The organism is Cryobacterium sp. Y57, assembly GCF_002929505.1.
GTDB lineage: Bacteria > Actinomycetota > Actinomycetes > Actinomycetales > Microbacteriaceae > Cryobacterium.
Window position 1 is genome coordinate 1 of sequence record NZ_PJJL01000067.1, and the last position, 115,343, is coordinate 115,343.

Genomic DNA, 115,343 nt, shown 5'->3' on the forward strand with positions numbered 1-115,343 from the left:
ATAGATACATTACGGTCCCACCACCCACCCGTCAAAACGCCCCCCACCCGGGCGTGTCGCACCACCAACATCCGCTCCCCTATCACGTAAAAAACCGGGCCCACGTTATGAACGTGGGCCCGGTTTACAACCTGGGCCCAGGGACGGGGCCCAGGCCCCGTCCCCAAGAGGCAGGGGCTAGTAGCGGTAGTGGTCTACTTTGTAGGGGCCTTCTACGGGAATGCCCAGGTAGCCAGCCTGCTCGGGAGTGAGCACGGTCAGCTCGACGCCGAGAGCGTCGAGATGCAGGCGGGCGACCTTCTCATCGAGCAGTTTCGGCAGCACGTACACGCCAACGGGGTATTTCTCTGGCGAAACGTACAGCTCAATCTGCGCGAGGACCTGGTTAGTGAAGGAGTTGCTCATGACGAACGAGGGATGACCGGTGGCGTTGCCCAGGTTCATCAGACGCCCCTCCGACAGTACGAGCACGCTACGCCCGCTCGGCATGCGCCATTCGTCGACCTGCGGCTTGATCTGCACCTTGACCGCCCCGGGCAGCGACTCGAGCGCGGCCATGTCGATCTCGTTGTCGAAGTGGCCAACGTTGGCGACGATAGCGAGGTGCTTCATGCGCAGCATGTGGTCGACACCGATGACGTTGAAGTTTCCGGTGCCACTGACGAAGATGTCGACCTGTTCGACGACGGACTCGAGGCGGGCGACCTGAAAACCGTCCATCGCGGCCTGGAGCGCGTTGATCGGGTCGATCTCGCTCACGATCACCCGAGCACCCTGGCCGCGCAGTGCTTCGGCGGCTCCCTTGCCAACGTCACCGTAGCCGGCGACGAAGACGACCTTGCCGCCGATCAGCACGTCTGTGGCCCGGTTGAGTCCGTCCGGCAACGAGTGGCGAATGCCGTACTTGTTGTCGAACTTGCTCTTGGTGACCGAGTCGTTCACGTTGATAGCCGGAAACAACAGCTGTTTGCCCGCGGCGAGCTCGTAGAGTCGGTGAACACCGGTGGTGGTCTCTTCGGTGACGCCCACGAGGTCGGCGGCCACCAAGGTCCAGCGGTCGCTCGATTCCGCGATCGAGCGACGCAGGGCGGCGAGGATGACTCCGTATTCGTGGCTGTCACCGGCAGCATCCGCTGGTACGGCGCCGGCCAGTTCGAATTCGCGGCCCTTGTGCACGAGCATGGTGGCGTCGCCGCCGTCGTCGAGGATTAGGTTCGGGCCGGTCCACCCGGCCCCGGCCGCAGCCGCTTCGGCGCTCCAGTCGAAGATCTGCGACGTGCACCACCAGTACTCCTCCAGGGTCTCCCCCTTCCAGGCGAACACGGGAACACCGGCCGGGGCATCCGCTGTGCCGGTGGGGCCCACCGCAATCGCGGCGGCCGCGTCGTCTTGCGTGGAGAAAATGTTGCAACTAGCCCAGCGCACTTGGGCACCGAGTGCGACGAGGGTCTCGATCAGCACGGCAGTTTGCACGGTCATGTGCAGCGATCCGGCGATGCGGGCGCCGGCCAGCGGCTTGGTCTCAGCGAATTCGGTGCGCAGAGCCATCAGCCCCGGCATCTCGTTCTCGGCCAGGCGCAACTGGTGGCGGCCAGCCTCGGCTAGCGACACATCGGCGATCTTGTAGGTGAAGGTGGAGGGCACGGTGGGTGCGGCGACAGTCATGCTGCTATCTTGCCATTTCTCTCTGAACAACCTCCACATTGTTCTGCTAATGCGTGGGCAGGCCACTCAGCGAGCGAATGCCACCCCCACCAAGAATGGGTCACGGCAGCCCTGGACTTCCACTCTCGGGATCGTCGGCCAGGAGCCGATGACGTAGGAGGTGCCAGCCACGCGGAGCACTCGTACGCTCCGCATGTCGAGAGCACAGGTCAAAACTGTGTGGTTCCGAGCGAACGGAGAGCGGGCCGAGTACTGCCAGGGACTCCGCATAGTCGAAGGTGAGCGTGGCCACCGAGGGTTCGAGGCAGGCGACACGAGAACACGGGCGGAATGTCATTGCCTCTAAGGGTAGCCGCTTCCCGGCCGCCGTAGGATGGCAGCATGTCTCGATCCCGTCGTTCCGCAACCCCCGAACCGACGGTGCGCGGTCGTGGGCGCGACCGGCACGGCCGCGGCATCCGTAGTTCGGCGACCGGCCCGTTCCTGCCCCCACTGCGCACTCGCATCGATCTGTTTGACATGACGATCGCCAGCACAATCGAGTATTTGCGCGGCGTCTGGCCCGAAGAACTGGGCAAATCCGTGTTTGAGGTCGCCTCCGGACCACTCTCGGTCATACCCGGCATTGGCGTCGAGCGCTGGATGGTGACTCCGGAGACGAACCGCGTCGTCTTCTATCGCCTGCCGATCCAACGCCTGTCACGCCTGCACGAAAACGATGAGATACACCAGCGCATGATGATCGAGACCTGCGTCTTTCGCGGCGTCGCCGAGCTGCTCGGCAAAGACCCCTGGGACCTCGCGCCGGATCGCTTCCGCCACTTCTAGGTTTTGGTACACGACCGACGACCACCGCGTAGGCGTCGCGGCACGTGTGCGAGGTGATGACACGTGATCAAATCACTGCCACTTCTCCGACGCCTACCGCGAACAGCAATCCGGTTCGACCGGCATCCGCTTTTCAGACCGATCCGTGCCAGGACTGGGATCGCGGCCTGTCTGCGCGGTTATTCGGTGCGTCCGCGTGTCTGGACGTTTGCTGTATTTAGTAACAGAAAGGTAACAGATCGGAGCAATTCCAAACCGATTCCGGGATGGAGCCGAACACCATGCAGACCCCAACACCACCTGCTCGATCTATGGAAAAGGATTCATCCCATGCGTGTATTCACTAAAGCCACTATCGGTTTCGCCTCTGCTGGAATTCTCATCGCCGGCCTCGCCGGCTGCTCAGCGGGCGCCAGTACGACGGCCCCGGCACCCGCTGCGAGCTCAAGCTCGTCCAACTCGGCCGAAGCCACTCCGACGCCGCTTGCCTCGATTCCCAGCCTCTCCGGTGTCGACACCGCCGTGTTGCTCGACGCCGGCTTCGGCGCTGCGCTGACGAGCCTCGGCCTGACCGCCGGTACAGTCGGAACGGCCACGCTTACTGACGGCAGCCTGCACTTTCCGATCACCGGTGGCAACGTAGATTACTACGACCCGGCCGAGAGCTACCGCCCCTTCGTTCAGGGCTCCATTCAGCACGAAGGATCCGGATTCTCGCTGTCCGCCGGTGATACCGTCGTCGAACTGACCAACTTCACCATCGACCCAGGCACCTCGGAGCTCTTCGGTGACGTCTCGGTCAACGGAGAGTCCGCAGCAACCCAGGCCTTGCTCTTCAACCTCTACGGTTCAACCCTGGAGCCCCTCAAGATGGAGGGCGACAACGCCATCCTCACCGGCACCACGGTTCACATCTCCTCCGTCGCCGCCGGCCTGCTGAACTCCACGTTCAGCACCGAAGCCGTCACTGACCAGATGCTCGTCGGCATCGCGACCATCACCGCCGCGACCAAGTAGTAACTCGGCTCTTCATGAGCGAATAAGCAATACAGCAAAGATCGGGGCCCGCCACACGGCGGGCCCCGATCTTTGCATGCCCGGGGCCGCTTGCAGCTCGCGGCACGTAATGGGGAAGCCGGCACTCCTTCGTATGAGTACCCGCTTTGCTCCCAAGTGCCCCGACACGACTGGGCCACGACACGACTCGGCCACGACACGATCGGGCCGCGGGATTGAGCATCGGCAGGCGCTCAGCGCATCAAACGGATGCCGCCACCCGGCTGCGCAGCTCATCGCGCACGCTCACGGCAAGGTCGGGATGGTCGACGAAGACCCCGTCGATTCCGCTGCCCATGACCGCCGCGAACTCGTCGCGCCACTCGCCGAAACTGGCCGGCTGATCCCCCCGGCGACACGACGCGGTAAGAAAAGTATTCTCGGGCCGCAGGGTCCAGCAGAAGATGTCCAGCCCGGCCGCGTGGGCGTCGGTAACGAGAGAAGAAATCACCAAGTCGCCGACGGCCTCCGCATCGATGATCAGGGATTTGTCTACGCTGATGCCGTCGACGGTGCTACTGAGGGCATCGAGACCGGTTGCGCTGAGGTAATCGGAGTAATACGGCGCTGCGGCGCCGAGCCGGGCGACCTGATCGAGCGGCTGACCGGTTGGGGCGATCAGGAACACACTTCGAGCGGTCATGCCGCGATCCGCAATCTGCGCGAGCACGGTCGCTTCGAAGCTCTCGATGATGAGGCGGTCGTCGTCGTCGTTCCAACCGGCCGCGCGCACCTCAGCGACGAACAGCTCGTCGAGGGGCAGGCCGATCGAGGCGAAATAGGAGGCGTTCTTAATCTCCGCGACCATGCCGAGGGGGCGTTGACAGGTGTGTGAGTCCTCGTCGATAAGCTCGAACAGGTCGCTCAGCCGCATGATCGGGTATCGGTCGTCGTGCTGGACATTCTGCGGGCGCACGTGCGCAAGACGCTCCCGGGCGCGCAGAGTGGCCAGTTCGGCCCAGGTGAAATCTTCGGTGAACCAGCCAGTGAGGGTCTGACCGGCAAACTCCTTGGTCGTGCGGCGGCCGGTGAACTCGGCGCGAGACGCGACATCCGTGGTGACGGAAATGTCATTTTCATGGCGCAGCACCAACACTCCATCCCGGGTGGCGACGATGTCGGGTTCGACTGCGTCGGCGCCGAGCTCGAACGCGAGGGCGTAGGCGGAACGGGTGTGTTCGGGGCGGTAGCCGCTGGCTCCGCGGTGACCGATGACAAGAGGGGACATCTGCACACCGTAACTGTGCCGAGTGACGCCGACGGTCGGTCCAGGTGAACACCCGCTGAAGTTTTGACGCGGTGCAGGCGAACGCCACGCGACAACTGCGCGCATTCGCCTGAATCGACCGATCGGCTATCAATACGTTCCCTAACCTGACAGAGTCTGCTGCTTGGCTGACGGCACTTTTCAGGAGATTTCAGCGCATGCCCACCATCGAGGACCTACACCGCGGCACTGCGTCAGCGGTAGCGGCCCCGACGAACGTCGCGACGCCGGCGCAGCGCCGTGCATTCACCCCGCGCAAGAAAAAGAAACCGTGGAAATCGTGGCTGCTGTTTCTGCTGTTCGCCGGGCCAAACGTGGCCCTGCTCATCGTCTTCACCTACAAGCCACTCCTGCAATCGCTCTATTACTCGACCCTGCAGTGGAACCTGGGTTCGGCGTCGGCAATTCCGGTGGGTCTTGGCAACTATGTCACCTGGTTCAACGACCCCGGCACGGCTCGGGTCGTCACGGTCACCCTGATCTTCACTGTCGCGACCGTGGGCGGCGGCATGGTCATCGGCCTGCTGTTCGCGGTGTTGCTCAACCGTAAGCTGCATGGCCGCGGCGCCGCCCGCACCGTTATCGTTGCGCCGTATGTGCTCTCCGGGGTCGCGGTCGGCCTGCTTTGGCTGTTCGTTTTCGACCCGAACTTCGGCATCACCGCGGCGCTGCTCGACGCCATCGGTGTGGCCTCACCGCCCTGGTACAACGATCCGCAGTGGGCGCTGGTCATGGTCATCATCGTCTACCTCTGGAAAAACGTCGGCTACGTCGCGCTCATCTACCTGGCTGCCCTGCAGTCGGTGCCCCGGGACTTGCTCGAGGCAGCGTCGCTCGACGGCGCAACGCCGCTGCGCGCATTTCGCAACATCGTGTTGCCGCTGCTCGGCCCGACGACCTTCTTTCTGTCGATCACGACGCTGCTGAGCTCATTGCAGTCCTTCGACATCATCCAGGCGATGACCAAGGGCGGACCGCTCGAAGGCACCACCACGATGATGTACCAGATCTATCAGGAAGGCTTTCAGGCCGGTCGAGCCGGGTATTCTTCCGCGGTCGCGACGATTTTGTTCGCCGTCTTGCTCGTGGTCACTCTGATTCAAATGAAGTACGTCGAGAAACGAGTGCACTACTGATGTCCACGCCTACCTCGACCTCGCGTCGCCGTAAACCGCTTCAACTCGGCGGCTACCTTGGTTTGATCCTGGCCATCGCGATCATGATTCTGCCGCTGGTCTGGATGTTCCTGGCCGGGTTCAAGGAACGCGACGAGATCTACACGGTGCCGATCCAGTGGCTGCCCAACAGCTACGACCTGTCGAACTATGCCGCCGCCCTGGCCGCCGTGCCGTTCGCAAACTTTTTTCTCAACAGCACCATCACCACGGTGATCGGCGCCGGACTGAAAATGCTGCTCGGCCTGACCACCGCGTACGCTGTCGTCTTTCTGGAGTTTCCGTTCAAGAAGTTCGTCTTCGGCCTGGTGATCTTCGCCCTTCTGGTCCCGCAGCAGATCGTGATGATTCCCAACTTCACCCTCGTAGCCTCGCTCGGGTGGATCAACACGTATCAAGGCATCATCGTGCCTGGTCTCGCCAGCGCGTTCGGCACCTTTCTGTTTCGCCAGCACTTTCTGACCCTGCCGATCTCCATTCTCGAAGCCGCAGCACTCGACGGAGCCAGTCACTGGACCCGCCTCTGGCGTTTCATCGTGCCCATCTCGGCACCAACCATCGCCGCGGTGGCTTTGATCTCGATCGTCTCTGAATGGAACGAATACCTCTGGCCGCTGCTCGTTGTCGACCGCTCCGACATGATGACGCTGCCGGTGGGACTGACCCTGTTGCAAAACAACGACGGCGTCACCAACTGGGGCGTGCTGATGGCCGGAACTGTGCTGGTCACCGTGCCGGTGCTCATCGCGTTTTTTGCGCTACAAAAACGCATCATCGCCGGGCTGACGGCCGGCGGCGTAACCGGCTGACACATCGGCATCCGGTTATTCAGCGGATGCCGCCCCTCGATTTTCCACTTGAGACCACCCCCTACCAGGAGAGTTTTATGAACACGACACCCTCGTTCACAATCAACCGCCGGCAGATCCTGAAGCTCGCCGCTGTGTTCGGCGCCACGGCCACCCTCGCCGCGTGCAGCGGACCGTCGCTGGGAGCGGGCGCCGGTGCCGCTGACGTCGCGGTAACAGACTGGACGGGCATCACACCAGCCAAGGAGATCACCTGGTGGAGCAACCACCCGGGGACCTCGAAGCTGATCGAGGAAGAGATCATCAAGCGCTTCCAGGCCGAGAACCCGCAGATCACGGTGAACCTGGTCACGGCCGGCGCCAACTATGACGAGATCGCGCAGAAGTTTCAGGCGGCGTCGGGCACCAACAGCGTGCCCGACCTCGTGCTGGCCAGCGATGTGTGGTGGTTTCGTTACATGATCAACGGCCAGATTCTTCCGATCGACGATCTTGCCCGGCATCTCGAGATCGACACCGCCGACTTCAACGAAACTCTGTACGACGACTACACCTTCACCGGCAACCACTGGGCTATCCCCTACGCCCGCTCGACGCCGCTGTTCTATTACAACAAGGCCGTTTGGGCCAAGGCCGGGCTGCCCGACCGCGCGCCCAAGACCTGGGCCGAATTCGATGAGTGGGCGCCGAAGATTCAGGCCGATGGCGGCGTGACCCCCCTCGGTCTCGGCAAGGGTGCGTCCTGGGCTGCGTGGTGGTTCTGCAACATGCTGTGGGGACAGGGCGGTGCCTACTCTGACGAGTGGACGATGACGCTCGACACCCCCGAAGCGATCGCGGCAGCGGACTACCTGCAGTCACTGATTTACGACAAGAAGGTCGCCACCGTGGCGGCTGTGGACCAGGTCGCCGATTTCGGCGCCGGTCTGACCGGGTGCATCATGGGCTCGACCGGCTCGCTCACCGGCATTCTGGAGGCCGCGACCTTCGAGGTCGGCACCGGCTTTCTGCCGGAAGGGCCCGAAGGCCAGGCCTGCCCAACCGGCGGAACGGGCATCGCCATCGCCGCCGACCGCACCCCGGAGCAGCAGTTGGCCGCCGGCATGTTCTTGAAGTTTCTGACCAACTCCGAGAACACGGCGTACTTCTCCTCGAACACCGGTTATATGCCGGTACGCACCTCCGCCCGCGACGGCGAGACGATGACCAAGGTCTACGCCGAGTTCCCGCAGTTTCGCACGGCCGTCGACCAGCTCGAGACCACCCGCTCGCAGGACTGGGGCCGCGTCTTCGTACCGAACGCCGACAAGGAGCTCACCACAGCGCTGGAGAAGATCATGCTCCAGCAGACCGACCCGGCCGAGGCGTTCGCGGTCGCGAGCACGGCGATCGCGACCTCGTTCGACGAGAACGTGAGCGCGTACCTCTAGTTTCGGGGTTTTGTGGGAGCGGGTCCGCCGAGTTGGCGGGCCCGCTTGTGTGCATGTGGGGATGGTTTCCGGGCGTGCGCTGCTGATTTCGGGTCGAAACTCCCGGGTCGGCAGAGCGGCTGGCCGGTGCGATGCCGGTCAGGGCCTTCAGCGCCCGGCCGCCGTCGATGGCGCGAGTTCGGCTAGTTCCGCGTTCAGATCGTCGTCGAGAGGGAAGTCACGTTCTGTATTCGCGCCATGACCTGTCACTCCGATGGCTCGATAGAATTCCGCAACCGCCCGGCGTCCGTACGCCTCATGGTCGAAGACGCTCGCGGCGACGTCTCCACAGAGAAAAGCGGTGAGGCCGGCCGCGAGGCCTGCGTCGGTTTGTGGAACGACGAGACCGGCGGCCTGCGGCAGCGCATCGTGAACGGATGCGAAGGCCACCGTCACCACCGCGCGCTCCAGGACCAGCGCTTCCAGAATCACCATCGGGGCGCCCTCGTAGTCGCTCGACAGCACGAAGCAGTCCGCTGCCGCGAGCACCGGGTAGGGATTGGCGAGCGCTCCGGTCAGGGTGACCGCGGCCGACAGGTCCAGATCGAGGATCAACGCTGTAAGTTCGGCTTTCAGTGGCCCCGCGCCGACGATGACGAGCCGGGTGAAGGGATTCCGAGCATGCACGAGGGCGAACGCCCGAATCAGGCGGGTCTGGTTCTTCTCCGGAGAGAGGCGCCCGATGGTGACGAACGTGGTCGTGGCGGCGGTGGCCGGCGACTCGGTGCACGGCGGGAACACATCAGCTGCGCCGCGCAGGATGCGTTCAACGTCGACGGTGTTGTGCGCGACGGTGAACTTGGAGCGCGGCGCATAAACGGCGAGCGCTTCGGCGTTGATCTCGGACAGCGCCGGTGACACGGAAACCAGGTGGTCGTAACGGTTGTAACGGGCGAAGGTCTCGGTGAGGCCGCGCAGCATCCGCTTGACTCCCCCGATGGCGCGGTGGGCATCGGCGCCGAGGTCGTTGTGCAGCCAGATCGAGCGCACGGCGGGAGGCGAGTGCAGCAGTAATTCAGCCCAAAATGGACCGTATCCGCTGAAATCCACGACGTGATCGAAGCGGCTGTCGCCAAAGCAGCGGGTGAACTCCGCAGCAAAGTCGGCGTCAGCTGCGGAGGTAGCACGGGGGCCTGAGGTGTTACGCGCTCCGAGGGAACCGGCCACGGCGGGGGCGACGGCCCGGGCCGGGCGGCGGCGGGCCAGCCGCTGCCTCACTCCGCCATTCATGCCGCCGATGCGGGCGAACTGTCGCACTCGCGGGTCGATCAGCCGCTGGTTGGCGCGGCGGGCCGGCGCGGCACTCTTTGCGAAGGTGACCGAGATGTCAAACCGTTCGTGGTCGATCGCGCCGAGCAGGTTGAGCGCGGCAGAGGTGATGCCGTTCGGCTTCATGCCGCCGAGATAGATGAGCACGGAGGTGCGGACGGCGGCGGTCGGCACGTGCAGCAGCGGACCAGGGTCGGCACCGCGAAAGACGATATCGATCACGCGGGCACTCGCAGCGCCGTCATCTTGGCCGACATAGTCGTGTTGGGCGATTCGATAGCGCTCGGTGAAGGCCGACAACCTTCCATGGTCTGCGATGTGGCCAATGAACGCGACGACCTCCGCTACCGTGCGACAGACCGGGCCGGGCAGCTCAGCCGGCGTCAGGTAGAGCCCTCGGGTCTGCTCGAAGTCGGCAAGGTCGGGTGTGAAGAACACGATCGGCAGACCGGTCGCGAGAAAGTCGAAGAAGATGCTCGAGTAGTCCGTCACCAGTATGCCCGCGAGCCCGAGCACGACGTTGGTGGGCAAGTCATTCGGCACCAGAATCCGGGCGAGGTCCGCGCGGCCGGTGGCGAGTGCGTGCACAGCCTGGTGAGTTTTCAGCAATACGATATAGCGACTGCCGTCGATTCCGGCTTCGATGTGCCGAACGCGCTCGAGCAGTGCGTCGAGGTCGTCGTCGGGGTGGGCGAAAGACGCGCCCTTCCACGTGGGGGCGTAGAGCACGATCTCGCGGCCACCGGGGTTGAGCTGCGCGAGCCGAAAACGCGCGCTTTGAGATTCCGCCGCGGAGAGCGTCTGCCGGTCGATGCGGGGGTAGCCGGCCAGCAGCATCCGTCCGTGAAAGATGCCGTCGAGTTTGTAGGCGCGCTCATACATTTGACGGGCCATGAACGGGTTGGCGGCGAGCAGATAGTCGGCACTGACAAAGTTGCGCACGATATTGGACGTCCCGAAAGCGCCGTCGGCCATGTCGTAGCCCATGTGTTTGAGCGGCGTGCCGTGCCAGGTGTTGAGGTAGATCTGGCCGACTCGTTTGGAAAATTGCGGCGGAAAGGTGGCGTTGCTGATGAGGTAGCGGCTCGTAGCGAGGGCACGATAGTAGGCGGGCGAGCCGCTTTTCACGAAGCGCACCGTGCGATCGTGGCGAAATTCCCGGCGCGCCACACGCGGGTCGTTGAGCGCCCAGATATGCCGTAAATGCTTCTGATCAGGCATATTGTGCAGTTGCCTGAACAGGGCCTCTGGGTTGCAGAGCAGCCCGGATCCGTTGAACGCTTCGTACAGCACATGGTGTGGGCGAATCGGACGGGTGCGCCAATAGGCGTGGGCTTCGTAGCGTACCGCCCGACGAATGCGGCCCACCAGCCTGATGAGGCGGCGACGTGGCCCCGCGCTCCGGCGTGAAAAAACGAGAACGAAGAGCCGCACGAGCATGCCCAGTTTGGCGGCGAGGGCACAAGCAGGGGGTCCAGTGATTTGGACGGCGACGGGTTCAATTCGGGGCAGCAGTGCGGGCACGGGCACGGTCACTGCGCCGGATACGCCGTCGGGAGACTGAGGCCGCGCTCGGTGAGCACGGCGCGCAGCCGGGTGGGATAGTCGGTGATGATGCCGTCGACGCCCAGGTCGACGAGGGTGTGCATGAGCGCGGTCTCGCTGACCGTCCACGGGATCACGGGCAGTCCGGCGGCGTGGGCCTCGGCCATGAGCTCGGGCGTGACCGTTTCGAACGATGGCGACAGGGCGTCATAGCCCTTTGCCGCAGCTGCCCGGGCGACCGAGCCGTCGTAGTCGTCGATATCGATCCCACCGAGGTGCACGCTTCTGCCGGGCTGGCCCACTTCGAGCCAGTCGTCGTCCTGGGCGAGGGCGACGAGTCGCAGCTCGGGTGATATCCGCCGCACGAGGTCGAGGGAGGCCCAGTCGAAACTCTGCACGGTGATTCGGTCGGCACGGCCGGAGACCGCAATCGCGGCGACGACGGCGCGAGTGAGCGCCGTCATTTCCCCGTCACCGGTTGGGCCGGGGGTTTCGATCTTGGTCTCGATATTGAGCTGCACGGTATCGGCATGGTGAGCGTCGACGAGCGCGAACACGTCGGCCAATTCGACGATCATGTTGCCGGGTACGTTGTGCTGCGCCGGATAGCCGGGCAACTGCTGGTATCCGCAGTCCAGCGTCTGAATCTGGGCAAGGGTCAGTTCACGCACGCGCCTGCCGGCGTAGGGGAAGGCCGGGTCCTGGCGGAAGGCGGCCTCTGTGTCGCGGCATTTGCTCGTGGTGAGCACATCGTCGTGCCAGACGACGACGGCGTTGTCGCGGGTGAGGTGCGTGTCGAGTTCGAGCGTGCTGACGCCGAGTTCGAGCGAGGCGGCGAAGGCGGCGAGGCTCTCCTCGGTGTGTTCGCCGCGCCCGCCACGATGGGACTGCAGGTCGAAGGCGGCGCTCGAGTCGAGGGGCGCAGCTGCCTTGGCCGGTTCGGCGAGCGCCGACTCTCCCTGTGCGGCCACGACAGCCCCGCCAACCAGAACCGTGCTGAGGGCGGCGGCCGCCGCGATGATCAAAATCTTGCGCATGCCGGCACTCTTTCGTGGATCGCCGCACGCCGAAAGGCGCGCTGCAGCCCACGTTATAGAGCCGAGGTGACCGGCATCCGCCGCTCAGCCGTCAGGCGGATGAACTCTGTGTGAACGCGAACGGGTGCCGCATCCGTTCGAAAACTCCGGGGCCGGCGCGACGCAGTGACATGGCGACGATCACGATGAGTGCGATCGCGATCGACACCCGGGTGAGCTCCGGGTTCGGCACGAGCAGCCGCAGAGTGAGCGCCATCGGAACGAGCAGCCATTCCCAGCGGCCGCTGAGCGCCACGAACGGCAGCAGCAGCAGCGCATACCAGGGGTAGCGGGGGCTGAGCACGAGCAGGGTCGCACCGATCATGACCAGTTGCCCGACCCAGGGCCGGTTCTGATCGGTGGTGAGAATCACCAGCACGGCGACTACGGCGAGGATCAGGGCGGCCACGATAATAGCGGATGACCCCGGCGCGACCAGAGACACCAGCGCGAATCGGGAGCCGTCCTGGTAACCCTCCTCGCTCAGGTAACCGGGCAGGTAGCCCAGCACCCCGATACCGGTGGCGAGCACATAGGGCACATAGAGCAGCGCAAAGCTGAGAATGGATGCCATCACCATGCGCCAGCCGCCCCGCTTGAGCAGGGCCGGCGCGGCCAGTACCGGGATGAGTTTGGTGCCGATCGCTATTCCGAGCATGATGCCGCCGCGCCAGACTTTCCTGGTCGAGACCAGAAAAACGGCTGCGACGACGAAGATGACACCGAGCATGTCGACATGCGAGTTGGTGACCGCCTCGGTCGCCACGAGCGGGCACCAGGCCCAGAGCGCCGCATTTCTTTCATCAAGGCCGCGGCGGCGCATTCCAACCAGCAGCATGACCGTGGTGCCGAGGCTTAGCAGCAGCCCGGCGAGCTGCAACGGCCAGTAGGCGGGGCCGGGGCCGGTGAGAAAACGCACGCCGGCGAAGAAGATCTCGCTGGCAGGCGGGTAAATCGTCGGCACGGCGGTGCGGTTGAGGGCTGAGCAGAGCAGATCGCCGTCGGTCGTGCGGGCGCGCACGATGCGCTCGCCGATGCAGACTTCCGTGCCGGCGGCCGTGGTCTGGGGCTCCGGGAAGAGCCAGTCTGGCCGCAGGGAATCGAGGCGGCCATCCGCTGGTGTAAAGGCGTAGGGGCTGATGCCGTTGTTTTGTACGATGCCGTCCCACGCGTAGCGGGCCGAGTCGGTGCTCGTGTTGGGGGGACCGACCATGGCCGCGCCACCGATCAGCGCGGAGCCAGCCAGGATCAGAGCAATCACAGCCCTGCCGTTCACGCGACGCAGCAGCCACCAGGCCAGGCCGAACAGGAGCCAGAGCGCACTGGTAGCCAGCACGAGTGGTATCTCGTCGCGGTCGGGTGCGAACAGGTGGAAGGTGCTGACGCTGAACGCGGTGAGGGCAGCGCTGAGCACGAGCAGTCCCGAGATCAGAATAAGTCGCACCAGACCATCCTCACCTACCTCTGGCCAATCGCGATGTTTTCGGGGAAGCGCGAGTGAGAAACCTGCGGATTGTAAGACCTACGGGTGAACGCTCATCGCCCAAGGTGACGGTAGAGCAGATCGAGATTCTTCGACCGGACAGCGAGGATGCTGCTTAGCCCCACCCTTCGCGTTCAGGGAGCACGATCAGCGAATTGAGGCAGCGATCGCCGTCGCGACCAAAACCTTCATCGTGCTTCTCCTTAGTCTCGGCACGAGTCTCAGCGAGTAGATATCCATCACGTTGGCGACACCCACCGACAGTCCGGTGGGTCCGGTAGCGAAACCTCCCGGCAATAACCTCAATGCGCCCGGCCGGCCCGATGAAAAAATGATCCCGACCAGCGACTTTTCTGGGGAAAAGTTTGGCCATGTGCACACCGTAAGAAATTCACACCGGTTTTAGCGACCGTGTGGTGATCAAATAGGAGTATGCGGCGATTAATGTATGAGACCCAGCGGGCGCTGGCATCGCCGGTGCGCAATCCGCGGATGGCGACAGTGATCGGGCGGCTGCTCGGCGCCGCTTTTCTGATCTGCTTCGGTACCGGTCTGTACAGTCATTTTCTGCAGGAACCCCTCGACTGGATGCGATTTCCGACCCGACCGGAGTTTCTCTACCAGGTGACGCAGGGCACGCACATCATCACGGGAATCGCCTGTTTTCCCCTGCTGCTGGCCAAGCTCTACATCGTTTTTCCCAACCTGTTCGCCTATCCCCCGGTACGCGGGCTCGTTCATTTTCTGGAACGGGCCTCGATCGCCCTTTTCGTGGGCGCCTCGCTCGTGCAGATCACGATGGGGCTGCTCAACACTTTTCAGTGGTATCCATGGCCGTTTCCGTTTCGGCAGGTGCACTTTGCGCTCGGCTGGGCGCTGATCGGGTTGCTGGTTATTCACATCGGGGTAAAGCTCCCGGTGATCACGCGGTACTGGAGCAAGGGTTCCTTAGACAGCGAGCATCCGGAAGATGCGGCCTCGGTCGACCGAGCTTCCGACGCGGAGGCCGTGCGATTGTGGGGCAGCAGTCGGCCCGGCGGCGTGACCGGGCGCGTACTCGATTACATCGACGCGACGCCGCGTACGCTTACCAATAGTGTCAGTCGGCGCGGATTCCTCACGACAGTAGGCGTGGCCACCACTGCCGTCGTAGCCCTGACCGCTGGCCAGACCTTCACACCGCTGAACGCGGTCAACCTGTTTGGGCCACGCAAGAAGGGCATCGGCCAGCAGGGCGTTCCGGTGAACCGCACGAGCGAGCAGGCCAAGGTAGCGGATGCCGCCCTGGCCGCGGGGTGGACCCTCACCGTGGCGGTGGCCGGCACCGAACGCTCCTTCACCCGGTCCGAGTTGCTGGCGCTGCCGCAGACCGAGGTTCAGCTTCCGATCGCCTGCGTCGAGGGTTGGAGCCAGATGGCCCACTGGCGCGGCGTGCGATTGAGGGACCTGGCCGATCTGTTGAGCGCCGACCCGGACACCTCGTTTCGCCTGATCAGCCTCGAAGAACGCGGCAGCTTCAGCAAGACCGAGATGGGCCGCGAGTATGTGCGTGACCCGCTCACCCTCGTCGCACTCGAACTGAACGGGGAGACGCTCGACCTCGAGCACGGGTATCCTGCGCGCATGATCGCGCCGGGCCGCCCCGGCGTACTGCAGACCAAATGGCTCAGCCGAATCGAGGCGATCTGATGACGACGAGTAAGACGGGACTGAATCCCCCGCCGGCCGGAATCCTGGCGTCGACCAGCAGACGGATGCGCAACATCCGTCTGGCTCTGCTGGGTGTTGGTGTGCTGCTGCTCGCCTGGGGCGCGTTTGTGCTGTTCGATTCGGTGCGGCTAACCCGCATACCGGGGGTCGCACTGTGGATTGCGGCGGCGATCGTGCTGCACGATGCGATTCTGGCGCCGATCGTGTTCGCGTTCGGGATCGCGCTTCGGCGAGCCGGTCGGCGCATGACCGGCACGGTCATTGCGATCGTTCAAGGCGCAATAGTGGTCGGATCGATCGTGTCGCTGATCGCGGTGCCGACGCTCGTGGCGAAGAATTTCGCACCCGCGAACCCGACCGTGCTCCCGCTGAATTACGGACTGAACCTTGCGATCTTCTGGCTCCTGCTGGCCCTGGTCACCGTGGGGCTGTCGGCATGGGCGTTCCTGCGCTGGCGGAGCTCGGCCGAGGCCTTCCCGGATGACTCCGGGCGGTGACGTGTCGAGCTCCGGGCCCATCTTGTGGCCGTGGGCCCAATTAATCGACTGCATCCACGGACTGGGCCCGGGCCCCGTCCGTGGATGCAGGCACAGCGGTGCAGGCAGGCAGCTAGGAGCGGGCCAGGCGGGCGAACGAACGGCCGCCCCTGGTCCATTCTGCGACCTGCACCAGTCCGACTTTCGCGGCCCGGCGGCACAGGGCGCTGACTCCGATTTCGGCCCACGGGAACGCGTCACTCGTGTGTCCGGCAGCGTCGTGCAGGGTGCCTTCATAGGCGAGGTCGTGCTCGGGGTCGCGGTGCACCTCAACGACGAGCACACCGTCGACAGCGAGCAGCGCCGCGCATCGGTCGAGCAGGGCGTCGGGATCACCACCGATGCCGATGTTGCCGTCGACGAGCAGCAGGGTCGCCCAGGTTCCCTCCAACGGAATGTCGTCGAAGACGGAGCGTTGCAAAACGGCGAGCCCCGCCGCGAGGGCGATTCGCACGGCGGTCGGCGACACGTCGACTCCCAGGGCGCTCAGTCCCGCGTCGCGGGCGGCTTGAATCATGCGGCCCGGTCCGCAGCCGATGTCGAGCACCGGTCCGGCAGCCCCGTCGAGCAGGGAATGGTCGATCGCATCGGCTCCGGCGCTCCATCGCGCGGCATGCATTGTCGACACGCGCATCGGCGTGCCCGGGTCGGCACCGGCCCGATTGCCGTGGAGGTAGAGCACATTGTCGTCGCTCTGCAACGCCTGGGCATATGGTTCGGACCCGCCAGCTCCGAACGTGCTCGGACGGCGAAAGTGTTCGGCCGTCGCGCGGTCCACGTTGTCAGCTGTTCCGGTTGCCCACTGCTCCCACCGGCGAGGCGACACGAGGGTCACGAGCGTGCCCCGCTCAGGGCTGCTGGCAGAAAATCGGTGTCCTGCAGGCGAGCGGATGCCCGCACCCCCGCGAAAGCACGCGCGAAGCGCGTGCGAGGGGCGACCGAGGCGACGGTGTGGGCATCCGTTATGGTGTCGATGTCGGTGAGTGTCGGCAGGAGGCGTACGCTGAGTCCGGCCTCGTCGAGGCGTCGCAGCTGGTGGGCGCCGGTGTCGGGGCGGCTCATCGGGACATCGCGGAGCAGCGTTCCACTCGGGCTTTTCAAAGCGAGCGCCCAGAAGCCGCCGTCATCGGCCGGGCCGAACCAGGCGTCCGTTTCGTCGCTCCAATCCGTGAATACGGGGGCGAGCAGCTCAGCGCTGACCTGAGGGGTGTCCATTCCGAGCAGCAGAGTGGGCTCGGCGAGGGTGTCAAAGATGGCAGCGAGGCGTTCATCAAGGCTTCCAGCGCTCTGCGGCAAAATTTCCCACGCGGATGCCTCCACCGGCGCAGTCACGCCGTCAAACGCCAGAATATGGCGCGTTGCCGGCAGTTCTGACGCAACGGCGAGAGTGTCAGCGAGGCTGGCGGCGGCGAGTTGCGCAGCCTGCTCGAGCGAGAGCGGCGGGTGCAGCCGGGTCTTGACCTTGCCGGGCAGGCATTCCTTGGCAATGACGACGATCGCGGTCATGAGCGGGCCTCGTTCCGGATGCTGGGGCCGATGTTGTCGGCGGTGGCTGGTCTTCTGCGGTCGGTATTGAGCAGCGCGGACATGTCCGTGATGGCGGTGAGGGTACCGCGCACGGTTCCGGTCACTTTGCTACGGCCGACGCGCGGTGCATACGGGGTATCGACTTCACAGATGCGCCAGTTGGCCGCTGCGGCGCCGAGAAACATCTCCAGCGGATACCCGCTCCGGCGATCGATGAGGTCGAGGGCGAGAAGGTGTTCGCGGCGCGCCGCTCGCATAGGGCCAAGGTCATGAATATTCACACCTGTTGTTCGGCGCAGTCGCCAGGAAAGATAGGTATTTGCCAGACGGGCGTGCGGAGGCCAGGCGTTGCGGGTGGTGGGGCGGCGGCGTCCAAGCACAAGATCAGCCTCGTCAGCAATGATCGGGTCGACCACGAGCGGCAGGTCGCGGGGGTCCATCGAGGCGTCGGCGTCGCAGAAGGCCACGATCGGAGCCGTGGCGGCCAGGAGACCGGCGTGGGCGGCGGCACCGAATCCGCGACGACTTTCGTGCACGACCTCCGCGCCGAGACTACGGGCGAGTTCGGCCGATCCGTCGGTCGAGCCGTTGTCGACAACGATCGCGCGGTAGCCGACCGGCATGCGTTCGAGAATCCAGGGCAGGGCCTGCACCTCATTCAGGCAGGGCAACACAACGTCTACCCGAAAATTGATCATTAGGCGAACTTAGGCGGGATATCTGAGTTTGCGGGGTGAAAGATATTACGAAGCACAGAAGAAAGCTGGGAAACCCGTCTGGAGAGCGTTCCGCGGCGGTCGGATGACTTTGCCGGGTGTGCGTGCAGCGCTTGCGTCACCCCGGCGACCGAGCCCCGGTTCCCCACTCGGGCTCACGCCGGCCCGTCCCGGGGGTCAAGCATCCGCTCAACTGGTGCGCGCGCTGCGACGGCGGCACGCTTAGTCTGGGGGGGTGCCTCCCTCCCAACATTTTGCGCAGCCCCAAACAGATGCCCCCGCTGGCCGTCGCGTGCTCGTCATCGAGGACGACCCGATGGTATCTGAGGTGGTCGGGCGGTACCTGCGCGCCGCCGGATTCGTCGTGGATGAAGCCACCGACGGGCTCGCCGGTCTGCGCCAGGCCGAAATTGCCCTGCCCGATCTGGTGGTGCTGGACCGTATGCTGCCGCTGCTGGACGGTATCGAGGTATGCCGGCGGATCCGCATGAACTGGGGTGCGTTACCGGTGATCATGCTGACCGCGCTCGGCGAAGAGGAACACCGCATCGAGGGCCTCGAAGCTGGCGCCGACGACTACCTGGTGAAGCCGTTCTCGCCGCGGGAACTCGTGCTACGGGTGCAGTCGGTGCTGCGGCGAAGCAACACCGAATACATTCCGGAGGGGATTCTCGATGTCGGCGAATTCTCGCTCAACCTGGCCGCGCACGAGATTCGATTACGCGGCCAGCCGCTCGTGCTCACCGCCCGCGAGTTCGATTTGCTCGCCTATCTCATCTGGCGGCCGTCGAAGGTACTGACCCGCGAGGAGTTACTCCGTTCGGTCTGGGGCTGGGAGTTCGGCGACCTGTCCACGGTGACCGTGCACGTGCGGCGGTTGCGGGAGAAGATCGAGGCCGACCCGGCGCATCCGCTTCTCGTCACGACGGTGTGGGGGGTCGGATACCGGTTCGATCCGGTTCCGCTCGGCGCCAGCGAAGGCAGCGTGGATGACGGGTTGCGATGAACGCTGAAATGTTTGCGACCGTCGTCGCCATCGCGCTAGGCTGCGCGCTCGTCGTGGGGGCGCTCGCCCTGCTGACACTACGCCTGCTGTCGCGGGGGTCGCTCGTGATTCAGGTGGTCATCGTCGCGTTCGCGACCATTGCATCGGTGGTCAGCGGAATGTCCGCGGTGGCGTCGCTCATGTACATATCGGCGCACGACCTGAACATGTTCTACACGGTGGCCGTCGTCGCCGGGATCGTGTCGCTCGTGATGGCCGCGGTGCTGGGGCGTTCACTCGCGCGCGACAACCAGTATTTTCGGGCCGCAGCGGCAAGCATCGGCCGCGGCGAAGCCGTCACATCCCCGGACCGGCATACGAGTACGGAGTTCGCCTCGCTCGCCGGGGAACTGGCCGCGACGGCCGATCGGCTGACCGAATCCCGCAAGCGGGAGGAACGCATGGAAGCGTCGCGCCGTGAAATCGTAGCGTGGATCTCGCACGACCTCCGCACGCCCCTCGCCGGTATTCGCGCCATGGCCGAGGCCCTCGAAGATGGCATGGCACCCGACCCCGAGCGCTACTACGTGCAGATCCGCGGGCAGGTCGACCGGCTCAGCGGCATGGTCGATGACCTGTTCGAGCTGTCTAGGATCCACGCCGGGACCCTCCAGCTCAACCTCGAACGGGTCGCCCTGTATGACTTGATCAGCGACACAATCGCCGATCTCGCGCCGGTCGCCCTCGCAAAATCCCTCCACCTGCGATTCGAGGGCGAGCGCGGTCTCACGCTGCAGGCGGATGCCCGCGAACTCGCCCGCGCGGTCGGCAACCTGGTCATGAACGCCATTCAGCATTCCCCGGCCGGGAGCGCCATCGTTGTCTCGGTCACCGCGCACGACGACGGGCGGGCGGTGATTTCGGTCGTCGATGCGGCCGGAGGCATTCCCGAGCGGGACCTTGGCCGGGTGTTCGAAGCCGGCTGGCGAGCGAGCGAGCCGCGCACCGCGTCCGCTTGCGGAACCGGCGCCGGCCGCAGCGGCGGTGCCGGGTTGGGCCTTGCGATCGTCGAGGGAATCGTGCGAGCTCATGCCGGGCAGGTGACCGTGACCAATGTTGAGAACGGATGCCGGTTTGAGCTGCTGTTGCCGCAGCATCCGCTGGCGTGACGGGGGTTGGTTGCTCAGTCAGGAACACGAGGTGCGGCGCACCCGGGCACGCCCGAAAGATAAGCGGCAGCCTGGGACATTCCCCTCGGATTGCGTGAATCGGCCCTCGAGTGTGGGCGGGGGGCGCGGTCAGGGGCGTACTGCTGCGCGCAGCGGAGCCGTGGCGAACTCACGCATACCGTCTTCGAACGAGACCTGTGCCGACCAGCCGAGTTCGGTGCGCAAGCGCTCGGAGGATGCGGTGATGTGCCGCACATCGCCGAGCCGATACTGCCCGGTCACGATCGGGGCCAGGCCACCGGCCGCAGCAGCGAGGGCGGTGGCCATGTCCCCGATGGTGTGCACAATTCCGCTGCCGACGTTGAATGGGCGTACAACTCCGGAATGCGTTGATCCCTCAGGAGCGGTGAACTCCAACGCGGCCACGTTAGCCGCGGCAACATCGCGCACATGCACGAAGTCGCGGCGCTGGCGCCCGTCTTCGTAGACCCGCGGGGCCTCACCGCGCTCGATGGCCGACCGGAACAGCGACGCGACTCCTGCATAGGGCGTGTTCTGCGGCATGCCCGGACCATAGACATTGTGATATCGCAGGGCGGCAACGCGCCCGCCGGTCGATCGAGCCCAAGCCGTGGCGAGGTATTCCTGGCCGAGTTTGCTGCTCGCGTAAACGTTGCGCGGGTCGAGCGGATCAGTTTCACTCACCAATACGGGTTCGAGCGCCTGCCCGGTCTCGGGATCGAGGGGGTCAAAGCGTCCGGCGTCGAGGTCGCACGCGAGGCGCGGGCCCGGCCGGGTGGGTCCGTTCGGACCACGGTAGCTGCCCTCGCCGTAGACCACCATGGACGACGCCAAAACCAGGCGACGGATACCGCGCTCGGCCATCGCGGCCAGCAACACCGCCGTTCCTACCTCGTTGCTGTGTACATAGTCGGGGGCATCGGCAAAGTCGACGCCGAGGCCCACCTTGGCGGCTTGGTGGCACACCACGTCGACGCCTGCGAGGGAGCGGGCGACCGTGGCAGGGTCGGTGACATCGCCGTGCACGAACTCCACGCGCGAGTCGAGCCCCGCCGGACGAGCGTTCCCGACCCCAAGCCCCCATTTCGAAGCCGGAACCGGGGGAAGCACCGAGGCAGGGCCGTGCACGTCGGCACGCAGGGAGTCGAGCACGCGCACCGTGTAGCCGTGGGCAAGAGCGGCATCGACGATCGCGGACCCGATGAAGCCCGCGCCCCCGGTGATGAGCACGACGGTCATGCGATCTCCGATGCCACGGCACGTGCCAGCACGGCGTCGACCTGAGCCGGGTCGATGAGCTCACGGGGGATGAAGTCCGTCGGCAGGGCACGCAGGATCCCGTCGATCGCGGCCAGGATGCGTGGCTGGGCGTCGCGGAGGCGACGGAACACGGCCGACGCGGTGACGGCATCCGTCGCGCTGGAGGTTGTGACGACGGATGGTGTCGGGCTGCCGGAATCAGCGGCGGCAACCGGGGCCAGACCGGCGTCGGCGTCGGTTACGAACGACAGGTTGACCGTGCCCATGTTGAGTTCGCCGGCCAGTACGATCTCAGGGTAGGCGGTCATGTTGACGATGTGCGCGTCGATCGACCGGAACCAGACCGACTCGGCGCGGGTCGAGAAGCGCGGGCCCTGAATAACGACGACGGTTCCGGTCGGCGCGAAGTTCTCCCCGAGGTCCTCGAGCGCGCGCACGGCATAGCCGCGTAGCGAGGGGTCGAACGGGTCGGCGGCTGAGAGGTGCTGCACCGATTCCCGGTCGTAGAACGTGTCGGGGCGGCCGCTCGTGCGGTCGATGAACTGATCGGTGACCACGAGCAGCCCCGGCGCGTACTCCGGCGTGACGCCGCCGACAGCCGACGAGGAGATGATCGCGCGCACGCCGATCGAGGCGAGAGCCCAGATGTTAGCGCGGTAATTGATCCGGTGCGGGGCGACGCTGTGGCCACTGCCGTGCCGCGGCAGGAACGCGACGCGGCGACCGGCGCGCAGGCCGATCGTGACCGGAGCGGTTCCGTAGGGCGTCTGCACCTGGTGCGTGACGGCGCCGGATGGGTCGATGAGTTCGTAGAGTCCGGAGCCGCCGATGACGGCGATCTCTGCCCGGGCGGTCGGGTCGATCACAGGGTCAGCCAAAGAATCGGCCACGGGGTCAGCCAACGAGGCAGTCGGGTCAAGCGTCACAAGCGGCTCCCAGCGGGTTACATGTCTAGTGTTCAGTGTGCCATCGAAAGCTGCACACCACGGCAGCCAGCCGCTGCCACACAGGCTCCTCACACGTTCCGGGCCTGGGCCCCGTCCGCGGGCCCAGGTTATAAACGGGGCCCGGGGCCCGGGCCCAGGCCCAGGCCCCGTCCGCGGAGAACTAGTGCGAGTAGACGCGGATCGAGGACGCCAGCGGCCCGGGCGGGTTGAGGGCGAAGGACGACAGCACCCCGTCGCCGGAGTAGTCCACGAGCGCCCAGAGTTCCACACCGCCGCTCACAACGTAAGTCGCTCCGCCAGACACCGGTACCGTGGCGCTGGCCCCGGCGTCGATCTGGAGGTCGACCGGGGTGCCTTCGTCGGGCGTGAGGGTGAGTACGGCATCCGCTGCCCCGCCGTTGACCAGGTGCAGGGTCGGCGATGGACCGGCGGCCACGGCTACGGCGAATGAACCGACTAGCGGTGCCGAAGCGGAGAACCAGCCGAAGTCCTTTCCGCCGGCACTGTCGGTGGCGGTGCGCGCCGCCGCGACGATTGGCTCGTCGGAGCGCAGGTGCACGGAGAAGCTGCCTACGGCCAGCGGCGCAAGCGGAATCTCGGTGGCGATGCCGGGTTCGACGTTAACCTGGGTCGACGTTCCCTCTGCGGTGCCATCAGCACTCGTCACGCCGATCTGCACCGTCGCCGCTTTGGAGCCCGGCACGAATACCCGAATCGACGGGGTGTCGGCGTTGAAACCCTCACCCGTCGTGACTGTCTCAGCGCTGACGGCCGCCATCACGCGCACCCCGGCAATGATCTGATCGGTGGCGGGTGTCGCGGTGACACCGACGATTTCGACTCCGCCCGGTTCGATGCCTCGAATGCTGCTCTGCTCCAGTGACGCTGCCACCTGGCCACCGCGCGATGACACCTGCAGCACCGATGATTTCAGGTTCGGCGCGAGGCCGGCCAGTGAGATGACCCGCTGCTCCCCCGGCTGCACCAGAATGCCGGTCGCTCCGGGCGCGTCGACGAGGCCACTCTCGCCGAAGACCATCACGTCGACGGTCGCGAGCACGGGGGTCGGGTTGCTCAGCAGCAGCAGGCTGGTGCTTCCGATATCGGTCGACCCACCGACGATCCAGCTGTCGCTGACCGCTTCAGCGCAGGCAGCGACGGCGAGTCCGCCAATGGTGTCGGTGGCGGCAACCTGCGACTGGCTGCCGGCCACTAGTGGCGGCACGGTGGCACCATTCTGCACGGGAACGGTCAGCAGTAACGGCGGCTGACGACTGTTCGAATCGTCGACGGCGGTGATCTCGGTCACCTGCGGCCGAATCTGTTGCAGCGACACCGCGTCAACGGCGCCGTACACAGCGGATGCCGCCCCTACACTCGACGCCGACTGCGCCTTTGTCGAGTCCTCGGCGAGGGTCAGGAGCGGCCCGGGACAGACCCGCTGCTGCTCACTCGGCAGGGGCAAGATCTCACTGGATTGCGGGTCGCGCTCGATGGTCGGCAGGGTCACGAGCGTGGCCGCGCCGAGCGTTGCAACAACGACGGCGATGCCGACGAGGCCGAGCACACCGCGTCCGGTCCGGCCGCCGATGCGGGCAAGTTGGCTTTTATCGGGCATTGTCGCCCTCCACGGAATCGGCGGTGCCACCATCAGGTGCTTCCAGTTTGGTGCCGACGCCGGTTTCCCGGTCTATCGCGAGGTCCGCTTCAAGGTCGGTACCGAGCGGCATTTCCCGGTCGGTATTCAGGTCAGACGCCACCGATCCCTTCGCCCGCCGCACCCGTTTGGGCTTCTGTTTGGCGTCAGCGCGGGCCGCCCGCCGAATCGCGTCACGATTAGCCTGCCGCACGGCTTCACGGCCGGCGCCGATCGGCAGCGACAACAGCACCGCGCTGCCCACTACGGCGAAAGCGATGAGCAGGGTCACAAACCCGAAGACGCCGCCGGCGCGAACCGGTATGGGCACAGACGCCGCAGTATCCGTTTCGCCGAACTGCCACAGGCGGCCGAACTCGGTGTCGCCGACCGGAGCCAGCGCCGAGTTGCCATCGAGGGCGGTTTCGGTGCGCAATGCGGTGTCGGCGGCGTCGATGCCGGAACCGGCCGGCTGCAAGACGATAAAGCGGATGCCCAACTCGGCCAGGTCAGCGCTGGCATCGCGTCCGCTGCGCGAGGCCAGGTTGCCGGCGAGCTCCGCCAGCATTTTCTCACGGACGCTGAGGGTCTGGTCCGTGCTGTCCAGAGTGGATTGTTGGTTCAGGGTGGCGCCAACGCCGCGCTCGATCGACGCGAGCAAGCCGCCATCGACCTGTGGGGTGAGCTTGAGCGTGCCGACCCGGTTGTCGATCTGAGCTTCAGCGGCAACGAAGGCCGGCTGGGTCTGCCCGTTTCCCTCGCGCACGACCGCAGTGCCGACGTGCAATGAACCAATAAGCGGGAGTACAACCACGGCCAGGGCGAGGGCTGCGACAGCGCCGGGCGTCGACGCGAACCGGCGCAGCGAGCGCAGACCGATAATGAGGGCGCCGACCAGGCCGAGCCAGTACAGGCTGAGGCCGGCACCGGACCAGACGCGCACCGGTTCAGCTCCGATCGCGGCAAGCACGAGCTGGTTGGCGACGAGGGCCGTGCCCAAGCCGAGCAGCGCGACCAGCCAGGCGCCGCCGGCCAGACGCGCGCCGGGCAGCAGCAGCGCCAGCAGGGCGAGCACGGCCAGCGGCGCGAGCAGGATGGGCACGAACAGTTGCGGGTCGAAGCCGACGATCCCGAACCGGTCGAGCACAGCCGCCCAGCCGTCAGAGCCGGGCAGCCCGAGCAGCAGTTGCAGGGTGGGTGCGTGCGCGCTCGGCACGGGCAAGCCCGGGTCAGCGACGAGGGCCAGCCAGTCACTGCGCAGGCCCCGGTCGAGAATGAGCGGCAACGACAGAGCCAGCGCCGGCATTGGAATACCGATGAAGCGCATCACCCGACGGCCGGCCAGGGCCACGCTGAACAGCCAGCCGACGAGCAGTGCTGGGGCCAGGGACGGCGCGCAGGCCACGACGGCAGCGAAGAGCAGGGCAGCGGATGCCGACGCCGACCAGGTGCGCGCGGCGGCGAACCAGGCAAAGAACAGCCAGGGCAGCAGTAGGTGCACGAGAATCGCGGCGGGGCGTCCGGTAGCGAGAGCGATCAGAAACGTCGGGGCCAGCACCCAGAGTGCGGCGGCGAGGGCCCGCAGGCTGCCGCGGTCGGTCAGTCGGGTTGCGGCCATCCACGCGCCGATTGCTGCGAGCGGAAAGGCCAGGGCATAGACCAGCACGAGCGCGAACGAGGGCGACCAGAACGCGATCGAGCCGAGCACGGCCACGACCGCGGCAAAAGGGTCGGCCGCTCCGACGAAGCCGAGTCCGAGATCGCGCCAGCCGTAGCCGACGCTTGCCCACAGTTCGGGCAGGCTCGGTGAGAGCGGCAACAGGCCGCCGCCGGTGAGGGTGTCGGCGCCGAGCAACGGCACCATCATGATGATTCCCACAACGGCCGCGGCGAGCATGGTCCAGGCGCCGCCGCCGGAGAAGAATCGAATTTCGGGCCGTTCGCCGTGCAGGCCGAACAGGCTCGCTTCACGCTTGAGCGCGTGCCGTCGGCGCACTTCGGCTGAGGGAACCCGCAGGGTCGCAATGGCATCCCAGCCGAGAGTTCGGGTCTTGGCGAAGGAACGGCGGGCATTACCAACACGCATTCCATTGAAAGCGGCGCCGAATGCCGCAGCGAATTCTCCGACAATCGCGCCCGGTTCTTTGCGCAGCAGTTGCCCGATTGATCGGAGAAAGGCGAGCGGCAGCAGAGACAGCCAGTGAAAAACCAGGGTCCAGGCCGGAGCGTAGACCAGGCGGCGATGCAGTTGGGCAGAGCGTTCTGCCCGTACCCGACGGCGACGAAGGCGCCCCCGTGAGGACTGGTTTGGTCCGGCAACACCGTCACCGGCCGATGCCACACGAGCGGCCGGTACGACCGATACCCGATACCCGGCCAGGCGTACGCGCACGCAGAAGTCGAGCGAGTCATCCACGGTCGGTAGTGCCGGGTCGAATCCCCCGAGCTGTTCCCAGACCATGTGGCGCACGAGCAGACCGCCGGCGCTGACGGCGAGTACGTCGCTCAGGCCGTCGTGCTGGCCCTGGTCGAGTTCACTCTCGACCAGGGTGACGGTGGCACCGGCCGGCGTCATCGACTCGCCGAAGTTGTGGATATATTCGCTGGCGATCCACTCCATCGCCTTGGGCCCGGCGACGGCTACCGAAGGGGCGATCTCGAGTGCGTCTACGAGCACCTCGAGCGCAGTCGGGTCGGGCGCGCTGTCTTGGGCGAGTAGCCAGAGCAGCTCGCGATCGTGCGTGGGCGGCGGCGTCACGCGCACGGCGGCAGCAATCGCCTGTCCAAAGTGCAGATCGGCGTCGGCGGCAATGAACTGCGTCGGCCCGAATTCGGCGAGCAGTTGCGCGGTCGCATCGCTCGAGCCGCAGTCGACGGTGATGACAATGTCGGGTTTACGGGTCTGTAGCGACAGCGCCTTGAGAGTTCGCTCAAGGTGTTTCGCGCCGTTTCGGGCGACAAGGATGGCGGTGACTCTCGGTTGCATAACAGAACCAGCCTAGGTCGGGATCGGCGAGCGGCCCTGAACCGAGAGGGCGCGCCACGAATATTGGCTGGACGGATGCCGCAATTTCCGTTCCCCCACCGCGACGCGACAGCGGGCCGACCAGGAATCCGCTTGGGGAGGCCGAGCGTTGCCCGACGAGAAAACGCTAAGCGCGCTTACGCAGTTTCCGGCGCTCGCGCTCAGACAGACCGCCCCAGATACCGAACCGTTCGTCATTACCGAGCGCGTACTCGAGGCACTGGTTACGAACTTCGCAGCCGGAGCAGATTTTCTTAGCGTCGCGCGTGGAACCGCCCTTTTCGGGGAAGAATGCCTCGGGGTCGGTCTGCGCGCAGAGCGAGTCGGCCTGCCAGGCCAACAGGTTTTCGTCGCCGAGATCTTGTCGTATTCCTGGAACACCGAGGGTGACGGGGTCAACGAACCAGTCCTCTGGTACTCCGGAACGATAGTCAGGTATAGCCATATCGTCTCCCAGCGCTCGCTCCGCACCGTTTAGTGCTGTATCTAATTACACCGGTGTAATTCGATAACGTCAAGTCGCAGATCGTAAACCCTCAATACGGGCTAGAGGGTTGCGACGCGCCGACGGTGACGACGAATTCGCGCGTTCGAGGGCAGCATGTGTGGAGCAATGTTGCGAACGTAGCACGATCAGGCCCGGAGTCGGCGTGTCGCTGCTCTCAGCGCACGAAGGCGCGTGAGGAGTCCCAGGCGCTCTGCACCATTTGCTCGAGGGTGTGGCTCATGCTCCAGCGCAGATCACGGGCCGCGAGCGCGCCGGAGGCCACGATGCGATCCGGATCACCGGCACGGCGTGGGCCGATCTCTGGTACGAAGTCGATACCGGTGACTCGGCGCACGCTCGCCATGATTTCACCGACCGAGACGCCGTCGCCACTGCCGAGGTTGTAGACCGGCTCGATCGCGTCGCCGGCGTCGAGGCGGCGGGCTGCGGCGACGTGCGAGAGCGCGAGGTCGGCCACGTGGATGTAATCGCGCACGCAGGTTCCGTCGGGCGTGGCATAGTCGTCACCGTTGATGCGCGGGGTGCGTCCTTCGAGCAGCGCGGCGAAGATCAGCGGAAAGAGGTTGTGCGGGCTGGTGTCGCACAGGGCGAGGTCACCGGAGCCGACGACGTTGAAGTAGCGCAGCGAGGTGTGGCGCAGCCCGGTTGCGACGGCCTGATCGCGCAGCAGCCACTCGCCGATCAGCTTGGATTCGCCGTAGGGCGACTCCGGGTTCTTCGGTGTGTCTTCGGTGACGAGGTCCGTGCGCGGCGTGCCGTAGACGGCAGCGCTCGATGAGAACACGATGCGGTCGATCTCGGCCGAGTTCATGGCGGCGAGCAGCGTGGCGGTAGCCGTCACATTCTGTTCGTAGGTGTGCAACGGGCGCTGCACCGAGACGCCGGCGTACTTGAATCCGGCAACATGGACGACGCCGCTCACATGGTGCTCCTGAAAGACCTGCGACAGGGTGCCACCGTCGAGCACATTCGCCCGAATGAACGGGACCCCCGCCGGTACAAACGACTCGTGGCCGCTCGAGAGGTCATCGAGCACGACCACGTCGAGGCCTTCAGCCTGGAACGCACGCACCACGTGGGATCCGATGTAGCCCGCTCCGCCGGTTACCAACCACGCCATAACGCCCCGTTCGTTCGTGCGACACTCGGGTGCGCCACCGCTACAGGCTAGCGCCAGCGAACCGCGGCATCATACTCGTCGGCTATCAGGGGGGCTCTTCGACCAGAGCTATCGCGTCGAATAGCGCGAATCGTGCCAACGATAGCCGTGACGGCGAGAGCTGTGAGAAGCCAAAAGAAAATGAACATGGCAGAAATTCTATGAATTGTGCTTTTCTGCCGCGAGTGCCAGAGTCGTCACTGTTTGATACATTCCTGCCAATGTTGAGGAAAGGATGCTCATGCTCCAGAAGATCGTCTGCGTCACCCTTCCGGGTCTGGCGCCGTTTGAATTCGGCGTGATCTGCGAGGTGTTCGGTATCGACCGCAGCGCCCAGGGCGGGCCCTTGTTCGACTTTCACGTCGTGGCCGCCGAACCCGGACCGATCCGCACCAAGATCGGCTTCGACATCGTCGTGCACGACAACCTGTCAGCCGCGGCCGATGCCGACCTCATCGCCATTCCCGGCTACGAAAAAAGCGAGTCCGTCGACCCGCGCGTGCTGCAGGTGGTGCGCGACGCTGAAGCCCGCGGCGCCTGGGTGCTCAGCGTCTGCAGCGGTGCATTCGTGCTCGCCCAGGCCGGCATCCTCAATGGCCGCCGCAGCACGACCCACTGGATGTTCACCGACGCCCTCGCCCGCTCGTTCCCCGAGACGACCGTCGACCCCGATGTTCTGTTCGTCGACGACAGCCACGTCGTCACCGGGGCCGGCACCGCCGCGGGCATCGACGCCGCGCTGCACATCGTGCGCACCGAACTCGGCGTGACGGCCGCCAACGTCATCGCCCGCCGCATGGTCGTGCCGCCGCAGCGCGACGGCGGGCAGTCGCAGTACATCGAAGCATCGGTCGTCGACTGCCAGAACGAATCCTTCGCCGCCGTCACCGAGTGGATGCTGCGCCACCTCGACCAGGACTTGCCGGTCGACCTGCTCGCCCGCAAGTCGCTCATGTCGCCGCGCACCTTCGCGCGCCGGTTCCGTGCCGAGCTCGGCACGACGCCCACCCGCTGGCTCAACCGGCAGCGGCTGCTGCGGGCGCAGGAACTGCTCGAAGACTCCTCGCGCAGCCTCGAAGCAATCGCCGTCGATACCGGTTTCGGCGGAGCCGCCGTGATGCGTCACCACTTTCTGCAGGTGCTGCACACCACCCCCACCGCCTACCGCCGGGCCTTCGGCCCTCGCAGGGTCGGCTAGCCGATCGGACGTGCCGGCGTTCGTCGAAAACCGGGCTACGCACCGGGCATCGCGAGAAAGACCTCGCCGGTGCCGGCGAACGTCAGGGTGCCCTCATCCGGCGTGATGTACACGGCCTGGCCGTGCTTGAGCGGTCGCGACGACGCGCCGCCCGCGATGAGAAATCCGCCGGCCGTGCAGATTGCGATGGACGGGCCGGTGAGGGTGACCTGTCGCATCGTGACGGGCGCCGGCGACGCGGCGTCGGCATCCGCGTGGATGCGCACGAGCTCGAAGTCGGCAACCCCGGGCCGGTACCGTGAGACGCCGTCTGCGAGAACGATCGGAGCGAGGAGCGGCGACGTCGCCGGAGTGAAGTCGAGCACCGCGAGCAGCTCTTCGATGTCGATGTGTTTGGGGGTGAGCCCGCCGCGCAACACGTTGTCGGAGGCCGCCATCACCTCCACGCCGAGTCCGGACAGATACGCGTGGATGCTGCCGGCCGGCAGATACAACACCTCACCACGCTTCAGGGAAACCCGGTTCAGCAGCAAGGCGAGCACGATTCCGGGGTCGCCGGGGTACTCGGCGGCGAGCACGCGCACCGCCGCCAGCTCATTCGCGTAGCCGATGATTGCTCCCCCTCCGGCAAGGAACTTGGCGTGCTGGGCGAGCAGGACCACCCGTTCGACCAGCCATTTCACCTCGCCCGAGTCGCCTCCGCGGCCGTCTCGCAGCAGCCAGTCAACGGTGTCGCGCAGGCCCTCGGCCAGGTGTTGCTCGAGCAGGTCGATGGCGCCGGCCTGCGGGTTCTCGTTCGCGAGGTCGAGCAGGCGCAGCTCGGCGATGATGCCGTGTACCTCGGCGAGCGGGCGGAACCCGCAGAGCGCTTCGAACGTGTCGCTGAGCGCAAAGAGAAGTTCGGGCTTATGGAAAGGGTCGCGGTAGTTGCGGTTGCCGGCGTCGACGGCGATTCCGGCCTCGTTCTCAAGCGCGAACCCCGCACGGGCCTGTTCGGTCGTTGGGTGCGCCTGCAGCGATAGCGGGCGTCCCGCAGCCAAAATCTTCAGGAGGAACGGCAGGCGCGGGGCCGCCGTGGCCGAGCCGGCGGGATCCGCTTGCCGCGTCGCCCAGTCCGCTCCGAGTGCTATCGCCGGCGAAGCCGCGATCCAGCCAGCGAGATCGGTGAAACCGCCCGCCTGCTCCGCATCCTCGATCACCGAGGGAGAGCCGGCGTGGGCCCCGAGCCAGAGCTCGGCCTCCGGCCCGCCCGACGGCGTATGACCGAGCAGATCGGCGATGGCTCGTGTGGAGCCCCAGGCGTAATCGCGCGGGGTATTGGTGATGCCCACAAACATTTTCGGCTCCTTCGTACGCTGTTTAGACCAAACTACCAACCGACTTCAATCATCCAGCCAACGACCCTAGGCTGATGGCTAGACCGGTTGCGTATCGACCGCCTATTTTGCAACGGAGCATCCATGACCTTTGAGCTACTCGGCAGCGACATCTTCGGCTACGAAAACCTTCTCACCGCGCCCGAGCAGGAGGCCATCCTGAAGCTGCGCGCCTACCTCGACCAGGAGATTCGTCCCATCGCGAACGGATGCTGGGAACGCGCCGAATTCCCTGCCCAGATCATCAAGCCGCTCGCCGAGCTCGGTGTGTATTCCTTCGGTTGGGACGAAACGAAACCGTTCACGAATTCGGCCGTGTTCCGTGGCTTCGCGGCTTTGGAACTGGCGCGAGTGGACGCATCCGTTGCCACCTTCGTCGGCGTGCAGAACGGGCTGTCGGCCGGGTCGATTGCGGCCTGCGGCTCTGCCGAGCAGCGCGCCGAGTGGATTCCGCGCCTCGCTGCGGGCGAGATCGTGGGAGCGTTCGGGCTGACCGAGCCGCTCTCCGGCTCCGATGCGGCCCAGGGCCTGCGCACCACCGCCACCCGTACGGGCGACACCTGGACCTTGAACGGCGCCAAGCGCTGGATCGGCAACGCCACCTTCAGCGATGTGACCATCATCTGGGCCAAGGACACCGCCGACAACCAGGTCAAGGGCTTCATCGTTCCCACCGACACCGCCGGCTACTCGGCCACCAAGATCGAGGGCAAGATCAGCCTGCGCACGGTGCAGAACGCCGACATCACCCTGACCGACGTGGTCGTGCCCGAGCACCTGCGCCTGCAGAACGCCAACTCCTTCAAGGACACCGCCAAGGTGCTGCGGGCCACGCGCGCCGAGGTCTCGTGGGCGGCCGTCGGCAATGCCATCGGCGCCTACGACGCTGCCGTGGCCTATTCGAAAAAGCGCGAACAGTTCGGCAAGGCCATCGGCGGTCACCAGCTCGTGCAGGATCTGCTGGTGAAGAGCCTCGGCAACATCACCGCGAGCCTCGGCATGGTCGTACGGGTGTCGCAGCTGCAAGATGAAGGTGTGCAGCGCGACGAGCACTCCGCGCTGACCAAGGCCTACACGACCAGTCGCATGCGGGAGAGCGTGGCGTGGTGCCGCGAGCTGTTCGGCGGCAACGGCGTGACCCTCGAGTACAACGTGGCGCGGCACTTCGCCGACGCCGAGGCCATCTACTCCTACGAGGGCACCCAGGAGATGAACACTCTCATCGTGGGCCGTACCATCACCGGCCAGGCCGCCTTCGTCTGAGCTCATACCAACGGCCCCGATTCCATGCCCGGGGGTGCGTGTGCGCCCGGGCCCGGGATACGGTGTCGGAATGAGACCACAGCAGCGCGGCCCGGAGTGACCACCGACCAGGGGCTCGACGCGATCGTCGTCGGATCCGGCCCGAATGGCCTCGCCGCCGCCGTCACCCTCGCCCGCGCCGGCCTCCGGGTGCGCGTCTACGAGCGCAACCCGCAGATTGGCGGCGGGGCGGCGACCGCCGAACTCACCCTGCCCGGGTTTCGCCACGACGTGGGGAGCGCCGTGCATCCGCTCGCGCTCGCCTCCGAGTTCTTTCAGAAGTTCGGCCTCAAGGACCGCATCGAACTTAAAGTTCCCGAGATCTCCTTCGGGCATCCGCTGCCCGGTGGCCGCGCCGGCGTGGCCTGGCACGATATCGAACGCACCGCCGCCAGCCTCGGGCGCGACGGTCCGGCCTGGCTGCGGCTGCTGGGGCCGCTCGTGCAGAACATCCACGCCATCGCCGAGCTCACCGGGGATGCGCTGCTGCGCGTGCCGCGGCATCCGCTCATGCTGGCCCGCTTCGGGCTGCGCACGCTCGAGCAGGGCAGCCCGGCCTGGAACTGGCGCTTTTCCGGCGTGACCGCGCCGGCGCTGCTCACCGGAACGTTCGCCCACTCGATCGGGCGGCTGCCGAGCCCCTCCACCGCCGGCGCCGGGCTCACCCTGGCCGCGCACGCACACGCTCGGGGCTGGCCCATTCCGATCGGAGGAAGCGGCGCCATCGTGCAGGCTCTCGCCGACGATCTGCTCGCGCACGGCGGCGAAATCGTGACGGATGCCGACATCACCAGCCTGAAAGAGCTGCCGTCGGCCCGCATCGTGCTGCTGGACGTGACGCCGCGCGCCCTCGTCGACCTTGCCGACGGGGCATTGCCCGCTCGCTACGCCGCATCCCTCAGGAGCTTTCGCTATGGCAACGCGGTCGCGAAGGTGGATTTCGCACTCTCCGAACCGGTTCCCTTCACCGCGACAGACCTGCGGCGAGCGCCGACCCTGCACGTGGGTGGCACCCGCGCCGACCAGGCCCGCGCCGAAAACGCCGTCGCCCGCGGACGGCACGCTGAGTTCCCCTATGTGCTCGCCGCTCAGCCAAGCATTCTCGACGAGACCCGCGCTCCCGCCGGAAAACACACGCTCTGGGCCTACACGCATGTGCCGGCGAGCTCCACCCACGATCAGACCGAGCAGATCACCCGGCAGATCGAACGCTTCGCCCCGGGATTTCGCGACACCATCCTCGCCTCCTACAGCCAGACCGCCGCGCAAATGCAGAACCACAATCCCAATCACGTGGGCGGCGATATCGCGGCCGGAGCGATCAGCATGACCCAGCTCGTGCGCCGCCCGGTGCTTTCCGGCGACCCGTGGCATACCCCACTCGCCGGTGTCTACCTGTGCTCCTCGTCGACTTCGCCCGGACCAGGCGTACACGGCATGTGCGGCTACCGCGCCGCCCTGAGCGCCCTGGCCCACGAATACAACATCGTTGACCCGCCCGACCTCACTCCCCGCAAGGGCGACTAGGGTCCATCCCGCTGCCGAGTCGACCAGGAACAGTCGGGTGCCGCGCATAACTCCTGCAATTTCTAGCTGCTCGGGATGAGGCCCCCGTAATTTCGGGCAAGTCATGTGAACAACCTTACGAATTGCAGGAGTTATGCGCCGTCGCCCGTAGCGACGAGCCTGATCGCGGGCCGCTCATTGACCACTCAGCCACCCCGAAACCCCGAACAGGTCTTCACGGCGCGCACAAAGCGGATGCCCGTGCGCCTGAGCGAAGACGCCGCCGGCCCAGCCCGCCTCGTTCCCACTCGCCTGAACGGCCTGGCATCGGCTACCGCAACACGGAGCCGCTGCGCCGCCTCGTCGACCCGGCCGAGGTTCACGCCGACTAGCGGCGGGGAACCCGGCGCACCAACACCGGTAATCTGAAACCATGTCCGCCGTGCAGAGTCGTCTCGTCATTCGACTCTTCGCGACCTTCGTCTGGTTCACCGTTCTGGCCGGCCAGTTCTGGCGCAACCTCGGCGGCTGGTGGGGTTTCGGCGCCATCGCCGTGATCGTGGTCGCCGGCAGCATCATCGGCCTCGGCACCCAACGTACCAATGCCCGCAATCGCGCCGCACTGAACGCCGCAGTGAACGCCGCAGTGAACGCCGCAACACCCGACGACACCCCCACCGACCGCGACATCGCCCGCGGCCATACCTACCAGGCGGCCCTGGCCCCGCCCCTGAACTGGCGCAAGTTTCCCAAGACCATCACCGCGTTCTTGCTATTGGCCACCCTGTCGATCGCGTGGTCGTACTACCCGGGGGCATCCGCTCTCGGAATCACCCTGCAACTCATCACCACCCTCGCCGCCCTGTTTCTGGCCGTCACCCTCACCTGGCCGGAGCTGCTGCGCACCCTGGCCGCCGCGCTGCGCTGGGTGCTCGCGCTGAGCCTCGTGTTCGAGCTGTTCGTGGCCGTTGTCGTACAACACGAAGTGCTGCCGTTCTTCGTCGACTACGGCACCCAAGACGTGCCGAACGCGTTCTACTGGAGCCGGGGCCTGCTGCTGAACGGCGGCCCGATCGAGGGTATCGTCGCCAATCGCAACCTGCTCGGATTCATCGCGCTCACAGCCATCATCGTTTTCATCGTGCAGCTGCGAGCCCGCACCGTCAAGCGCAACGCCGGCCTGATCTGGCTGGCGCTGGCCGTCGGCATGCTGCTGCTCACCCGCTCCGCCACGGTCACGGTGTCGCTCGTCGCGGTCGTCGCCGCCTTGATCTTCGCGCTCTGGGCCAGACGGGTGCACGATCAGCACCGGCGGCCGCTGTATGTCGTGGCGGCGGCATCCGTTCTGGCGGTGGGAGCAGCCCTCGCCCTGTTCTCCTCGCAGCTGTTCGGGCTGCTTGGTCGCAGCGACGACCTCACCGGACGCTTCGATATTTGGGCCAGCGTCACCCAGCTCGCCCTGGAACGACCGGTGTTCGGCTGGGGCTGGGTGAGCTACTGGGTGCCGTGGGTGGAACCGTTCAACGGCCTCGCCGTGCGCAAGGGCGTCACCTACCTGCAGGCGCACAACGCCTGGCTTGACGTCTGGCTGCAACTCGGCATCGTCGGCGTGATTCTGTTCGCCGCGCTGGTCGGCTCGACCCTGTGGCGGGCCTGGTTTCTCGCCGTCGATCGGCCCCGTCTCGGCGTGAAAGACACCGAACCGTTCGCCGTGTCGGCCCTGCTGCCGCTGCTGCTGCTCGCCGCGCTGATCGCGCAAAGCATCGCCGAAAGCCGCCTGCTCATCGAGAGCGGGTGGGTGATTCTCATCGTGCTGGCCGTGGTCACCAAGCGGCAGCAGCACGCGCCAAGGCCGATGCCCTGACGCCAGCGCGGTAAATTAGAGGATGCCCACCCTGCCCGATGCCCTGCGGCGCGTGCTGGCGTCGCCGAAATTCGCGGCCGCGCTCACGCTCGCCATTCTGGCCACCGCGTTTGGCACCCACCTGCTGCGCAGCGTGGTGGGCTGGCCCGGTCTCATCGGCATTCTCGGCGGCCTCATCGTGCTGGCCGTGCTCTCACTGCTCGCCCGCCGCCCGATCGTGGAGTGGCACGGTCTGTTGCCCATCTCGATCATCGTGTTCGTGGCTTGGTGCGCGCTTTCCGGCGTGTGGAGCGGCTACGTCTCCGAGACCATCATCGGCGTCAGTTACCAGATCACCGTGGGGTTCCTCGCCATCTACGTAGCCCTCGTGCGCGACACCTTCCAGGTGGTGCGCGCCACCGGCGACGTGCTGCGGGCGCTCCTCGCCCTCTCCATCGTGCTCGAAGTGCTTTCGGGGCTGCTGCTCGACCTGCCGATCGTTTTTCTAGGTGTGGCCGGCAACATCGCCCAGCTCGGCCCGATTCAGGGCGTGTTCGGCTCCCGCAACGTGTTCGGTCTCATCACTCTCATCGCCGCCGTCACCTTCTACGTGGAGCTGCGCGCCCGGTCTATTCCGCGCGGCCTCGGCATCGGCTCCATGTGGCTGGCCGGCATCTGCCTGGCGCTCACCCGCTCCCCCGTCATCGTGGTCGTCACCATCTGCGTCACCGTCGCCGCACTCGCCCTCTATCGCCTGCGCCGCACCCCCGTCGACGGCCGATGGAAGCTGCAGCTCGGCCTCCTAAGCGCGGCTCTCGTCGCCGCCGGCGCCGCCTGGCTCGGACGCATCCCCATCATCGACGCCCTCAACGCCGGCAGCGAGTTCGAGGTTCGATACTCGCTCTGGAGCGAGATGTGGCGGCTGGTGAACCTGCACCCGCTCGAGGGCTGGGGCTGGGCCGGATTGTGGCCGCAGGACGTCACACCCTACGGCTGGATTGAATTCACCACCGGACGCCTGCACGCTACCGGACTCAACGCCTACCTCGACGTGTACTTTCAGGTGGGACTCATCGGCTTTCTCGCCTTTCTCGCCCTGGTGCTGCTGGCCTTCGTGCGTTCCTGGCTGCTCGCCTCGAACAAGCGCTCGCTGGCATACGTCTGGGCGCCGCTCATTCTGGTCACCCTACTGGTGACCAGCGCCGCGGAAAGCACCATTCTGTTCGAGTTCGGCTGGCTGCTGCTGGTCATCTGCGCGGTCAAGGCCGCGCAGGGCCTCAGCTGGCGCAACGCACTGCCGCACAAGCCGCACCCCGACGCGCCGTAACGTCCCGGGCGCGCCAGCGCCACGTTCGCCCACCGAATTCGGTTATTTGCCGAAGGACTCTCGCAAGGCAACAATGCCTTCATCTGTTGCACCATCGAAAATGATTTGACCGTGCGACAACACAATGACGCGATTACAGAGATCCTCAACCTGCGCCGCAGAGTGGGACACAAATACGATCGTGCGCCCTTCCGCCTGAAACTCACGAATCTTCGCCATGCACTTATCTTGAAACGGCTCATCCCCGACAGAGAGCACCTCGTCGACGAGCAGAATATCCGGGTCGACGTGCACTGCAATGGCGAACGCGAGACGCACGTACATACCCGACGAATAGAACTTTACCTGCGTGTCGATGAAATCACCGATCTCCGAAAATTCCACGATGGAGTCGAAGTATTCCGCAGTCTGCTTCTGAGTTAGTCCGAGAATGGACCCGTTAAGAAAAACGTTCTCGCGACCGGTGAGGTCTGGGTGAAACCCGGCCCCAAGCTCGAGGAGCGCAGCGAGACGACCACGTCGTTCTACGACTCCGTCATTCGGCTGAATGATGCCACCGATCACCTTCAGCAAGGTGCTCTTGCCCGAACCGTTGGCCCCGACGAGACCGATGCTACTGCCTGCTTTGATCTCCAGCTTGATATCTCGCAGCGCCCAGAAGTCTTCTTTGTGCCGGCGCGAGCGCCCAAAGTTCACGATCCGTTCCTTTAAGGATTTGTCCTTACGAATGACGAATCGCTTGGATACGTCGCTCGCCCGAATGACGACAGGCGGGTTCTTGATCTCCGGGAGGTTGAAAAGCGATGACATTAGATCTCCTGCGCGAAGTTGCCTTGGAGCTTCTGAAAGACGCGCTGGCAAATGATGAGTAGAACCAAGCCAACGACGGCGACGATAGCCAGTCGAAGGTCAAGATCAGCGGGCCACGGCTGCGGCAAGATGCTCACACCGTCGATGAGACGGGTCTCGGACCCCGCCTGCCACATACCCTTTTGAAAGGCAAGTACCGCGTTCGATATCGGATTGAGCAAAAAGACGTTGGGCAGCCAGGACGGCACGTCGACAGCGTTCACCACGTAGGACCAGGCGTAGACGATGGGCGAGGCCCAGAACAGCAAGAGCATGGCAACTTCGACGAGATACTGGATATCACGTAGATACACGTTGAGTGCCGAGAGCAGAATCGCAAAAGCAATTCCGTAGATCAGCACGATCGCAATCGCGACGGGTACGTAAAGCAGATTCCAGGAAACTGGAAATTGTCCCAGAACGATCGTGGCCAGGATTAGCACCGACATCTGCACGGCAAAATTGAACAGAGCAGAACCCGTGGCAGCGAGCGGGAAAATTTCCCGCGGCAGGTAGACCTTTTTAATCAACCCAGCGTTGCTCACGATCGACATCGTTCCGGCGGACACGATCTCGCTGTACAGGCCCCAGATAGTCAGCCCCGCGAACACGAAAATCGCGAAGTCGGGGATACCCCGAGCGGCACCGAGAAACTGCCCAATGGCTACGTAGTAGATAAGCAGCAACGTCAGCGGCTTGATCAGGCTCCACAGAAAGCCGAGACTGCTGTCCTTATAGCGAGCTTTCAGCTCACGACGAATCAGCAGGTCGAGCAATTCGCGGTGCGCCAGCAGCTCCCGAATAGAAGCCCAAAACCCGCCGATAGCGCTTTCGTCCGATGAGGAAGACGTTTGGAACGGAAGAGTTGAGAGGCGATCAGAACGTTCTTGCGCGGTGCTAGACATTGTGCTCCGGAATATCGTGGACGACGGCCAACCGACCGAGAGATAAATGCCTTGGGCAGCGTTTTCCCATCGGGCGATGGCGCTTAAGCCTACGTGCTGGGATCAACACCTGAAACCGTTCGTCACGCGATACCCTCATGCTCGACGAAGTAGGTCCACAAATCGGAGGCGTACGCATCCCACGTGCGCGGCACCCGCAACACGGCTTCGGCGGTGAGCTCGGCGAGTACCGCATCATCGGTCAAAAGCGTGCGCATCGCTGTGCCAATGCTGTCGTCATCGTAGGGGTCCACGAGCAAGGCCCCGCCACCGTCGTCGGCGATCTCGCGCATGCTCCCGTAGTTTGAGGTCACGACGGGTGTGCCGCAGCTGAGCGACTCCGCAACGGGAAGGCCGAAACCCTCGTTGAATGAAGGAAACACGCTGAATCGGGCAAGCCGATAGGCCGCCCACAAGACGGAGTCCGCAATCGCCGAGGCGGTCACGATCGACCGGCCGTTCTCCTCGAGGCGCTTCGCCTCTAACATGAACGCCTCACTCTTCCATGAGTTGCCTCCAATGAAGACTAAGCGAAATCGCAGGCCTTCCAGCCACAACGCCTCGGCGGCAGCGAGCACGGCAACGTGATTTTTGCGCGGTTCATGGCTGCCCACTACGAGCACGAGCGGTTCGTCTGCCTCGAGTTCGAACAGTTCTGACGCCGCAGCGAGAGCATCATCGGAAACGCTCTCCGAGCTGGATGCCAGGCTGATCGGCTGGATGTCCGGCCCGGCAATACCCGCAGCCGACAACATCCTCTTCCAGCCTGAGTACTCGCCCCCGGCCGCGTACGAGATGGTCGAGACCCGATTCATGTGTGCGACCGCGCCGAGGTTTCCGGCGAATGCGGCCGGCATGCCCTCACCGACGGTTTCCACCGAGGTCAAGGGCACGCAGTCGAACCCGATGACACCGGTATCCGTGCCGGAATATTGGGCTAGCGCCCCCAAACGTTCGGTGCGCCATGGTTCAGCACCGAGCTCGGGAAGAATGTAATTACCGCCCCACGGCACGATTCGAATGTGTGGAACATTTTCAACCGCCGACGCGGGCTTCGTTCCGAACAGTGCACGGGCACGTTCATCGGTTGAAAGTGGGCGTAGCGCGCGGCCGTCTGTCGTCCAGGTCACGAGCACGATGTTGTGATTACTATCCCAACGCTTGATCGTTTCTCGAGCTACTCGCTGAATTCCGGTCGCGAGTTCCGTCTGCGAGGTGTGAAAGACATCAACCAAAACCGAATCGGTCAGCACCTCGACGGTTGCACCATGAATGGCCGTGGCCTTTACTCCGAGAGAAATCAGTTTTCCCACGAGGTGGTCGATACCAAGGAGCTGCACCTGGCGTTGCGCCCAGCGCACCTCGTGTTGGCTTGGTAAGTCGCCGGTCAACACCGACCACGCCAGCCACAAGTGCCGTGCATCGGGTGTCGCGGTAAGTAGCCGACTCACATCGGCCACTGCCGGAGTGCGAATCGTGTCAGTGGATGCGGCCTGCCGGGTGCGCAGCGTGCGCGCGAGCAGAACGATGCGCGCCTGCATCTTCGGAGGAATGATCATTCGACGACCCCCACTTCGGCAGAAAGCGATGCAGACCACAGTTCGTCCGCGTAGTTGTCCCACGACCGTGTCGGGCGCGCCAAAATTTCCTTTTTCAAGGAGTCAACGAGCGCATCATCGGTCAAAAGCGACCGCATCGCTTCTCGGATGGCGTCATCATCTCTCGGGTCGACCAAGACGCAACCGCCCTGGCGGGCGATGTCGCCCACACTGCCGTAGTTACTGGCGAGAACGGGAGTTTTGTGCGCAAGTGACTCGCCTACGGGAAGCCCATACCCCTCGTGCAGTGATACAAAAACTGAGAATCGAGCACGCTCATAAACTTCAAGCAACGTTTCGTCGCTGACATTGAGCATGATCGTCACGGCCCGCTTATTTTTCTTTACCAAACCAAGAACTTCCTGAAAATCACCGCTCAGCTCGATAGCGTCACCACCGACGAAAACAAGCTCGAAGTTCAGGCCTTCGCGCCACAGTAATTCCGCCGCAACGAGAATAGATGTCTGGTTCTTACGAAACTCGCGCGTGCCGACCGACAGCACAACAGGCAAGGCTGATGTCGAGGCGCCCGAGCCAGCCTTGGCCGTGACGGTGTCCACCGGCAGCGGAATACTCAAAACCTGAGGCCCGGCGATACCCTGCATTCGCACAGCGTCTGCAAAACCCTTGAATTCCTCAGCGGCAGAGTCGCTGATGGCCAATACCTTGCTCATATATTTCACCACGGACAGATACTGCGCATATTTATTGGAGTCTTCGCGCGTGACCAGGCCCGCACTCACGATGGGAATGGCGTCGTAGCCGATCGCCACCACCTTATTGCCGGAATACCGGGCAAGGCCACGCAGCGCTTCGGTGGACCTAATATTGCAAACCTCCGGAAAGACGACTGTCGTCTTCCACGGCACGATCGTTTCATCGTCGTGCAGGGCGCGCAGTCCGGGGCGAATAGTGCGCATGGTGCTGGTCCATTTCAGAACGAGGTTACGTTCCTTCTCGGTGACACCGCGCATGACCGTTCCGTACTCCGTCCAGACGGCGAGTTCGAAGACTCGTTTGGACGCCCAGCGGGTGAGGGTTTCCCGCACCACGCGCTGAATACCAGTGTTGTGACCGTGCGTGGCCGAGAAGTCGACGTCCACAATGGGACGGTCTGAGACGATTCGAATTTTTCGCTTTACGCCGCCTTCTCGACACGCGCCGGCCAGGGTGCAATCGAGTACGACGAGAAAGGCGTCCCCCGCGTTGCCCCCGAGGAGCCGCCGCCGAAAGCGCTGTACTTCCTCTGCGCTTGGAAAAGCGCCGGCGACGATCACGAACGCCAGCCAGACACGGTCAAGGCTCGGATCGTCCCACAGCGCCCGTGCCAAGCGGTCCAGGATGAATGATGTTGATTCCCCCGTGGCGAATGACTCGCCCGCGACGAGGCGCGGCCACCCTTCGAGAAGGCGCGCCCGCAGAGCATCCAAATCGCCGGGCATGAACATTGGCTCAGTTGCGGCGTCGATTGCCAATGGCCCTCCTGAGATATCCGCTCGACTTGGAAAGAGCGCGAAGGTATCCAACACGGGCCGCCTTGAGCTGAATGTCCCTGACCACGCGAAGTGGTTTGGTAACGCGCCAAGACAAGCTAGAGCGCATGCCGTTTACGATGGCGGATACTGAGGCATCTGACTTCGCAACGGCGGCCCAGTGTTCCAGAGTGTGTTGACGCAGCTGTTCATTTTCTTGAAGAAGCTCATCTCGCTCTCGACGGAGCTGGAGTTCTGCATCGGCTATGTCGGACAACGCGACCTCAATTTCAACAACAGTTTGATTCGTTCGTGCAGCGGATGCCGCACGTCGACGATTACACTCCGCTTCGCACGCGATGTGGCCGTGCCGGAAAGGTTGAGTCTATCTAATCTCGCTGGCACCCCTGGAGCGGCTGCGACGCCTCAGAGAACCGGGCCGTTATACTTACCCAGTGCGACCGAGCCCTCGATTCTTCGGGGGCAAGCCGTCGTAAGTCACATCGCTAGGAGCAATCGTTGGGTTCGGATCACGGCACTCCCTTTGAGTTGTCCATCATCATCCCGTCCTATAACTCAGCACGGTGGCTCACTTCGACGCTCAGCGCATTGCAGGTCGCGCTTTCCAAAACCGCGTGGCGAGCCGAGGTCATCGTCGTCGACGACGGATCCACCGATGACAGCGTGGCAGTGATCGCAGCGCTCGTACCTGAATACACGTATCCCTTACGAGTCGTTTCCCAATCTAATCAGGGGCGGTTCCTCGCGCGGTGGACAGGGCTGCAAGAATCGCAGGGAAGCAACGTTTTATTGCTCGACTCCCGGGTGCTGCTGGCGCCGGATTCACTCCACCACATCGCACAGGTTCAGCGAGATAACCCCAGTGAAACAGTCTGGAATGGTCATGCGGTGACCGACCCAACATCCTCACTCGTCGGCCACTTCTGGGAAGTTCCAATTCATATCTTTTGGGGTGGCTACTTGGCGCACCCACGCCCGACTCAACTGACCTTGCAGAATTACAACACCCTCCCCAAGGGCACCGGCGTCTTTCTCGCACCTCGCGAACTTCTGATCGCCGCCTGCGAACATTCCTGGCCGGTCGGGGATGCCGCGCTCGCCAGCGATGACACAAAGGTTCTTCGCTTCATTGCCGAGGCGCAGCCCATCCGTCTTGATCCCGGGTTCATGGCTATTTACCGTCCGCGCACAACAGTCAAGGCCTTCATCTCGCATTCTTTCGGCCGGGGCACTTTTCTCGTCGACAGCTTTGGCGGCACGTCCTGGCCCTGGAATCTTGCCCTGGCGGTGAGTGCCGTCGCGCCCGTGGTAATTCTTGCGACGCTGGTATTCCTCGTTGCCGTCAATCAGATCCTGCTCGCCGCCGGCTTCATCGTTTTCTGCGTACTCCTCTTGGTTGCCCCGGCCGCTGCGGCCGCCGCGCGACGCTGCCCAGCCCGAGGAATCCAGTCGTACTTTCTCTACGCCGCCGTGTTCATCTTTCCTTACTGGATCGGGCTCGTTCGCGGTCTGAAAGTGCACGGGACCAAACTCCTGAGCGTGCAGCGCACGCTCGCAACCACTGGTGGGACACAGGCCAAATGATCATCTTCTGTTACGGAACGACTGCCGAAGCGATTAAAGTCGCTCCAATAATGCGACGGTTGTCGGAACGCGGCATCCCCTTTGAGCAATGGTTGACACTTCAGCAGTCTGATCGACTGCTCGACGCGCTGCCGGGGCTCGGACTGCCCAATCCCGACCGCATCATCGTCAATGGCCGGCACGGCCGCCCACTGACCGGGCCGGGGGACGTACTGTTCTGGCTATCCCGCATCGTAGGTTGGACGGTGGTGAACCTCAGCAGGGCTCGGCGTAAGCTCGGCAGAAAGAGCATTATCGTCGTGCACGGTGACACCATGACAAGCGTTGTCGGAGCCGTGCTCGCTCGCATGCTCGGTGCCGACTGCGCCCATGTCGAGGCGGGTTTGCGTTCGGGCAACTGGCGACACCCATTTCCTGAAGAATTGGATCGGCGCATCGTCGGTCGTATTGCTCAGATCCACTACGCACCATCGCCGGAAGCCGAAGCAGCGCTTCGTGGGCGTAGAAACGTTGTACCGACCCACGGCAACACGGTCATTGATGCGATTCTCGATCGTGCCACCAGCCAAGGCACTAACCTCGAAGCTCCGTACGGCATCGTCTTGCTACACCGGTTTGAATTTCTTAGCAATTCGCCGCTAGTCGCCCGCACCTTGGAGTCGCTCGCCAGCAGTTCCCCGCTCAAGCTCCTCCTGGTTCTGGACGACCACGCACGCCATGCTTTGCGGGAGTTGCTACCCAACCTCGACCCGACGAAGTTCGAGTTGCGGGACAAACTGTCACACGCCCTCTTCGTAGAACTGATTACTTCAGCGAGTTTCGTCGTAACCGACTCAGGCGGCGTGCAGGAAGAGACCGCACTCCTGGGAATTCCTACCCTGATTCACCGAATCGCCACGGAACGCTCGGAAGGGCTGGGGCACAACGCGGTTCTCTCGCAGTGGAAGGTTGACACCCTCACAACATTCCTTAACACCTACGGCGAGTACCGTCGCCCCGTTAGCCCGCCGGAGGAATCACCCTCTGAACTGATCGTAGAGGACCTCATCTCTCGTGGTTATCAAGACTGAACTGGCGGCGGTATCGGTCGTTGTTCCTGCATACCAGGAGGCAGCGAGCATCGTCGAGGCGCTGACCCGGCTATCAACGGTGCTGCAGACCACCGACCGTGACTACGAGATCATTGTGGTCACCGACGGCTGCACCGACGATACGGCCGAACTAGCCAGAAAAATCGGCCTACCCCACCTCACCGTGCTTGAGTATGCACAGAATCAGGGCAAGGGCTACGCCCTGCGATACGGCTTCGCCCGCACGGCGCATCCACTTGTGAGTTTCATCGACGGCGACCTCGATCTCGACCCGGCCGTTTTGCCGGCATTCTTCGCCCTTCTTGACAGTGGCGCGGCCGATGTTGTCGTCGGTTCCAAAGTGCACCCGGAATCTCAGGTCAGTTATCCGCTCAAGCGGCGAATCGCAAGCCGTGTTTTTCGACTTGCGACGCGTTTGGCCACCGGACTCAACCTCGGGGACACCCAAACGGGAATCAAGGCGATGCGACGAGATCTCGTGGCACCCCTTATCGCTCGCTGCACGGCTACCGGGTTCGCCTTCGACCTCGAGCTTTTGGCCGCTCTGTCGGACCACGGCGCTCAGGTGGTCGAGGCACCCGTCATCCTGAACTTTGATTTCACCAGCACCATCCGAATCTCTTCTGCCCTGGGCGCATTCGCTGACCTCGCCAAGGTCTCCGCGCATCGGCGTTATCTGCGCCGCCTCGAGGCACGAGCAGGCTCATCACTATGACAACCGAGCCGACCCCGAGCTTTTTGAAACGGCACTCGGCTCCGCTCATGACCGTTGGCATCTTGAGTATCGGCGGGATCGCGGCGACCGGTGGGTTCCACGTTGTGACCGGCCGGGGACTCGGCCCCGGTGCGTTTGGATTGTTGGCGGCATTCCTGGCCATCGTCAACATCGCGTCCATCGGGGCATCCGCCCTGCAGAACTCAGTTGCCGTGGTGACCGCCCGAGACCTGCACCTGCCGCCCAACGAAAATCCACGCCGGCGCTTCGGTCTGGACAGTTCAACCTTTGAGGCGCTGGTGCTCGGCCTCGCAGGAACAATCGTGGTCGCCGTCGCCGCTCCGGCGCTGGCCGACGTGCTCGGCACGAGCACTACCGCGCTCTATCTTGCGTCGCTCACGATCATTCCGGGATTCTTGTTTTCTCGAGCCCAAGGCATTTTGCAGGGTGTCGGTGACGCCCGATCCGTGGCGGCCTGGTCAACCGTTTCCCAAATTCTTCGACTTGCTTTCGCAGCTGTAGCCATAGCGACCGGTCTGGGTGCTGTCACCGTGCTCGTCGCCGTTCTCGTAGCGATCTGCGCTGTGACCGTGGGCGCTATGTGGCAGGCCAGCCGTTTGTCGGTGCATTCCGCCGAGATTCCGTTCAATACGAACAGTGTCGTCTTGCTGTTGCTAACCATATCTTTCGCCTGGATCACCAACATCGATGTCATTCTCGTGCGCGGCGGTACCACGGAGCTTGTCTCGGGGGCCTTCGCTGCCGCCGCAGTCTTGACCAAGATGATGCTCCTCATTCCCACCACGCTCTCTTTGTACCTCCTGCCGCGTTTCGTGGCCCGTCAAGGTGACCACAAAACGGTTCGATTCGGTATCAACGTCGTTCTCCTCACCGTATTGGGAGGCGGCCTCGCCATGCTGGTCGGGGTAACCGTGCTCGGTGGATTAATTGTGAACATCCTCTTCGGTGCGGGTTACTCGATGGCCGTCGGTTTTCTTCCGTGGCTCACTCTTGCCTACCTACCGTGGGCGATGGCCCAGGGCCTGTTGATTCGCCTGACGGCGACCGGCTCAAAGTCGGCACTGGTCGTGTTGCTCTCGGCCGCCGGAGCCCAATGGATCGCAGCGAGCATCCTCCTACCAAATGTCGAAGCCATGATTGCTGCAATCGGAGTGATTGGCGCTCTCACCCTGGCTCTCTTCTACCTTCGCCACCTGTTCACCAGCAAAAACGTCATCGAGGCTTCAGATGCTCCTGCTTAAAAAACTCGTCTGGCCCGTCTTCGGCTCAGTCATGCTCGCTTTGAGCTTTCTGGCGGCTACCCGGGTTCCCATTGTCGGCGACGACTTTCAGGCGCTCCAGGAAGCTTTCGTTCGGAGCGGCGGCGACCTGGCTGGTTCCATCGCCTACGGCTGGACCGCTGGCATGCAGGCTGGACATTTCAACCCGGTGGGGCAGCTGCTGGGAGCGGTTTACCACTTCGCGGCCTACGAATTCAGCGTGGTCTTTCAGATCACGCCCCAGTTTTTTCACGTTGCCTCCTCGTTGGGACTGATCTGGCTCACCACGCTCGCAGCCAGCTATGTCGTGGTGTGCGCCGCAAAGTTCGTGCGGAACACCAGCGCGCTTCCGCTCGGGCCGATCTTTGCCCTCGTCGCCACGATCACCGGCCTTACCCTGCAGATTCATCCGTGGTCAAACGACCCCGTGACCACCTACAGCATGGCCGGATTCGGCTCTGCTGCCGTCGCGTTCTTGTTGCTGGCCCTGGCCCTGCGCGCGCTCAGCCCAGGCACCTCTCGTTGGGGCGGCCCCGTGGCTGTCGCCGTGGTCAGCGTCTTTGCGGTGCTCTACTACGAAATGCTGGTCGCTGCCGTTGCCGCGACGGCTGTGGTGTACGTGGGCGCGATACTACCTCGAGCCGATCGCACCCGGTCGAGCGTGACGAAAAGCCTGCTTCTCCTCTTAGTCGGCGTGGCGCTTCCCGCCATTGTGTTCGTCGGCGGACGTTTTTTGGCCGCTCCGGCCGTCTCGAGCGGTTATACGGGAACCTCCGTGGCGCTCGGCCCAGACGCCCTGCGCACCTGGGTCTTCTCCATGGTCAGCACCCTGCCGGGTGGCGCGTGGCCCTATTCCATGTACCGGATTGACCCTCTCGCGCTCAGCCGCTCGGCCGTGGTCGTCGCCGGCCTGCTTTGCCTGGGCGTAATCGGCCTGGCAATCATCTGGTGGAAGTCCACCCCCGTCCGACTCGATCCGACTCGGCGCCTCTGGGTGCCGGCCGGGGCACTCTTCACCCTGTGGGCCCTCAGTGTCGCGGCCCACGCGGTAACACCCAAGTACATCTCGGAAATAACGTCCCCGGGGCTCGTGTACCTTTTTTATGCGGTTGGAGTGGTATGCGCCGCTGTATTCCTCGCCGTTGTGATCCTAATTCTCCCCCGTACTGCGCTATTGAAAACCAGCATGATCGCCCTGCCGTTGTTGTGCGCCTTCGTCGTGGTGCAGCAAGCAGTCAACTGGACCCTGGGCGACCTCATGCGGTCGGCATATTCGTCCAATGCTCAACTCGCCGCGGTCTCGACCAATGAAACTTCCTCCGAAGCGGAACGGTGTGCGGCCTTGCAGTTGTGGCTGGAAAAGCCTTGGCCTCAGTACTACGAAGAATCTGTGACGACCAACGTCGAGCTCAACTTCGAAGCAAGTTTCGACGACGAATTCTGCGGGCTGGCAATCGCGGTTCCGGCCAACTGATCCTCCGAGCCCCGGAATAGTTTTGCCTCGGTCTGAAGAACTTCTGAGTTAGTGTTATAAAGATTGTCGGCAGCCCCGGCGCTTAACTTTGCCCATGCGAACCTGCTTAGGAACAAATAAGACCATGATCCATCGTTTTCTGGCCAGTATTGCCGCTCTGGCAACGTCGATAGTACTGATGATGGGCCTCGGAGCTGTTCCGGCTTCAGCCGCAACTGCCTCAGATTTTAATCCCGGCTACATCATCTCGGATTCGCTGTTCTTCGATAGTGCATCGATGAATCAAGCTCAAGTGCAACAGTTTCTCAATGACCATGGCAAGCCGTGCCAGGCTGGTTACATTTGTCTGAAGGACTACGCACAGGCGACACAAACAATCACTGCCGACAATCCCTTCAATTTCGCTCCGAGCGGAGCGCGCTACTGCAACGGCTACGTCGGGTCCGGTTGGGAATCCGCTGCCGCAATCATCACGAAGACGGCCGAAAGCTGCGGCATCAGCCCAAAAGCGCTGATCGTGCTCTTGGAAAAGGAGCAGACACTCGTCTCTCGGAACAATCCGTCGCAACAGAACTATCGGGCAGCAACCGGCAATGGCTGCCCCGACACATCGGATTGCGATGACACGGTTTCAGGATTCTTTTTTCAGATGTACCACGGCGCTAGAGCCTTCCAACGATATGTAAAGAATTCCGGCGATTACACGTACAAGGCCTTCCGAACCAACACCATTGCAAACTACCCCGCACGGCCGGAGTGCGGTACGCAGTCCGTCTATATCGCAAATCAGGCCACTGCCGCGCTCTACAACTACACGCCCTACGTTCCAAATGGCGCTGCAATGAGCAATTTGTATGGCATAGGCGACTCATGCTCGTCCTACGGCAACCGAAACTTCTGGCGTATGTACACCGACTGGTTCGGTTCCCCCATCTCCGGACTGAACACCAAAGACGCCCTCTCTCTCGTGCATTCGGTCTATAACGATGTTCTCGGGCGCAGCCCCGACGCGGCGGGACTGGAGACTTGGCGCGGCTACCTCATTGGCCAGGGGTGGCCAGTAACTCAGGTCGCAAATTCCATCCTGTATAGCGACGAGTACCTCACAAGCCAAATCAAGTTGGCCTACACGACGGTGTTGCATCGAGAATTCGACCAGGGTGGACTAAATGACTGGTTGAACCGCATCAAAATTGGTACGGCCAACGTCGATGAGGTTCAGATGACTTTCATGAAGAGTCTGGAATACTACGAAAAGGCTGGCTCCACACCGGCCGGTTTCACAAACGTGATGTACCAAGACATGCTGGGTCGCTCGGCGGGACCGCAAGAACTCTCTTACTGGGCCGATCAGGCCGCGCAGTTCGGCACAGCACGCAGCGTGAACGGCATCTGGAATTCGACAGAATCTGCAGCGCGCAGAATTGCCGTGGTGTACACCCAATTCCTCAAGCGCGGGACAGATGACGCGGGCATTCGCAGTTGGACGCCCCTGGTCATCGCCAATGGTAATCAGGCAGTTCGTTCCGCAGTACTAAGCAGTGCAGAGTACTTGCAGAACGCTCGAAACCGCTACCCGCAGTAGCGCTTCGAAGCGTCTACTAAGCTGATTCGGTCGGCATCGCGCCGAGCAACATCTGTCTCTGCCGTCTTCATCCCCCTGAACTAGGGATCTGATCCAAAGGAAATCTATGCCCCGCGCTCTCATAACCGGCATCACCGGTCAAGACGGACTGTATCTCGCTGAACTGCTCCTCTCCAAGGGGTACGACGTTTACGGATTCATGCGCGGCCAGAACAACCCCAAGCGCGAACTCGTAGAACAGACCGTTCCGGGCGTGAAGATTCTCACGGGCGATCTGACCGATTTGTCAAGCATTCTGCGGGCGCTTGAAACTGCGCAGCCCGACGAGTTCTACAATCTTGGTGCTATTTCCTTTGTCGCCTACTCATGGGAAAACGCTCACATGACGAGCGAGGTGACAGGCTTGGGCGTACTGAACGCCCTTGAAGCCGTGCGTCTTTACTCGCACGACGAGCCACATAAGGTGCGCTTCTACCAGGCCTCAAGCTCGGAGATGTTCGGTAAGGTTCACGCCGTCCCACAGAAGGAAGACACTCTTCTCTGGCCACGCTCTCCCTACGGTGTTGCCAAGGTCTACGGCCACTACATGACGATCAACTACCGCGAGTCCTACGGCATGCACGCTTCGTCCGGCATCCTGTTCAACCACGAATCCCCGCGTCGTGGCCCGGAGTTCGTGACACGCAAGATCAGTATGGCCGTGGCACGCATCTCGTTAGGGCTCCAGGAGCACATCACGCTCGGAAACATTGATGCCCGCCGGGACTGGGGCTTTGCCGGAGACTACGTCGACGCCATGTGGCGCATGATGCAGCAGGACACTCCCGATGATTACGTCATCTCGACGAACGAAACCCATGAAATTCGCGAGTTCCTCGATCTGGCGTTCCGCAGGGTGGGCATTGACGACTGGGCACCGTACGTCAAGCAGGACCCTCGTTTCATGCGCCCTGCCGAGGTCGACCTACTGATCGGTGATTCCACCAAGGCGCGCACGACCCTCGGCTGGAATCCGAAGGTGGGCTTCCCAGAACTGGTTCAGATGATGGTCGACAATGACCTCGCTGAACAGAAGCTCAGCGTGGCCTAAACGCATATGGCATCCGTCGTCGTCACCGGAATCACCGGACAGGATGGCTCGTACCTCGCCGAACGCCTCATCGGCGACGGATGGGACGTGCACGCGATCGTTCGCGACGGAAAACATGCCGACGAGCAGGAGATCACCCCCGGCGTGACCGTGCACGCCGGGGATCTTGTCGACATCGCGTCCATACGGTCGGTAATCGACGTCGTCGAACCCGACCTAATCGTGAACCTCGCCGGAATCAGCAGTGTGGCGCAGTCGTGGAGCCAGCCCGAACTCACCGCCCGCGTCACGGGACTCGCTGTTTCCGGCCTGCTCGCTGGAGCATGGGATCTTCAGGAACGCCTGGGGCGCCCGGTCCGTTTTGTACAGGCATCCAGTTCGGAGATATTCGGCGCTGCCGAGCAACGTCCTCAGACCGAGACCACACCGATCGCACCGATCTCCCCCTACGGCGCGGCCAAGGCCTACGCGCATCATCTGGTCGGTGTCTATCGGGGCCGTGGCTTGTTCGCTTCATCGGCCATCCTCTACAACCATGAGTCTCCAAGGCGCCCCGAGACCTTCGTGACTCGCAAGATAACCCGAGGAGTAGCCCGCATCGTGAACGGCGATTCAACCTCGTTGCTGCTCGGAAACCTTGACGCGCGGCGTGACTGGGGGTGGGCGCCAGACTATGTCGATGCGCTCGTGCTCATCGCCGAGGCCGATGCCGCAGATACCTTCATCGTGGCTACCGGAGTCGACCACAGTGTTCGCGACTTCGTAACCGCGGCGTTTGCTGCAGCCGGAATCTCGGACTGGGAATCTCTCGTGGAACTCGACCCACGGTTCGCCCGGCCTGTCGACGCCCCAATCATGCTGGGTGACAACTCAAAGATTCGCGAGACACTTGGATGGTCACCTACGTTGAGCTTTGAGGAAACCGTTCACGCCATGGTGACCCACGACCTCGAGCTCCTCGCGTAATCACGTGACGCGCCATATTCCCAACCGTCCGGCTACCCTGAATCGCGATCCGCTCGTTTTATTCGACGCTACGGCCGTGCCCGCCAATCGTGGCGGAGTGGGCCGATACGTTGACGGGCTCCTGGGCGAGCTGGGAGGGCGTATTGAAATTGCCTGCCAGTTGCGCGATGCCGCGCACTTTCGCAGCATTGCTCCCCACGCCGCCGTACTGCCACAGGCGATAGGCATTGAGTCCCCGGTTCGGCGCCTGATCTGGGAACAACTACAGCTACCAGCCCTTGCGCGGCGACGCGGAGCCACGGTCATTCACTCCCCGCACTACACACTCCCGCTATTCACCACACGCGCCCGCGTCGTCACCCTGCACGATGCGACGTTCTTCAGTGATCCGCACGTACATACTCGGCTCAAGGGTGCATTCTTCCGCCTGTGGACGCGCATCTCCGTGCGCCTGGCCCGACAAATAATTGTGCCGAGTCAAGCGACGGCTGACGAGGTCAACCGTTACACCCGCCGCCACGTTACTTTTGTTGTAGCCCACCACGGAGTTGACTTCGACGTCTTTCATCGGCCGACACCGCAACAGATTCAGCAGGTCTCGAAAGAATATGACCTGGGTGAACCGGGTTGGATCACATTTCTGGGCACACTCGAACCACGCAAGAACCTGCCAGCGCTCATTCGAGCGTATGGGCTCGTCGCCACGTCCATGGCCGGCACCGGTCTTCTGATCCCCCCGCTGGTCTTGGTGGGCGCGCGGGGTTGGGACTCGACCATCGAGGCTGAAATTGCGGCCTTGCCCGCTGTAGCACGGGTCAAGACGCTCGGCTACGTGCCCGCCAACCAACTGAGCGCAATACTCGGAGGGGCGGCCGTCATGGTCTACCCGAGCCTGGGAGAAGGCTTCGGTCTTCCTGTGCTCGAGGCTATGGCCTGCGGAACTCCCGTGCTTACAACGCGCTGCCTGGCCCTCCCCGAAGTCGGGGGAGATGCAGTTGCTTATAGTGAACCAACTGAAGTCTCGATTGCCACAGAATTACTTGCGCTACTGTCGGCCCCGGACCGACAGGCCGACCTTTCCATGCGAGGCGAGAAACGGGCACAGTCTTTCACGTGGTCCAGCTGCGCACGTACACATACGCTGGCTTATCGCCGTGCGCGCGCGATCTAGCTGGACCCGGCCATCAGGTTGGTGACACGCGCTGGAGCGGCGTGGTTCCAATGCCTGTGTGGATACGTTCAGTGTTGTAGTAGTTGAGCCAGGGGTCACGGGCTTGGGTGCGTGCGGCACTGCTGTGAATACCTGACGGTAGGTCCACTCGGCTTGGAGGGTGCGGTTGAAGCGCTCGACCTTCCCGTTGGTCCACGGGCAATGCGGTTTGATGAAGCGTTGCTGGGCGCCGAGGGCCATCACCGCGTCTTTGTACGCTTGCGAGTTTCGGTAGGCGAAGGTGTTGTCGGAGAGGACGCGTTCGATCTTGGGGATGCCGCAGCTGGCGAAGAACGCTGCGGCGCGGAGGAGGACACCGGCGGCGGTGACGCCTTTTTCGTCGGGGTGAACTTCGTCGTAGGCGAGGCGGGTGCGGTCGTCAATGACGGCGTGTACGTAGTTGTAGCCGACCGGAATGTGGCCGGCGGTGTGGTTGATGCGGGTTTGGCCGGGCTGAGCTCGCCAGCCTCCGCCATCGGGGATGCGTCCGAGTTTCTTGACGTCGATGTGCACCATTTCGCCGAGGCGGGCGCGTTCATACCGGGTCGCCGCGGCGCGGGTGGCTCGGATCTTTTCGCCGGTCAACAGGTCGCATTCCCAGAGCGCCGGAACGTGATGCCGCGCCAACACCCGGGAGACTGTACGTGCGGGAACGCCGGTGTCGGCGGCGATCCGGGCTGGGCCGGTGCGTGAGCGGGTGCGGGCCTCCAGGACGGCGGCTTCGCGTTGCTGGCTGGTTGAAGATGGCATCGAGTGCGGCCGCGATGACCGGTCGTTGAGACCGGCCGCGCCGTCGGCACGATAACGGCGCACCCACCGATTGGCGCACTGCCGGGAGATGCCGAGTTCCTTGGCGACGTGCGCCGCCGGTCGACCGCCAAGAACCCTTTCAACCAGCAGGGCCCTTCCGCGAACGTTCAACCTGGCGTTAATGTGTGACATGAGGACCTCCGTTGCGAAATGAGACGTTGAACATCTCCACTAAGCACCGGAGGCCCTCCCTTTTCAAGGCCTCACGTCACTAACGTCATGGCCGGGTACATCTAGCCGCACCCTATTTCCCGGCCACGTTTGCGAGTCTCGAAGCGACTCCGTCAAATCGTGCGTTGCGATTCAGTAATTTCGTTGAGTCCCTCTAGACTAAGTAGGGCTATTTCAGTCAGATCTACGAGTGTGGCGTAAACAGAAAACGCTACAACCGGTCGGGGCGTCGGATGCTCAAACTGCGGTGGGTTCAAATATGCCGAGGGGACAAATTGAACATAGACAAAGACCGGCGGGTTCTCATAACGGGTGCGTCCGGCGTAATCGGCGTTGCCGTACAGGACTTATTGTCAGCTCAGGGCTACGACGTTGTCGCTGTTTCTTCAGTTGAAGCTGACCTTACCGATGAGAGCGCTACATTTCGCTTGGTTCAGTACGTGAAACCCAAGTTTGTAATTCATCTCGCTGCGCGCGTGCACGGACTCATGGGCAATCTGCACCAGCAGGGCGCGATGTTTTATGACAACGCGCGAATCAATTCCAACGTCGTCGAGGCATCACGCGTCGCAGGCGTATCAAAAATCGTCGCCATGGGTTCAGTAGCGATGTATTCAGACTCGGTTGAATTGCCCATGAACGAGGCGGACGTCTGGAACGGCGCACCGCACGCTTCCGAGGCTGGTTACGCCCACGCCAAACGGGCGATGTTGGCACAACTTGAGGCTTACAAAGACCAGTATGGACTCGATTATGCTTTCGCATTATCGACAAATCTATTTGGTCCACGGGATCGTTTTGATGAATTGCAGGGGCATGTCTTGCCGTCTCTCCTGTCAAAGTTTCATCGCGGGGTCGAGTCCGGCGATCCAGTAACCGTTTGGGGTTCGGGCACGCCAACACGCGACTTTCTGTATAGCAAGGACGCGGCAATTGCTCTTCAACTTCTTTTGGAAAAAGGCACAGGTGTTTACAACCTGGCCAGCGGTCGCCATCACTCCATACGGGACACGGCCGCGTTGATCAGTGACATCAGCGGCTACACCGGAAAAGTCCAGTGGGACCGTAACAAGCCCGATGGTCAGTCTGCACGCGCCTACGACGTGACCAGAATCACGGATCTCGGCTGGGAATCGACAACGACGTTCGAAGACGCTCTCCGTGAAACTTACGCGTGGTACTCGAACAACACAGTGCTGGCACGGAGGTAACTACATGACGTTCAAGTCGTATGCTCAAAACTTTGAAGACGTCTTGCTGAACCGGGTCTTTGCCGACGAAAAGGCCGGCACCTACATTGATGTCGGTGCCGCAGATCCCGAGCTCGACTCGGTCACGAAGGCCTTCTACGACCGTGGCTGGACGGGGATCAACATCGACCCGCTCCCGTCTTCCTTCGACCGCCTCGTGCAAGAACGATCTCGCGACGTTAACTTACAAGTGGCTGTCGGCAGCGCAGAAGGTCAAACTACTTTTCATATCGTGGATGCCTATCCCGAGTTGTCTACGACGGTCGCCGTGATCGCCGCACAGTATGCGGACTCCGGCCGAGTCCTTAACGAGTTAGAGGTACCTGTTCGGACGCTAGCCTCCATCTGCGCCGAGCACGTATCGGGCCCCGTGCACTTTCTGAAAATTGACGTGGAAGGTGCCGAGGCGGAAGTTCTGCGCGGCGCGGATTTCACTCTCGTACGACCCTGGATCGTTCTGGTCGAATCGGTCACATTTGGCGCCTCGACCGGGGACACTCCCGACTGGGACAGCATCCTGCGTGATGCGCACTACACGTTTGTGTATTTCGATGGTTTGAACCGCTTCTATGTGGCCGCTGAGCATGCCTCCCGATTGACCGGTTTCTTCGCACTTCCAGTAAACGTCCGGGATGACTTTACCGTTGCGACCGAGGACCGCACCGACTTGACCGTCTCTAAAATCGTGCATCTTCTCGGCTTAGACAGCGCGGCAGGAACACATGAGATTCTTGAAAGGGCGACTGTGCTGATTTCAGACAGAATTTCCTTCGAGAACCAGGCCTTGGACGCATCCTCCCGACTTCGGGATATTCAGATTGAACTACGTGCAACATCTGACGAACTCGACGCCATGAACCAGCAGTCATTTGAGCGAGAACGACACATCGCTTGGTTGACGATGGAACGCTCGCAACTTCGAACGGTGGCGCGGCAGCAAGAAGAAACTCACGCGACAGATGTAGCTCGCCGATCATCAGATTTCGACAAGATCGTGCGCCAACGTGACGAAGCTGTCATTCGAGTGCACTCACTTCAGACCAGCGCTTCATGGCGGATCGCTCTGCCATTACGTGCAGCGCGTCATCCAGCGTCCTATCTCCGAAAGATGCTCAATCGATGACACAATCAGACTTAGCCGCGAAAGGCATCTGTGTCATGGGCCGCTCCGACTTTCACACCGGTATCGGCACCGTCTCTAACGCGGCACTGGAACTATTTTCACGGGTCGCACCCGTTGGGTTTTACCCTGCACGCAACAGAGGTGCGATTCCGACAGACACGATTCACTTACCCGGCGGTCGAGTTGTTCCCATCACGCGTGAGGCAACCAACCATGCCGTCTATTTCTTCTGTGATGTGCTCTGGAATGGCGCGGATGACCTGAACTATACGGCACTGCCTCACGATGGTTTCAAAATAGCCCACATGGCATACGACTCCGATGAATTTCCTCCAGAATGGGTGGTTATTCTAAATGAGCGCTTTGATCTCGCACTGTTCACCAGCAGATACTTAGAGGAAATTGCCGTAAAATCCGGCGTGCGCATTCCGGTCGGAACTCTTCCCGTTGGATTAGACATTGAAGGATTACTCGCAGAGAAGTACATCGCCGCGCATCCAAGGCGCGTTCGGTTTGGTAGTGTTGCTGCTTTCCATGAACGCAAGCGCCTGGACCTTCTCGTCGAGTCATACATCGAAGCATTTGGCGATAGAGATGACGTAGAGCTCGTTATCCATTCCAACCTCGCCTCGGGCTCCACCTTCGAGCGTGTACAGGCGCTCACGGCGAAGGCCCCCGGAGCTCGCATCACCTTGACGTACGGCAACCTGTCCGACGCTGAGAAGAATGACCTGCTCTCGTCCATGGATATCTACGTGTCCACGTCCAGCGGCGAGGGGTACTCGATCGGACCCCGAGAAGCTCTCGCCCTGGGGAAACCACTCGTACTGTCTGGAATTCCCGCGCACCGCGATCTTGGCGGCGTGCCAGGCGTATTCTTTGTCGAACCCACAAGCCGGGTTCCTGCACGATATCCGGAAATTGACAACCGGGTCTTTGGACGACAATCAAACTTCTCGTCATCCGACTTTGCGCAATCGATGTCCGAGGCTCGAATTTTCAGCCTGTCCCCTGACGCTAAGGCGACAGCCGCTCAGCGCAAAGAGTTGGCCTCTCAGTTTTCGCTCTACGCACTGGCTGCGCCGTACCAGTCACTCATCAATCGGGATGCTCGCGCCGTCCGTCCCGATGCACCGTGGTCAGCTTTTGTTCATTTTCCTGACCAAATAGATTCACTTGTTCGGCCGGCTGGCGGGCGTCACGGACAAAGAATCGGTGCCAGGAAGGTTGTCGTCCAGGCCCACGATGGTGGCTTCTTCTCTCTCTTCAACGCCTTTCTGAGTCACCTCGTTTGGGGCCTTCGTGACTCGAACGTTTCAATGGTTATCCCGGACTGGGACGCGGGGCGTCTCATAGAACGAGACGGCCACCCGGAAAGCTATTGCTATAGTCGTCCCGAAGACGGAAATATGTGGCTTGAGCTCTTCGAACCTCTTTACGACCTAACCGCTGATGAAATGAACGACGCAGACTTCATTTACGCAAACTCAGTTTTACCTGAATTGCGGCACAATGAGGCTCGCGAGCCTCTCTTGACTTATACAAACGCGTTTGAACTTTATCGGGCGCCATGGTTCAGGCAGTTCCGAAACCAATACGGCCGAGTCTTAAAGGAACATGTTCGGCTGGTCCCTCCTCTGCAGTCTGAGCGAGATAATTTCGTCAATACCACGATGGGTGGCCGTTTTGTCGTCGCAGCGCACGTCAAGCACCCGAGTCATTCTGTTGAACAACCGGGTGGTTCAATAGCGGAACGCTATCAATATATTGATGAAGTTCGCCAGGCCTTGACGAAACGAGGGATCGTCGAGAGTTCGGACGACTGGCGGGTGTTCGTAGCAACCGATCAAGATCGAGTGGTCAAGCTCTTCAACGAAGAGTTTGGTGACAGGGTCATTCGTTTTGACGACGTAGCGCGTGTGAGCGTCGAGTCCGATATTGCCTTCGACACACTTTCCAAAGAAGAACAAAATCAATCCGGTTTTCAATTGCAGCACGTTATGGCGGCTGATACCAGTAATTGGTCATCCCGCCTGGCGTGGGAAGTATGGCGTGATGCTGAGGTAATGGCACAAAGCGATGTCCTCATCCACGCAGTTAGCAATGTGGCCACGGCCGTTTCCTACATGGGGAAGAATGTCGAAATGGTCTACTGCGATCCCAAAGTATAGCAACGGAAGCTAGCTATCCATCAAATACCTTGATGCACCGATAGTTTCAAGTGTCATAAGGTCATAACAGGTGGCCTGATGTCATTTTTTCAACAGCTCATGACGCATGCGGTCGGTCGGTGAGCCACATTTGACGGGCGCGGAGTCTTCCGTGTTCTAGGCCACGCTCGTGCATCCGCCCTATGCACGATCGTTAGTTGCAAATAGACAACCAAGAAACGATGAACAGTCAACAATGACAACTGAAGTTATAACTGTCAAGAAGCCGCTTGAGGTTTTGTCACAGCCTCGTCGCCGTTTTTACCGCCGCGTAGGGCTACAGCAAGTGTTGACAGTGGCAGTCACTCTAATTCTCCTTGAACTAGTTGTCTTCGGCGACTACTTCAGCGGGGCAAATACGCCACAATTCGACTTTGTAGGGTACAGCGAAGAGGCCTTTGCATGGTGGAACGATGGCACATTTTTTTCCCCAGCCCAGTGGATGCCCTACATGTGGGGTGGATACCCCGCGGTCTCGAATCTCCAAAACAGTTCCTTCTACCTCCCCGTTGGACTTATAGCGGGCATTACACCGTTTAACCTAACTGCTTCGGCCTGTCTCTCTGCCCTCCACGTTGCATTTGGCGCCTTGGGCGCTTATATGTTTGCGCGCGCATTCGGTCTACGTCACTTTGCCGCGTTACTTGGGCTAGTCGGCTGGTTCTTCGTTATCGGCAATTATTCAAATGCAGCCCAGCTTGACATCATGCGCGCGTATTCATGGGTGCCGTGGATATTTCTGGTCATATCGCCACGATGGCCGTGGCGCTCTTGGTGGGCATATCCGATTGCAGCCCTGATTCTGTGGCAGGCTGCCTTGGGCATCTATCCGGGCATGCTAATTGCGGGTGTCTACGCCTCTGTCACGTGGGTCGCCTTTAACCAATTTTTATACCGGCCACGATTTAGAACGTATCTACTCCCAATCGTTCTGGTGGGTAGTGCTGCGGTTGCCATGACAATGTTGCGATTTCTTCCCGCGATCAATGCACGCGGCTACTATCCTGCAGTTCTTCTCGACACCTCACACTTCAACTTTCACACTTTAAGTACTTTTTTTTTCCCACCCCAGAACATCGCCGATGGACTGGACACCTTCGGCCTCTACTTTCTTCCGGTCCCGCTGTTTGTGCTCCTCGTATTTGTGCCATGGAGGAGCCTCTTAGCGAAAGCACTCATTTCCGTGCTCCTAGTGTCAGTACTGATTGGGGTACCATTTTGGCCATGGCATGATTTAGTTCAGTTACTCCCAGGCATGTCACTGAGCAGGTTTCGTGCTTCCGACTTCAAAGTCTTTATTCTGTTTGCAATTTGCATGTTGGCGGTCATGGCTCTGAATGAAATTCTTCGGAGTCGCGATTCACGAACAAGCCCCATGTTCACAGCCTTATCCCGCACCGGCAAACGGCCGCCTCGAATACTTAGAAGTTTTCCATGGCAAACAGGAATGATTTTCCTGCTGGTTCTGGGGGTAATTTGTTTGGGTCTGAGGTATTCCCCACTAAATCCGGCGAATTGGTTAATCCAAGCTGAAATTCTCATCGCGTCCGCTGCGATTGTCATATTCAGTACCCGTCGGACGAAAATGATTTCCCTGAAGACAGCTGCTGGTGCTTTAGTCTTCTTGTCACTGATCTCAGGCACGCATTACGTGTACTCCATCTCGAACGCATGGACCGTTTCGCGATCTGCTGTCGAAGAAGCCAACCTCGGCGAATCCGTAGATTCGTTGATCCAGGAGAGAATCCCGGTCACGACTTCGCCAGGGCGTCCCGCACGCATCGCACCCCCCGAGCCACCGAGCGATTTGGAGTCGATCGCGCGGCACTACGGCTCCGCTTTTTATACAGGGGATGACTCCTTTTTTGGATATGTCAATCTCCGCGGCACCCAAACATACGAGATGATTAAAGTGTCCGCATATTTGCCTGACGAGCTCGGCGTTGCATCGAGAAAATTTTGGACCGCCTCTGGAATAGTTGTGGAATCTGTAAATAGTCAACTGCCTAGCGTCGCAACTACCGCCGCATGCGTTGCCGATGGACTATGTGGCCCTAACCTGCGATCGATTCCGCTGGCATACTCGGCCGGATCCTTCGTTTACGGAGTCGAATCCGCCGTAAACATACGGGTCATTTTGAATGACGCTCATTATGTGGGCTGGTCGGCGCAAGTCTGTCCGCCCACAGGCAGCCGAGGAGACTGCATGCCAGTGCATTCGGAACGTGGGCCATCAGGTGAAATAGCCGTAGATCTTCCCAAGGGACATTGGCAGCTGAAGTTGGATTACACGCTACCGGGGCAGAGAACCAGCTGGATTCTCTTTTGGGGCGGAGTTGGGGTCGTGGCTTTGAGCAGCATTGGTGCCGGACTGCTGTCCAGCCGGCGCGGGCGTACCGATCGAGTCCCAAACCGCGACTAAAAGTAAGCGAGACGTGGCTATAACTAGTCATCCACCTCGATTCGATGCATTTTCCGTATTTGCCCATAGATGATCGTAGAATTTGCCACGCGGTTCAGCCCCATAGACTGCTTATACAGTCAGTAGTGTTAGGAAAGTACTTTGAGCCACCCAGGGATAGCAACTTCAGTTCCCATGAACGACCTCTCGCGCGGCATCGCGCGCGACCGCATCTCGTTGGATTCAGCAGTAGCGGCGGTACTCGACTCCGGGTACGTGATTATGGGTCCGCACCATAATGCATTCGAGTCGGCTCTGGCAGAGTATTTGGGCGTCGATCATGTGCTAGGGGTAGCCTCCGGGACCGACGCGCTGGAGATTGCAATCAAGGCCGTAATGCCTGCAGGCAAGACATCCGTAATGACCGCTGGCAACGCGGGCGGCTATACCTCGACCGCTGCACGACGTGGCGGATTTCAGGTGCGCTATGCCGACATTGACCCCAACTCACTCTGTCTGAGCCGACAGACTGTTTCTGACGCGCTCACCGATGACATCGGGGTGGTCGTGGTCACTCATCTCTACGGGAATCTCACAGACATTTCCACGCTCGTTGAGCTGTGCCATGGGCGGGGAATTCGCGTGGTCGAGGACTGCGCACAAGCGATTGGAGCCCGCCGGGATGACGGAGCTGCCGGTTCATTTGGCGACATTTCTGCTACAAGTTTCTACCCGACAAAAAATCTCGGGGCGATCGGTGACGGTGGGGCCATCGCAACGAACAACGCTGACTTCGCGCACAGAGCGTCTCAACTACGCCAATACGGGTGGGTGTCCAAGTATCGTGTTGCGGTCCCCGGAGGCACAAATTCGCGGCTCGATGAATTACAGGCGGCCTTCCTCTTGGTTCGGTTGCCACTGCTCGATGCTTTCAATGAACGGCGTCGAACAATCGTGCAGAGATATGGCGCTGCTGCGACGAAATCTCCATTGCAAGTTCTCGCAGCGGACGGGCCCCATCACGCCGCCCATCTTGCTGTTGCCCTATCGCCGCGGCGTACTGACGTGCGCGAACAGCTCCTAAAAAAGGGCGTCGTTACCGACGTACATTTCCCAGTGCCAGACCATCAACAAGTCGGTTTTGGCGCCCTACCGCAATCTTTGCCCCACACCGAGAGAGCGTCACTCGAAGTATTATCACTACCCTGTTTTCCAGAGCTGACGGACGAAGAAGTTGACCTGGTATGCGATGCTATTCGAACCCTCAAATGAATAACACGATTACCTACTCGATCGTGGTTCCTGTCTATGGAAATTCCGGGAGCATCACTGACTTATTGGAACGGTTGGAAGGGATTTCCTTTCAACTTGACAGAGAACTCGAAGTTATCTTCGTCGTCGATGGATCTCCGGACGATTCTTATGACGTTCTGACCGCGCAACTCCCCAACGCGACATTCGCGACTCAACTCTTGCAACACTCGCGCAATTTTGGCTCCTTCGCGGCCATTCGCACCGGAATGGCACACGCGCGGGGCGACTTCATCGCCGTAATGGCAGCCGACATGCAGGAGCCACCGGAACTTGCAATCGAATTCTTTCGCGTCCTCGCATCCGGTTCCGCAGATGTCACCGTCGGACGACGAGAAAGTCGTCACGACCCTCGTTTGAGCGGGTTCTCGTCATCGGCCTTCTGGCGGCTGTATAGAAAATGGGTATTTCCGGATATGCCCGAGGGTGGCGTCGATATTTTCGCTTGCAATCGTGCCGTAGTCGAGGAAGTCCTTCGATTGGACGAATCGCACAGCAGCTTGGTTGGGCTGCTCTACTGGGTTGGTTTTCGGCGTGTCGAGGTGCCCTATCACCGCCTGCAACGCGAGCACGGCGAAAGCGGTTGGTCGTTCTCGAAGAAGCGCAAGTATCTGCTGGACAGCATTTTCTCATTCACCGATCTCCCGTTGCGCCTCCTGATAAGCATCGGTTCGACTGGAGCCGTGATTACAGCCCTGTCGGCATTTGCCGTTCTTGCATCTTTCCTTCTGGGGGGTATTCGTGAACCCGGATATACGCCGCTTATGTTGGTGATCTTGTTCTCCACATTTACGCTCTTAGTCGCGTTAGGAATTGTCGGCTCATATGTTTGGCGCGCGTTCGAAAACACCAAAAGACGACCCGGTTCCATAGTGATGACCCGCTGGGCCTCTAGCGACAACGCCCTAGGTCAGCGAATGCCCAACCACACCGAGGAGAAGAAACCATAGCCATGGCAACCCCATTCGTACACGCCCAAGGAATCTGTGAATCCATAACCGTCGGTTCAGACACAACGATCTGGGCTTTCGCGCATGTGCTTGCGGGCGCCGTTATCGGCCGAAACGTCAATATCTGTGATCACGTTTTCATCGAGAATGATGTGATCGTGGGCGACCGGGTGACTATCAAATCTGGGGTTCAGCTCTGGGATGGTATTGAGCTGCAGGACGACGTCTTTGTGGGCCCGAACGCGACCTTCACCAATGACGGGTTCCCCCGAAGCAAAAAGTATCCCGAGAGCTTTCCCCGCACGATCGTCGAAAAGGGAGCCTCCATCGGCGGAGGAGCCGTTATCCTCCCCGGCATCCGCATCGGCCGAGACGCCATGATCGGTGCCGGAGCAGTGGTCACCCGCGATGTGCCACCGTTTGCCATCGTCGTCGGCAACCCTGCCCGCATCACCGGATACGCCGACAGTGAAGGCCACCGTTTGGTGTCCACGGAGTCCGCTCCGCTCACATCCGGGCACGTTCTGGTCAGTAAGTCTCTCGTTCAACTGCGCAAGGCGACGGACATGCGCGGAAGTTTGGTCGTAGCCGAGCTCGGCACCGATCTACCTTTTGTACCGCAACGGTTTTTCATCGTCTACGACGTACCATCCAGGGACGTGCGTGGCGAGCACGCACATCGCACGTGCGAGCAATTTCTTACTTGCATCAAGGGAAGCGTGCGTGCAATCGTCGACGATGGCGTCAACCGGGAGGAGTTCCTGATCGACTCACCTGACATTGGCTTACACATGCCAGCGATGACCTGGGGCACACAGTATGCGTATTCGCCAGATGCCGTGCTCGGCGTCTTTGCGTCCCTGCCCTATGATGAAGCCGACTATATCCGCACGTATTCCGAATTTCGGGCCGCCGTCAACGCGTAAAAGGACATTTCTTTCATGCATCGATTTTGGAACCGGCTGGCCAAACTCGCCCGCGACCAACGTTTGCGATTTCTGGCTGTTGGCGGTGTAAACACCGTGGTCGGCTACGCCTTGTTCGCGGTTTTCGACTTATTTGTTTTCGCGACCGTGCCATTCGGCTATCTTCTTAGCCTAATGAGCGCATACGCTATCGCCATCGTTTTAGCGTTCGTACTCTACCGTCGGTTCGTTTTCAAAGTCACCGGGCGGGTCTGGTCAGACTTCGTGAAATTTGTCAGCGTTTATTTAGTCGCAATTGGGGTGAATCTCTTGACGCTGCCACTCCTCATCGAAGTCGCAGGATTGAACTCGCTCGTCGCGCAGGCGATAGTGCTCATTGCGACGACTTTCATGAGCTTTTTCGGCCACCGCGAGTTTTCGTTCCGCCGCGAACCGGAAGCTGAATTCTGAAAGAGATTATTCCGAGCGTGTGGCAAGTAGTTCACCAAGATACCGGCCATAACCACTCTTGCGCAGTGGTTCAGCCAACGCCGCCAGCTGGCCATTATCAATCCAGCCGGCGCGCCAGGCGATCTCCTCGATGCAGCCGATTTTGAAGCCCTGGCGATCTTCAATGACGCGAACGTATTCGCTCGCCTGCATCATCGACTCGAATGTGCCCGTGTCAAGCCAAGCAGTGCCACGGTCGAGTACCTGCACGTGCAGCTTTCCTCGATCCAGATAAGCCTGATTAACTGTCGAGATCTCCAGCTCACCGCGCGCACTCGGCTCGATCGACTTCGCAATCTCTACAACGTCGTTGTCATAAAAGTAGAGACCGGGCACTGCGTAGTTGCTCTTGGGAACAGCCGGTTTCTCTTCGATGGATACAGCACGCATCTCGCTGTCGAACTCGACGACGCCATAGGCACTCGGAGCGGCGACGTGATACGCAAAGATTACGGCACCGTCTACGTCCGCGTTTCCCTGAAGAGCGGTACCGAGACCCGCACCGTGAAAGATGTTGTCGCCCAGAACGAGGGCGACGCTTTCGTCGCCGATGAATTCTTCACCGATTGTGAAGGCTTGGGCGAGGCCGTCGGGTGAAGGCTGCACGGCATACTCGATACGCATGCCGAAGTCGGAACCGTCGCCCAAGAGGGCGCGAAATTGCTGGTTGTATTCTGGCGTCGTGATCAGTAGCACTTCGCGTATTCCGGCCATCATGAGCGTTGACAACGGGTAGTAGACCATCGGCTTGTCGTAGATGGGCATTAACTGCTTGGAAATGCCCTTGGTGATCGGCCACAGGCGTGTACCGGAGCCGCCTGCGAGAATGATGCCGCGCATGAATCAGTCCTTTGTTCTGAGTGAGTCGTAGAACGAGCGGCATTCATCCCAAGTCGGGAGAAGGGCCGCAGCCGCAGAATTCTGAAGTGATGGCGCCTCGATGTCCTTTGGCGACAGCGAAAGTGATTCCAAATCTGCCGGGAAAACCAAATTGATGTCGAGGTCGAGCGGACTAATTCCGTGCTCCCGTTCCGGGTTGAAAGTGTCCGAAACGAGATACGTTACGACGGCATCGGCGGTCAGCGCGACGAAAGCGTGGCCCAATCCTTCGGACAGGTACACGCTGCGCCGGTCGACGTCGTCGAGCAAAACCGAATCCCACTTACCGTAGGTTGGCGACCCTATCCGGAGGTCAATAGTGTAATCGAGAACCGCGCCGTGCACCGCCGTCACGTATTTCGCCTGTCCTCGTGGAACGCTTGCAAAGTGGATGCCGCGCACGACTCCCTGACGAGACACAGACAAATTGGCCTGGCGCAGGTCGAGTGCATGCCCAACGGTCTGCTCGAGCTTGTCGAATCGATACCACTCAAGAAATATCCCGCGATCATCCGCATGTTGTTTTGGGGTCATTTCGTAGGCATCGGGGATGGAGAGCTCACGAATCTGCACGTTGCGCAGTCTACACAAGGGCTCCCCGGTAGAATCAACGAGACTCACCCGCGAACTGAACGGTACTGGCACGCATGAATCATCTCGTCCCCGGTTGCGCCGGCGGTATTATTCTGCGCAACCTCCCGGAAGCAGTGCGGGAATGATCGCGGTTGTCACGGTCAGTCACGGATCTGACGATGTTCTCCAACCGTTTCTGGCCAGCGTTGCTGCCGCCTCGCAACATCCCCTTTCGGTCGTCGTCGTAGACAACAAACCGGAGGGAAGTGCCGCGAAGACTATAGCGGCCAGCTTTGGTGCCAGCTACGTGACGGACGTGAACCGTGGCTACGGGCACGGCATTAATCTGGGGGTTGCCAGCCTTGGGGATTCCGCCGACTGGATTCTGGTCTGCAACCCTGATCTGCTGCTCGAACCCGGCTCGATTGATTGGTTACGCGGCTGTGGAGAGTCTGACTCACGGATCGGGGCGGTCGGCCCACGCATTCTCAATGCGGACGGCACGACCTACGCATCCGCGCGATCGCTGCCGTCCATTCGCACGGGGATCGGCCATGCGCTCTTCGCCAACGTCTGGAAGAGTAACCCGTGGACGAGACGCTACCTTCACGTCAGTGCCGCTGACCCGCACCAACGAGACGCTGGGTGGCTATCGGGAGCGTGCCTCCTGATCCGAGGCTCCGTGTTTGAACAACTCTCTGGTTTCGATGAGTCCTACTTCATGTATTTCGAAGACGTAGATCTCGGCTACCGCATGCACAAGGCCGGCTATCGCAGCGTCTATGATCCCGGCGCTGCAGTCACTCATACCGGTGCGCACTCCACGCAAATCGAATCAGCACGCATGTTAAAGGCCCACCACGAGAGCGCGAATCGGTTCCTCGCCCGCAAGTATCACGGGCACTTACTCTGGCCACTAAGACAGGTCCTTGCTGCGGGCCTCGCCGTTCGTTCACGCTTTCAGCAGGGTCATGAATAACGGTAACAACATTTCGGATAGTGTGAAGTAATCCCCAAGAGCGGAATATGAATTAGACATGGTATTAGATTCACGATCCCGCGCAATAGCTCACGATCTTACGAAACGCTCCCAGCAGCAACGATTTTCCTGGGTAATCTTTCTCTGTTTCCTCGGTGCCACTCTCTCCATGGGTGTCGCTGAATTCAAATTCGATGCGTGGTTCTACTGGGCGGCCGCCCAGACGATCTTTGAACCACGACCGGAAGTCGAATTCTTCTGGGGGTTTCGAGGAGTCCTGGGAAACTATGCTTACCTGCCAGCAGCTGGACTAGCCAGGCTCTTAGGTCCAGGTTTCGACGGCTTTGCTGTGTTATTTCAGAACGCCATGTTCTTCTCCTGGTTCGCGGCTTTCTTGCTTCCGCGCTGTATCGCCATATGGCGCCCCGTCACACTTCAAGGTCGTTTATTGGGCGCCTTCCTCACCTGGATTGTGCTAGCAGGGTTTGCACCATACCCTCTTGTGGACGCCTATCCCGCGATCATAATATTCGCCATCATGGTGTTGCTTCAAACCAAGGGAATACTCGCTATCGTTCTAGCCGGTTTGCTGGGAGGCATTGCGGTCAATGTCCGTCCGTCCTACCTCGTCATAGTCGGAGGCTTCCTACTGGTAACGCTCATCTGGCGACGATGGAGAGGCCTCGGGTTCGCGATCGGTATTATCCTTGGGCTGGTTCCTCAATTAGTCATGAATGTTGTGCGTCTCGGTGAATGGATCCTTTGGCCACCGCTCTCATCTTCGCTTGTCTCGCTTCAGTCGGGGTACGGTGCGTACATCGTGCGCTATGACACTCTTTTCGATGCGGATTCGCCACAGCAGTTCTACTGTTCCCCTGAAATGGCCAACGCGCTCACAGCTCCACTGCCAGAGACGGCGGGCGAGCTTGCTTTCGCCTTTCTTGCACACCTTCCATCTTCGCTGTTCTTTGCTTTGGAGAAAGTGGGAGCGTCACTTCACTGGCCGCTTTCTACTCCGTATACAACTTCAAACGTCGGCGTGGATGGACTCTTCGCGCTGGCCATCACACTCATTACTGTCTGTGGTATTTCGAGTCTTCTTTTTACAGTTTTTCGAAAGCGTCTTGACGAACGATGGCGGCATTCGAGTTGGTTGGCGGCTGCTCTGGCTGGTGTTGTCGTCATTGCCGGCACTCTCACCATCGTTGCATCGGCTTCCGAGAGTCGTTTTGCATTGCCGTTAGTGCTGACTGGAGTCCTTGGCTGCGCATCCTTAGGCAACGCAAAGTTCCGCGATTTTTGGCAAAAACATCGATATTGGATAGCGTCCACGGCCCTAATTGTCGTCGTCGTTTGGTTCTTCGGTGTGTCCGGTCTCCAGCACCCCGCACCCGCCGGTCCAGTCGACCAAGAGATATGTGCTTCCCTTTGATCGACCACGTTGCCGTGCCCAGCCCGCCATCTACTAGAATCGGCGCGCCACGTTCCCAAATGAAACGGTTAGGTTTTATGAGAATTCTCGTCACCGGCGGCGCCGGTTTTATCGGCTCCAACTTTGTTCGACGCACGATCGAAGATAAATATCCGGGCTTGGAAGGCGCCGAAGTCGTGGTGCTCGACGCACTGACCTACTCGGGCAACCTCCAAAATCTCACCCCGATCGCCGATTCGCCGCGCTACTCGTTTGTGCACGGCGACATTCGCGACGGCAAGCTGCTTGACACCCTGTTTCCGGGGCTCGACGCGGTAGTGCACTTCGCCGCGGAAAGCCACGTTGACCGCTCGGTGATGGATTCAACAATCTTCGTCGAGACCAACGTGTTGGGCACCCAGCAGCTGCTGGACGCGGCGCTGCGCCACAATCTCGCCCGGTTCGTGCACGTCTCCACCGACGAGGTCTATGGCTCCATCGCCGAAGGCTCCTGGAACGAGGAGCGGGCGCTTGAGCCCAACTCCCCCTACAGCGCGTCGAAGGCCGGCAGCGACTTGCTTGCCCGCAGCTACCACCGCACCCACGGCCTCAACGTGTCGATCACGCGCTGTTCGAACAACTATGGCCCGTACCACTTTCCCGAAAAGGTCATTCCGCTGTTCGTCAGCAACCTGATCGACGATGCGCACGTTCCCCTCTATGGCGAGGGCAACAACATTCGCGACTGGCTGCACGTAGATGATCACACCCGCGCCATCGCGATGGTGCTCGTCGGCGGCCGCGCTGGCGAGATCTACAACATCGGTGGCGGCACCGAGCTCACCAACAAGGAGCTCACCCAGTTGCTGCTCACCTCGACCGGCAAGGACTGGTCGTACGTTGACCGCGTCGCCGACCGCCTCGGTCACGACCTGCGCTACTCGGTCGACATCTCCAAGATTCAGGCCGAACTCGGGTACGCCCCGGAGGTGCCCTTTGAACAGGGACTCGCCGACGTGGTGCAGTGGTACCGCGATAACCGCCAGTGGTGGGAACCGCTCAAAGCTCGTGCGGCGCTGACTTAGCCGACAGCCATTTGGCCGCAGTCAGACAGATACAGTGGGAGTGCTGCGTCAGTGATGATTTCCGCGCGTTTTGGTAGTCACGCGTAAATTCACGTGTTGCTATTCAGAAGACTTAATCCCTGGAGGACCACATGACGTATCGGATTACCGGAGCGCGCCGTTCGCCGGCGTGGGACATTCAATTGGCCCTCGCAGGGTGCCTCGTACTCGCAGGTGTGGTGCACCAGTGACCGGTACCGAGGTATTCGTGAGCTATGCCCAAAATCGTGAGGACGTCGTGCTCTGGCGCGCGCTGGGCCACATTGTCGATGGTGTCTATATCGACGTCGGGGCGAACCATCCGTCCGAGGATTCAGTCACCCGCAGCTTTTACGATCGTGGTTGGAGCGGAATTGCAATCGAGCCCAGCCCCGTCTTCGCCGCAAAATTTCGTGCCGAACGCCCACGCGATGTCGTTGTCGAAGCCGTCGTTACCGACAGTGCCGAGAAGATTCGCACCCTGCACATGATTAACGAAACAGGCCTCTCTACTCTCGTCGACTCCATTGGTCAGCGCCATTCGGAGACGGGGTTTGACGTGATTGACATCGAGGTCGCGGCGCGACGTCTCGATGACGTGATCGCAGCTACCCGCTACGCCGCCGGCGAAATCCACTTCATGTCAATCGACACCGAGGGAGCCGAGGGCGCAGTGCTCCGCTCTCTCGACTTCACTCGTTTTCGCCCCTGGGTACTGATTGTCGAGGCCACCGAGCCGCGCACGACATTGAGAAATCACGAGAGCTGGGAACCTCTGGTGCTCGCCGCCGGATACTCGTACTGTTTCTTCGACGGAATCTCGCGGTTTTACGTGGCTAATGAGAGGCGCGAGGAATTGCACCCCAAACTCGATCATGGGGCATGCTTTTTCGATCAGTTCGTGACGGTGCGTGAGATCGAGCTCAACGAAACGATGCGTCGATTGAAATCGACGATTCGCAGTGAGACTGCGCGAAACACCCGCCTCGAAGCCGAGCTAGCCAGCACACTGCGCACGGTTTCATGGCGGCTAACCCGGCCCTTGCGTTTCATCCGCTCAAATATGCACCGTGGAACAGAAAAAAAATGACAACCCTGCGCGTGATTGTGGAACAGATGAATTCACCGGTGCCGGGCGGCATCGGTCGATACACCGAAGAGCTCACTCGACAGTTGATCTCCACTGCGCCCGACGACTGCGACGTTGAAGGTGTGGTGTGTGCGTCGACGCCGGAGAAATACGAATCTGTCTTGGATCGACTACCCGGCCTGGCCAGCCTGTACAAGACGAGTCTGCCGCGCCGCGAGCTTGCGGCTGCCTGGCAGCTGGGGCTAACTTCCCTGTCCGGCGGCGGCATGGTTCATGCGCCGAGCTTGTTGGCACCGCTGCGGCGGCACAATCGAGCAACCGACCAGAATCAGGTCGCGGTGACTATTCACGACGTCGTACCGTGGACGCACCCGGAGACTCTGACCCCACATGGAGTCACTTGGCACAAAGCTATGGCCAAACGGGCTAGAAAGCACGCCGACGCGATCATCGTGCCGACCCACGCCGTGGCGCGCGCGCTGTCTGAGATCATAGACTTCGGTGACCGAATCCGTGTGATCGGGGGGGCCGTCAGCAGCGAACTGCTCTTGCCGCTGAACGCGGATGCTCGTGCTGCCGAACTGGACTTACCACGCGAGTTCATTCTGACCGTCGGCACGCTGGAACCGCGCAAAGGGTTGACCTCTTTGATTAGCGGGCTAGGCCTGCGCGGTTCTCCCGACCTGCCGTTGCTGATCGTCGGCCCGCAAGGCTGGGGTGACCTGGATGTCGCCGCGGTAGCCGACGAGGCGGGGCTTACAGAAGGGCGTGTGCGGGCACTGGGCTTCGTGACCGACTCTGATCTCGCCTTGATTTTGTCGCGTGCGACCGTGTTCGTGTATCCGAGCCAGGCGGAAGGCTTTGGACTTCCGCTACTTGAAGCGATGAGTTTCGGTACGCCCGTGGTGCACAGCGACGCCCCCGCGCTCGTCGAAGTTGCCGGAGGTGCCGGGCAGGTGGTGGCGCTCAACGACCTCGCCGGGTACCCCGAACGATTGGTCGCAGCCATCGCGCGCGTACTCAGCGACTCGGATTTGAACGCCACGCTTCGGCTGAGGGGTTTGGACCGGGCGAGAGCCTACAGTTGGCGGGACTCTGCCGAGCGAGTCTGGCAGTTGCACGCGGATTTATAGCACCGTTTGGAGTCGCGTACCGATGTCCATCAGTAGGATGCCAGCAGAAATCAGGTAGGCTCCCAGAGGTTTCGTCTGAACAGGGGCGTGCCGAGCTCTGGAGAAGCACTGCGGCACTCGGCCGTGGACGAACCGCTCAAGACCAGGGGGCTGAACAAACATGACCCGATATCTGATCACCGGTGCCACCGGCATGCTGGGACGCGACCTGCAAACGGCCCTGGCCGGCCGCGAGGTGACGGTCCTCGGCCGGTGTGACCTCGACGTGATCGATCCCGACGCGGTCAAGGCCGCCGTTGCCGGGCACGACGTCATCATCAACTGCGCGGCGTACACCAAGGTCGATGATGCCGAAACTCATGAAGATGAGGCCTACCAGGTAAACGCGGTGGGGCCGTGGAATTTGGCGGTGGCGGCATTCGCTCTGCAGGCGAAGCTCGTGCAGATTTCAACGGACTACGTGTTTGACGGCAGCGCGACCACGCCCTACGCCGAGAACACACCGCACAGCCCGATCTCGGCCTATGGCCGCACCAAGGCAGCCGGCGAAGAATTCGTGCAGGTGGAGAACGGCGCGCGCAGTTACATCGTGCGCACCGCCTGGCTGTACGGCAAGAATGGACCGAACTTCGCCAAGACCATGCTCAAGGCTGCTGGCACGCGCGACACATTGAACGTCGTCAACGACCAGGTCGGCCAGCCGACCTGGACTGTGGACCTCGCCGCGCAGATCGTGCTGCTGCTCGACTCCGACGCACCGGCTGGCATCTACCACGGTACGAACTCCGGTCTGGTCTCGAAGTTCGACCAGGCCCGTGACGTCTTCTCCTTGGCGGGTCTCGACCCGGAACGCGTGCTACCGACCGACAGTTCAGCCTTTAAGCTGCCCGCACCGCGGCCGGCCTACTCGGTGCTCGGCCACGCCAACTGGGCTGTTGCTGGGCTTGCACCGATGCGTAGCTGGCAGGACGCTCAGGCCGAAGCGTTTGCCTCCGGAGTTTTCGAGACGGCATGATCACTCTGCGGGTAGTCGTCGACCAGATGGTCGCCCCGGTACCGGGAGGTATCGGGCGTTACACCGAGGAACTCACCCGCGCGTTGATCGCATCGGCGCCGGCCGAGTGTGACGTTGAGGGCATCGTCTCGTCGTCGACCCCCGCACAGTATGAAATCATTGAGGCCGCCCTGCCCGGCCTGGCCAACGTGCACAAGACGAGCCTGGCCCGCCGGGAGCTGGCCACGGCCTGGGCTCTTGGCGTGACCGCGTCGTCGGGTACCGGCTTGATCCACGCGCCGGGGCTTCTTGCCCCACTACGCCGTCACAACCGAGCCGACGACGGCACTCAAATCGCGGTGACGCTGCACGACGTGCTGGCGTGGACGCATCCGTCATCGCTGACCCCGACGACAGTGGCCTGGACCAAGGGCATGCTCAAACGCGCCCGCAAGCACGCCGACGCAATCGTCGTGCCGAGCCATACCGTGGCACGGCAGCTGACCGAGATCATGGACTTAGGCGACCGGGTGCGCGTAATCGGCGGCGCCGTAGGCCGGCGGCTCGTGCTGCCGGCCATTCCCTTGGTGGAAGAGCGCCTGCAGGCGCTGGCGCTGCCGTCACAGTACATTCTGACCTCCGGGTCGCTCGACCCGCGCAAGGCCGTCACTGCGCTGATCACGGCGCTCGGGCTGCCCGGATCACCGGACCTGCCGCTGATCGTGCTCGGACCGGACACCTGGGGCGAACTCGACCTGGCCTCGGTCGCCGATGAAGCCGGGCTGGCCCCGGGGCGCGTACGCGCCCTGTCAGGGCTGAGCGAATCCGACCTGGCCGTCGTGATTGCCCGAGCAAGCGTGTTCGTCTACCCGAGCCTCGAAGAGGGCTTTGCGCTGCCGATCATCGAGGCCTTCCACCTCGGCACGCCGGTCGTGCACTCCGACGCCCCCGCCCTGCTCGAAGCCGCCGGTGATGCTGGCATTGCCGTCGAGCGAGCGGCCAAAGGATACCCTGAACGGCTTCTTGACGCCGTGAATCGAGTTCTCGGCGACAGCGCGCTGCGGGCCCGCTTGAGCATCGTTGGCGGCGACCGGTCGCGGGCCTTCAGCTGGCGCGACTCCGCCGAGCGGGTCTGGCAGCTACACGCGGACCTGTAGCCCCTGACTATCTAACGGCCGACTCGCAACAAGCTGACGCACTCGTATACAGCCGTTGCGCGCACCACCTGAATGCGGCGGCGACTACTGTGCGGGGGTCGCGGTGGGTACCGGGGCGAGGGCGGCGGCGATCGAGGCGTGGATGGCGGCATAGTTGGGGTCCTCGGGGTCAATACCGTTCTCGGGAATCAGGGGCACCGAGATGACGGGCAGTTCCTTGGTCTTGGCTGCGAGATTCACGAAGTAGCCCAGCATGCCCTGGGGAACATCCGTTTTGATTACCTCAGTGCCTGCAGCGGCGATATCCTGAAATTTAGTCAGCACATTCGCTGGGTTGAACTGGGCCAACAGAGCTTCCTGCAATTGGGTCTGGCGCCCCATACGGTCATAGTCGCTGGTTGTATGCCGGGACCGTGCGTACCAGGTGGCGGTCGTTCCATCCATGTGTTGGGGACCCACCTCGATCCAACCCTCAACCTCCTTGAGTTGCTCATTTCCGCCGATTGGAAGCCGTTCAGCCACCGTGATGTCGACGCCGCCGAGGGCGTCAATGAGGTCGGAGAATCCCTGCATGTCGATGAGCACAAAGTATTGGATGGTGAGTCCGGTGATGCCCTGCGCCGCCTCAAGGGTGGCCTGAATACCCGGGGAGCTGCCCTCGGCCACCGCATTGGGATAGTACTCCGGGCGTTTGAGCTCGGCCTCGTTGAAAATGGAGTTGAGCATGCAGGCCGACACGTCGCATCCGTTTATCGAGCCGTAGCCCTTCGGGTACAGGGCGCCGAGCGAAGACCCAGCCGAGAACGGCACGTCCTCGAGGTTGCGCGGCAGGCTAATGGTGGTGGCCTGGCCGGTCGTGGCGTCGATGCTGACCACCGACATACTGTCGGGGCGGAGGCCGTCGCGGTCGGCGCCGGCGTCACCGCCGAGCAGCAGGATGTTGTAGCGGCCATCGACTGGCGGTTCGCTCGGGCCGGCGACGAAGACGGACGAAAGGAATCCGCTCGCCGACGTGGCGACGAAGGCGCCGTAGCCAGCGGTTCCGCAGACGACGACCATCAGCGCCGCCGAGAACGCGGCGATAATCGGGCGGGCGCCAGGCGCGGCGCGACCCAACCTGATCAGGCTGAGGGTGTTGAGCGTGAGCACGAGCCAGGTGACAGCGTAGAAAGCGAGCACCGCGGCGGCAGCCCACAGGCCGATGGCACTCGTGAACACGGTGAGTACGACCGCGGGCCAGAGCAGGTAGACAGCGCCGACGATGACCGCAGCGATGATCAGCGTGAGGGTTGCACCGAGGCCAAACCGGCCGAGGCGGCGGTTGCCGGCCAGTACCTGCGCCGATCCGGGTAGAACGAAATTGAGTATGACAAGCCACCACGCCCGCGTCGTCATGATGCGTGCGGAGCCGGAATTCGGGTGCCGGATCGGGTCTGTCACACGGCCCTGGTTTGTCATACTGGTCATAATCGTGTCTGGAGATCCCGGTTCTTCTGCTCGACCAAATCTGCGAGCTGCACGGAATAGTCTTCGAGCTTGTGGCGCAGCGCGTCATCGCTCGTGGCGAGAATCTTGATCGCGATTAGCGCGGCGTTCTTCGCTCCGCCGATCGACACCGTCGCGACGGGCACGCCGGCTGGCATCTGCACGATCGACAGCAAGGAATCGAGGCCGTCGAGCAGCCCGAGCGGAACAGGTACCCCCACCACCGGCAGCGTCGTCATGGCGGCGAGCATGCCGGGCAGGTGCGCCGCTCCCCCGGCTCCGGCGATGATCACCTTGAGGCCCCGTGCCTGCGCGCTGCGCCCATAGTCAAGCATTTTCTCGGGGGTGCGGTGCGCCGAAACCACCTGAACCTCGTGCGCCACTCCAAAGTCCGCGAGGGTCTGCGCTGCGGCGCTCATGACGGTGAAGTCGGAGTCGCTGCCCATGACCAGGCCGACCAGCGGCGCGCTGAAGCTTGCAGGCTCGCTAGATGTCTCGGTATTATCTGGCACGCAGATGATCCTATTGCTCACTGCTGAAAGATTTGTGCAGTGGCACGCGCTTGGTACGCAACTTCGTCGAGGTCGTCGCCGCTTGCCGTGACATGGCCCACCTTGCGGCCGGGCCTCGAAGCCTTGCCATAGTTGTGCATTTTCACGAGCGGATGCTGCGCCAGGCCCGCCTCATAACGGTCACCCAACGAGCCTGACACGGGCCCGCCGAAGATGTTCACCATGACCGTCCACGGGTCCCGGGCACCGGTTGCACCGAGCGGCAGGTCGAGCACCGCCCGCAGGTGTTGCTCGAACTGGCTGGTCGTGGACCCGTCAATCGACCAGTGACCGCTGTTGTGCGGGCGCATCGCCAATTCGTTGATGAGGAGGCGCTCGTCGGTTGTTTGGAACAGCTCGACGGCAAGCACGCCGGTGACGCCGATGCCTTCGGCCACGGCCACGGCGATGTCGGTGGCAACATCGGCGAGACGCCCCATGGAGTGGGGCGCCGGCGCGATGACCTCGGCGCAAACGCCATCGCGTTGCACGGTCTCCACGACCGGCCAGACCGCGATCTCCCCGCTCGGCCGCCTAGCGACCACCTGGGCGAGCTCGCGGCTGAAGTGCACGAGCTCTTCGACCAGCAGGGCTCCGCCGTTGCCGTCTTCGGCGAGCGCCTGGAACCAGTCATCAACGTCATGCTCGTGGCTGACCACGCGCACGCCCTTGCCGTCGTAGCCGCCGCGGGCGGTCTTCACGACGGCGCGGCCACCGTGGTTGCTGAGAAATTCGGCAAGCCCGGCGACGTCATCGATGCGCGCCCAATCGGGCACCGGCAGACCCAGCTCGGCGAGCTTTTCGCGCATCAGTAGCTTGTCTTGCGCGTAGAGCAGGGCGTCGGGCCCGGGGTGCACCGTGATGCCCTCGCGCACGAGTTCGCGCAGAATCTCCTGAGGCACATGTTCGTGATCGAAGGTGATCACGTCAACGGTCTTCGCGAAGGCGAGAACCGTGGCCAGGTCGCGGTAATCACCGACACTGACGGCCGCGAGCGCGGCGGACATGCCATCGGCTTCGGCGAAAACCTTCAGCTCGATGCCGAGGTTCACGGCCGCGGGAATCATCATGCGGGCGAGCTGGCCCGCTCCAATCACACCGACGGTCAGAGCCATCTGTTCACCATTTTCTCTGCAAGCGTTCAGCTAAACCTATGTTCAAACTCAGCCCGAAAATTTCGTTACGCCATAGACTGCGAGACTGGAGGGCTTTCTACCCCACTTTACCGAACGTCGGACGGACGCATGTCGATCACCGTGAAGCAGCGCCTGCTCAGCTTTCTGAGTCAGGGTCTCAAGTTTGGCGCCGTCGGTGCGCTGGGCTTCGTGGTGGACTTCACGGTGTTCAACCTGTTGCGCACCACCGTACTGGATTCTGCCGATGTACACGCCGGCCCCATCTACGCCAAGGTCATCTCAACGGTGCTGGCCATTCTGGTCAACTGGCTGGGCAACCGGTACTGGACTTTCAGCAAGAATCGCCAGGACCACACGGCGCGGGAGGGCCTGGAGTTTCTCGCGGTAAGCCTCGTCGGCATGGGCATTGGCATCGCCTGCCTATGGTTCAGTCACTACGTGCTCGGCTACACCAGCGTTCTCGCCGACAACATCTCCGGCAACGTCATCGGCCTGCTGCTCGGGGCAATGTTTCGCTTCACGCTCTACCGCTACTGGGTGTTTGCACCGAGCCGGACCCGGGCGCCGGCATCCGCTGGTATCGCTCTGGTCAGCACGCGCACCGGGGCGATTCGGTTAGCGACGACCCCAGAACGCTGACTCTGCGGAAGGCGCTGACTGCTCCTGCCGGCGGGAGCTCATGACGGTGCTCGCTTTTTCCATGAGGTCGTGCAGCGCACTCTGCACCAGGTCGACGTTGGGGACATCTGCCAAGACCAGCGGATGCTCCAGCCCCGAATTGATCAGCACCGTACCCGAGTGAAACCCGGCCTGCACCCAATTCTGCCGCACGCTCACATCGTAGCCGCGGCTGTGCAGCAGCTCCTGACGGGTGCGCACGAAGAATCCGTGGCGAAAGATGATGCGGCGGGTAGTGATCGTGTAGCGCTTGGTGAGCCAGGACGCGAGCGGCAGCAGCCAGCCGATGACGGCGAGCGCGATGGCGCCGCCGAGCACAGCGGCGTTCTGCCACGGCTCCGCCATGTTGCCGAAGAAGTATCCGGTGCCGCCGGCCAGGGCGAACAGGAGTAGCGTCGGCCAGACCAGCGCGCGAGCGTGCGGGCGCAGGCGCGCGATGACCTTTTCGGGCCGGCTCTCGCGGGCATAGCCGGAGGATTCGGTCTCGTTGGTCTCGCCCTGCGTCTTCTTCTTCATTACTTCTATTAATACCTCAGGTGGGTGACATCGCCGGCGGCGACAGACCGTTCCTCGCCATCGACCTGATTGACGACGGTCAGCCGCCCGCCAGCGTCAATGCCGGTAGCGGTGCCGACCAGGTCGGTGCCGCCGGGCAGTTCCACGCGCACGACACTGCCGAGCGTGCCGCAGAGCTCGGAGACGGCGGCATGCAGGCCGCTCTGGGCGGCGTCGCCGTTGGCTGAGGTAAACGCCCGGTACAGCGTGACGAGCTCGTGCAGGTACGCGGCGAGCACCTGATCGGGGTCGGGCGCGGTGCGGGTGACCAGCAACAGCGAGGTGGATGTGAGGGTGGGCAGGTCGTGTTCGTCGAGGGAGAGGTTGAGACCGGCGCCGATGATGATGCCGGTCCCGTCGGGCAGCAGCTCGCACAGGATGCCGCAGACCTTGTAGCCGTCGATGAGCACGTCGTTGGGCCATTTGAGGGTCGTGTCGTGGCGGGGGTCCTCGGCCTCTTTGACCCCTTCGACGGGCTTCATGTTCTCCTCGACGACTTTTTTCACGGCGCGCGTCATGGCGGCTCCGGCCAGCAGAGGAAACCACCCGAGGGCGTGGGGCGGCACCTTCGGTCGCACGAGTACGGAGATGGCCAGGGTTTTGCCGGTCGGGGCCAACCAGACGCGGCCGAGCCGGCCACGCCCCTGCGTCTGGTTGTCAGTGACGATGACCGAGAGGTCGGGCCAGGCTGCGGCATCCGCCGTGGCTTGTTCTTTGAGCACATCGTTGGTGGAGGTGGCCTCGGAACGGTACTCGAACCGGCTCACCTCGGTACGGCTGAGCGAAAACTCCATGGTGGCGACCCTCTCGTCGGCATAACTCCTGCAATTCTGTCGAATATGGCCTCGAAACACCTATTTCACGCTGTTTTTGACCAAATTGCAGGAGTTATGAGCGTGGCGGAAGAGTTTTGGCTGGCCGGTGGACCGCTGGAGGGGGGAAAGGTGCAGGGTTGGCCGGCAAAGTTGTGGAACATCGTCAACGGGGACCGTGCGGGGGGTGCCGGTAGAGTGAAACGGTGACTGATAAGACGCCCGCCGCGGCACCCGACCTGTATACGACGGCGGGAAAACTCGCCGACCTCAAGCTGCGTTATCACGAAGCCGTGACGGCCAGCGGGGCGACCGCCATCGAAAAGCAACATGCCAAGGGCAAGATGACCGCCCGCGAGCGCGTTGATTTGCTGCTCGACCAGGGCTCTTTCGTGGAGCTCGACGAGTTTGTGCGGCACCGCACCGTGGCTTTTGGTATGGAGAAGAAGCGGCCATACGGCGACGCGGTCGTCACCGGAACCGGCACGATCCACGGCCGCCAGGTGGCCGTGTATTCCCAGGACTTCACCATCTTCGGCGGGTCGCTCGGCGAGGTGGCCGGCGAGAAGATCATCAAGGTGATGGACCTCGCCCTGAAGACCGGGGTCCCCATCATCGGCATTCTCGACTCGGGCGGAGCGCGCATTCAGGAGGGCGTCGTGGCCCTCGGCAAGTACGGCGAGATCTTTCGCCGCAACACGGCCGCATCCGGTGTCATTCCACAGATCTCGATCATCTGCGGTCCGGCCGCGGGCGGAGCGGTCTATTCCCCCGCTCTGACCGACTTCGTGATCATGGTCGACAAGACCAGCCAGATGTTCGTCACCGGCCCCGATGTCATCAAGACCGTCACCGGCGAAGACGTCGGTATGGAAGAGCTCGGCGGAGCCCTCACCCACAACAAAGTCTCCGGCGTCTCGCACTACCTTGCCAGCGATGAACCCGACGCCCTCGACTTCGCCCGCGCCCTCTTGAGCTACCTGCCCGACAACAACCTGGCCGAGCTGCCCGTGTTCGACAGCGAGGTGGAACTCGAAACAACGGATGCCGACCGGCGCCTCAACACGATCATCCCCGATTCGCCCAACCAGCCCTACGACGTCAAGACCGTCATCGAGCACATCGTGGACAACGGCGACTTTCTTGAGACGCAGCCGTTGTACGCGCCGAACATCGTCGTGGGTTTCGCCCGGGTCGAGGGCCGCTCCATTGGAATCGTCGCCAACCAGCCCAACGCCATGGCCGGCACCCTGAACATCGAAGCCGGCGAGAAAGCCGCACGCTTCGTGCGGTTCTGCGATGCGTTCTCCATCCCCATCCTTACCCTCGTCGACGTGCCCGGCTTCCTGCCCGGCACCGACCAGGAATGGACCGGCATCATTCGGCGCGGCGCGAAACTGCTGTACGCCTACGCCGAGGCCACCGTGCCGCTCGTCACCGTTATTCTGCGTAAGGCCTACGGCGGCGCGTATATCGTGATGGGTTCCAAGCAGCTCGGCGCCGACACCAACCTGGCCTGGCCGACCGCGGAGATCGCTGTCATGGGCGGCCAGGGCGCCGTGAACATTCTCTACCGCGCCGAGATCAAGGCGGCCGAACAGGCCGGTGAAGACGTCGCAGCGGTGCGCACCCGCCTGGCCAACGAGTACACCTACAACGTGGCGAGCCCGTTTCTCGCCGCGGAACGCGGCGAACTCGACGGCATCATCGAGCCGGCGGCTACTCGGGTATCGGTCATCAAGGCGTTGCGGGCACTTCGCACCAAGCGGGCGAACCTGCCCGCCAAGAAGCACGGGAACATTCCGCTGTGAAGACATCCCACACCGCGATGCCGGCCAACACCGGGCGGCCGAAGCCGTCCGAGTTCGATCCGTCGGAGCTGGTTTTTGTGACCCACCGTGTCAGTGACGTCGAGGTGTCGGCGGTGACGGCCATCATCCGTGGCCTGTTGCGGGAAGAATCCGACGAGCGCCGGGCCGCGCCGGAACTCGGTCAAAGTGCCTGGCAGCAGAACCAGCGCCCGATGCGGGTTCCGGTGCACCCGGGCGCCAACCGCTGGCGCGGCTTCAGCGGCTGATGCGTGCATCCCCCGGTGCGTGTGTCCTCCTAAATGCCGACTGTGCGGATGAGTTCGATAGTGCAGACTGATCAAGCTCGGTGATGCTCCTGGAGTGTCATCACCAATCATTCGCTGACTAGGGTAAGCGAGCGAATGTGTTGGGGGTGAGAACGGATGGCATTCGGGTTGTCGTCCTTTCTCGAATAATCGAAAGGGGATCAGCTTCGGCTGATCCCCTTTCGCGTATGCCCCGCCTGACGCCGTCAGGCTCAGCCGGAAACGACGCGTGCGACCTTTCGGGGAATTTCTATCCACAGGTCTACTTCTTCTTCACCGGACGAGTCCGGTCCGAGGGCGCTCACGGCCGGGTCAGGGCTACTCAGGCCCACCACGGTGACCGCGATGGTCTCGCTGTCGGCAGATGTACGAGCAATGATCCTGTCGGCCGTGGTGCCGCCGATGGCGGTTGCCAGGGTGTTGAGCACGCTCTCCAGGGCGGAACCGTTGAGATCGTCTATCCCGCCTTCATCGAGCAGGGTGACGCTCGCACCGCGTCGACGGGCGGCCATGACCTGTTCGCGCACGGCGTGGTTGAGCAGACGCCGCCCACGGATTTCGTCGCGAATTGCTGCTTCGAGCAGTCGGCACTCCTGCCGGTCGTCCGCGCTGAGATCGCCATCGCTTTCGCTGATGCGCCGTAGCATGGGCATGGCCAGTCGCATGGTTTGGGTCAACCGTACCTGGCGCTCATAGAGGTGGGCCTCCTGAGCGGCATGCCATCCGCTCGCCTCCCGCTCGGCCCTTCCATACTGGCGGGCATCCCGGTTGGCCTTCACAAGTGCTCTCGACAGCAGCGTGGCCGCGACCACCCAGACCACGCTGCCGATGACGCCCAGGTGTCCCAGCTCGCCGACACCAGCCCAAACGACACTGTGCAGCACGAGCATGCCGACACCCAGCAGGGCCAGCTGCGGGCGTTTGCGGGCAGCGGTGATCGTCATGAGAGTGCCGATCGCGGCCACGTACCAGGTGGCATACCCGAGCTTGTCGGAAGATCCGTCGAGCTGGCTGCCCACGATCAGTGGAATCGCCACCGAAACACCCACGTTGAACAGGGCCAGCGGCAGCGACAGGCGCATGCGGCTGGTCCAAAGGCTCGCAACCGTCGCCACGATATACAGGCCCATCGCCGCCACAATCGGCGCTGCCGATGCCGGCTGGTCGAGCGAATATACGCCGAGCAGCACATGGTAGCCCGAGAAGAAAGCGGCCACGATGAGTGCCAGGGTGCGAGAAACAACCATGGAACCGGCCATCATCGGGTGCCGGCGTCTCGCCCGGACGGGGAGCCCTTCGACTCGGCCGGCTGGTCACCGCTTGCCTGGTTCGGCTCGTCGGGCCGCGGCCAGGTGAGGGTGATAGTCGTGCCGTGGCCCAGGCTCGTGCGCAGAACGGCCACGCCACCGGCGGTGGCCACCCGGTCATGGATCGACACGCGCAGCCCTAAACGACCGCTGGCGACGCTGGAAACGTCGAAACCGCGGCCGGTGTCACTGATGCAGATGATGCATCCGCTCTGGTCGTCACCGCTCACAGTGACGGCGCGCGATTGTGTGGGGCCCGCGTGCTGCACGCTGTTGACCATGGCCTGCACGCTAGCCGAGTAGAGGGCCTCCGCGGCGTGCTCGGGAAGGATGAGGCCGGCCACGCACAGCTCGGTCACGGTGAACATCCCGGTCGCCATCGCGGCGGAACGAATACGCGCCGCGAGTTGGCTGACGCTGACCGCGACATCATCGACGTTTCGGTCTCCGCTGGCCACCTGCAAGCGGATGATGGCGCTGCGCGCCATAGCGGCGGCCAGCTCGGCTCCCTTGGCATTGCGCACGCCTGCCGCCGAGAGCAGCGTCGCCAGCACACTGTCGTGCACGATGGAGTCGACCTCAACCCGTTCAACCTCAGTCGCGTGATGTCGTACCGCTACGGCGTATTTGGCGAGTGCGTTGGACTGGGCAGTATCGACTTGTGCTGTGGCCTGGCGCAGTACGTAGATGATGATGAGCACCGTTCCGCCGAGCAGCATGGCGTAGAAAGTGTCGAGCACGGCGACCAGGTTCTCGGCCTCACCGCCGGAGGGCAATACCCGCAGGAGCCCGAAGGTGACCGGAGTAACCACGGTGTAGACGACCGCCCACGCCAAGGGCAGTGCAATGGCCGCGCACGAGGTGGCGACACCGCAGAGGTACCAGAGCCACGGTCTACTCGCGAGCACCGCGGTGGGATCGATCATGAGTGGCGGCCACACAAAAAGTGCGACGAGATACACGGCCGCGACTGCGCCCGCAGCGGTTCGGATGCCCTCCCGGGTCAGTGTCGCGGTGACGAAGATCACAATCACCAGTGCCAGAACGATCGCAATGGGCACGGCCGCCGAAGCTTTGCGACTGTCCAGTTGCCCGAGCATGACCGGCAGGGTCTGCAGGGCGAAGATCACAGCGACGGCGGCCACCGACCGCGACAGCACAATTTCGATCTGGGCGCGGCTGATCGGGTTGCGCGGCTGTCGCGCGCGGTCGAACAGACTGCCGTCGGCCTGGAATCCGTCGGTCTGCAATCCATCGTCACCGACCTCGGTGAACGGTTTAGTTGCCGTGAAGACCAGGGTACCCTGGCGGTTCTGGTCGCCCTCGCGGGCGGCCCGTTTAGACACCGCGGTCAGCTTCGGCGGCGTCGAGCCCGGGCAGGATTCCATCTTCGACGGCGCGACGCAGCAGGTCGACCTTGGTCGGAGCGGGACGCCCGACCTCGACATACTTCACCCGAATACGGTCGAGGTATTCGCGGGCGGTGGAGTGCGCAATGCCGAGCTGCATGGCGACCATCTTGAGCGGCAGTCCCGAAGCATAGAGGTGCAGCACGTCGCGTTCGCGGCGGCCGAGCTGCGCCTTGGCGAAGTCGCGGTCGGCGTCGATGGCGCTGGCCCATTCGAGGTTGTTGAGTACATCACCTCGGGCAACGGATGCGACGGCCGCCATGACGGTGGTGGTCGGGGACGACTTGGGAATGACTCCGGCAGCGCCGGCAGCGAGGGCTTCTCGCACCGAAGCGACGCGGTCGGCAATGCTGTGTACGAGCACAGCGGAGCCGGTGGTCGCCGCCAGGTGCACGTTGTCGGTGACGAGCGACCCGTCGCCGAGCGAGAGGTCGAGCACGATCACGTCGCAGGTGCGCCCGGCGAGACCGTCGATGAGTCCTTGAGCGGTTGCTGCCGCGAACAGGACTTCATAGCCGGCGTTCTCGCAGGCGGCCTGTAAGCCCAGTCGCACCGACTCGTGGTCGTCGACAATTCCGACCCGAACGGGGGTATCGGGGGGAATGGATGGTGCGGAATCAATAGCTGCGTGGCTCACGGTAGGGCTGCCTTCGGTTTGTCTGGTCTCAACGATAGCTATTTGCAGAGCAGTGCGACGGCCTCGACGTGGTGGGTATTGGGAAACAGGTCGAAAGCACGCAGGTTCTTCAGCTCATACCCCTGCGTTCGAAACAGCGCCACGTCACGGGCGAGAGCTACGGGGTCACAGGCCACATAGACGATTTGTTGGGGTGCGAGGGCGACCAGCTGATCGACGACGGCCTTGCCGGCGCCGGAGCGCGGCGGGTCGAGCACTACCGTCGCGGCGGCGAGGCGGGCCCGTTCGGAGGCATCCGCTTCGCGCAGCAGTCGTTGCAGAAAACGGTCGACCCGCTCGGCTTCGGCGGTCGCACCGGCCCATTCCTTGAGGTTGCGAGCGGCGAAAGCGACCGCTTCGGGGTCGCTCTCCACCGAGGTGATGCGGGTCGTCGGGCCGAATTTATCGCCGACGGCCGCTGCGAGCAGGCCGACACCGCCGTAGAGGTCGAGGTTGGAGGCGCGCGGGTCGAACGTGGCGGGGTCGATGATGTTCTGCACCGCGTGGTAGAGGGTATCGGCGGCCATCGAGTGCACCTGCCAGAAGCCCGAGCGGTCCAATTCGAACTCGCGGTCGGCGACGATCTCGTGAATGAGACCGTGCGGCACCCGCTTGGGCTTACCGTTCAGATCTTTGGCGGAGACGAGCACCTGCACGTCGCCCTTGCTCGGCGCGACCAGGTCGACTGTCGCCGCGTTGTGGAACAGGGTGTCGAGTGGGGCTCGCAGTTCGAGCTCGTGCTCGGCGAGCGGCAGATCATCGACCGGGATGACGCGGTGGCTGCGGGCTGCGTACGGGCCGATGGTTCCGTCGGCGGCCACGTGCAGACTGACTCTGGTGCGCCATCCGGTACCGTCCATCGCGTCGCCGGGGCTGGCCTTCGCGCTGACCGCGACCGGCTCCACGACGACATCAGTACTGATCCCGGCCATGCGCTGCAGAGCATCGGAGAGCACCTGGCGCTTGAGTTCGCGTTGGAAGCCGAGCTCGATGTGGCCGAATTCGGCGCCGCCGGCGCGGTCTTCGGGGGCGCGATCAACGGATGCCGCACTCCAGATGTGCGGCTGACGTTCGGGGGCTTCGTCGAGGACGGTGACCGTTTCGGCGCGCCAGAAGCTTTTGTGATTCGCCTCGGTGAGGCGGGCGCGCACCCGTTCACCCGGAAGGGTGTCGCTGACGAAAATCACGCGCCCCTCGTGGCGGGCGATGAAGATTCCCCCGTGGGCGACGTTGGTGATAGTCAGTTCAAGCTCGTCGCCGACACTCGCCGAGGATGTCGGCTCAAAGGCCTGGGGCTGGTGACTCGTGTTGCTCATCTAATGATGATCCCACACCCCCTCACCTGCTGCCCCTCCTCGCCTGCTTGAATAGATGCTCACCCTTCGTTGAAAGGACCGCATGCGCCTCTACCTGGCTTCCACGTCTCCGGCTCGCCTCGCCCTACTGCGCGCGGCCGGCATCGAACCCGTACTGATCAACCCCGACGTCGATGAGGCCCGGGTCGTCGCCGAAGCCGAGGCCGCGGTGGGTTCCGCTCTGGAGCCGCGAATACTCGTGGAACTGCTGGCGCGCGCGAAAGCGGAAGCGGCGGTATCCGCTTCGCTACAGAAACCGCTGACCGGGCTGTTGCTGGGCGGCGACTCGGTGTTCGTGCTCGACGGCGTTATCTACGGCAAGCCGCACACCGCTGAGGCTGCGCGGGAACGCTGGGAGCGCCAGCGCGGGCGCACGGGAACGCTGTATTCAGGGCACTGGCTGATCGAGGTCGCCGACGGCGTGCCTGGCCGGGCGATCGGCGCGGCCGCAGTGGCCGAGGTGACCTTCGCCGACGACCTCGACGACGCCGAGCTCGACGCCTATATCGCCACCGGGGAGCCTTTATTCGTGGCAGGCGCATTCACCATCGACAGCCTCGGCGCTCCTTTTATCACGAGCATCATCGGCGATCCCTCCACCGTGGTGGGATTGTCGCTTCCAACGCTGCGGCGGCTGGTGCGCGCTCTGGGGCACGAGTGGCCAACCCTGTGGAATCGCCCCGGAGCATTGTAATTGTAGGCATCCACAATAATCTGCCGGGTCTTTTTGTGGGACAGAACCAAAAGGGATGCGACGGCGGGCAATAGGCTAAGTGATTGTGTCACTCATAACGAAGGTCCTCATCGCCAACCGAGGCGAGATCGCCGTTCGGGTCATCCGTGCCGCGAAAGATAGTGGAATTCTCTCTGTCGCCGTCTACGCCGACCAGGATCGCGACTCTCTCCATGCCCGTCTGGCCGATGAGGCGTACGGTCTCGACGGCACTACCGGCGCCGAAACGTACCTAATCATCGACAAGATCCTCTCGGTCGCCCGACGTTCCGGCGCCGACGCCGTGCACCCCGGTTACGGCTTTCTGGCCGAGAATGCCGATTTCGCCCGCGCTGTGATCGGCGCCGGCCTGACCTGGATCGGGCCCTCGCCCGAAGCCATCGAGCAGCTCGGCGACAAGGTCTCGGCTCGCAAAATTGCCGAAAAGGTCAACGCCCCCATGGCGCCGGGCACACTGAACCCCTGCAGCGACGCAGCCGAGGTACTCGCCTTCGTTGATGTGCACGGCCTGCCCGTGGCGATCAAGGCTGCCTTCGGTGGTGGCGGACGCGGCCTCAAGGTGGCCCGCACCCGCGACGAGGTGGCCGAGATGTTTGATTCCGCCACCCGGGAGGCCATCACCGCTTTCGGTCGCGGCGAATGCTTCGTCGAGAAGTACCTCGATTCCCCCCGCCACGTCGAGACCCAGTGCCTGGCCGATATGCACGGCAACGTCGTCGTCGTGTCGACCCGCGACTGCTCGCTGCAACGCCGGCACCAGAAGCTCGTCGAAGAAGCGCCGGCCCCGTTCCTCACCGATGCGCAGCGCGACGAGATGTACCGCGCTTCCAAGGCCATCCTCAAAGAGGTCGGCTACCTCGGCGCCGGCACCTGCGAGTTTCTCATCGGCCAGGACGGAACGGTGTCGTTCCTCGAGGTCAACACCCGCCTGCAGGTTGAGCACACGGTCTCCGAAGAGGTCACCGGCATCGACCTGGTGCGCGAGCAGTTCCGCCTCGCCGAGGGTGGCGAGCTCACCTACGGTGACCCCGTCGCATCCGCTCACTCCTTTGAATTTCGTATCAACGGAGAGGATGCCGGCCGCGGCTTTCTGCCAGCGCCCGGCCCGGTACACGTGTTCAGGCCCGCGGGCGGTCCCGGCGTGCGCGTCGACACCGGCGTACAGTCTGGTGACGTGATCAGCGGATCGTTCGACTCACTTTTGGCCAAGCTCATTGTCACCGGCGCGACCCGCGAGGAAGCCCTCGAGCGTTCGCGCCGGGCCCTCGACGAGTTCGAGGTCGCCGGTCTGCCCACCGTGCTGCCCTTTCACCGCAAGGTCGTGCGCGACCCCGCCTTCGCGCCGACCGACGGCAAACCGTTCACCGTCTTCACTCGCTGGATCGAGACCGAGTTCGAGAACGACATCGAACCGTGGAGCGGCAGCACGGAAGACGCTGTCGGTCAGCAGAAACGCCACAGCATCGTCGTCGAGGTGGAGGGGCGGCGCATTGAGGTCACCCTGCCCACCCGACTGTTGCCCGGTGGCGCAAGCGCCCGCTCGGTCGGCCCAGCCCCGAAGCGTCGCGGCGGCCTGCACTCCGTCGACACCGCCACCGGAGACGCCGTCACGGCGCCGATGCAGGCGACCATCATCAAACTGCTCGTTGCTGAGGGTGACACCGTGATCAAGGGAGACCTGCTACTCGTACTCGAGGCCATGAAAATGGAGCAGCCGCTCGTTGCCCACCGTGACGGTACGGTCGGCAACGTCGCCGCTGTCGTCGGCGAAACGGTCTCCTCCGGCAGCGTGCTGCTCACGGTCTCTGACGCCGCTTAGTCTTCGCCGTCGGCCGCGGGTTTTCGACAGCCCGCTTCGTTGACGGGGTTGGGAGCAAAGCATCCGCTCACCCGGCCCACCTCGAAAACTAACCGATGAAGTCCAGAGCTAGAGGACGATGTGCATGGCGCGCGCCGCATCCGTTATGGACCCGGTCAGCGAGGGATAGACCGGGAAGGTGCGTGCAACTTCGTCGACGGTGAGCCGGTGTTCGACGGCCAGTGCGAGCGGAAAGATGAGTTCGCTGGCCTTGGGGGCAACGATGACGCCCCCGATGACCGTGCCGCTGCCGGTGCGGGCGAACAGCTTCACAAAGCCGTCCTTGATTCCCATCATTTTCGCCCGCGGGTTTTGCGAGAGCGGAAGCTTGTAGATCTCACCCTGGGCGAGCCCGTCTTCGATCTGCTTCTGGGTGTAGCCGACGGTGGCGATTTCGGGCTGGGTGAAGATGTTCGCGGCAACGTTGCGAATCTCGATCGGGTTGACGGTGTCCCCCATGGCGTGGAACACCGCGGTGCGGCCCATCATCGATGCCACGGATGCCAGCGGAATCTCGGTCGTGCAGTCGCCGGCTGCGTAGATGTTCGGAATCGAGGTGCGGGCAACCCGGTTGACCTGGATATGTCCGGAGTCGGTGATCTGCACGCCGGCCTGCTCGAGGCCGATGTTGGCGGTTTTTGGAATGGAGCCGACGGCGATGAGGCAGTGGCTGCCCTCGACCGTGCGGCCGTCTTCGAGCAGGGCGACGACGCCGGTCGTGGTGCGTTCAACCGAGGAGGCCCTCGACTTGGAGAGCACGATCATGCCGTTGCGTTTGAAGACGTTTTCGATGACGTTGGCGGCGTCGGCGTCTTCTCCCGGCAGAACCTGATCACGGCTGGAGATGAGAGTGACCTTCGCGCCGAGAGCGCGGTAGGCCGACGCGAACTCGGCGCCGGTGACGCCAGAGCCGACCACGATGAGGTGTTCGGGGATGGCCTTGAGGTTATAGAGCTGAGTCCAGGTGAGGATGCGCTCACCGTCGGGTAGCGCTGACGCGAGCACGCGGGGGCTGGCGCCCACGGAGACGACGACAGTGTCGGCATCGATGCGGTCGAAGTCGGTGGCAGTTGAGTCGCCGGAGGTGGCGACGATGATGCCCGTGGTGCCATCGAGACGGCCGTGGCCCTGGACATAGCGCACACCGGCACGGATGAGGGTGGCCTTCATGTCTTCGGACTGCTGGCGGGCGAGGGCGAGCAGTCGTTTATTCACGGCGGCCAGGTTGATGGCGACCTCGGGGCGCAGGGGCTTGCCGGTTTCGCCACGCACGAAGAACTGCACACCGAGGTCGGTCGCCTCGCCGATCGAGTTCGAGGCCTCCGCCGTGGCAATGAGGGATTTGGAAGGAACAACATCTGTTATCACGGCGGAACCGCCGACTCCGACGCTTTCGATCAGGGTGACGTCGGCACCCTGTTGTGCTCCGGCGATGGCCGCTTCGTATCCGCCGGGCCCACCGCCCAATACTGCAATGCGTTGCTTGCGTTCGAACTCATAGGCCATGTATCTATTCTCTCAAGGCGCGCAGTTCCCGCCAAACCGGTTCATCGACCGTATAGTCCGCGTGACCGTCAAAAAAAGCGAAATTGAGCCGATTGATCGTCTCGGCGTCCGTTCGGCGCGCCGATGAGCAGAATTCGCTCAGAATCTCCGTGCCCGAGGCGGGGGTTCTAGAGTAGTCAAATGTTCACGAACGAGATCAACCCGTTAGACCTGCCCGAAACAGATCCGTTTCAGGCAGCACGGTCGGCCGCTGCGGAGATCGCCGGCATCACGGGGGTTCCCCGACACGACATCGCTCTCACGCTCGGCAGCGGCTGGGCCAAGGCCGCCGACCTGGTCGGCGAGACCACCCACACGGTGGCCGCCGCAGACATCACCGGGTTCAGCGCTCCCGCCCTCTTAGGCCATGCCGGCACCTTGCGCTCCATACTTCTTCCCAGCGGCAAGCGCGCCCTCGTGATTGGTGCCCGCACGCACTACTACGAGGGCCACGGTGTACGCCGGGTCGTGCACAGCGTGCGCACGGCGGCGGCGACCGGAGCGACGACGATGATTTTGACCAACGGGGCTGGCGGCATCCGTGAATCGTGGACGCCGGGCACCCCGGTGCTCATCAGCGACCACATCAACCTGACTTTTGATTCTCCGGTCGAGGGCGCGAACTTCGTCGACTTGACCGACCTGTACTCGAAGCGGCTTCGCGATCTCGCCCGCAGCATCGACCCGACGCTCGACGAGGGTGTGTACTGCCAGTTTCGCGGGCCGCACTACGAGACCCCGGCCGAAGTTCAGATGGCCAAGGCCATCGGCGGTCACATCGTGGGTATGTCGACCGCGCTGGAGGCCATCGCGGCCCGGCAAGCCGGAATGGAGGTGCTCGGCCTCTCGCTCATCACCAACCTCGCCGCCGGCATTCAAAAGACCCCGCTCAGCCACGGCGAAGTCATCGAGGCCGGCGCGCTGGCCGAACCGGTGATCAGCGCACTCCTCGCCCGGATCGTGGCCGCGCTGTGACGGGCTCCGACCGCCCCGACGCTGGCCATTCCAATAACAACGACGAACGGCCGACCGGGCGCACCGGCGGTCGCCATTCCGGCCCGCCAGCGGATGCCGCGCCGCAGGTCACGCCGCCGGCCACCCCGGATGCCGCGCCGCATGTTCTCGACGCGGACACAGCCGATGAGAAGCGCACTCCGACGCGCGCCCTGCCAATAACGCACAACCCCGACGACACCTCCGAACCCACGGTCGCCATTTCGACGATCATGCACAACGGCGACGATGCCGGCTTCGAACCGACCGTTGCCATTTCAACGATCACGTCCGACGGCGCGGAGAGTGATGACGTCGACGAGCTTGCGACGGCGCCCGTGGCACATGAGACACCGGAGACCTCGACCGATCGCACCGTTGCGCTGCTGCAGGCCGCTCGGGCCTGGCTGAACCAGGATCCCGACCCGGAAACGCAGGCGCAACTTCGCGTTCTGATTAACGCCGTCGACGACGGCGATACCACGGCCCTGTCCAATCTGCACTCGCGGTTCGACACCCGGCTCGCATTCGGCACGGCCGGGCTGCGCGGCGAGATCTCCGCCGGACCCAACCGCATGAACCGCGTGCTGGTCTCGCAGGCAGCGGCCGGCCTCGCGACCTACCTGCGCCGGCGTGCTGCCTCTGGCGTCACGCCGTCGGTGGTCATCGGCTACGACGGACGCAAGAACTCACAGGTCTTCGCGACCGACACGGCGGCGATCATGGCGGGAGCGGGGGTGCGTGCCATCCTCTTGCCTCGTCTACTCCCGACGCCCGTACTCGCCTTCGCGGTACGGCACCTCGACGCGAGCTGCGGCGTGATGGTTACCGCCTCACATAATCCTGCGAACGACAACGGCTATAAGGTCTACCTGGGCGGCGCGAACAATGGCGCGCAGATCGTCTCCCCCGACGACGTGGCCATCTCGACCGAGATTCTGCGCGTTGCCGCCGACGAACACGTTCTGCACTTGCCGCGCGGCAGCTACGAAACCGCCGAGGAAGACGTCGTGCACGCCTACATCACGGCGACGGCCGGCATCGCCCACACGCCCCGCGCGCAGGTGAACGCGGTGTACACCGCGATGCACGGCGTAGGTTGGGACACCACGCGTCGGGTGTTGGAGAAGGCCGGATTCGATCTGCCGACCCTCGTCGATGCCCAGGTCGCACCGGACGCCGCTTTTCCGACCGTCGCCTTTCCGAATCCGGAAGAACCTGGAGCGCTGGACCTGGCCTACGAGAGCGCGCGCGAGGTGGGCGCTGAGCTCATCATCGCCAACGATCCGGATGCCGACCGCCTCGCCGTGGCCATCCCCGACCTGTCCAGTGCGAGCGGGTACCGCCGACTCAGCGGCAATGAGGTCGGCGCGATTCTCGGTTGGCGGGCGGCCGCCATGGCTCCGGCGAACGATCCCGACGCTCTGCCCACCGTCGATGCCGGCACCCTGGCCTGCTCGATCGTGTCGTCGCCGGCGCTGCATGCGGTCGCGGATGCCTACGGCCTGCGCTTCACCGAAACCCTCACCGGCTTCAAATGGGTGTCGCGGGTGCCCAACCTGGTTTACGGGTACGAAGAAGCTCTCGGCTATCTGGTCAACCCGGGTACCATACGCGATAAGGACGGTATCTCGGCCGCAGTGGCGCTGCTTTCGCTGGTGAGCGATCTCAAGTCGGAGGGAACGACCCTCGCCGGCTATCTCGACCTGTTCAGCGAGAAGTTCGGATACTTCGCCTCCGGACAAATCTCCGTGCGGGTCTCTGAACTCTCGACGATCGCCCTGGTCATGACGCGCCTGCGAGAATCCCCACCCACCCACGTCGGCCGTATTCGGGTCGACGAAATCGACGATTTCCGGTGGGGGCTCGGCGAGCTGCCGCCGAGCGACGTGTTGCGCATCCGCTTGACCGACGGGTCACGCGTGATGGTGCGCCCGAGTGGAACCGAGCCAAAACTCAAGGTGTACATCGATACCCGCTGCACGGTCGGCACTCTGGTGGAGCGTCGTTCTGCCGCGCAGGCCGCCCTCGACGAGCTCGATCGGGGTATGCGGGCACTGATCGCCTAGGTGGCGGCCTCCGGTGCGGCGTCGGAAGATCCGCTCGCCGGGCCCACCTTTTGTCCGTGGGCCCAGTTTATAAGCTGGGCCCACGGACGGGGCCCGGGCCCCGTCCGCGGCAGCCGTGGGGCTGGAGCGCGGGGCACGAGGGGTTAGGAACCCAGAGCGATGTCGAGCTTGACGACCAGTTCGTCGACATCGAAGTAGTTGTTGATGACGATGACGTCGGCGTTGGTCTTGCCGATCGCGTTGACGAGCTCAGACGAAGTCAGAATGACCTGGGCGTCGGCCGCGGCGGCGCGCACGCCGGCGACATCGGTAGCCAGCACACTCGCAGCGATGTCGAGGCGTTCGAGCGCGCGCTCCGTATTGACTTTGAGAATGGCCGAGGTGCCCAGGCCGATACCGCACATCACGACGATCTTCATGAGGCAGTCCGCTCGAACACGCTCTTTACGAACTCAGCGTTGGTGGCGCCGGCCAGGGCCGGAATCACCGTCGGGTCATTGAACACGTTGGCGAGTTCGGCGACGAACTGCAGGTGGTCGTCGGCACCGGCAACGGCCAGACCCACGATCACGCTGACCGGGTCGTTGTGGGGGTGCCCGAAGGTGACCGGCTCGACGAGGGTGACGACGCAGAGTCCGTCCGTGAGAACATCCGCTCCCGGGCGGGCGTGCGCGAGTGCCAAACCGGGCGCGATCACGATGTAGGCACCGAATTCGCGAATCACCTCGATCATGCGCTCGGTATACGCGGATGTGGCGGCGCCGGAACGCACGAGGGCGTCACCGGCCGCCGTAATGGCGGCCGGCCAGTCGTCGGCGTGCGCACCGATCGTGATGGCGTCAAGCGGGAGATGCGGCAGTGACATGATTCCTTCGGTTCTGCGGGGTAGTGCTTGGTGCGCTGGCGCTTTGGATCAACCGGCGTCAGGCGTCGCCGAAGCCGGCTTCGATGGCCTCGACCAGCTCTTCACGGTCTTCCAATGGCAGGAACGCCGCGTGGGCTGCGTTGAGCTGGAAGATCTCGAGGTCGCCGACGTCGTAGCCGAAGGCGTCGGCGAGCAGGGCCAGTTCCTGGGTGAGGGTGGTGTCGCTCATCAGGCGGTTGTCGGTGTTGACGGTGACCTTGAAGCCAAGCTGGTAGAGCAAGTCGAACGGGTGGTCGAAGAGTTCCTCGCCCCAGGCGGCGATCGCCCCGGTCTGCAGGTTCGACGACGGGCTCAGTTCGAGCGTGATCTCGCGGTCGCGCACCCACTGGGCCACCGGGCCGAGGGTGACGAAGGTGTTGTCGTCGTCCTGGCGTTCGATGGTGACGTCTTCGGCGAGTCGCACGCCATGGCCGAGGCGCAACGCGCGGCCGTCGAAGAGGGCGCTGCGAATGCTGTCCAGGCCGTCGGCCTCGCCGGCGTGCACGGTGACCGGCATGAATTCGCGGGCAAGAAGGTCAAAGGCTGCGCGGTGGTTGCCGGCCGGGAAACCGGCTTCCGCGCCGGCGATGTCGAAGCCGACAACGCCGTCGAAGCGGTAGCGCACGGCGAGTTCGGCGATCTCGAGGCCGCGGTTCGCGTGGCGCATGGCGGTGATGAGCTGGCCGATGCGAATGCTGCGGCCCGACTCTCCGACGTTCTCGATGCCGGCTTCGATGCCGTCCTGCACGGCTTCGACGACCTCGTTGAGGGTGAGGCCGCGGGCCAAGTGCTGCTCGGGAGCCCAGCGCACCTCACCGTAGATGACGCCATCGTCGGCGAGATCCTCGACGAATTCCCGGGCGACTCGGCTGAGTCCCTCGCGGGTCTGCATGACCGCGGTCGTGACGTCGAAGGTCTTGAGGTATTCCACGAGCGAACCCGCGTTGGACTGGTCGGAGAACCATTCACCGAGCGCGTCGGCATCCGTTGTGGGAAGCACGAATCCGATGGAGTCGGCCAGTTCGATGATGGACTGCGGGCGCAGGCCACCGTCGAGGTGGTCGTGCAGCGAAACCTTGGGCAGGGTGTTGATGCTCGTGCCGCCGCCGGGCATGAGGAATTCCTCGATCACAGTCATACGAACAAGCTCCTCGTTACGGGGGCGGCTGTGAACTACAACCGCGCGCTCAGCTTATCGGAGCGGCTCTGGGCGGACCATGAGAAATGCGGCCAACGGATGCCGCCCTTCGCGCGTCGGTGCCCCGCCGCAGCACTCGGCCGCCTGAACGCGCAGCCGTGAATCCGCCTCAGGCCCCCGGCTGCCGCGTGACTTCCACCCTCCACACGGGGTTGGATGGAACTCTACGACAAACGGGAGACCCATGACCACGCGCGCCACACACCTCCCCGACATCCAGATTCCCGACCTGCACGGCAAGCTTGCCGTCGTCACAGGCGCCAACAGCGGCCTCGGATTCGGCCTCACCGGCCGCCTCGCCCGCGCGGGCGCCGAGGTCATCCTCGCCGTGCGCAACGAGGACAAGGGGGCCGCGGCCGTGAGACGCATTCGTGAGCAGAACCCGGAGGCGAGCGTCAGCATCCGTCGTCTCGATCTGGCTTCGCTGTCGAGCATCGCCGGATTCGGTGAGGAGCTCACGAACGAAGGGCGTCCGATCGATGTTCTGCTCAACAACGCCGGCATCATGATGCCGCCGGTGCGGGACGAGACCGAAGACGGCTTCGAGCTGCAATTCGGCACCAACCACCTCGGCCATTTCGCGCTCACGGCCCACCTTTTGCCACTGCTGCGCGCCGCCACAACGAGCCGGGTCGTGAGTCTCTCTAGCCTGATCGCCCGCACCGGACGCCTCGATTTCGATGACATGCACGGCTTGCGCTACCGGCCGCACCGCGCCTACGCGCTCTCCAAGCTCGCCACGCTCATGTTCGCGCGCGAACTCAACCGGCGCAGCGTCGTCGGCGGTTGGGGCCTGCGCAGCATCGCCGCGCACCCGGGCGCAACCGTCACGAACCTGCAGATCACCGGACCCACCCACAAAGGAGCCTCGGCCCGGGTCTTCCTCGCCGTCAACGAGGCCTCCCACCGCATCGGCTGGATCTGGCAGCAGGTCGACCAGGGCATCCTGCCGGCCCTCTACGCGGCGACCAGCCCGGCAGCGGCCGGCGGCGGCTACTACGGCCCCGGTGGATTCGGCGAACTCACCGGCGCCCCCGCGCCCGCCAAGTTGCCGCCGCGATCGCTCGATGAAGCGGATGGCCGCCGCCTCTGGTCGATCTCGGAGGAACTCACGGGCATGACGTACCCGACCGGGTAGATCAGCTGTCGATGACCCTCACGAGCACCCGCGCCAGACGTTTTCGAATGATGTGGTCGTTGGCCTCCACGCGGTGCATGGTGACGTGGCGCATCCGCTCGATAATGGTCATACTGCCCTGCGCGATGAACGCGTCGAACGCTCCATAGATCACGTCGACCGGCACCGTGAGGCTCGCGATGTCGCTCACCACGGTCTGGGATTCGATACAGTGCTCCATCGATTTGATGAAGGGGGTCCAGGTCTTCTCGGTGAGTTCGAAGATGCCCTTGGGCAGCAGGCGCGCCATGATCGCGGCGTTGGCGAGCGTGAATTCCTTGTTGGCGCGCAGAAAATCGTAGGCGCGCAGGTACGCGCTGACCCGCGCCCTGACCCGCGGATCACCGATGTCGCGTGGTGAGACGTAGACCGGCGGTCCGACCAAGACCACGCGCGATACCGTGCCGCGACCGGCGAGACGCCGTCAGAATGTCGCGACACGGCCGTATCGCTCCATCGCCGCGTAGCGCGTGCTGATCAGGCTGCCCAGCGAGTGGCCGACGAGCACGAACGGCTCGCGTAACTTCAGAGAGCGGATGGTTGCGGCCAAGGCCCCGACATGATCATCCAGTCGGTACTGGCAACCGATCGGCGCCGGCGACTGACCGAAGCCCAGAATATCCACGGCAATCACGCGATGGTTCGGCGTCAAAAGCGGGATCACCTCGTAGAAAGTGATCGAGGACGACGCGATGCCGTGCACCAGGAGCACGACCGGGCCGGTACCGGCATCCGTCGCTACGTGCAGGAGCGATGGGTAGGACCGACGCGTCGTGCGCATGCGTTCCGCCCACCAGGACATGCGCTACGTATCGTCGCGCAGCGTGGCCTTCAGGTCATTTTTAGCCTCGGTGGCGTTGCGCTCGGCTTCAGCATGCTTAACGTCGCCCTCGGCCTGCTTCACCTTGGCATTGGCTTTGGCCTCGTCGACCTTGTCATCGATGCGGTCCTTGGCGTCGTCCACTGCCCGACCGATCTTCTTGCCGGTGGCATCGAGTGCATCCTTGGCATTGTCGACGAATCCCATGTTGTCCTCCTGATCGGGTGAGCGGCCGGGTTGAACCGCGTATTCCTCGACCATACTTCGGGGGCTGGGCGCCGAGTCCCAATTGTGATCCGACTCCCAGACTGCCCCCAGACAGTGCCCCCACCCCGCTCGGTACGGTGAGATATGAGACGAACTTGGGGTGTCATCGCGGTTCTTCTGACGGCGGTGTTATTGGCGGGGTGCACGGCGAACAGCGATAGGTCCGTGACCACGGACTCGTCGGGAAGCATCTCCAGCGGGGCTGTTCCTGCTGAGGGTGGCCCGGCGACCGACGGAAGCCTGGTCACCGGTACTACCGGCGCCGTGACGACCACGAACCGCGACGTCATCACCACCGGATCCATGTCGATCACGGCCGCCGACCCGGTCGCGGCTAGCGAAACCGCCGTCAGCATTACCGAACAGGCCGGCGGACGGGTGGACAGCCGCAGCGAAAACCCGGCCACCGACATCCAGCCAGCCAGCGCGCACCTCACCCTGCGTATTCCGTCCGACGCACTCGACCGCACCCTGGCCGATCTGAAGAAGCTCGGTACCCTCAACTTCGTGACCCTCACCGCCGAGGATGTGACGCAGCAGAGCCAGGACCTCGACGCCCGCATCACCGCGCTGACCACCTCGGTCGATCGGCTGCTCGCGCTGATGGCCTCCGCCACGACGACGGCAGACCTGATCAGCATCGAAAGTACGCTGTCGAACCGGCAGGGTGAGCTGGAAAGCCTGCAGTCCCAGCGCGACTTTCTCGCTGACCAAATCGACTACTCGACCCTGCAAGTCGACCTGGTCGCAGAGGGTACCGTCGCCGCGGGCGGCCCCGACAACTTCTGGACCGGTATCGTCGCCGGCTGGAGCGCCCTCGTCGCAGCCCTCGGCGGCCTGCTGATCGGCCTCGGAGTGGCGCTACCCTGGCTCGCCGTGCTGGCGATTTTTGGGACAATTGCGTTGCTTATCGTGCGGTTGTTCGCACGCCGGCGCAAGGCTGCATAGGCTTGTCTATGTGACCGAGTTTCTCCCTGCGCCAGCCCTGCTCGAAACGCCTCCGGCAGCGCCCGTTTCCCTACCCGCAAGCGACCCAAACGAGCCGCTGCTCTCTGACCAGATCCTGGCCGGCATCCGTTCGCGAGCTGCCGGTTATGACCGGGCCAACACGTTCTTCTTCGACGACCTCGAGGAGCTCGTGGCCGCCGGTTACCTGCGTGCCCTCGTGCCGATTCGGTTCGGCGGACTCGGTCGCACCCTGCAGCAGACTGCGCGCGCGCAGACCCGGCTCGCCGCGCACGCCCCGGCCACCGCGCTCGGGGTGAACATGCACCTGATCTGGACGGGAGTCGCCGCGAGCCTCTACGCGCAGGGCGACCACTCGCTCGATTTTCTGCTCGAGGAGGCCGGCCGCGGCGAGATCTTCGCCTTTGGCGTGAGCGAACCCGGCAACGACCTGGTTCTCTTCGGCTCGACAACGGATGCCGTCCCCGAGCCAGACGGCGGCTACCGGTTCACCGGCACCAAGGTGTTCACCTCGCTCTCCCCGGCCTGGACCCGGCTCGGCACCCTGGGCCTTGATTCTTCCGGTCCGGGCGACCCTGCGATCGTCTGGGCGTTTCTCGATCGAGCGGATGCCGGCATCCACTCGAAAGACGACTGGGACACCCTCGGCATGCGCGCCAGCCAGAGCCAGAGCACGGTGCTGGAGGGTGCATTGGCCCGCCCCGACCGGGTCGTGCGCAAGCTGCCGGTCGGCCCGAACGGCGACCCGCTCGTCGCCGGGATTTTCGCCAACTTTGAAATTCTGCTCAGTGCGGTGTATACCGGTATCGGCCAGCGCGCGCTCGAGCTCGCAGCCCTGGGCGCGCAGCGACGTACATCGCGCCGGAACGACGGGCGCACGCACGCACAGGATCCGGTGGCACGCTGGCGGGTGGGCGAGCTCGTCATCGCGATGGACGGCATCTACCCGCAGATCGACGCCCTCGCTCGGGCGGTCGACGAGCAAACCTGGCAGGTCGGTCCGGCCTGGTTCGCTCAGCTGTCCGGGCTCAAGTATCGGGCTACCCAGAACGCCAAGTTTGTCGTCGATACCGCCGTGCAGGTCGCAGGCGGGTCCGCCTTCAACGCGGGCTCCGAACTCGCGCGCCTCTACCGCGATGTGCTTGCGGGCCTGTTCCACCCCTCCGACGCGGACTCCGCGCACGCGACCGCCGCAGCATCCGTTTTGGGACCCCTCGATGTGCGCACCTCATGAGTTTTAGCAAAACCACCGCCATCTCGCTCGACCACTCCGGCTACACCCGGGCAGTGCTCGACCTCACCATGCGTCTGGCCGAGGTCATCTTCACTGCCGGCGCCGGCGCCGAAGATGCGACCGCCGCCATGATCGCGCTGACCCGCGCGTACGGGCTCAAAGGCACCGACGCCAATATCACGCACACAACCATCACGCTCACGCAGGAAGATGCGTTGACGCACGAGTCGATCATTCGCAGCCGCAACGTGAAGTACCGCACGCTCGACTATTCCAAGCTCACCGCGACGTCGGAGCTGATCGCGGACATCATCGAGAAGCCGATCGAAGTCGCCGAAGCCCGAAAAATTCTGGCGACGATCGTGAGCTCCAAGCCTCAGGTACCCAAGCAGTGGCGCCGCGTCGGCTGGAGCCTCGTCGGCGCGGGCGCCGCCGTGCTCATCGGCGCCGGACCGACGGTGATCATCGCCGCGTTCGTGGCCACCTGGATCATCGACTGGATCACCTCGGTACTCGACCACCGCCAGGTTCCTTTGTTCTATCAGACCGTCGTGGGGGGCGCGATCGGCCCGATCGTCGCCGCGATCGTGCGGCTGATCGATCCCACGGCAAATCCCTCCCTTGTAGTCGTAGCGACAATCATCATGCTCCTGGCCGGAGTGACAACCTTCGGCGCCGTGCATGACACCCTGTCGGGGTTTTATCTCACCGGAACCGCCCGAATGGTGGAGGCCCTGCTCATCACGGCCGGACTGGTCACCGGAGTCTCCGGTTCCGCGCTGTTCCTGGGCCGATTCGGACTCTTGCTCGAGATCGATTCGAACCCGATCGTGACGCTCGCTGTTCTGCCGGTTCTGCTCGTGGCAGCGATCGTGATCGTGATCGGGTTTGCCCTCGCCGTGCAGGTACCGTGGCGTGCGTTCTGGGTGGTCTGCGTGCTCGGCGCCCTCGCCGAATTCTTATTCGTCGCGGCCTTAGCCGGTGGATTCGGCCTGGTCGGCTCATCGGCGGCGAGCGCCCTCGGCGTCGGGCTGTTGGCCGCTGTCACCGCCCGCATCGTGCGTACCCCGCCGCTGGTCATCATGGTGACGGCTCTCGTGCCGCTGGTACCCGGACTCACCCTATTTCGCGGTCTGCTTATGCTCTCAGAAGGCGACATCAACGGGCTGCTTTCCCTCCTCACAGCGGCGGGTATCGCCATGGCCCTGGCGGCCGGCGCCCTGCTGTCGCAGTACATCGTGCAGATCGTGTGGGGCCCGGCTCGCCGGCTGCAGCGCCGCTTCGTCGGGCCGCTCATGGCCTTGCCGGTGCGGCTCGGCCGGGACTCCACCAAGCGCATCTAGCGGTGACGCGGCATCCGCTTTTCCGGCGAATGCCGCGTCACCGCAATCAGTTGGGAACGTCGGCTTCGCTGTTCGGTTCAGCGTCTTCCTCAACGAAACGGTACGGGATGGGCTCATCGGTTTCGCGTCCGCGCTGGTAGGTGCGGGTGATTGTTTCGGTGTCCTCGACCGCCTCGAGCACGATCACGTCCTGGTAGTGGCCGTCGATATATTCCAGCTCCACCTCGGTTCCGGCGGCGATCGGGTTCGGTCCAAAGAGTACTGCCCGGTAAGTGGCGCTATGGCTCATGACGGTGACCTTTCAACGAGAGGTGAGGGTTCAATAGAGCGTCAGCATACGACACACCGGCAATGGGTGCACAGGGCTCCGGCCGAGTTGACCCGTTCTCACGCGACGCTCGCACGGGGAGATGACGTTTGCGGTAAATCCGCGTATTCTCAAGGTGACGGGGCCCCACGGCTCGGCGCGAAGGAGTACACAATGGCTGATAAATCACCGAAAAAGGATGCGACCAAGAAGGTTGCCGACAAGTCCCTCAAGGAAAAGAGGGCCGACAAGAAGGCGAAGTCTGAAGAGACCGCTTCTCGGGCCCGCAAGAGCTAGGTTTCAACCAGCGCACGGGGTGCCGCCACGGTCGTGGCGGCACCCTCTTTCTGTGTTGTCCGCATCCGCTTGAAAAGGAGCAGTCATGACCCTGCCCACCGAAGACACCCGTGTGCTCTATCCGAGCGGCGCCATCGACACACAGGCGACAGTGTTGCACTCCGAGCCGCTCGGTGACGGGCGTTTCGCCGTGCTACTTGATGCGACCTGCGTGCATCCAGTCGATGCGGGCTGGCCCGACCAGGGGCCCGATCTGGCGCTGCTGCACCACGGCGCGGCTTTCTGGCCGGTCGACGACTGCATCGTGGGAGCCACCGACGGATCGGCACTCTACATCGGCGATGACATTCCGGTGGCTAAGGGAACACCCGGCTGGGCCTTCGTCGTGGTGCACGTGGTCGACGCGACCGGTTTGAACGCCGGCGACACCGTCACCGTCGAGGTGGACGACGGCCTGCGCGATGCCACGAGCGCCGGGCACACCAGTTGCCACCTGGCGTCGCTCGCCCTCAACGACGCGCTCGCTGGCCGCTGGAAGAAGGAGGTACGCCCCGACGCCCTCGGCGCCCCCGACTTCGACGGGCTCGCCATCGACGAGTCACTGATCGGGCCGAACGCTTCCGTCGACACCTATCGCCTCGGCAAGTCTTTGCGCAAGAAGGGATTCTCGGTCGACGGTCTCGCCGAAGCGCTCGCCTCGGTTGAAGCGACCGTCAACGCGACCCTCGCCGGGTGGGTGGAAACGAAGGCCGAGGTGCGCATCGACCGCGATGGTGATCTCTTGACCGACCGCCGCCATTGGGTTTGCGAGCTGCCCGACGCGAGCGTGCGCATCCCGTGCGGCGGCACCCACGTGACCTCGCTCGGCACGCTCGGCGCCGTGACCGTGACGCTCACCCTGCACGACCTGAACGGCACCGACGTACTCACCATGAACACGTCCGCCACGCGCTAGCTTCGCGCATTCGGAGCAATTTGGGGGGGTCATCAGCGCCTGCCGAGTAGCACTCTGCACGGTGTTCAGGCGAGTGATTGCGCAATTCTTCCCATCGGCGCAGAATTCAGGGGTACCAGGTCAGAGAGGACCCGCCATGAGCACCGTCATTGACAGCCCCGAGATCGGCAGCGTCGCAGCGGATGCGACCACCCCCGAGTTCTTCACCGGTTCCACGAACGACTTCTTCTGCTACGAAGATCTACTCACTCCCGAGGAGCGCCAGCTCGTGGCCGAGGCCCGAGCGGTGTTCGAGCGTGACGTGCGCCCGGTCGTGGCAGAGCACTGGAACAACGCGACTTTTCCGTTCGAGATCATCCCCGTGCTCACCGCCCTGAACTTGGTTGAACTCTGCGCGCGCGGCAATAACTTTCTGCTGCACGGCTTCATGACCCTCGAGCTCTCGCGAGTGGATGCTTCGATCTCCACCTTCGTCGGTGTACACAGCGGCTTGTTCGCAGCGGCCATCGCCCAGCTGGGCACCGACGACCAGCGCGAACGGTATCTCGACGACGCCATCTCCCTACGCAAGATCGGAGCGTTCGCGCTCACCGAACCGGAGCACGGCTCCGACGTCTCCCGCAATATGGAAACGACTGCGACCCGGCTTGGCGACTCGTGGACCCTGAACGGCGTCAAACGCTGGATCGGCAGCGGAACCTTCGCCGCCAATGTGCTGGTCTGGGCGCGTGACACCGCCGACAACCAGATCAAGGGTTTCATCGTCAGCGCGGCACTGGACGGGTTCACGGCCGAAAAGATCGAAAACAAGATCGCGCTGCGCATCGTGCAGAACGCCACGATCACCCTCGACCACGTCGTGGTCGCCGAACGTGACCGCCTGCCGGGAGCCACCAGTTTTCGCGACACCAACCGGCTGCTCACCAACTCCCGGGTCTGGGTGGGCTGGCAGACCGTCGGACTGCAGTTCGCGACCTACGACTATGCGCTGCGTTACGCCCTGGAACGCCAGCAGTTCGGCAAGCCGATCGCGTCGTTCCAGCTCGTACAGGAAAAACTCGTGCGCATTCTGGAGAACGCGACGACCTCGCTCGGCACGATGGTGCGCATTGCCCAGCTCCAGCAGGCCGGTACGCTGCGGCCGGAACACGCCGCGATGGCCAAGGCCTCCGCCAGCGCTCGCATGCGAGAATCCGTTGCGCTTGGCCGCTCGGTGCTCGGCGGCAACGGAATCTCCACCTCCTGGGGCATGGCCCGCGTCTTCGCCGACGCTGAAGCGCTCTATACCTACGAGGGCAGCTACGAAATCAACACCCTCGTCGTCGGTCGCGCCATCACGGGCATCTCCGCGTTCCTGTGATGCTCGCGCTCGGCCATCCGCTCGCCGAGCCGTGACTTTTCTTGCCAGTCGTAGCGGGCAGGGCCACGCGGCGAGCATAACTCCTGCAATTTGCACGCTCACCAGGATGGCACTGCGAATTCACGCGGAAGTCTGCACGGGGTCTGGGAAATTGCAGGAGTTATGCTCCGGGAACGGCGGGCACGCCTGCTTCAGGCACTCTTCCGGAGCAATTGGTTTGTGGACAAGCCTATTTGTGCAGAAAAGTTGCGCGGATTGTTGAACAATCATAGGCTTTCTGACATTCAGTGACCGCCGGTGCTGACTCGTATCCCAAAGAAGTGAGCAGCACCCATGGCCACGACCACCACACGCAAACCTGAAAAGCTCAAGAACAAACACCGTGGCGCACTACTCGGGGCGATGTTTCTCATGGCGACCAGCGCGGTCGGCCCCGGCTTCATCGTGCAGACCACCACCTTCACGGTGCAGCTCGGCGCCGCCTTCGCCTTCGCCATTCTGGTGTCGATCCTGGTGGACATCGCCGTGCAGCTGAACGTGTGGCGGGTGATCGGGGTAAGCGGCAGGCGCGCCCAGGAACTCGCCAACACCGTGCTTCCGGGTGCCGGATGGTTTCTCGCCGCCCTCATCTGCATCGGCGGTCTCGTCTTCAACGTGGGCAACATCGCCGGAACCGGCCTCGGCATCAACGTTCTGTTCGGCATCGATCCGAAGATCGGCGGGCTCGTGTCGGCCGCCGTCGCCATCGCCATCTTCCTGAGCAAGCGCGCCGGCGTGGCCCTCGACAAGATCGTGGTCGTGCTCGGGGCCGTCATGATCCTGCTCATCGGCTACGTGGCCATCGTGTCGAAACCACCGCTCGGTGAGGCACTCCGAAACACCGTCATCCCCGACAACATCGACTTTCTCATCATCACGACCCTCATCGGCGGCACGATCGGCGGGTACATCACCTATGCCGGGGCGCACCGCATGATCGACGCCGGTGTTTCCGGCCCCGAGAACGTGGGCGAGATCACCAAGAGTTCGATCCTGGGTATCATCATCACCGGCGTCATTCGGGTGCTGTTGTTCCTGGCGATTCTCGGAGTCGTCGCCGGCGGCGTAGCGCTCACGAGCGATAACCTCGCCGCCGAAGCATTCCAGTCAGCGGCCGGCAACATCGGTCTCAAGCTGTTCGGCGTGATCCTCTGGGCCGCCTCGATCACCTCGGTGATCGGTGCCGCCTACACGTCGATTTCGTTCGTCACGACCGCCAGGACCTCGCCGCGGGTGCGGAGCATTGCCACCTGCGTGTTCATCGCGGTGTCGGCCACGGTCTTCACCCTCCTCGGCCAGGCCCCGGCCACCCTGCTCATCATGGCCGGTGCCGTGAACGGCCTGATCCTGCCGGTAGGCTTCGCGGTCATCCTCTGGGTGGCGTGGCGCCGCCGCGACCTGCTCGGCGGTTACGTCTATCCCCAGTGGCTGCTGGTCAGTGGAGTCGCTGCCTGGCTGCTGACCCTGTACCTCGGCTACCGGTCGCTCGGCGGCCTCGTGCAGCTGTGGACGTAACGACCTTCGACCGGGCACACGTCACCCCCGCCGAGGCCCGCGCACTGTTTCGCGGCGGCCTCGCCACGCCGACGGCGGGCTGGTCGAGCGGTTTCACCCAGGCCAACCTCATCATCGTGCCCAAGGAGCAGGCCTTCGACGTTCTGCTGTTCGCTGAACGCAATCCCAACTCGTGCCCGATTCTCGGCGTGCTCGAAGCCGGGCAGACGACCGGCCCGCTGCTGGTCGGCGGCGACATTCGCACCGATGTCGGCCGCTACACGGCTTACCGGAACGGTGAACTCGTCGACGAGCCGACCGACCTCTCGGCCTGGTGGCGCGACGACCTGGTGACGTTCATCGTCGGCTGCAGCTTCACCTTCGAAGCGGCGCTGCAGCGCGCGCACATTCCGATCGCGCACATCGAGCAGGGCCGAAACGTGCTCATGTACCGCACGAACCGGCGCTGCGCATCCGCGGGCAACATGGCCGGCCCCCTCGTCGTGTCGATGCGGCCGATCCCTGCTGACCGGGTAGCGGATGCCGCGCGCATCACCGCGCGCTACCCGGCCGTGCACGGCGCCCCCGTCCACATCGGGGATCCAGCCGAGCTCGGAATCCATGATCTCGCCAGCCCCGATTTCGGAGATGCGGTGACGGTGGCCGACGGTTTCGTGCCCGTGTTCTGGGCCTGCGGAGTCACACCGCAAGCAGCGGTGATGGAGTCCCGACCGCCGCTGGCGATCGGTCACGCTCCTGGCCACATGCTCATCACGGACGCCCGCGACGCCGATTATCTGATGCCGTAGCGCGCCGCTACGCGCGGGAATGCGCCTCGAGCAGCTGCTCCTCCGCGCGGCGCAGGTAATCGACCATGAGCGCGGCCGCCGCCGGGCGGTCCCCAGCCTCGAACCTGTCGAGAATGACGGCGTTGTCGTCGATGTAGGGCGCGTGAAAGAGCGGATTGGCCACCATCGAGTGGAACACCAGCCGCATCTCGGCGAGCACCTGCGTCATCTGCGCATTGAGGCGGTCACTTCCAGTCAGCGCGACGACGCCCGCATGAAAGTCCTGATTGGCACTCGCCATGCCCGGCACGGAACCGACATCTCGGGCGGCCCGGGCGCGCGCGATCGCGGCGTGAAGGGCATCCGTTGTCGGACTGGTCGACCAAGTGAGGGCCGCCGATTCCAGAAAACGTCGCACCCGGTAGATCTCCCGGATGTCGTCGGCGGTCGGACGGGTGACGAAGACACCACGATTGGGGATGCGGGTGACGACGTGCTCGCGGGCGAGGGTGGCGAACGCCTCGCGCAGGGTGTTGCGGGAAACGCCGAGCACCTCGCAGAGCGGCTCCTCCGACAGCTTGGCACCGGGCGCGAGCTGACCGGCCGAGATGCGCTCACGCAGCATCGACGCCGCCCACAGGCCGGTTTCGGTGTGGCGCGCGTCGACGCTCTGGCGACGCAGGTCGGGCAGGATCTCGTCGAGGGTCATAGGCACAGCGTATCCATTCTCGGGTGCAGGTCAGGCTTCGATCCTCGCGACGACGGCGTGCACGGGCACGGCGTCGCCTTCCGCCACGAGGAGTCCGACGAGCGTCCCGGAGCGGTGCGCGACGACGGTCGATTCCATCTTCATGGCCTCGAGCACGAGCAGCGCCTCGCCTTCGGCCACCGTTGCGCCGGCCTCGACGAGCCACTTCACGACGGTGCCGCTCATGGTGGAGCGCAGTTCGGCCGGGTCGGCTTCCTGGTCGGCTTCCGGGATCGACGTCACCACGGCAGTAGCGCCGCCCGGCGCGAGGCCGCCGAGCAGGTTCTCTGGCAGACCCAGGGCCACCCGTCGCCCGTCGAGTTCTATCGTGATGGTTCGGCGGCTCACCGCCGGAACGGCTGGGATGAGTGAGGAATCAGCGGCGAGCTGCTCGGCGAACTCTGTTTCAATCCAGCTGGTGTACACGCCAAGCCGGTCGGGCCCGGTGAACGAGGGAAGGTCAACGACCGCACGGTGGAACCCGAGCACGGTCGGGAGGCCCACGATCTCAAACTCGGCGAGCGCCCGGCGGGCACGTCGCAGGGCCTGCGGCCGGTCAGCGCCGGTGACGATGAGCTTGGCGAGCAGCGAATCGAATTGCGGGGCAACAGCATCACCGGAACGGATGCCGGCATCCACCCGGATTCCCGGCCCGGTCGGCACGGTGAACGTCGTCACGGTCCCGGGTGAGGGCAGAAATCCACGGCCAGGGTCTTCGGCGTTGATGCGGAATTCAAACGAGTGGCCGCGCGACACCGGATCCTCCGACACCGGCAGCCCGTCTCCGGCAGCGATTGCCAGCTGGGCCAGTACGAGGTCGACGCCGGAGGTCTCTTCGGTGATCGGATGCTCCACCTGCAGGCGGGTGTTGACCTCGAGAAAGGAGAGACTGCCGTCGTCGGCCAACAGGTACTCCACGGTGCCGGCGCCGACATAGCCGGCCTCCCGGCAGATCGCCTTCGCCGAGGTGTAGATGAGATCGCGCTGGTCTGCGGTGAGAAAAGGGGCCGGTGCCTCCTCGACGAGTTTCTGGTTGCGGCGTTGCAGGGAGCAGTCGCGGGTGCCGACGACGATCACGTTGCCGTTCCCGTCGGCCAGAATCTGGGCTTCGACGTGCCGGGGCTGGTGCAGAAAGCGTTCGACGTAGCATTCGCCGCGGCCGAAGGCGGCAACACTCTCGCGCACTGCCGAGTCGAACGATTCCTCGATGGCGTCGAGTTCCCAGACCACCTTCATGCCGCGGCCTCCGCCGCCGAACGCTGCTTTGATGGCGACCGGAAGCCCGTGTTCCTCGGCGAAGGCACGCACCTGGGCTGCGCTGTCGACGGTGCCGTCCGAGCCGGGCACGAGCGGAGCGCCAACACGCACGGCGATCTCGCGGGCCGACACCTTGTTGCCGAGCATTCGGATGCTTTCCGGGCTCGGACCGATCCAGGTCAGGCCGGCGTCCTGCACGGCCTGGGCGAAGTCGGCATTCTCGGAGAGAAAGCCGTAGCCGGGGTGCACCGCGTCGGCGCCGGCCCGGCGGGCGATGGCCAGCAGTTTCGGCACGTTGAGATAGGTGTCGGCCGGGCTGTTGCCGCCCAGCGCATAGGCCTCCGTGGCCAGGCCAACGTGGAGAGCGTCGGCGTCGACATCGGCGTAGACGGCCACCGAGTCGAGTCCGGCGTCTGAGCAGCCACGAATGATGCGCACGGCGATTTCGCCGCGGTTGGCGATGAGTACTTTGTGCACGGTTCAGCTTTCGTTCAGGGTTTCAGGGGTGATGGCGAGAAAGCGGATGCGTGCGCCGGTGCCGAGTTGAGCCGCCTTGTCCAGGTCGGTATGCAGCACCACGCCGAGTACCGGGTAGCCGCCGGTGACCGGGTGGTCGGCGAGGAACAACACCGGAAGGCCCGAGGCGGGCAGCTGGATGGCGCCGGAGACGGTGCCCTCGCTCGGCAGTTCGCCGCCGCGCACGCGTTCGAGGGCTGGCCCGTTGAGGCGCAGACCGATGCGGTTGGACTGCGCGGTGACGGCCCAGAGGATACGGTCGAAATCAGCGAGCGTGTCGGCGCTGAACCAGTCGGCGCGGGGGCCGGGGATGTAGCGCAGCACGGTCACCGCGGCCGGCGCGTCGACCGCGGGTTCAGCGGCACCGACCACGCTCGTTGGCGGCGCCGGCAGCACGCGCAGTGGGGTGCCGGCTTGGAGCGGCGCCGGCCCGATGCCCGACATCGAGTCGCTCGAGCGGCTGCCGAGCACGAGCGGCAGGTCGAAGCCGCCGCGCACGGCGACATAGCTGCGCACGCCCGACACGGGGGCGTCGAGGGTCAGCCGTTCGCCGACGTGCAGCGCGAACGGCGCGTCGGTGGGCACGACGCGGGCGGCGGCATCCGTTCTGTCGATCGTGATGAGAACGGATGCCCCCGCTACCGCGAGAACCTGCTCGGTGCGCGCGTCGAGCACGAGGCCGCCGAGGGCGTTTTCGAGTACGGCGGCGGAGGCGCGGTTACCGACCAGCCGGTTGGTACGGCGCAGGGCTCCGCGGTCGAGGGCGCCGGCGCCGGCCACGCCGAGGTGGGCCAGGCCCGGGCGGCCGAGATCCTGCACGGTGGTCTGCGGCCCGGGTTGTATGACGACGAGGTCGGCCGGGAGGTCGACGACGTCGGTCCCGATGGCCGTCGGCGCGGCGCGCACGAACTCACGCACGGCGCGAAACTGTACCCGACTGCCGGGTTGGATGAGGGCCGGCTGGTCGCGGTCGAGGTTCCACAGGGCAGCATCGGTGCGGCCGATCAGCTGCCAGCCACCGGGAGTGACCCGCGGATAGACCGCCGAGTAGGCGTCGGCGAGCGCCACCGAACCGGCCGGCACGGCCCCCCGCGGAGTGCTGCGTCGGGCGACCCGCAGGCGGTCGTCGCCGACGAGGTACGCGAAGCCGGGGGCGAAACCGCCGAACGCTGCGGTCCACAGCTGCCCGGTGTGCGCCGCGATCACGCCGTCGGGGCCGAGGCCGGTGAGTTCGCCGACTTCGTCGAGATCGTCCCCGTCGTAGATGACGTCGATGGTCACGAGCCCCTCGTGCGCGCTGGCGACCGTGTACGGTTCGATCGCGCGCAGCAGCTGTGCAAAGCCGCGCGCGGATGCCGTCGAGTCGGCCGTCACCAGCACGGTTTCGGCCGCGGCGACGAGGTCCACCTGGCCGGGCAGTGGATACTCGCGCAGTGCTTCGTAGAGCCCGAGCACCTCGCTGAGGTTGCCGAGCTGCACGAGCACGGCCCGGTCGCCGACCGGACGGATGGATCGAATACGGGTGGGCATCCGCTACACGAAACTAGCGGTGGAGACGCCGGCACCCAGCAGAGCGGAACGCACCGCCGCGGCGAGGCGCACCGCGTCAGGGGTGTCGCCGTGCAGGCAGATGCTCGCTGCAGGCACGGCGATGACCGAGCCGTCGATGGCGACCACAGTGCCGTCGAGGGCGAGGCGCACGACCTGTGCGGTCACCGCCTCGACCGAGTGCAGCACGGCTCCCGGCAGCGTGCGCGACACGAGACTGCCATCGGGGTTGTAGGCGCGGTCGGCGAAGGCCTCGGACACGGTGCGCAGGCCGGCGGCCCGGGCGAGGCGTTCGATGTCGCTGTTGGGCAGCACCATCAGCGGTAGCGTCGGGTCGACGGCGAGCACCGCGTCGACCACGGCCTGCGCCTGCACCGGGTGGTGAGCGATGGTGTTGTAGAGGGCGCCGTGCGGTTTCACGTAACGCACCGCGGTACCGGCGACGCGCGCGAGGGCCTGCACGGCGCCGATCTGGTAGATCACATCGTTGCTGAGTTCGGCTGCATCCATCTCGATGAAACGGCGGCCGAAGCCGGCCAGATCGCGGTAACCGGGGTGTGCGCCTATCGTCACGCCGGCCGCGGCGGCCGCGGCGCAGGTCGCTCGAATAGTCGTGGGATCGCCGGCGTGGAACCCGCCGGCCACGTTGACGCTCGTGACCGAGGCGATGATGGCGGCGTCGTCGCCGAAGGTCCAGTTGCCGAAGGACTCTCCGACGTCGCTGTTCAAATCGATGGTTGCCATGGTTCTATGCTGCCGTATCGGTCGGGTGCTTCAGTGCGGATGCCGATAACAGCGCATCCCAGGCGAAGGTTGCAAGCCAGTGCGAGGACATGAACTCCGGCGCCACTGCGGCTGCGAGTCCGGCCCGAAGCAGGGGGTCCCTGGCGGCGTCCAGGGCCGCCACTGCCGGTGCCGACTCCGGCGTCTGGCCCAGCGCCGCGAGAATGCGCGTCACCTGTCCGGCGCGGGAGAGGTTCAGTCCGTGCAGGTGCACGAGATATCCGTCGGTCTCGTCGGTGACCCCAAACGGGCGCACGATGCGCGAATCGGCCGTCAGGCGGGGCAGGAACGATGCGAACCAGGCGACGAATTGCTCGGGCGCAAGTACGCGGCGCAGCAGATCGGCCTCGCTCAGCCCGGCGGAGAGAAAGTCCTGGCCGCTCATTTCCCAGTCACCGGGCCAGTCGGCATCCGCGTGGAACCAGGTGAGTGCCGCGGTTTCGCAGGCGAGCGCAGCGTCGGCGCGGTCGAGGGTTCGAAAAGCGTCGATCATCAGGCCGAGCCCGAACGCCGAGTTGGTGTGCAGACCGTGCCGCACCGGCCATTGGGCTTTTCCCACCCAGGCCATGAACAGTTCGGCCACGATGTCGACGATCGGATTGAGAGCGGATGCCCACCCACGAATCTCGGCATCGGTCGACGCCGCGCAGGTGGCCGCAAGCCGGACCAGCCAGGCCCAGCCGTATGGTCGTTCCCAACTGGGGTTGGCGAGCAGATACGCGCCCTCGACGCGCAGCTTCTCGGCCGTGAGGTTGGCACCGATCGCCTGACGGAGGGCGGTGTTCCGCTCGCTGTCCAGGCCGTGCTCGAGCAGCATCACGCCCAGGGCGTGCATGTGCACGCAGGAGTGCCAGTCGAAGGAGGTGTAGAAGACCGGGTGAATCTGCTCGGGCGTTGGTCGGTCATCCGCTGAATGCGTCGTGTGGTGGGCTGAGTGCGGATACGGCCTGGTCAGATTGTCGAGGACGACGTCGGCGTACGTCGGGGCCAGCCCGCTCAGTAGCGCGGGTAAGTCGAGAACGGTTGGTGCGTCGGGCATGGTGCTCCACTTCGTTGTGCGGTTGAGAAAGCGAGAAACTAGATCAGGGCAACGGTGACGCCGGGCAGCATGCCGATGGCGTAGACGGCGGCCGGGTTGCCGTTGAAGATCTGCACCCCTACGGGCCAGCCGATCGCGGCGGTCATGATCGGTAATGCCGCGAAGCCATTGCCCATCAGTACCGAGAACAGGAATATACCCACGATGATCAGGAACACACCAATCAGTATGAGCATATTTCTCCCAGTAGCGCCCACGTGCCCGGGTACGCCAAACACACCCGTGATCACCGGGGGTATTGCTCGCCATGTCGAAGCGGATGCCCGATCAGCGTTTTGCAGAGCCTACCGAATTGTTCAACAATCCTACAAGCTTGGGCCGTAACTTCGTCTGGCCCCGCTCGCTCGATCGCGTCAAATCTAAGAGAATTCTCACGATTGCCTTGGTTCGGGCTTAGCTGTGGCCGCCACACTAGGGAATGGATTGTCGATGGGAGGCCTCATGAACGCGCGTAACATCTGGGCTCGACCGCTGCTCTGGATCGCCGGCGCGGGGGTGGGGGCGGTTCTGCTCGTGGCCCTGGCTTCGGTTCTGGCCGATTCGCTCGCGATCGCCGAGCAGCCGGGGCGATCCATCGGCATTCCGGCCGTGTCTGTGCAGCCGAGCGGGGCATCCACTGGGGCGGCGACACCGGATTCAACGCCGAGCGCCGAACCGACGAGCACCGAACCGACGAGCGCCGACCCCACCGGCACCGATTCCACCGGCACCGACCCAACGGGTACCGACTCGACCGGTACCGACCCGACCGGTACCGACTCGACGGGCACCGAACCGACCGTCCCCACCGCCGCCCCCGAAGTCGTTCCCGCTCAGGATCCCGTCATCGTGGACGATCATGGCGGTGACAACCCCGATCATGATGACGATATCGGCGTTGACGACTCCGGCGGAAGCTCCGGTTCGGGCCGCAAAAGCGGCTGATCCTTATGCATGAGAGCGCTCTCATGCAGTTCTCGTGCCGGTCTTATCGGCGTGCGGTTGATTGATCCCGTGGAGATCGACACCACGAAATCAATCCGCCGCTTACCCGGTGCAGACGAAAGGCCACCCCATGTTCCAGATGAAGAAGAAGCACACCATCACCCTCGCAACCCTCGGCCTCGCCGGGTTGATGTCGGTCGGCGTGATCGCCGCCCAGGCGAACACCGCCCCGAACGTCGTAGCGCCCACCAGCACGTCGAGCAGCAGCCCCGCCGCTACCGGTACGCCCGATGCCCCCGACGACAGTGACGGGCGCGTCGGCAGCGGCAACGGTATCGACGATCAGTTCGATGATGCGACCAGTAACGATGTGAACGACGCCCCCGACGACAGCGACGCACGCCTTGGCTCCGGCCATGGCGCCGACGACGTGAACGACGCCCCGGACGACAGCGACGGACGAGTCGACAGCAACTCCGGCTCCGGCAACGCGGTCACGGTCGACGACTCCAGCAACTCAGGCGGCGGTAGTGATTCCGGACACGATGACTACAACGACAACAGCAATTCTAGAAGTGACGACTCGGGCCACGAGGACAGCGGCGACGACTCGGGCCACGGCAACGACCACGAATAACCCGCTCAGCCGCGGAATGGGCTGTCGACTCAGGTGAGTCGGTAGCCCATTCCGCGTACCGTCTCAATGCGTTCCGCACCGAACTTGGCGCGCAGGTACCCCACATAAACGTCGACGATGTTCGATCCGGGGTCGAAATCGTAGCCCCAGACCCGGCTGAGCAGCTGTTCCCGGCTCAGCACCTGATCGGCGTGGCGCAGAAATTCTTCGGTGAGCGCGAATTCCCGGGCCGAGAGATCAACCTGCCGGTTCCCCAGTGTCGCCCGTCGGGTACGCAGGTCGAGTTGCAGCCCGGCGACGCTGAGTACGGTGCTCGTCTCGCGCGGGGCTTCCGCCATGCGCAGACGCACCCGCGCCAGCAGTTCGTCAAACCGAAACGGTTTCGACATGTAGTCGTTGGCGCCGCCCTCGAGGCTCGCCAGGGTGTCCTCGGCCGAGTCGCGAGCGGTCAGCACGACCACCGGCAGCTCCGACCCGTCGGCCCGCAGCTGGCGCAGCACCTCGTAGCCGTCGAGTCCAGGCAGCCCGATATCCAGAATCAGCAGGTCGAACCCGCCGGTGATGGCGTAGTCGAGGGCGTCTGTTCCGGTGCGCACCACCACGGTGGAGAACCCGGCGGCGACGAGGCCCTTCTCGATAAAACTGGCGATGCGGTCTTCGTCTTCGGCGATCAGAATGCGGCTCACAAGCGGATGTCCTTCAGGTCGGGTGTCGCAGGCGCCGAGTCGGCGGGGAGGTCGATGGTGAACGTAGCGCCGCCGCCGGGGGTCGGGGAGATTAGAACGGTCCCGCCGTGCGCCTCGGCGATGGCCGCGACGATGGCCAGGCCGAGGCCGGAGCCGGCCGGCCCACGTCCGCGAGTTCCTCGCTGAAACCGGTCGAAGATGCGCGGCAGCAGTTCGTCGCTGACGCCCGGGCCGTGATCGCTCACCCAGAGCTGCAGGCGCGGCTGGCCGGCGGCATCCAGTGTGAGGGCGCTGCCGAGCTCGATCGCTCCGGTCGGCGCGCCGTGGGTGACCGCGTTGGCGGCCAGTTGCAGCAGCGCCTGCGTCAGCTTGGCGGCGTCGACGGCCACGACCACGTCGGCCGTCTCCGTGGTGACCCAGCTGTGCGCCGAGAGTGCGCCCGCGTTCTGGCGCACCCGTTCGACCAGCGCGGCGATATCGGCGGGG

Annotated in this window: 101 protein-coding genes and 5 pseudogenes (1 of these 106 running past the window's edge); 58 read left to right on the forward strand and 48 right to left on the reverse strand. The window is 63.4% G+C overall.

What is annotated here, in order from left to right:
• Nucleotides 1–177: 177 nt before the first annotated feature.
• Entirely contained in the window at nt 178–1,665 is a 1,488-nt protein-coding gene (ahcY, locus tag CXY72_RS09660) for an adenosylhomocysteinase (RefSeq protein WP_104127489.1), read from the reverse strand.
• Between the two features lie 100 nt (nt 1,666–1,765).
• Entirely contained in the window at nt 1,766–2,002 is a 237-nt protein-coding gene (locus tag CXY72_RS09665) for a DUF3499 family protein (protein ID WP_104127490.1), read from the reverse strand.
• A 44-nt stretch (nt 2,003–2,046) separates the two neighbouring features.
• Between CXY72_RS09665 and CXY72_RS09670 the strand changes: the two genes are divergently transcribed.
• Together CXY72_RS09670 and CXY72_RS09675 are read left to right on the forward strand one after the other, a co-directional pair.
• Nucleotides 2,047–2,493 (forward strand): metallopeptidase family protein, encoded by a 447-nt coding sequence (locus CXY72_RS09670; RefSeq protein ID WP_104127491.1) that lies wholly within the window; start codon nt 2,047–2,049, stop codon nt 2,491–2,493.
• A gap of 330 nt (nt 2,494–2,823) precedes the next feature.
• Complete coding sequence (locus tag CXY72_RS09675) at nt 2,824–3,510, forward strand: hypothetical protein (protein WP_104127492.1); 687 nt, start codon at nt 2,824–2,826, stop codon at nt 3,508–3,510.
• Between the two features lie 241 nt (nt 3,511–3,751).
• Here the strand turns inward: CXY72_RS09675 and CXY72_RS09680 are convergent, their stop codons facing one another.
• The gene (locus tag CXY72_RS09680; RefSeq protein WP_104127493.1) at nt 3,752–4,777 is read right to left on the reverse strand and encodes a glycerophosphodiester phosphodiesterase family protein; all 1,026 of its coding nucleotides are present in this window, start codon (nt 4,775–4,777) and stop codon (nt 3,752–3,754) included.
• 197 nt (nt 4,778–4,974) lie between these two features.
• Here CXY72_RS09680 and CXY72_RS09685 point away from each other — a divergent pair, with 197 nt between their 5' ends.
• The 3 genes from CXY72_RS09685 (at nt 4,975) to CXY72_RS09695 (ending at nt 8,230) form a co-directional block, all read left to right on the forward strand.
• Nucleotides 4,975–5,952 carry a carbohydrate ABC transporter permease gene (locus tag CXY72_RS09685; protein ID WP_104127494.1) on the forward strand — a complete coding sequence of 326 codons (978 nt, stop codon included), beginning with the start codon at nt 4,975–4,977 and terminating at the stop codon, nt 5,950–5,952.
• On the forward strand, nt 5,952–6,800 hold the full coding sequence (locus CXY72_RS09690; protein WP_104127495.1) for a carbohydrate ABC transporter permease: 849 nt from the start codon (nt 5,952–5,954) through the stop codon (nt 6,798–6,800). The genes CXY72_RS09685 and CXY72_RS09690 overlap by 1 nt, the downstream gene beginning before the upstream one ends.
• A 77-nt stretch (nt 6,801–6,877) precedes the next feature.
• Entirely contained in the window at nt 6,878–8,230 is a 1,353-nt protein-coding gene (locus CXY72_RS09695; RefSeq protein WP_104127496.1) for an ABC transporter substrate-binding protein, read from the forward strand.
• Between the two features lie 147 nt (nt 8,231–8,377).
• Here the strand turns inward: CXY72_RS09695 and CXY72_RS09700 are convergent, their stop codons facing one another.
• From CXY72_RS09700 to CXY72_RS09710, 3 genes are all read right to left on the reverse strand, one after another.
• Nucleotides 8,378–11,074, reverse strand: coding sequence for a glycosyltransferase (locus CXY72_RS09700; RefSeq protein ID WP_233197743.1), 2,697 nt, complete (start codon nt 11,072–11,074; stop codon nt 8,378–8,380).
• On the reverse strand, nt 11,071–12,120 hold the full coding sequence (locus CXY72_RS09705; protein WP_104127497.1) for a glycerophosphodiester phosphodiesterase family protein: 1,050 nt from the start codon (nt 12,118–12,120) through the stop codon (nt 11,071–11,073). Before CXY72_RS09705 ends, CXY72_RS09700 begins: the two co-directional genes overlap by 4 nt.
• Before the next feature lie 91 nt (nt 12,121–12,211).
• Complete coding sequence (locus CXY72_RS09710) at nt 12,212–13,603, reverse strand: glycosyltransferase family 87 protein (protein ID WP_104127498.1); 1,392 nt, start codon at nt 13,601–13,603, stop codon at nt 12,212–12,214.
• A gap of 483 nt (nt 13,604–14,086) precedes the next feature.
• Here CXY72_RS09710 and CXY72_RS09715 point away from each other — a divergent pair, with 483 nt between their 5' ends.
• Together CXY72_RS09715 and CXY72_RS09720 are read left to right on the forward strand one after the other, a co-directional pair.
• Nucleotides 14,087–15,331: a molybdopterin-dependent oxidoreductase gene (locus CXY72_RS09715; protein ID WP_233197744.1), complete on the forward strand. Its 1,245-nt coding sequence runs from the start codon at nt 14,087–14,089 to the stop codon at nt 15,329–15,331.
• Nucleotides 15,331–15,849, forward strand: a complete 519-nt coding sequence (locus tag CXY72_RS09720; protein ID WP_104127500.1) for a hypothetical protein — start codon at nt 15,331–15,333, stop codon at nt 15,847–15,849. Before CXY72_RS09715 ends, CXY72_RS09720 begins: the two co-directional genes overlap by 1 nt.
• A gap of 112 nt (nt 15,850–15,961) precedes the next feature.
• On the opposite strand, the gene CXY72_RS09725 is transcribed toward CXY72_RS09720, so the two are convergent.
• From CXY72_RS09725 to CXY72_RS09735, 3 genes are read right to left on the reverse strand one after another with little or no spacing between them, the layout of a single operon-like run.
• Entirely contained in the window at nt 15,962–16,723 is a 762-nt protein-coding gene (locus CXY72_RS09725; RefSeq protein ID WP_233197745.1) for a methyltransferase domain-containing protein, read from the reverse strand.
• Nucleotides 16,720–17,394: a DUF2064 domain-containing protein gene (locus CXY72_RS09730; RefSeq protein WP_104127501.1), complete on the reverse strand. Its 675-nt coding sequence runs from the start codon at nt 17,392–17,394 to the stop codon at nt 16,720–16,722. The genes CXY72_RS09725 and CXY72_RS09730 overlap by 4 nt, the downstream gene beginning before the upstream one ends.
• A complete protein-coding gene (locus CXY72_RS09735; RefSeq protein WP_104127502.1) occupies nt 17,391–18,113 on the reverse strand; it encodes a glycosyltransferase family 2 protein in 723 nt (240 codons plus the stop codon). The genes CXY72_RS09730 and CXY72_RS09735 overlap by 4 nt, the downstream gene beginning before the upstream one ends.
• A gap of 253 nt (nt 18,114–18,366) precedes the next feature.
• Here CXY72_RS09735 and CXY72_RS09740 point away from each other — a divergent pair, with 253 nt between their 5' ends.
• Nucleotides 18,367–19,137, forward strand: coding sequence for a response regulator transcription factor (locus CXY72_RS09740; protein ID WP_233197746.1), 771 nt, complete (start codon nt 18,367–18,369; stop codon nt 19,135–19,137).
• Nucleotides 19,134–20,285, forward strand: a complete 1,152-nt coding sequence (locus CXY72_RS09745) for a sensor histidine kinase KdpD (protein WP_104127503.1) — start codon at nt 19,134–19,136, stop codon at nt 20,283–20,285. Before CXY72_RS09740 ends, CXY72_RS09745 begins: the two co-directional genes overlap by 4 nt.
• A 129-nt stretch (nt 20,286–20,414) precedes the next feature.
• Here the strand turns inward: CXY72_RS09745 and CXY72_RS09750 are convergent, their stop codons facing one another.
• The 6 genes from CXY72_RS09750 to galE form a co-directional block, all read right to left on the reverse strand.
• A complete protein-coding gene (locus CXY72_RS09750) occupies nt 20,415–21,545 on the reverse strand; it encodes an NAD(P)-dependent oxidoreductase (protein WP_104127504.1) in 1,131 nt (376 codons plus the stop codon).
• Complete coding sequence (locus tag CXY72_RS09755) at nt 21,542–22,492, reverse strand: MTAP family purine nucleoside phosphorylase (protein WP_370446248.1); 951 nt, start codon at nt 22,490–22,492, stop codon at nt 21,542–21,544. Before CXY72_RS09755 ends, CXY72_RS09750 begins: the two co-directional genes overlap by 4 nt.
• 181 nt (nt 22,493–22,673) lie before the next feature.
• Nucleotides 22,674–24,131 (reverse strand): DUF5719 family protein, encoded by a 1,458-nt coding sequence (locus CXY72_RS09760; RefSeq protein WP_104127505.1) that lies wholly within the window; start codon nt 24,129–24,131, stop codon nt 22,674–22,676.
• Nucleotides 24,121–27,135 (reverse strand): glycosyltransferase family 2 protein, encoded by a 3,015-nt coding sequence (locus CXY72_RS09765; protein WP_104127506.1) that lies wholly within the window; start codon nt 27,133–27,135, stop codon nt 24,121–24,123. The genes CXY72_RS09760 and CXY72_RS09765 overlap by 11 nt, the downstream gene beginning before the upstream one ends.
• A 166-nt stretch (nt 27,136–27,301) precedes the next feature.
• The gene (locus tag CXY72_RS09770) at nt 27,302–27,619 is read right to left on the reverse strand and encodes a WhiB family transcriptional regulator (protein ID WP_104127507.1); all 318 of its coding nucleotides are present in this window, start codon (nt 27,617–27,619) and stop codon (nt 27,302–27,304) included.
• A gap of 217 nt (nt 27,620–27,836) precedes the next feature.
• Nucleotides 27,837–28,802 carry a UDP-glucose 4-epimerase GalE gene (galE, locus tag CXY72_RS09775; protein WP_104127508.1) on the reverse strand — a complete coding sequence of 322 codons (966 nt, stop codon included), beginning with the start codon at nt 28,800–28,802 and terminating at the stop codon, nt 27,837–27,839.
• A gap of 280 nt (nt 28,803–29,082) precedes the next feature.
• Between galE and CXY72_RS09780 the strand changes: the two genes are divergently transcribed.
• Entirely contained in the window at nt 29,083–30,039 is a 957-nt protein-coding gene (locus CXY72_RS09780; RefSeq protein ID WP_104127638.1) for a GlxA family transcriptional regulator, read from the forward strand.
• A 35-nt stretch (nt 30,040–30,074) separates the two neighbouring features.
• Here the strand turns inward: CXY72_RS09780 and manA are convergent, their stop codons facing one another.
• Nucleotides 30,075–31,376 (reverse strand): mannose-6-phosphate isomerase, class I, encoded by a 1,302-nt coding sequence (gene manA, locus CXY72_RS09785; protein WP_104127509.1) that lies wholly within the window; start codon nt 31,374–31,376, stop codon nt 30,075–30,077.
• A 123-nt stretch (nt 31,377–31,499) separates the two neighbouring features.
• Here manA and CXY72_RS09790 point away from each other — a divergent pair, with 123 nt between their 5' ends.
• The 4 genes from CXY72_RS09790 (at nt 31,500) to CXY72_RS09805 (ending at nt 37,393) form a co-directional block, all read left to right on the forward strand.
• Entirely contained in the window at nt 31,500–32,678 is a 1,179-nt protein-coding gene (locus CXY72_RS09790) for an acyl-CoA dehydrogenase family protein (RefSeq protein WP_104127510.1), read from the forward strand.
• Between the two features lie 96 nt (nt 32,679–32,774).
• Complete coding sequence (locus tag CXY72_RS09795; RefSeq protein WP_233197747.1) at nt 32,775–34,244, forward strand: NAD(P)/FAD-dependent oxidoreductase; 1,470 nt, start codon at nt 32,775–32,777, stop codon at nt 34,242–34,244.
• 412 nt (nt 34,245–34,656) lie between these two features.
• Nucleotides 34,657–36,087 (forward strand): O-antigen ligase, encoded by a 1,431-nt coding sequence (locus tag CXY72_RS09800; protein ID WP_104127512.1) that lies wholly within the window; start codon nt 34,657–34,659, stop codon nt 36,085–36,087.
• Nucleotides 36,088–36,109: 22 nt separating this feature from the next.
• Nucleotides 36,110–37,393 (forward strand): O-antigen ligase family protein, encoded by a 1,284-nt coding sequence (locus CXY72_RS09805; protein ID WP_104127513.1) that lies wholly within the window; start codon nt 36,110–36,112, stop codon nt 37,391–37,393.
• 54 nt (nt 37,394–37,447) lie between these two features.
• Here the strand turns inward: CXY72_RS09805 and CXY72_RS09810 are convergent.
• From CXY72_RS09810 to CXY72_RS09825, 4 genes and pseudogenes are all read right to left on the reverse strand, one after another.
• Nucleotides 37,448–38,203 (reverse strand): annotated as a pseudogene (locus tag CXY72_RS09810) (ABC transporter ATP-binding protein); the annotation flags it as partial.
• On the reverse strand, nt 38,203–39,147 hold the full coding sequence (locus CXY72_RS09815; RefSeq protein ID WP_104127515.1) for an ABC transporter permease: 945 nt from the start codon (nt 39,145–39,147) through the stop codon (nt 38,203–38,205). The gene CXY72_RS09815 and the pseudogene CXY72_RS09810, both read right to left, overlap by 1 nt.
• A gap of 122 nt (nt 39,148–39,269) precedes the next feature.
• Nucleotides 39,270–40,745: a glycosyltransferase gene (locus CXY72_RS19270; protein WP_146071130.1), complete on the reverse strand. Its 1,476-nt coding sequence runs from the start codon at nt 40,743–40,745 to the stop codon at nt 39,270–39,272.
• Nucleotides 40,742–42,259 (reverse strand): glycosyltransferase, encoded by a 1,518-nt coding sequence (locus tag CXY72_RS09825; protein ID WP_158252532.1) that lies wholly within the window; start codon nt 42,257–42,259, stop codon nt 40,742–40,744. The genes CXY72_RS19270 and CXY72_RS09825 overlap by 4 nt, the downstream gene beginning before the upstream one ends.
• 516 nt (nt 42,260–42,775) lie before the next feature.
• On the opposite strand from CXY72_RS09825, the gene CXY72_RS09830 reads away from it, so the two are divergent.
• From CXY72_RS09830 to CXY72_RS09870, 9 genes are all read left to right on the forward strand, one after another.
• The gene (locus tag CXY72_RS09830; protein ID WP_104127517.1) at nt 42,776–43,861 is read left to right on the forward strand and encodes a glycosyltransferase family A protein; all 1,086 of its coding nucleotides are present in this window, start codon (nt 42,776–42,778) and stop codon (nt 43,859–43,861) included.
• Entirely contained in the window at nt 43,858–44,931 is a 1,074-nt protein-coding gene (locus tag CXY72_RS09835) for a UDP-N-acetylglucosamine 2-epimerase (protein WP_104127518.1), read from the forward strand. Before CXY72_RS09830 ends, CXY72_RS09835 begins: the two co-directional genes overlap by 4 nt.
• The gene (locus CXY72_RS09840) at nt 44,915–45,667 is read left to right on the forward strand and encodes a glycosyltransferase family 2 protein (protein ID WP_104127519.1); all 753 of its coding nucleotides are present in this window, start codon (nt 44,915–44,917) and stop codon (nt 45,665–45,667) included. Before CXY72_RS09835 ends, CXY72_RS09840 begins: the two co-directional genes overlap by 17 nt.
• On the forward strand, nt 45,664–46,929 hold the full coding sequence (locus CXY72_RS09845; RefSeq protein WP_104127520.1) for a lipopolysaccharide biosynthesis protein: 1,266 nt from the start codon (nt 45,664–45,666) through the stop codon (nt 46,927–46,929). Before CXY72_RS09840 ends, CXY72_RS09845 begins: the two co-directional genes overlap by 4 nt.
• Nucleotides 46,916–48,421, forward strand: coding sequence for a hypothetical protein (locus tag CXY72_RS09850; protein ID WP_104127521.1), 1,506 nt, complete (start codon nt 46,916–46,918; stop codon nt 48,419–48,421). The genes CXY72_RS09845 and CXY72_RS09850 overlap by 14 nt, the downstream gene beginning before the upstream one ends.
• Nucleotides 48,422–48,545: 124 nt before the next feature.
• The gene (locus CXY72_RS09855) at nt 48,546–50,006 is read left to right on the forward strand and encodes a DUF4214 domain-containing protein (RefSeq protein ID WP_158252533.1); all 1,461 of its coding nucleotides are present in this window, start codon (nt 48,546–48,548) and stop codon (nt 50,004–50,006) included.
• Nucleotides 50,007–50,112: 106 nt separating this feature from the next.
• Nucleotides 50,113–51,096, forward strand: coding sequence for a GDP-mannose 4,6-dehydratase (locus tag CXY72_RS09860; RefSeq protein ID WP_104127523.1), 984 nt, complete (start codon nt 50,113–50,115; stop codon nt 51,094–51,096).
• A 6-nt stretch (nt 51,097–51,102) separates the two neighbouring features.
• Nucleotides 51,103–52,062: a GDP-mannose 4,6-dehydratase gene (locus tag CXY72_RS09865; RefSeq protein ID WP_104127524.1), complete on the forward strand. Its 960-nt coding sequence runs from the start codon at nt 51,103–51,105 to the stop codon at nt 52,060–52,062.
• Between the two features lie 4 nt (nt 52,063–52,066).
• Nucleotides 52,067–53,233 (forward strand): glycosyltransferase family 1 protein, encoded by a 1,167-nt coding sequence (locus tag CXY72_RS09870; protein ID WP_233197748.1) that lies wholly within the window; start codon nt 52,067–52,069, stop codon nt 53,231–53,233.
• A gap of 13 nt (nt 53,234–53,246) precedes the next feature.
• Here the strand turns inward: CXY72_RS09870 and CXY72_RS09875 are convergent.
• Nucleotides 53,247–54,214, reverse strand: a pseudogene (locus CXY72_RS09875) (IS481 family transposase).
• 314 nt (nt 54,215–54,528) lie between these two features.
• Here CXY72_RS09875 and CXY72_RS09880 point away from each other — a divergent pair.
• The 10 genes and pseudogenes from CXY72_RS09880 to CXY72_RS09910 all read left to right on the forward strand — a co-directional run bounded on the left by CXY72_RS09880 (nt 54,529) and on the right by CXY72_RS09910 (nt 64,874).
• A complete protein-coding gene (locus CXY72_RS09880; protein WP_199184006.1) occupies nt 54,529–55,464 on the forward strand; it encodes a GDP-L-fucose synthase in 936 nt (311 codons plus the stop codon).
• Nucleotides 55,465–55,468: 4 nt separating this feature from the next.
• Complete coding sequence (locus tag CXY72_RS09885) at nt 55,469–56,626, forward strand: FkbM family methyltransferase (RefSeq protein WP_104127526.1); 1,158 nt, start codon at nt 55,469–55,471, stop codon at nt 56,624–56,626.
• Nucleotides 56,623–58,797 (forward strand): glycosyltransferase, encoded by a 2,175-nt coding sequence (locus CXY72_RS09890; protein ID WP_158252534.1) that lies wholly within the window; start codon nt 56,623–56,625, stop codon nt 58,795–58,797. Before CXY72_RS09885 ends, CXY72_RS09890 begins: the two co-directional genes overlap by 4 nt.
• 235 nt (nt 58,798–59,032) lie before the next feature.
• Nucleotides 59,033–61,258 carry a hypothetical protein gene (locus CXY72_RS19275; RefSeq protein ID WP_158252535.1) on the forward strand — a complete coding sequence of 742 codons (2,226 nt, stop codon included), beginning with the start codon at nt 59,033–59,035 and terminating at the stop codon, nt 61,256–61,258.
• A gap of 174 nt (nt 61,259–61,432) precedes the next feature.
• Complete coding sequence (locus CXY72_RS09895) at nt 61,433–62,509, forward strand: DegT/DnrJ/EryC1/StrS aminotransferase family protein (protein WP_104127528.1); 1,077 nt, start codon at nt 61,433–61,435, stop codon at nt 62,507–62,509.
• Nucleotides 62,506–63,498, forward strand: a complete 993-nt coding sequence (locus CXY72_RS09900) for a glycosyltransferase family 2 protein (protein ID WP_104127529.1) — start codon at nt 62,506–62,508, stop codon at nt 63,496–63,498. Before CXY72_RS09895 ends, CXY72_RS09900 begins: the two co-directional genes overlap by 4 nt.
• Before the next feature lie 2 nt (nt 63,499–63,500).
• Nucleotides 63,501–63,596 (forward strand): annotated as a pseudogene (locus CXY72_RS20640) (hypothetical protein); the annotation flags it as partial.
• Between the two features lie 228 nt (nt 63,597–63,824).
• A pseudogene (locus tag CXY72_RS20645) lies at nt 63,825–63,950 on the forward strand (isomerase); the annotation flags it as partial.
• 96 nt (nt 63,951–64,046) lie between these two features.
• Nucleotides 64,047–64,424: pseudogene (locus CXY72_RS20650) on the forward strand (FdtA/QdtA family cupin domain-containing protein); the annotation flags it as partial.
• A 15-nt stretch (nt 64,425–64,439) separates the two neighbouring features.
• Nucleotides 64,440–64,874: a GtrA family protein gene (locus tag CXY72_RS09910; RefSeq protein ID WP_104127531.1), complete on the forward strand. Its 435-nt coding sequence runs from the start codon at nt 64,440–64,442 to the stop codon at nt 64,872–64,874.
• 6 nt (nt 64,875–64,880) lie between these two features.
• Here the strand turns inward: CXY72_RS09910 and rfbA are convergent, their stop codons facing one another.
• The gene (rfbA, locus tag CXY72_RS09915) at nt 64,881–65,753 is read right to left on the reverse strand and encodes a glucose-1-phosphate thymidylyltransferase RfbA (RefSeq protein WP_104127532.1); all 873 of its coding nucleotides are present in this window, start codon (nt 65,751–65,753) and stop codon (nt 64,881–64,883) included.
• A gap of 3 nt (nt 65,754–65,756) precedes the next feature.
• Nucleotides 65,757–66,365 carry a dTDP-4-dehydrorhamnose 3,5-epimerase family protein gene (locus CXY72_RS09920; RefSeq protein ID WP_104127533.1) on the reverse strand — a complete coding sequence of 203 codons (609 nt, stop codon included), beginning with the start codon at nt 66,363–66,365 and terminating at the stop codon, nt 65,757–65,759.
• A 142-nt stretch (nt 66,366–66,507) separates the two neighbouring features.
• Here CXY72_RS09920 and CXY72_RS09925 point away from each other — a divergent pair, with 142 nt between their 5' ends.
• From CXY72_RS09925 to CXY72_RS09955, 7 genes are all read left to right on the forward strand, one after another.
• Nucleotides 66,508–67,344 (forward strand): glycosyltransferase family 2 protein, encoded by an 837-nt coding sequence (locus CXY72_RS09925; RefSeq protein WP_104127534.1) that lies wholly within the window; start codon nt 66,508–66,510, stop codon nt 67,342–67,344.
• Between the two features lie 169 nt (nt 67,345–67,513).
• Entirely contained in the window at nt 67,514–68,776 is a 1,263-nt protein-coding gene (locus tag CXY72_RS09930) for a hypothetical protein (protein WP_146071134.1), read from the forward strand.
• A gap of 77 nt (nt 68,777–68,853) precedes the next feature.
• A complete protein-coding gene (gene rfbB / locus CXY72_RS09935; protein ID WP_104127536.1) occupies nt 68,854–69,840 on the forward strand; it encodes a dTDP-glucose 4,6-dehydratase in 987 nt (328 codons plus the stop codon).
• 226 nt (nt 69,841–70,066) lie between these two features.
• Complete coding sequence (locus CXY72_RS09940; RefSeq protein WP_158252536.1) at nt 70,067–70,948, forward strand: FkbM family methyltransferase; 882 nt, start codon at nt 70,067–70,069, stop codon at nt 70,946–70,948.
• On the forward strand, nt 70,945–72,081 hold the full coding sequence (locus CXY72_RS09945) for a glycosyltransferase family 1 protein (protein WP_104127538.1): 1,137 nt from the start codon (nt 70,945–70,947) through the stop codon (nt 72,079–72,081). Before CXY72_RS09940 ends, CXY72_RS09945 begins: the two co-directional genes overlap by 4 nt.
• Nucleotides 72,082–72,241: 160 nt before the next feature.
• Nucleotides 72,242–73,096 carry a dTDP-4-dehydrorhamnose reductase gene (gene rfbD / locus CXY72_RS09950; RefSeq protein WP_104127539.1) on the forward strand — a complete coding sequence of 285 codons (855 nt, stop codon included), beginning with the start codon at nt 72,242–72,244 and terminating at the stop codon, nt 73,094–73,096.
• Complete coding sequence (locus CXY72_RS09955; protein WP_104127540.1) at nt 73,093–74,232, forward strand: glycosyltransferase family 1 protein; 1,140 nt, start codon at nt 73,093–73,095, stop codon at nt 74,230–74,232. Before rfbD ends, CXY72_RS09955 begins: the two co-directional genes overlap by 4 nt.
• A gap of 84 nt (nt 74,233–74,316) precedes the next feature.
• Here the strand turns inward: CXY72_RS09955 and CXY72_RS09960 are convergent, their stop codons facing one another.
• From CXY72_RS09960 to CXY72_RS09970, 3 genes are all read right to left on the reverse strand, one after another.
• Nucleotides 74,317–75,699 (reverse strand): LCP family protein, encoded by a 1,383-nt coding sequence (locus CXY72_RS09960; protein WP_233197749.1) that lies wholly within the window; start codon nt 75,697–75,699, stop codon nt 74,317–74,319.
• Nucleotides 75,696–76,163, reverse strand: coding sequence for a 5-(carboxyamino)imidazole ribonucleotide mutase (purE, locus tag CXY72_RS09965; protein ID WP_104127642.1), 468 nt, complete (start codon nt 76,161–76,163; stop codon nt 75,696–75,698). The genes CXY72_RS09960 and purE overlap by 4 nt, the downstream gene beginning before the upstream one ends.
• Nucleotides 76,164–76,246: 83 nt before the next feature.
• A complete protein-coding gene (locus CXY72_RS09970; RefSeq protein ID WP_104127541.1) occupies nt 76,247–77,383 on the reverse strand; it encodes a 5-(carboxyamino)imidazole ribonucleotide synthase in 1,137 nt (378 codons plus the stop codon).
• Between the two features lie 129 nt (nt 77,384–77,512).
• On the opposite strand from CXY72_RS09970, the gene CXY72_RS09975 reads away from it, so the two are divergent.
• Entirely contained in the window at nt 77,513–78,043 is a 531-nt protein-coding gene (locus CXY72_RS09975; RefSeq protein WP_104127542.1) for a GtrA family protein, read from the forward strand.
• Here CXY72_RS09975 and CXY72_RS09980 read toward each other — a convergent pair.
• Both CXY72_RS09980 and CXY72_RS09985 read right to left on the reverse strand, forming a co-directional pair.
• A complete protein-coding gene (locus CXY72_RS09980) occupies nt 78,020–78,598 on the reverse strand; it encodes a PH domain-containing protein (RefSeq protein ID WP_233197750.1) in 579 nt (192 codons plus the stop codon). The genes CXY72_RS09975 and CXY72_RS09980 overlap by 24 nt on opposite strands.
• 8 nt (nt 78,599–78,606) lie before the next feature.
• Nucleotides 78,607–79,431: a biotin--[acetyl-CoA-carboxylase] ligase gene (locus CXY72_RS09985; RefSeq protein ID WP_104127543.1), complete on the reverse strand. Its 825-nt coding sequence runs from the start codon at nt 79,429–79,431 to the stop codon at nt 78,607–78,609.
• A 224-nt stretch (nt 79,432–79,655) separates the two neighbouring features.
• Between CXY72_RS09985 and CXY72_RS09990 the strand changes: the two genes are divergently transcribed.
• Complete coding sequence (locus CXY72_RS09990; protein ID WP_104127544.1) at nt 79,656–81,260, forward strand: acyl-CoA carboxylase subunit beta; 1,605 nt, start codon at nt 79,656–79,658, stop codon at nt 81,258–81,260.
• Complete coding sequence (locus CXY72_RS09995; protein ID WP_104127545.1) at nt 81,257–81,526, forward strand: acyl-CoA carboxylase epsilon subunit; 270 nt, start codon at nt 81,257–81,259, stop codon at nt 81,524–81,526. The genes CXY72_RS09990 and CXY72_RS09995 overlap by 4 nt, the downstream gene beginning before the upstream one ends.
• Before the next feature lie 251 nt (nt 81,527–81,777).
• Here the strand turns inward: CXY72_RS09995 and CXY72_RS10000 are convergent, their stop codons facing one another.
• The 4 genes from CXY72_RS10000 to CXY72_RS10015 are packed head-to-tail and all read right to left on the reverse strand — an operon-like array spanning nt 81,778 to nt 86,273.
• On the reverse strand, nt 81,778–82,812 hold the full coding sequence (locus CXY72_RS10000) for a hypothetical protein (RefSeq protein ID WP_104127644.1): 1,035 nt from the start codon (nt 82,810–82,812) through the stop codon (nt 81,778–81,780).
• Nucleotides 82,813–82,823: 11 nt separating this feature from the next.
• On the reverse strand, nt 82,824–84,218 hold the full coding sequence (locus tag CXY72_RS10005) for a sensor histidine kinase (RefSeq protein WP_146071135.1): 1,395 nt from the start codon (nt 84,216–84,218) through the stop codon (nt 82,824–82,826).
• Nucleotides 84,211–84,918 (reverse strand): response regulator transcription factor, encoded by a 708-nt coding sequence (locus CXY72_RS10010; RefSeq protein ID WP_104127547.1) that lies wholly within the window; start codon nt 84,916–84,918, stop codon nt 84,211–84,213. The genes CXY72_RS10005 and CXY72_RS10010 overlap by 8 nt, the downstream gene beginning before the upstream one ends.
• Before the next feature lie 38 nt (nt 84,919–84,956).
• A complete protein-coding gene (locus CXY72_RS10015) occupies nt 84,957–86,273 on the reverse strand; it encodes a class I SAM-dependent RNA methyltransferase (protein WP_104127548.1) in 1,317 nt (438 codons plus the stop codon).
• Between the two features lie 82 nt (nt 86,274–86,355).
• On the opposite strand from CXY72_RS10015, the gene CXY72_RS10020 reads away from it, so the two are divergent.
• Together CXY72_RS10020 and CXY72_RS10025 are read left to right on the forward strand one after the other, a co-directional pair.
• Nucleotides 86,356–87,006 (forward strand): nucleoside triphosphate pyrophosphatase, encoded by a 651-nt coding sequence (locus CXY72_RS10020; RefSeq protein ID WP_104127549.1) that lies wholly within the window; start codon nt 86,356–86,358, stop codon nt 87,004–87,006.
• An 85-nt stretch (nt 87,007–87,091) separates the two neighbouring features.
• A complete protein-coding gene (locus tag CXY72_RS10025) occupies nt 87,092–88,864 on the forward strand; it encodes a biotin carboxylase N-terminal domain-containing protein (protein WP_104127645.1) in 1,773 nt (590 codons plus the stop codon).
• A gap of 108 nt (nt 88,865–88,972) precedes the next feature.
• On the opposite strand, the gene CXY72_RS10030 is transcribed toward CXY72_RS10025, so the two are convergent.
• On the reverse strand, nt 88,973–90,409 hold the full coding sequence (locus CXY72_RS10030) for an NAD(P)H-quinone dehydrogenase (RefSeq protein WP_104127550.1): 1,437 nt from the start codon (nt 90,407–90,409) through the stop codon (nt 88,973–88,975).
• A 180-nt stretch (nt 90,410–90,589) separates the two neighbouring features.
• Here CXY72_RS10030 and CXY72_RS10035 point away from each other — a divergent pair, with 180 nt between their 5' ends.
• Both CXY72_RS10035 and CXY72_RS10040 read left to right on the forward strand, forming a co-directional pair.
• On the forward strand, nt 90,590–91,423 hold the full coding sequence (locus CXY72_RS10035) for a purine-nucleoside phosphorylase (RefSeq protein WP_104127551.1): 834 nt from the start codon (nt 90,590–90,592) through the stop codon (nt 91,421–91,423).
• Nucleotides 91,420–93,510, forward strand: coding sequence for a phospho-sugar mutase (locus tag CXY72_RS10040; protein ID WP_233197751.1), 2,091 nt, complete (start codon nt 91,420–91,422; stop codon nt 93,508–93,510). Before CXY72_RS10035 ends, CXY72_RS10040 begins: the two co-directional genes overlap by 4 nt.
• Nucleotides 93,511–93,653: 143 nt before the next feature.
• Here CXY72_RS10040 and CXY72_RS10045 read toward each other — a convergent pair whose 3' ends face one another.
• The 3 genes from CXY72_RS10045 to CXY72_RS10055 are packed head-to-tail and all read right to left on the reverse strand — an operon-like array spanning nt 93,654 to nt 95,552.
• A complete protein-coding gene (locus CXY72_RS10045; RefSeq protein WP_104127552.1) occupies nt 93,654–93,929 on the reverse strand; it encodes a PTS sugar transporter subunit IIB in 276 nt (91 codons plus the stop codon).
• Nucleotides 93,926–94,375, reverse strand: coding sequence for a PTS sugar transporter subunit IIA (locus CXY72_RS10050; protein WP_104127553.1), 450 nt, complete (start codon nt 94,373–94,375; stop codon nt 93,926–93,928). Before CXY72_RS10050 ends, CXY72_RS10045 begins: the two co-directional genes overlap by 4 nt.
• A 58-nt stretch (nt 94,376–94,433) precedes the next feature.
• Nucleotides 94,434–95,552: an adenosine deaminase gene (locus CXY72_RS10055; RefSeq protein ID WP_104127554.1), complete on the reverse strand. Its 1,119-nt coding sequence runs from the start codon at nt 95,550–95,552 to the stop codon at nt 94,434–94,436.
• 244 nt (nt 95,553–95,796) lie between these two features.
• Between CXY72_RS10055 and CXY72_RS10060 the strand changes: the two genes are divergently transcribed.
• A complete protein-coding gene (locus CXY72_RS10060) occupies nt 95,797–96,750 on the forward strand; it encodes an SDR family oxidoreductase (protein ID WP_104127555.1) in 954 nt (317 codons plus the stop codon).
• Nucleotide 96,751: 1 nt separating this feature from the next.
• Here CXY72_RS10060 and CXY72_RS19815 read toward each other — a convergent pair whose 3' ends face one another.
• Genes CXY72_RS19815 through CXY72_RS10070 form a run of 3 tightly spaced genes read right to left on the reverse strand, consistent with a single transcriptional unit; the run spans nt 96,752 to nt 97,870 of the window.
• The gene (locus CXY72_RS19815) at nt 96,752–97,180 is read right to left on the reverse strand and encodes a hypothetical protein (protein ID WP_199184007.1); all 429 of its coding nucleotides are present in this window, start codon (nt 97,178–97,180) and stop codon (nt 96,752–96,754) included.
• Between the two features lie 33 nt (nt 97,181–97,213).
• Complete coding sequence (locus CXY72_RS19820; protein ID WP_199184008.1) at nt 97,214–97,591, reverse strand: alpha/beta fold hydrolase; 378 nt, start codon at nt 97,589–97,591, stop codon at nt 97,214–97,216.
• A 3-nt stretch (nt 97,592–97,594) separates the two neighbouring features.
• Nucleotides 97,595–97,870, reverse strand: a complete 276-nt coding sequence (locus CXY72_RS10070) for a hypothetical protein (protein ID WP_233197752.1) — start codon at nt 97,868–97,870, stop codon at nt 97,595–97,597.
• Nucleotides 97,871–98,041: 171 nt separating this feature from the next.
• Here CXY72_RS10070 and CXY72_RS10075 point away from each other — a divergent pair, with 171 nt between their 5' ends.
• Genes CXY72_RS10075 through CXY72_RS10085 form a run of 3 tightly spaced genes read left to right on the forward strand, consistent with a single transcriptional unit; the run spans nt 98,042 to nt 101,419 of the window.
• Nucleotides 98,042–98,824 (forward strand): DUF4349 domain-containing protein, encoded by a 783-nt coding sequence (locus CXY72_RS10075; RefSeq protein ID WP_158252537.1) that lies wholly within the window; start codon nt 98,042–98,044, stop codon nt 98,822–98,824.
• Between the two features lie 37 nt (nt 98,825–98,861).
• On the forward strand, nt 98,862–100,076 hold the full coding sequence (locus CXY72_RS10080; RefSeq protein ID WP_104127648.1) for an acyl-CoA dehydrogenase family protein: 1,215 nt from the start codon (nt 98,862–98,864) through the stop codon (nt 100,074–100,076).
• Nucleotides 100,073–101,419: a threonine/serine exporter ThrE family protein gene (locus CXY72_RS10085; protein ID WP_104127557.1), complete on the forward strand. Its 1,347-nt coding sequence runs from the start codon at nt 100,073–100,075 to the stop codon at nt 101,417–101,419. The genes CXY72_RS10080 and CXY72_RS10085 overlap by 4 nt, the downstream gene beginning before the upstream one ends.
• A gap of 46 nt (nt 101,420–101,465) precedes the next feature.
• On the opposite strand, the gene CXY72_RS10090 is transcribed toward CXY72_RS10085, so the two are convergent.
• Nucleotides 101,466–101,708, reverse strand: a complete 243-nt coding sequence (locus CXY72_RS10090; protein ID WP_104127558.1) for a hypothetical protein — start codon at nt 101,706–101,708, stop codon at nt 101,466–101,468.
• A gap of 192 nt (nt 101,709–101,900) precedes the next feature.
• On the opposite strand from CXY72_RS10090, the gene CXY72_RS20365 reads away from it, so the two are divergent.
• From CXY72_RS20365 to CXY72_RS10110, 5 genes are all read left to right on the forward strand, one after another.
• Nucleotides 101,901–102,023, forward strand: a complete 123-nt coding sequence (locus CXY72_RS20365; protein WP_255408738.1) for a hypothetical protein — start codon at nt 101,901–101,903, stop codon at nt 102,021–102,023.
• 85 nt (nt 102,024–102,108) lie between these two features.
• Nucleotides 102,109–102,978, forward strand: a complete 870-nt coding sequence (locus tag CXY72_RS10095) for a metal-dependent hydrolase (RefSeq protein ID WP_104127559.1) — start codon at nt 102,109–102,111, stop codon at nt 102,976–102,978.
• A 136-nt stretch (nt 102,979–103,114) separates the two neighbouring features.
• A complete protein-coding gene (locus tag CXY72_RS10100; protein WP_104127560.1) occupies nt 103,115–104,338 on the forward strand; it encodes an acyl-CoA dehydrogenase family protein in 1,224 nt (407 codons plus the stop codon).
• A 333-nt stretch (nt 104,339–104,671) separates the two neighbouring features.
• Nucleotides 104,672–105,892 (forward strand): NRAMP family divalent metal transporter, encoded by a 1,221-nt coding sequence (locus tag CXY72_RS10105; protein ID WP_233197753.1) that lies wholly within the window; start codon nt 104,672–104,674, stop codon nt 105,890–105,892.
• The gene (locus CXY72_RS10110) at nt 105,883–106,680 is read left to right on the forward strand and encodes a putative hydro-lyase (protein ID WP_104127561.1); all 798 of its coding nucleotides are present in this window, start codon (nt 105,883–105,885) and stop codon (nt 106,678–106,680) included. The genes CXY72_RS10105 and CXY72_RS10110 overlap by 10 nt, the downstream gene beginning before the upstream one ends.
• 7 nt (nt 106,681–106,687) lie before the next feature.
• Here the strand turns inward: CXY72_RS10110 and CXY72_RS10115 are convergent, their stop codons facing one another.
• Genes CXY72_RS10115 through CXY72_RS10140 form a run of 6 tightly spaced genes read right to left on the reverse strand, consistent with a single transcriptional unit; the run spans nt 106,688 to nt 112,786 of the window.
• A complete protein-coding gene (locus CXY72_RS10115) occupies nt 106,688–107,368 on the reverse strand; it encodes a GntR family transcriptional regulator (RefSeq protein ID WP_104127562.1) in 681 nt (226 codons plus the stop codon).
• 30 nt (nt 107,369–107,398) lie between these two features.
• A complete protein-coding gene (locus tag CXY72_RS10120) occupies nt 107,399–109,141 on the reverse strand; it encodes a biotin carboxylase N-terminal domain-containing protein (protein WP_104127563.1) in 1,743 nt (580 codons plus the stop codon).
• A gap of 3 nt (nt 109,142–109,144) precedes the next feature.
• Nucleotides 109,145–110,710, reverse strand: coding sequence for a 5-oxoprolinase/urea amidolyase family protein (locus tag CXY72_RS10125; RefSeq protein WP_104127564.1), 1,566 nt, complete (start codon nt 110,708–110,710; stop codon nt 109,145–109,147).
• A 3-nt stretch (nt 110,711–110,713) separates the two neighbouring features.
• Nucleotides 110,714–111,472, reverse strand: a complete 759-nt coding sequence (locus tag CXY72_RS10130; RefSeq protein WP_104127565.1) for a LamB/YcsF family protein — start codon at nt 111,470–111,472, stop codon at nt 110,714–110,716.
• Between the two features lie 4 nt (nt 111,473–111,476).
• A complete protein-coding gene (locus CXY72_RS10135) occupies nt 111,477–112,550 on the reverse strand; it encodes a DUF2891 family protein (protein ID WP_104127566.1) in 1,074 nt (357 codons plus the stop codon).
• Between the two features lie 38 nt (nt 112,551–112,588).
• Nucleotides 112,589–112,786, reverse strand: coding sequence for a 5-oxoproline transporter, DUF979 family subunit (locus CXY72_RS10140; protein ID WP_146071136.1), 198 nt, complete (start codon nt 112,784–112,786; stop codon nt 112,589–112,591).
• A 265-nt stretch (nt 112,787–113,051) separates the two neighbouring features.
• Here CXY72_RS10140 and CXY72_RS19535 point away from each other — a divergent pair, with 265 nt between their 5' ends.
• Together CXY72_RS19535 and CXY72_RS10150 are read left to right on the forward strand one after the other, a co-directional pair.
• Nucleotides 113,052–113,534, forward strand: coding sequence for a hypothetical protein (locus CXY72_RS19535; RefSeq protein WP_158252538.1), 483 nt, complete (start codon nt 113,052–113,054; stop codon nt 113,532–113,534).
• Nucleotides 113,535–113,664: 130 nt separating this feature from the next.
• On the forward strand, nt 113,665–114,171 hold the full coding sequence (locus tag CXY72_RS10150) for a hypothetical protein (protein ID WP_104127568.1): 507 nt from the start codon (nt 113,665–113,667) through the stop codon (nt 114,169–114,171).
• Nucleotides 114,172–114,200: 29 nt separating this feature from the next.
• Here CXY72_RS10150 and CXY72_RS10155 read toward each other — a convergent pair whose 3' ends face one another.
• Together CXY72_RS10155 and CXY72_RS10160 are read right to left on the reverse strand one after the other, a co-directional pair.
• Complete coding sequence (locus CXY72_RS10155; protein ID WP_104127569.1) at nt 114,201–114,857, reverse strand: response regulator transcription factor; 657 nt, start codon at nt 114,855–114,857, stop codon at nt 114,201–114,203.
• Nucleotides 114,854–115,343, reverse strand: the 3' portion of a protein-coding gene (locus CXY72_RS10160; protein ID WP_158252539.1) for a cell wall metabolism sensor histidine kinase WalK. 974 nt of this gene lie beyond the right edge of the window; only the last 490 of its 1,464 coding nucleotides appear in the window; its start codon lies beyond the right edge, outside the window; the stop codon is at nt 114,854–114,856. Before CXY72_RS10160 ends, CXY72_RS10155 begins: the two co-directional genes overlap by 4 nt.

Coding starts and splice junctions, on each gene's coding strand:
- ahcY (WP_104127489.1), bottom strand. CDS start 1,665: ATGACTGTCGCCGCACCCACCGTGCCCTCCACCTTCACCTACAAGATC.
- CXY72_RS09665 (WP_104127490.1), bottom strand. CDS start 2,002: ATGACATTCCGCCCGTGTTCTCGTGTCGCCTGCCTCGAACCCTCGGTG.
- CXY72_RS09670 (WP_104127491.1), top strand. CDS start 2,047: ATGTCTCGATCCCGTCGTTCCGCAACCCCCGAACCGACGGTGCGCGGT.
- CXY72_RS09675 (WP_104127492.1), top strand. CDS start 2,824: ATGCGTGTATTCACTAAAGCCACTATCGGTTTCGCCTCTGCTGGAATT.
- CXY72_RS09680 (WP_104127493.1), bottom strand. CDS start 4,777: ATGTCCCCTCTTGTCATCGGTCACCGCGGAGCCAGCGGCTACCGCCCC.
- CXY72_RS09685 (WP_104127494.1), top strand. CDS start 4,975: ATGCCCACCATCGAGGACCTACACCGCGGCACTGCGTCAGCGGTAGCG.
- CXY72_RS09690 (WP_104127495.1), top strand. CDS start 5,952: ATGTCCACGCCTACCTCGACCTCGCGTCGCCGTAAACCGCTTCAACTC.
- CXY72_RS09695 (WP_104127496.1), top strand. CDS start 6,878: ATGAACACGACACCCTCGTTCACAATCAACCGCCGGCAGATCCTGAAG.
- CXY72_RS09705 (WP_104127497.1), bottom strand. CDS start 12,120: ATGCGCAAGATTTTGATCATCGCGGCGGCCGCCGCCCTCAGCACGGTT.
- CXY72_RS09715 (WP_233197744.1), top strand. CDS start 14,087: ATGTATGAGACCCAGCGGGCGCTGGCATCGCCGGTGCGCAATCCGCGG.
- CXY72_RS09720 (WP_104127500.1), top strand. CDS start 15,331: ATGACGACGAGTAAGACGGGACTGAATCCCCCGCCGGCCGGAATCCTG.
- CXY72_RS09730 (WP_104127501.1), bottom strand. CDS start 17,394: ATGACCGCGATCGTCGTCATTGCCAAGGAATGCCTGCCCGGCAAGGTC.
- CXY72_RS09735 (WP_104127502.1), bottom strand. CDS start 18,113: ATGATCAATTTTCGGGTAGACGTTGTGTTGCCCTGCCTGAATGAGGTG.
- CXY72_RS09745 (WP_104127503.1), top strand. CDS start 19,134: ATGAACGCTGAAATGTTTGCGACCGTCGTCGCCATCGCGCTAGGCTGC.
- CXY72_RS09750 (WP_104127504.1), bottom strand. CDS start 21,545: ATGACCGTCGTGCTCATCACCGGGGGCGCGGGCTTCATCGGGTCCGCG.
- CXY72_RS09760 (WP_104127505.1), bottom strand. CDS start 24,131: ATGCCCGATAAAAGCCAACTTGCCCGCATCGGCGGCCGGACCGGACGC.
- CXY72_RS09765 (WP_104127506.1), bottom strand. CDS start 27,135: ATGCAACCGAGAGTCACCGCCATCCTTGTCGCCCGAAACGGCGCGAAA.
- CXY72_RS09770 (WP_104127507.1), bottom strand. CDS start 27,619: ATGGCTATACCTGACTATCGTTCCGGAGTACCAGAGGACTGGTTCGTT.
- galE (WP_104127508.1), bottom strand. CDS start 28,802: ATGGCGTGGTTGGTAACCGGCGGAGCGGGCTACATCGGATCCCACGTG.
- CXY72_RS09780 (WP_104127638.1), top strand. CDS start 29,083: ATGCTCCAGAAGATCGTCTGCGTCACCCTTCCGGGTCTGGCGCCGTTT.
- manA (WP_104127509.1), bottom strand. CDS start 31,376: ATGTTTGTGGGCATCACCAATACCCCGCGCGATTACGCCTGGGGCTCC.
- CXY72_RS09790 (WP_104127510.1), top strand. CDS start 31,500: ATGACCTTTGAGCTACTCGGCAGCGACATCTTCGGCTACGAAAACCTT.
- CXY72_RS09800 (WP_104127512.1), top strand. CDS start 34,657: ATGTCCGCCGTGCAGAGTCGTCTCGTCATTCGACTCTTCGCGACCTTC.
- CXY72_RS09805 (WP_104127513.1), top strand. CDS start 36,110: ATGCCCACCCTGCCCGATGCCCTGCGGCGCGTGCTGGCGTCGCCGAAA.
- CXY72_RS09815 (WP_104127515.1), bottom strand. CDS start 39,147: ATGTCTAGCACCGCGCAAGAACGTTCTGATCGCCTCTCAACTCTTCCG.
- CXY72_RS19270 (WP_146071130.1), bottom strand. CDS start 40,745: ATGATCATTCCTCCGAAGATGCAGGCGCGCATCGTTCTGCTCGCGCGC.
- CXY72_RS09835 (WP_104127518.1), top strand. CDS start 43,858: ATGATCATCTTCTGTTACGGAACGACTGCCGAAGCGATTAAAGTCGCT.
- CXY72_RS09845 (WP_104127520.1), top strand. CDS start 45,664: ATGACAACCGAGCCGACCCCGAGCTTTTTGAAACGGCACTCGGCTCCG.
- CXY72_RS09850 (WP_104127521.1), top strand. CDS start 46,916: ATGCTCCTGCTTAAAAAACTCGTCTGGCCCGTCTTCGGCTCAGTCATG.
- CXY72_RS09855 (WP_158252533.1), top strand. CDS start 48,546: ATGATCCATCGTTTTCTGGCCAGTATTGCCGCTCTGGCAACGTCGATA.
- CXY72_RS09860 (WP_104127523.1), top strand. CDS start 50,113: ATGCCCCGCGCTCTCATAACCGGCATCACCGGTCAAGACGGACTGTAT.
- CXY72_RS09865 (WP_104127524.1), top strand. CDS start 51,103: ATGGCATCCGTCGTCGTCACCGGAATCACCGGACAGGATGGCTCGTAC.
- CXY72_RS09885 (WP_104127526.1), top strand. CDS start 55,469: ATGACGTTCAAGTCGTATGCTCAAAACTTTGAAGACGTCTTGCTGAAC.
- CXY72_RS09890 (WP_158252534.1), top strand. CDS start 56,623: ATGACACAATCAGACTTAGCCGCGAAAGGCATCTGTGTCATGGGCCGC.
- CXY72_RS19275 (WP_158252535.1), top strand. CDS start 59,033: ATGACAACTGAAGTTATAACTGTCAAGAAGCCGCTTGAGGTTTTGTCA.
- CXY72_RS09895 (WP_104127528.1), top strand. CDS start 61,433: ATGAACGACCTCTCGCGCGGCATCGCGCGCGACCGCATCTCGTTGGAT.
- CXY72_RS09900 (WP_104127529.1), top strand. CDS start 62,506: ATGAATAACACGATTACCTACTCGATCGTGGTTCCTGTCTATGGAAAT.
- CXY72_RS09910 (WP_104127531.1), top strand. CDS start 64,440: ATGCATCGATTTTGGAACCGGCTGGCCAAACTCGCCCGCGACCAACGT.
- rfbA (WP_104127532.1), bottom strand. CDS start 65,753: ATGCGCGGCATCATTCTCGCAGGCGGCTCCGGTACACGCCTGTGGCCG.
- CXY72_RS09925 (WP_104127534.1), top strand. CDS start 66,508: ATGATCGCGGTTGTCACGGTCAGTCACGGATCTGACGATGTTCTCCAA.
- CXY72_RS09930 (WP_146071134.1), top strand. CDS start 67,514: ATGGGTGTCGCTGAATTCAAATTCGATGCGTGGTTCTACTGGGCGGCC.
- rfbB (WP_104127536.1), top strand. CDS start 68,854: ATGAGAATTCTCGTCACCGGCGGCGCCGGTTTTATCGGCTCCAACTTT.
- CXY72_RS09945 (WP_104127538.1), top strand. CDS start 70,945: ATGACAACCCTGCGCGTGATTGTGGAACAGATGAATTCACCGGTGCCG.
- rfbD (WP_104127539.1), top strand. CDS start 72,242: ATGACCCGATATCTGATCACCGGTGCCACCGGCATGCTGGGACGCGAC.
- CXY72_RS09955 (WP_104127540.1), top strand. CDS start 73,093: ATGATCACTCTGCGGGTAGTCGTCGACCAGATGGTCGCCCCGGTACCG.
- CXY72_RS09960 (WP_233197749.1), bottom strand. CDS start 75,699: ATGACCAGTATGACAAACCAGGGCCGTGTGACAGACCCGATCCGGCAC.
- purE (WP_104127642.1), bottom strand. CDS start 76,163: ATGGGCAGCGACTCCGACTTCACCGTCATGAGCGCCGCAGCGCAGACC.
- CXY72_RS09970 (WP_104127541.1), bottom strand. CDS start 77,383: ATGGCTCTGACCGTCGGTGTGATTGGAGCGGGCCAGCTCGCCCGCATG.
- CXY72_RS09975 (WP_104127542.1), top strand. CDS start 77,513: ATGTCGATCACCGTGAAGCAGCGCCTGCTCAGCTTTCTGAGTCAGGGT.
- CXY72_RS09980 (WP_233197750.1), bottom strand. CDS start 78,598: ATGAAGAAGAAGACGCAGGGCGAGACCAACGAGACCGAATCCTCCGGC.
- CXY72_RS09985 (WP_104127543.1), bottom strand. CDS start 79,431: ATGGAGTTTTCGCTCAGCCGTACCGAGGTGAGCCGGTTCGAGTACCGT.
- CXY72_RS10000 (WP_104127644.1), bottom strand. CDS start 82,812: ATGGTTGTTTCTCGCACCCTGGCACTCATCGTGGCCGCTTTCTTCTCG.
- CXY72_RS10015 (WP_104127548.1), bottom strand. CDS start 86,273: ATGAGCAACACGAGTCACCAGCCCCAGGCCTTTGAGCCGACATCCTCG.
- CXY72_RS10020 (WP_104127549.1), top strand. CDS start 86,356: ATGCGCCTCTACCTGGCTTCCACGTCTCCGGCTCGCCTCGCCCTACTG.
- CXY72_RS10030 (WP_104127550.1), bottom strand. CDS start 90,409: ATGGCCTATGAGTTCGAACGCAAGCAACGCATTGCAGTATTGGGCGGT.
- CXY72_RS10035 (WP_104127551.1), top strand. CDS start 90,590: ATGTTCACGAACGAGATCAACCCGTTAGACCTGCCCGAAACAGATCCG.
- CXY72_RS10045 (WP_104127552.1), bottom strand. CDS start 93,929: ATGAAGATCGTCGTGATGTGCGGTATCGGCCTGGGCACCTCGGCCATT.
- CXY72_RS10050 (WP_104127553.1), bottom strand. CDS start 94,375: ATGTCACTGCCGCATCTCCCGCTTGACGCCATCACGATCGGTGCGCAC.
- CXY72_RS10055 (WP_104127554.1), bottom strand. CDS start 95,552: ATGACTGTGATCGAGGAATTCCTCATGCCCGGCGGCGGCACGAGCATC.
- CXY72_RS10060 (WP_104127555.1), top strand. CDS start 95,797: ATGACCACGCGCGCCACACACCTCCCCGACATCCAGATTCCCGACCTG.
- CXY72_RS19820 (WP_199184008.1), bottom strand. CDS start 97,591: ATGTCCTGGTGGGCGGAACGCATGCGCACGACGCGTCGGTCCTACCCA.
- CXY72_RS10070 (WP_233197752.1), bottom strand. CDS start 97,870: ATGGTCGAGGAATACGCGGTTCAACCCGGCCGCTCACCCGATCAGGAG.
- CXY72_RS10085 (WP_104127557.1), top strand. CDS start 100,073: ATGAGTTTTAGCAAAACCACCGCCATCTCGCTCGACCACTCCGGCTAC.
- CXY72_RS10090 (WP_104127558.1), bottom strand. CDS start 101,708: ATGAGCCATAGCGCCACTTACCGGGCAGTACTCTTTGGACCGAACCCG.
- CXY72_RS20365 (WP_255408738.1), top strand. CDS start 101,901: ATGGCTGATAAATCACCGAAAAAGGATGCGACCAAGAAGGTTGCCGAC.
- CXY72_RS10095 (WP_104127559.1), top strand. CDS start 102,109: ATGACCCTGCCCACCGAAGACACCCGTGTGCTCTATCCGAGCGGCGCC.
- CXY72_RS10100 (WP_104127560.1), top strand. CDS start 103,115: ATGAGCACCGTCATTGACAGCCCCGAGATCGGCAGCGTCGCAGCGGAT.
- CXY72_RS10105 (WP_233197753.1), top strand. CDS start 104,672: ATGGCCACGACCACCACACGCAAACCTGAAAAGCTCAAGAACAAACAC.
- CXY72_RS10115 (WP_104127562.1), bottom strand. CDS start 107,368: ATGACCCTCGACGAGATCCTGCCCGACCTGCGTCGCCAGAGCGTCGAC.
- CXY72_RS10125 (WP_104127564.1), bottom strand. CDS start 110,710: ATGCCCACCCGTATTCGATCCATCCGTCCGGTCGGCGACCGGGCCGTG.
- CXY72_RS10130 (WP_104127565.1), bottom strand. CDS start 111,472: ATGGCAACCATCGATTTGAACAGCGACGTCGGAGAGTCCTTCGGCAAC.
- CXY72_RS10135 (WP_104127566.1), bottom strand. CDS start 112,550: ATGCCCGACGCACCAACCGTTCTCGACTTACCCGCGCTACTGAGCGGG.
- CXY72_RS10140 (WP_146071136.1), bottom strand. CDS start 112,786: ATGCTCATACTGATTGGTGTGTTCCTGATCATCGTGGGTATATTCCTG.
- CXY72_RS19535 (WP_158252538.1), top strand. CDS start 113,052: ATGAACGCGCGTAACATCTGGGCTCGACCGCTGCTCTGGATCGCCGGC.
- CXY72_RS10150 (WP_104127568.1), top strand. CDS start 113,665: ATGTTCCAGATGAAGAAGAAGCACACCATCACCCTCGCAACCCTCGGC.